Here is a 115343-nt window from a genome sequence, read left to right as displayed (position 1 = left end):
GCGTTTTTGGCTTTTTGTATTTTGCCGCAATTTTAAATTTATAAGATCCTCCTAAATTTTCTTTAGAGTTCTTTTCAGATTTTTCATGAAAAGCAGGTCCTGGAGCATCTTCATCACGCTTTTTTATAGGATTATTACGTTCTCTTATTTGTGGACGTTCCTCTTCAATAAGTTCCGTAGAAATTTCAACACTTTCAGGAATAGCTAGTGTTTCAATTTTCATTTGCATTAATTCCTCAATGCGTTCTAGTCCTTCTTTTTCAGCTTCAGTAGACATTAAAATAGAATGACCTTCTTTTTCAGCACGACCAGTTCTACCAATTCTATGCATATAATTTTCAGGATAATCTGGTGTGTCAAAGTTGATGACATGAGATACTCCTTCAATATCTAAACCTCTCGCCATAACATCTGTGGCAACTAATAATCGGTTTTCACCTTCTCTAAACTGCTCAATACTACGTAATCTGTAATTCTGAGTTTTATTAGAGTGAATAACGCAAGATTCGTTTGGGAATATCTCTTCTAACTGATCAAAAAGTCGATCAGCCATGCGTTTATAAGCGACGAAAATTAAAACTTTTGAAAATTCATCTGTATCTCTAAGTAAATGCTCTAACAAATTTACTTTAGTGTAAAAATTAGGAACATCGTAACGTTCTTGTTTAATGTTTTCTAAAGGAGTACCAGAAACCGCAATAGATATTTTTGCAGGACTGGTAAAGAAATCGGTAATCAACTCATCGACATCTAAAGTCATGGTCGCAGAAAACATAATGTTTTGGCGACGTGGAGGTAGAATATCAAAAATATTCATCAATTGATGTCTAAAACCTAAATCTAGCATCACATCGACTTCATCAATCACTAATTTCTGAATAGATTTTAATTGCAACACTCTACTTACAGCTAAATCGTATAAACGACCAGGTGTCGCTACAATAATATCTTGACCTTGTGCAACGGCTTGTTTCTGTGTATTAATATTGGTACCACCATAAACACCTAATACACGGTTGTTGATGTATTTAGAGAATTTTTCAATCTCGCTTACCACTTGTACCACTAGTTCTCTAGTTGGTACTAAAACCAGAACTCTAGGATTATCTTGTTGCGAATATTTAAGGTTTCTTAATATTGGCAGCATATAGGCTAGAGTTTTACCTGTACCTGTTTGCGCAATACCAACCACATCTTTACCAGAAGCCACCACATTAAATGATTCTTCTTGAATGGGAGTAGGTGTTGTAAAACCTAAATCGTCTAAGGCGTTATATAAAGGTGTGTTTAAATTTAATTCTTGAAAAGTCACGTTGCAAAGTTTTGCTGCAAAGCTACTATTTTATTGCTCAACTTACACTAAATGGCTTTGTTCTATTTCAATACTATAAGAAGCATTAAAAACTGAACCTGCTTTAAGGCTTAAAATCCCTTCTTTAGTTTCTATGTTTTGGTCTGTAGTTTCATTATCAGCAATACCTAACCAAGGTTCAATACAAACATAAGGAGCATTAGGTTTTGCCCAAATGCCAAGTTGTTTAAAATCTTTAAAGCTTAATGTTAAGACTTTTCCTTTGGTTTTATGGGTTAAACTTACTACTCTCGATGTTAGATTTTTAAAAATCAAAGCATCTTCGTTAAACAAATCTGGACGTAAATTTATTTTGTTGCCTTCTTTAAATACAGGTTTTGTTTCGTTGGTTAACAAACCATTATCCATATTCAATACATAAGAAGGGCTATTTTCTGAGTGTTCAAATTCTAGATAATAATCTGTGTAATCTTCATCTTTAGAAAGCGGACAGTTAAAAGCAGGATGACCACCTAAAGAAAAGAACAGCGTTTTCTCGTCTGAATTTGTTATAGTATGATTAATCGTTAAGGTGTTACCAGAAAACGTATAAGTTATTTCAAATTCAAACAAAAAAGGATAATACTTATATAATTCATCATCAGATACTAATGAAAACGTTATGCTGGTATCGGTTTGGTTTTTAATGGTGAAATTATTGTTATGTCTAGCAAAACCATGCTTTGGCATATGGTATGATTTGTTATTGTAGATGTAGCTATCATCTTTCATGCAACCAATAATAGGAAACAAGTTTGGAGCATGACTTCCCCAGAATTTAGGGTCTGCTTGCCACATAAATTCGGTTTTATTTTTTACAGAAGTGATGTTACACAATTCCGCACCTTTAGGTTTTATATTGATTTTTAAGAGGTCGTTATGTAAAGTATGCATGCTTAATTATTTTTTTTGAAATATACAATTCTTAAGTTAGTATTGAAATAGCTTTGAAGTCAAATTTATTTCCTACCACGTTTAAATTTCGGTAAATTGCAGCAATTATTTTTCTATTGAGAACAACACAAAATCATCAGCCAAAAAATATTGAGACCTTTAAGCAAAACCTATTGCTTTGGAGCCAACAATTTGATGATGTTGTATGGTTAGATTCTAACAATCATAAAGACCAATACAGTAATTATGATGCGGTTTTAGCTGTAGATGCTTTCACAACCATACGTACAGATTTTTTTGATGCGTTTGAACGTTTAAAAGAATATCAGACTTCAGTTAAAGATTGGATTTTTGGTTATTTAACCTACGATCTAAAAAACACCACAGAACGACTCAAGTCCGAAAATTTTGATGGTTTAGATTTTCCTGATTTGTATTTCTTTCAGCCAAAAAAGCTCTTTTTATTTAAAGACAATCAAGTTGAAATTCAGTATTTAAAAATGGTAGATGATGAGATAGAAGATGATCTATTGTCTATTAATTCTTGTGTCTCTCCGAGTGCAGTCGAGACGTCTCAGAATCCTATCAAAATAAAACTAAGAATACACAAGGACGAATACTTCGAGAAAGTCACAAAGATGTTAAATCACATACACAGAGGTGATATTTATGAAGCTAATTTTTGTCAAGAATTTTATGCTGAAGACAGCGAAATAAATCCGATTGAAACCTTTAAGAAATTGAATGAAATTTCGAAACCACCTTTTGCTAGCTTCTTAAAGTTTGAAGATAAATACATGATGTCTGCATCGCCAGAACGCTATATAAAAAAGAACGAAACGACTGTGATATCTCAGCCTATAAAAGGCACAGCAAAACGTTCTAAGAATAAAACTGAAGATTTAAAACTCATTGAAGATTTATTAAAAGACCCAAAAGAGCGCAGTGAAAACGTAATGATTGTAGATTTGGTAAGAAATGATTTATCGCACACGGCAACAAAAGGAAGCGTAGAAGTGAAGGAGCTGTGTAAAGTGTATTCGTTTTTACAGGTGCATCAAATGATTTCAACGGTTCAGTCTAAAGTAGCACCAGAAACCAATGCGGTAGATATTATAAAATCGACATTTCCGATGGGTAGTATGACAGGTGTGCCTAAAATTTCAGCTATGACAATTATTGAAAACCTCGAAGAAACAAAACGCGGTTTATATTCTGGCACAGTGGGTTATTTTACACCAAAGGGAGATTTCGATTTTAATGTGATTATTAGGAGTATTCTCTACAACGCAACTAAAAAATACATTTCCTATTCTGTTGGAGGTGCCATCACCTCAAAAAGTGATCCTCTCAAAGAATACGAGGAATGTTTAATTAAAGCAAAAGCCATGCGCGAAGCCTTAGAAAATTAAATAAGCTCACTAATACACGCAACCTTTCTACAAGTTTTACATCTTTAGATAAAACCAGCAATGAAAAAGAATTTAAAATTTCTTCTGTTAGCACCTTTTTTAATGGCAATACTTTGTGAGTCTGACGATGACCAGTGTAGAAGCATTTCGCCAGAATTTTGGTTAGATGTTGAAAACATCTCGGATAATTACAACACAGACGAAATAATTTGGATAAGTGCTGAAGCAAATTCAGAGTTATTATTGGGTTGTCCTGGTGAAGATATGAGGCAAGTACTTAGGGATGGATTATTTGTCCTAAAACTGACCAATGAATTAGAGAATCTAAATGCACTTGTTGTGCAAGATTACGACGTAATTTATGAATTCGGCTCAGCATATGATGGCAGCTATTGTTCAGAATACGTTTCTTATGTGCCAGAATATTTAGATAACGAATTAGTTTACAAATTCAGAATAGGTATTTCAATTAATCAACCAGGTGATTACTGTCTTGCTATGGTAAGAAACAATTACTTTAACTTTGAGCAAGAAAATAATTTTGAAATATTCGAGCCATATAACACTCTCGATAACAATGTTAAGTTTAATCGTTGTGGAAATACCTATATAAGATATGGTTACTTAGATCGTTACTTTTTGAGTATAAATCCGTAAAATTATTTACTCAATATGTCTTCTAAAGGTGCGCTTAACCTTATCAAAAATCGCTTCAACACGTTTTTGTTCTATCTTTTTAATCTTTGCTATAGATTCAAAATCTAATTTCCCAAAAATGTATAAATCCATAATGTTAGATACATTAAATGGTAACCAGTTGTAAAGCTTATCGAATACTTTTGGTGATTGTTTTGTAGATAAATCCTCAACTTCAAAAGCAGTCAAAATCGATGTTTCTTTATCTGAGTATAATTGTAAAGTTTCATTATCATTTTGGTGATAAGAGATGTCGTTGAGCTCTGTGTTTAAAATAAAATCAAAGTCGCCATCAACAGTATAGTCTTCACTAAGCTTAGATAGTTCTTTTTTAAGTAGAGCATCTGTGCTAATTGTTTCTTTATGGTAGGCTTCGTTTTTAAACAGCAGATTCATGTAGTTATCTACTATTTTAAACAGTTCGAGTTTTACCGCTAATGGTTCTGCATCAACGTCAAAATCATTATCATAAAGTAGAATAATGCTTTCGTCAATAATGCCGTTAGATGAAAACATATTTTTTGGTAAAATACCTGTAGTTTCAGCGATATAAATTCTATGTTTTACATAAGGATGTAAATGTGGTATTGCAGAGAGTACCTTTTTTTCAAAGGTATTACGTGCTATTTCTGAGGTTAATTTTTCTGTTACGCTCATGACCTAATAATTTTAAATTCTTTTAAAGTTAATTAAAAAGAAAACACATCGATATGATAAATGTCATTTTAACATCAGAGCATATCGTCTAGAAATCGTAAAACTTTGAGTATATGTGCTTCTAAAGGAATAAATAAATTCTATACCTTTGAGATGTGCAAAAAGACTTTAATATTCACATAAATAAAAACCTTTCTATTTTAAAAGAGGGTAAGCTACTCATTGCTATTTCAGGTGGAATAGATAGTGTGGCTTTGGCACATTTATGTCAGAATTCCAATTTGAGTTTTTCGCTAGCACATTGTAATTTCAATCTAAGAGCAGAGGAAAGTAATAAGGATGAAGCATTTGTAGAGGAATTGGCTGAAGATTTAGATGTAGAAGTATTCATTCAGAATTTTGATACAGAAGCCTATGCGACAGAGCACAAAAGGTCTATACAAATGGCTGCGCGCGAACTGCGTTACGATTGGTTTAAAGAATTGGCAGAACAGTTAAAATTCGACTATATTTTAACAGCTCATCATGCTGATGACAATTTGGAAACCTTTCTTATTAACTTTACAAGAGGAACAGGATTGAACGGTTTAACCGGAATTCCGATGATTAATGATAATATAGTAAGACCATTATTACCGTTTTCTAGAAGCCAGATTGAAGATTACGTTAAAGAGAATCAGATTTCTTGGAGAGAAGATGCTAGCAATGCATCTCGCAAATATCTAAGAAATAAATTACGACATGAAGTTGTGCCTATTTTAAAGGAAATCAACCCGCAATTATTAGATAGTTTTCAGAATACTGTCCACAATCTGAACGATACCGCTTTTATTGTAGAGGATCGTTTAAAAGCTTTTGCAGAACGTGCTATCATTTCTAGGGATAGTTTTGGGACAACTTATAAAGTATCGGAATTTAAAAACACAAGCCATCCAAAGGCTTATTTATTTGAGATTTTTAAGAATTACGGATTTACAGAATGGAATGATATTGTGGATTTATTGGATGCGCAATCTGGTAAGTTAATAAAATCGAATTCGCATCGTTTAATAAAGCATCGCGAGTATATAATTTTAACGGATTTGAATGATTCAGAACGAAGCGAAGAATCTCTATTCGTCAATGGAGATATTAAAGATATTGAAACACCAATAGGTAAGCTTTCTTTTACTAATGTTGAAGGCCTTTTTGATGTTTCAAAAAACACAATTTTCGTTGATAAAGACGTATTGAAATTTCCACTAGAATTCAGATTGTGGAAAGAAGGAGACACCTTTCAGCCTATAGGTATGACAGGGAAAAAGAAAGTGAGTAAATACCTAAAAGATGAAAAAGCCTCATTAGTAGAGAAGGAAAATACTTGGGTTTTAACTTCAGATAATAAAGTGATTTGGGTCGTTGGTAAGCGTGCAGACGACCGTTTTAAAGTTACTAAAGCAACAAAGAGCACACTTAAAGTTAGTATTAAGTAATACGCGTCTATTTATCTTAAAATAAGTTAATTAAGTGTTTTTGTTTGATAGTAATATAACATAATAAATTTTAGCAGTTTGAAATTAAAAGGAAACATCGTAGACATTGAGAATCGTAAAATTTTCAAGGGAGAAATTACTATTAAAAATGGTAAAATAGAATCTATCATAGAAAAGGATTGTGAAGAAAATCATTTCATTTTACCAGGTTTTGTAGATGCACATATTCATATTGAAAGCTCAATGTTGGTGCCAAGTGAATTTGCAAAGATTGCAGTAAATCACGGAACCGTTTCTACCGTTTCTGACCCACACGAAATCGCCAATGTACTTGGTGTAAAAGGCGTGGAGTTTATGATTGAAAACGGAAAGAAAACCCCTTTTAAATTTAATTTCGGAGCACCTTCTTGTGTGCCAGCTACGAGTTTTGAATCTGCAGGCGCAGTGATTGATTCTAATGATATTAAAACCTTAATGGCGAATCCTGATATTAAGTATTTGGCTGAAATGATGAATTATCCTGGAGTCATTTATAATGATGCCGAAGTGCTTAAGAAAATTGAATGGGCAAAACATTACAATAAACCGGTTGATGGCCATGCGCCAGGATTGCGAGGCGAGGATTTAACCAAATATATTTCTGCAGGTATTTCTACAGACCATGAGTGTTTTACGTTTGAAGAAGGTTTAGAGAAACTCCAAAAAGGCATGAAGGTGATTATCCGTGAGGGTAGTGCTGCTAAAAACTTTAATGCACTCATCGATTTACTAGATGAGCATTACGAAAACATGATGTTTTGTAGTGATGACAAGCATCCAGATGATTTATTATTAGGACATATAAATGAAGTTTGTGCAAGAGCGGTTGCTAAAGATAATGATGTCTTTAAAGTATTACAAGCCGTTTGTGTAAATCCTGTAAAGCACTACAATTTAGAGGTAGGCTTATTGAATGTTGGTGATGATGCAGATTGTATTGTTGTAGAAGATTTAAAAGATTTTAAAACGCTTCAAACGTATATTAATGGAGAATTGGTTTTCGATAATGGCGTGTCAAAAATAAAACATGTTGAATTTGAAAATTTAAACAATTTCAACACAGATAAAAAACAAGTTTCAGATTTTAGATTCGAATCAAATTCAAAACAAATTAGAGTAATCGAATGTTTGGATGGTGAATTAGTAACTAATGAAATTATTGAAGATTCAACGATTGAGGATGGAAATCTAGTGTCTAATATAGAAACAGATGTATTAAAAATGGTGGTTGTTAATCGTTATCAAAATGATACACCAGCTATTACATTTATTAAAAACTATGGACTAAAAGAAGGCGCCATTGCGAGTTCAGTTGGTCACGATTCTCATAATATTATTGCTGTTGGTGTTTCAGATGAAGCCATTTGTAAAGCTGTGAACTTATTAATAGAAAATGAAGGTGGTATTTGCGCGGTTTCAGGTTCAGAAGAAAAAGTAGTAGCGCTTCCTGTGGCTGGTATTATGAGTGATAAAAGCGCTGATGTTATAGGAAAACAGTATTCTGAATTAGACAAAATGGCGAAGCAATTAGGAAGCAAACTTCATGCACCATATATGAGTTTGTCTTTTATGGCCTTGTTAGTGATTCCTGCTTTAAAATTAAGTGATAAAGGGCTTTTTGATGGTGGTAAATTTGAGTTTACTTCTGTTGAAGTCTCTTAAAATCCAATTCTATCCTGTAAGGTTTCTAAAACCTGACTGGTGTGATATTCAAAATTAACTACCTTAGAACCATTAAATTCAACCCATATGATATTCCAAAGAATTACGCTTTTTCTATTAATTTTTATAACACTTTCAAGTTGTAAACCCACAGAAACATCTTCTATTAAAGAGGTTTCGGAAGTTGCAGTTGAGTCAGCTTACAATCCACATGACCATTACACAAAGAAAGAGGTGGTAATAGCGATGCGCGACGGAATAAAGTTGCATACCACTATTTATTCACCAAAAGATACCTCTAAAACGTACCCAATGTTAATGATGCGTACGCCATACAGTTGTAGGCCTTATGGAGAGGATGAATTCAAGTCTAAAATAGGGCCAAATAAATACCTTATGGAAGAAGGTAATATTATGGTGTATCAAGATGTGCGTGGACGTTGGAATAGTGAAGGGGTTTATGATAATATGCGTGCTTATATTCCGAATAAAACAGGAACTCAAACTGATGAAGCAAGTGATACTTACGATACTATTGAATGGTTAGTAAATAATGTTGAAAACAACAATGGTAATGTTGGGACTTATGGCATTTCATATCCTGGGTTTTACGCCACATATTCTTTGTTAGATTCCCATCCAGCACTAAAAGCAGTGTCACCACAAGCTTGTATAGGAGATTTCTTTTTTGATGATTTTATTCATAATGGTGCGTTTTTATTGAGTTATTGGAGGGCGACTTCGGTTTTTGGTTACATGAAAGATCAGCCAACTAAAGTATCGTGGTACACATTCCCGGATATTGGCACCGAAGATCAACATCAGTTTTTCTTAGACCACATGCCATTAGGTAAACTGAATAAATTCTACGACAGCACTAATGTGTTTATGGAACAAATAAAAACCCATGTTACTTATGATGAGTTCTGGAAGAGCAGAGGGATTATTCAACATTTAAAAGATATCAAGCCTGCGACGATGATTGTTGGTGGTTTGTTTGATGCTGAAGATTTATATGGTCCTTTCAATACGTATAAAAGCATTGAAAAGAATAGCGATAATTACAATACGGTTGTTTTTGGACCTTGGAGTCATGGTGATTGGGCCAGAAGCAAAGACAGACAAGTGGTTGGGAATATCTATTTTGGGGATAGCATTTCAGATCATTTTCAGAAAAATATTGAAACTAAATTCTTTAATCATTTCCTTAAAGGAGAGGTAGATGGCGAAACTAATTTACCTGAAGCACAATTATTTAATACAGGAACCAAAGAATGGCAATCGTTTGACGTTTGGCCACCAAAAAATACAACGAAGGAAAGTTATTACATGCAGCCTTATGAGCGTTTAACGCAACAACCTAATAAAATCTATGGAGCATCAGAATTTATAAGCGATCCTAAAAAACCTGTGCCATACACGGAAGATATTAAGGTTGGTTTTACGCCACGTAAATTTATGACAGACGATCAGCGTTTTGCTTCAAGACGACCAGATGTATTAACTTTTGAAACGGAAATCTTAGAAGGTGATGTTACCTTAGCTGGTGATATCTTAACCAAGTTATATGTGTCAACCACAGGAACAGCAGCCGATTGGATTGTAAAAGTGATTGATGTGTTTCCTGCAGATACTAAAATCACAGAGGATGTTCAAGATCATTTAAAGCTAAGTAATTATCATATGATGGTGCGCAGTGAAGTCTTAAGAGGACGTTTTAGAAATAGTATGTCAGAGCCAGAACCTTTTGTGCCGAATGAAAAGACAAAAGTGAATTTGAAGTTGCAAGATGTGTTTCATACCTTTAAAAAAGGACATAAGATTCAGGTGCAAGTTCAAAGCACATTTTTTCCTTATATAGATGCGAATCCGCAAACGTATGTCGATAATATATTTGAAGCCAAGGAAGCGGATTTTCAAAAGCAAACGCATAAGGTCTTTAATGATTCGTCTATAGAGTTTACTGTGCTTAAATAATATAACAATTACATTGCAGTGGTCACTTCGCACTTCGAGTGATTTCGAAGCATGAGGAATTGTATAGATAAGTTTTTTTAGAGTAATCCTTTAAAAAGTTCTCGATACATCCCGACTGAAAAGTCGGAACACTCGAACTGACGTTAATCTATAAATAGGAAATATTACAAGAATGCCAATATTAGAATCAACCTACAAACCGCCATTCTGGGCTAAGAAAAGCTTTGTGTCAACCGTTTTTTCTGGGTTAGCTCGAAAAGTTGATGGAGTAAACCAAACTAGAGAGCGTATTATATTGCCAGATACGGACTTTCTAGATTTAGATTGGAGTTATGCGGAACAAAAATCGAATAAGATCATTATTCTCTTACATGGATTAGAAGGTAGTGCGCAACGACCCTATATAACAGGAACAGCAAAACATTTTAATGACAATGGCATCGATGCCGTTGGTGTTAATTTTAGAGGTTGTAGTGGTGAGCCTAATCTTTTATTTCGTAGTTATCATTCTGGTGCCACAGAAGATTTAGATGCTGTGGTGCAGCATGTGCTGTCAAAAGGAATTTATGATGAGATCTATATTAAAGGCATAAGTTTAGGTGCTAATATGGTTTTGAAATATGTGGGTGAAGGAAGGGAGCTTCCAACGGAACTAAAGTCGGTTATTGCAGTGTCTACGCCTTGTGATTTAAAAGGCTCTTGTGGTGAATTATTAAGTTTGAAAAATAAACATTACGCGATTCGATTCTTAGCACATTTAAAAGATAAGTTGAAGCCGAAACTAGGTCAATTCCCTAATAATATATCAGTTGCGGATTTTGATTCAATTAAAACTTTAATAGACTTTGATGACGTTTATACGTCAAAAGCACATGGTTTTAAAGACGCTTTAGATTATTATGCGAAGGCAAGTTGCTTACAATTCTTACCAAATATTAAAGTACCATCTTTAATTATCAATTCACTTAATGATTCTTTTTTGTCTGCGGAATGTTATCCTGTAAAAGAAGCCAAACATAATCCAAGTCTCTCTTTAGAAATGCCAAAATATGGAGGGCATGTTGGGTTTATTGGGAAGGGGAATGTGTATTATAATGAACAGCGTGCTTTGGAGTTTGTTAGTAAGAAAGAAAATAGTTAATTTACGGATTATAGATTTAGAGATATGAAACAGTTTTACACTACAGTTATTTTAGTTTTTAGTTTACAATTTTGTTATGGACAGATTGAGTTTGAAGAAAACGTTGTTTTTGATGGAAGAAGTGATAACTATTATTCTGAAGGTCCTCAATCAGCTTACTCAGTAGATATTGATGGTGATGGTGATAATGATATTGTTTCTGGTGGAGGAGCTTGGATCACTTGGTTAGAAAATCTTGATGGCTTAGGGACTTTTGGTGAAGCACAATTGGTATCTTCTAGTTCAGCTAACGCAATTAGCCCTCAATCAGTGTATGCTATTGATATAGATAATGATGGTGATATTGATGTGCTTTCTGCATCATCAGGTGACGATAAAATAGCTTGGTATGAAAATATAGATGGACAAGGTACTTTTGGGAATCAACAAGTGATAACAATAAATGCAGATGGCGCAAGTTCTGTTTTTGCATCAGATTTAGATGGCGATGGAGATATAGACGTGATATCTGCCTCTATTTTTGATGATAAAATAGCTTGGTATGAAAATATGGATGGTCAAGGAAGTTTTGGTCCGCAAAATGTAATTTCTACAAACACTGATGAGGCAATGTCAGTTTATTCTAGTGATATAGATGGTGATGGAGATATGGATATATTGTCAGCATCTAGGAATGACAATAAAATAGCTTGGTATGAAAATATAGATGGTCTAGCTACCTTTGGTACACAACAGATAATTACGTCAAATGCGGAAGGTGCATTAGCTGTTAGATCTTCGGATGTTGATGGAGATGGAGATCTTGATGTGTTTTCTGCTTCTTTAGATGATAATAAGATTGCTTGGTATGAAAATATGGATGGGCAAGGTGCTTTTGGAATTCAACAAATAATTTCAACAAATGCTGATCAAGTAAGGGATGTTTCAGTTTCTGACATTGATGGAGACGGAGATATGGATGTAATCTCTACTGACTCTGGAGATAACACAATTTCATGGTATGAAAATATTGATGGACTAGGAAGTTTTAGTGCACAACAAATTATTAGTAAAATAGTAAAACAAGCTTCTTCTGTATTAGCAAGCGATTTAGATAATGATGGAGATTTGGATGTAATTTCAGCATCATATCTCGATAGTAAAATAGCTTGGTATGAAAATATAGATTCTCAAGGTTCATTCGGAATACAAAATATACTTACACCAAGAGTTACTGCTAATGATGTATTTAGTATAGATGTTGATAATGATGGAGATTTAGATATAGTTACATCTTCTGGAAATGATGGAAGAATTTCGTGGTTTGAAAATACTGATGGACAAGGTGGTTTTAAGACTCAACATGATATTACAGTGAGTGCTTCATTTTCTCTATTAAGTAGATTTGATTTTGTGACAGACTTAAATAATGATGGTTATGTAGATTTTGTTTCCGTTTCAGATAACACAAAATTAATTTGGTATATAAATGTAAATGGTTCCGGAATTTTTACAGAACAAATAATTAATGAACTTACAGTAGCATTACCTGGATATGGTTATACTTCAGTTGATGTTTCTGATTTAGATAATGATGGTGATTTAGATTTAATATGTGCTATTTCCGGTACAGCAAGAGTTGTATGGTATGAAAATATAGATGGGCAAGGTACTTTTGGTGGAGAACAAATTATATCAATGGAGAATAGTTCTTGGGATTTGTTTTTAGAAGATTTAGATTTAGATGGTGATAAAGATATCGTTATGAGTATTAATGGTATTAATGATAGAATAGTTTGGTATGAAAACATGGATGGTCAAGGTGCTTTTGGTTCAGAAGTGATTATTACTACAGAAGTAGATAATTGTAGATCCGTCTTTGTTGAAGATTTAGATGGTGATGGAGATATGGATATATTGTCAGCTTCTATCAATGACAATAAAATAGCTTGGTATGAAAATATAGATGGGCAAGGTGCTTTTGGGAATCAGCAAATTATATCAACCATTGCGGATAGAGCAAAGTCTGTTATTGCTGCAGATTTGGATCAAGACGGAGATACAGACGTCATATCTACTTCGGTTTTTGATCATAAACTAGCTTGGTATGAAAATGTAGATGGACAAGGTAGTTTCGGTGTTCAGCAAATAGTTAGCACTTCCAATCTTTTTCCTGATGCAGTTTTTGCTGCGGATTTTAATAATGATGGAAAATTAGATTTAGTTACAACTTCATCAAATTTAGAAGGAAAGTTAGTTTGGTATAAGAACCTTAGTGTTGCCTCTAATGAAATTAGTGGTATTGTTAGATTAGATATAGATATGGATGGTTGTAGTGTATCAGATGAACCAATTAGTAATGTTTTAATGATTACAGATAATGGTTCTGATAGTTTTGCTACATTTTCCTTAGATAACGGTATTTATCAACTTTTTACAAATGAAGGAATATTCTCAACAGAAATATCATCTCAATTGCCAAATTACTATGTTTCCAACCCAACATCGCAAATCTCTAATTTTACAGGAGTTGGTAATACGGATAATGTTGATTTTTGCATAGAGCCAATTACCATAATTAATGACTTAAATATTTCAATATACCCTACTATTGACGAGCCAAGACCGGGCTTCAATACCACCTACCAAATAGTATACAACAATATGGGCACAACGCAATTAAGTGGTTCTGTAGCTTATGAGTTTGATGATTCAAAACTAAACTTCTTAAGTGCGAGTGAAGCCATAACGTCACAAACAACAAACACTTTAAACTTCGATTTTACAGACCTAAATCCTTTTGAAACTAGAACCATAGATTTAGAATTCAATGTATTTGCGCCACCAACCACAAACATAGATGATGAGCTTGTGGCAACGGCAACCATAAACCCAGTTTCAGGAGACGAAACAGAAGAAGACAATGTGTTTACTTTAGAGCAAACGGTAATTGGTTCTTACGATCCAAACGACATCACAGTTTTAGAAGGAGACCAAATCTTTATTGATGAAGCAAATAAATATTTACACTATTTAATCCGTTTTCAAAACACAGGTACAGCAAGTGCTATTAATGTAAGAGTAGATCATGTATTGGATTCTAAACTAGATTGGACAACCATGCAATTAGAAAGCTTAAGTCATACAGGTCGTGTAGAAATTACAAATGAAACTGATGTGAGTTTTATATTCAATAATATCAATCTAGCAGACAGTACAAATGATGAGCCTAATTCTCATGGTTTTATAGCTTACAAAATAAAACCAAAAAATGATGTAGAAGTTGGGGACATCATAAGTGGAACAGCAGATATATTCTTCGATTTTAATCCTGCCATAATAACAAATACAGTAAGTACGGAAATTGTAGAATCTTTAAGTGTAGATCAGTTTAATGCACAAGCTATTCAGGTATTTCCAAATCCTGTAAAAAATCAATTAGAAATTACATCTGGTCAAATCATTGATCATCTTACAATCGTAGATATTAATGGTAGAATCTTGAAAGAAATTAAGCTATCTAATTTAGAATACAGTTTAGATGTTTCAAGTTTGGCTAAAGGTGTCTATTTTATGGAAATCTACTCAGGGAACTCAAGCTCCACAAAAAAGTTTATAAAAAACTAACTACAATAAGTTTTAAAATTCTATGCCTTTTGTCTTATCGCAAAAGGCTTTTTTTATTTAATACCAATCTTAGTAATGCAATAAAACTTTCAAACCATGAAATCTTTTCTTAAATTTAAGAATCCTTAAAGTCCTAGCTAATAGCGAATAGATTTTAAAATAAAATAAATATGAAGAAAGTCAACGCTATTAATAACATCGCATTACATTATGCCAGATTACCTCAGTATCCATATGGTACATCTGGTAAGCCGTATGATTTCTATATTGAAGATTCGTTTTTAAAACTGCTAGAAACTGCATTTAAAGATGTTTTTATGCATTGTCCATTAGGAAAGCCGGATATTATTACAAGTGCTGGTACATTAGTAGGGAAAGCTGGAGAACATGGTTACGGAAAGGCTTTTGATCTCGATGCGATATTCTGGAAAGATCATCAGCTTATTACAAATAATTATATTCACCAAAAAGAATTGTATTTGGGAATTGAATCTTTTTTGCGAAAGCATTTTGGGTTGGTGCTCAATTACCATTATCCTAATCATACAGATCATTGGCATGTAGATTCTAGTGTTTCTGTAGATTACAATGAGTCTTCAAAGTCCGAAACCTTTTACCTTCAAATGGTGTTAAAAGATATTTATCAAAAGCCCGTGGTTATTGATGGTATTTCAGGACCTCAAACAAGACGATTTACAAAAGAAGTCTTCGGTCGCTTAAAAATTGACACACCAATTACAACAAAGAAAAATTATCTTAAGTTTCTTGATATTACTGGTAAGATAGCTTTTAAATTAAGTGAAGAACAACAAAACCCATTGCAATTGCTAGAAAATCTAGAGGTCGTTATCAATCGATTACCAGTTAATGACAAGCATCAAGTAAATGAGGCCTTAAATGCATTTTTGGTTCATCACACAACTTCAACTTGGATTAATAGTATTCAGCCACATCAAGATATAGAAAACATAATAGATACTGTTATTACTTAAACCAAACACTATGATAAAACGCTTTAAATCATTTCAAATTTTAAAGATTAAAAGGACTTCAATACTTAGGCCGTCTTTATATATTGCTGTATTAACTTTATTTTTAATGTCTTGTGAAAGCATAAAAACAGCTGTATTTGATCAGTATGCTTATCAAGAAGCAATTTCAATTAAAGTGGAAAGCCTGAATTTAATGGACGAAGCTGTTGCGAGTTATTCAGAACATGAAGATGACGTGCAGACGTTGTTGTTAGATCTTCAGAAAATTTTAGAATATGAAAAGAATAAACCAAACAACGAAGTTAGTTTTGCGATGTGGCAAGTTGTAACAGATAAAGAACGAAATCTTTTAGCCGGATTTTTAGAAAGATGGAAAGTAGATAGTCAATTGTCTAAAGTTTTTATTGGTGAAGCAAAAGGTCAAGTTACTGAGGCTTTAGATCTTATTATCAAGTATGAAGCTAATAAAAATAAAACCAACGAAACAAATATTCTTAACTTCTTAAGCACTAATTAACTATGGATATTGAAGAACTAATAAAATTGTTAAAAGAAGAATTACTCTTAGTTTTAGGAGAAAGTTATGGTGATTATAAAAAAGAAACTAAAGCAGATGTTGAAGCGTTTTTAACTTTATCTAAAGTGAAATTAGAGCGATGGACTAACTTATTACAGTCCGGAGAATTAACTGTTGAAGATTATGAATGGCTTTTGGTGAGTCAAAAAGATTTATTAATTCTTAATGCCTTGCACCAAGCAGGCGTTTCAAAATTAAGATTAGGTCATTTAAAGAATAAAATTATTAAAACTATTGTGAATACGGTGATTACGGTTGTGATTTAAGAGGTAAAATCAAGCTAAATTAACATTTCAATTTTTTTATAAACGATTTATCTCTATTTTTAAGAAAATAACAATTCATGCTCAAAAAAGTTTTTGCTAGTGCTGTTTTCGGTGTTGAAGCTTCCAATATAACCGTTGAGGTAAATGTAGATAAAGGTGTTGGCTATCACTTAGTCGGTCTTCCAGATAATGCCATCAAAGAAAGTAATTATCGTATTGCAGCTGCACTTCAAAATAATGGCTATAGAATTCCTGGTAAAAAGATTACTATAAACATGGCTCCTGCTGATTTACGAAAAGAAGGTTCGGCTTACGATTTAACCTTGGCTATTGGTATCTTAGCTGCGTCAGATCAAATTAAAGCAGAAAACTTAGAGGATTATCTCATTATGGGAGAATTGTCTTTAGATGGAAGCTTACAGCCATTTAAAGGCGCTTTGCCAATTGCTGTAAAAGCTAGAGAAGAAGGCTTTAAAGGTTTTATACTTCCTATCCAGAATGCAAAGGAAGCAGCTATCGTTGATGACTTAAAGGTGTTTGGAGTAGAAAATATAATGCAGGTCATAAATCATTTTGATAAAGGGGAACCTTTAGAGCAAACGATTATAAATACAAGAGAAGAGTTTTATAAAAATCTCGATTTTCCTGAATTTGATTTTGCAGATGTTAAAGGCCAAGAGAGTATAAAGCGTTGTATGGAAATTGCAGCCGCTGGAGGTCATAATATTATATTAATTGGTCCGCCAGGTTCTGGTAAAACCATGTTAGCAAAGCGTTTGCCAAGTATTTTGCCACCTATGACCTTGCACGAAGCTTTAGAAACCACCAAAATACATTCAGTTGTTGGCAGAGTAAAAGCACATACAGGTTTAATGGCGCAACGACCGTTTAGAAGTCCGCATCATACAATAAGCAATGTAGCTTTAGTAGGAGGCGGAAGTTATCCGCAACCAGGCGAAATATCTTTATCACATAATGGTGTGTTATTTTTAGATGAATTACCAGAATTTAAACGTGAAGTTTTAGAAGTAATGCGTCAGCCTTTAGAAGATAGAGAAGTGACCATTTCTAGAGCGAAGTTTACGGTAACCTATCCATCGTCTTTTATGTTGGTGGCAAGTATGAATCCAAGTCCAAGTGGTTACTTTAACGATCCAGATTCTCCAATAACATCATCACCAGCAGAAATGCAACGTTATATGGGTAAGATTTCTGGACCTTTATTAGATCGTATAGATATTCATATTGAAGTCACTCCTGTACCTTTTGAAAAATTGGCAGATGAACGTAGTGGAGAATCTTCAGTAGAGATAAGAAAACGTGTCACAAAAGCTAGAGAAAACCAAACCGAACGTTTTAAGGATTTGGAAAATATACATTACAATGCTCAGATGAATACTAAGCAAATTCGTAAGTATTGTAAATTAGATGAAGCGTCAATGTTGCTTTTAAAGTCCGCTATGGAGCGTTTAAATTTATCTGCTAGAGCTTATGATAGAATTCTGAAAGTATCACGAACAATAGCTGATTTGGAAGGGTCTAATGATGTTTTGGGTGCTCACATTAGTGAAGCGATTCAGTATCGTAGTTTAGACAGGGAAGGTTGGTTAGGATAATTTTTTTTAGAAAACACTGCAACCTTTTGCGTTTTTTTCATCTTATTAATAAACAATAATCATGAAAAGCAAAATTTTACCCTTAGTACTAGTTGCAATAATGTGTTTGCAACTCACAAATTGTAATACTGATGACGTTAGTAATGAACTCCTCGATCCTGTTGCAGTTACGGTTCCTGTAATAAAGTCTAAATCTGAAATTAGAAATTCAATTCAAGTTAAAGCCGCTCAGCCAACGAATTCGGATGGTAAAATATATGTTTATAACGATTTGCTGTTTTATATAGCTCAAAATTCTGGAATACATATATTCAATAATCAAAATCCAGAAAACCCTCAAAATATAATATTCATACAATTAGAAGGTGTACATGATATTTCTGTAAAAAATGATATTCTGTATGCTGATAATTTTATGGATTTAGTGGTGTTTGATATTAGTAATGTTTCAGATATTGAATTAGTTAATGTAGAAGAGGATATGTTATTGTATTATGCAACATTCCCAGAGGATTCTTTGTATTATCAGTCTAATATTTATACTTCAAATGAAGATGAATTTGTTGCTGAATACACCACAATTTATATGGAAAGAACCGAAGTGGAGAACAATCCAGAGATGTTTTGGAATTCTTTTTCAATCTTTGAAAGTGATGTCTTGGCTCTCGATGCAGGCATAAATATAGGTACTGGTGGATCTTATGCTAAGTTTCAGATTTATAACAATGCATTATATACTCTAGATGATTATAAGTTAAACACATTTAATATTACAGATTATAATTCCATATCTAAAGTCTCGGAGACATGGCTTGGTGGCTGGTTTGGTGGTGAACTTGAAACTACTTTTATTTTAAAGGAATATATGTTTATCGGTGCAACTAATGGTATGCATATTGTTGGTTTGCAAGATGAGTTCAATCCCATTTATACATCGTCATTTACACATTCTACAGGTTGTGATCCTGTTGTAGTCGAAGGAAATACGGCATATATCACTGTAAGAGGAGGTAATACTTGTGGTGCCATTGAAGATCAGGTTAATATAATTGATGTTACAGATATTAACACTCCTGTAGAATATTCTACCTACTTTTTGTCTAGTCCATACGGTTTAGGAATTAAAAACCACATATTATATGTTTGTAATGATAGCGGAATAAATGTTTTTGATGCTCAAAATCCAAATGAAATTGTCTTACAAAACACTATTGAGACGACCTCAAAAGATGTGATTCCTTTATCCTCTCATTTAATTGCTGTGGGAGAAAATGTAATTCATCAATATAATTATACCGATAATTTTGGATTGGAACTTATAAGTACACTTCAATTTTAAAAAGCTAGAAACACAAGGTTTTTAATCATATCCTTTGTGAGTTTAAATGTTAACGATTGGTTTTAAGTGCGAATCGCAATAAATTCAATTGTTAATAGAAACCTATAGATTAGTCTTAATTTGGATAAAGAACTACGAATACTCATACAAAAATGTGTAGAGAATGATAGGGAAGGGCAGCGTGAATTATACACGCTGCTTTCTCCTGCATTGTATGGTATTTGTTTAAAGTATATGAAGAATAAAACTGAGGCAGATGATGTGTTTCAAGATGCTTTTATAATTCTGTTTCAAAAGATTGGTCAATATAAATTCGAAGGAAGTTTTGAGGGGTGGGCAAAGCGCATTTTTGTAAATGAAGCCTTAGAGGTTTTACGAAAAAAACAACGTCGATTACACGTGGCGATGGAAAGCTCTAATCTAAACAGTTGTATCGAAGATGAAATCAGTGAGTCTGATCTTGTTGTCTCACATAGTAGGTTATTAATGCATATACAGCAATTACCTGATAACTATAGAATGGTTTTTAATCTGTATGTTTTTGAGGGTTATAGTCATAAAGCTATAGCAGATAGGTTGAAAATAGCAGCCGGAACGTCAAAATCATTATTAAGCAGAGCTAAAAGTGTATTGCGGACAAAAATTAATGAAGAATTAAACGAAAAAGTGTCATGAAGAAGGATGATATTGAAAACATATATAGCGAATTAGAAGCCTTTTCTAAAGCACCACCTGAAGAGTTATGGGACAATATTGAGGCTAGGCTTCATCCTAAAAAAAAGAAAAGGAGAGTATTTTTTATTTGGGGTTCTGCTGCTGCAATATTAGTAATGTGTCTTGGTTACGTATTTACAAATTCGTTAGAGCATAGTGGTAAGCCTGCGATTGAAGTTTCGGATATTGAACAGCCTAAAAGCGAAAATATTATTGAAGGGTTAGAAGAGAGAGATAACAAGGTGGTTAATGGAGTAAAAGTCATTAATGAAGACACGTTAGTTGAAGGCGAAAAAGTTATAAAAGAATCATTGAATCATTTAGCGAATCAGAAACAGTCTATAGATAGAAGTAAAAGTTTAAACACTAATGAAAATCAAAAAGACGTCGTAAATAATAATAAAAAATTAGAGCAAAAAGAAGAGCGGAAAAAAGATATTTATGGAAAAAAGGGAAGCTACGAAAATGAAGCTTCTGATGCCAATAGGTATGCTCAAACTGTTTTAAAAGAAAACGTTACTGATAAACAAGAGAACAACGCGAACATTAAAGAGGTTTCTGGTTTTATAAGAAAAAATAAAAGTGTAACTAATTCTAGTGAGGAAAAGTTAGTTGCAAGTATTGATTCTATTGCTAAGGTTAAAGATGATTCATTACTAGATTTGTCTGAAGAACTTGTGGCTGAAAATAAAAATGATAGCATAATAACGACTAAAGTAGCTGGTTTAAAATGGTCAGTAGAAGTTTTGGGAGGATTGGCGAATACGGCATCTGAGTCATCAATTCAAAATACGTCTGTAAATACAACGTCTCAAAATAACTTTGTGTACACCTTAAAGGTTGGGTATGCACTTTCAGATCGGCTTGTTGTGAAATCTGGTATTGGTAAGAATGTATTGGGCCAAGAAATAAATAATATCATATATACAGGTGCAGATACATCGCTTTCTGTTGGTGATTCTCAAAACATTGTGAACAACCAAAATATACTGTTTTTGGTATCTGAGGAGTCTATTAATGATGTTTCTTCTTTTGTTGAGTTTACTAATGAAGGCACTTTGCAACAACAGTTTGATTATATTCAAGTGCCATTAGAGTTTTCGTATAATGTTTTAAGAGCTCAAAAATTTGATATATCATTGGGTGTTGGTGGGAATGTAAACTTTTTAACCAATAATAGAGCGTATCTAGACGATGAAGAAATAGGGGAAAGTGTTGGTGCTAATGCTAAAATTTTTGGTGCTACAATGAATTCTAATATTTCATATAGTTTAGCAAAAAAGACGATTCTGTTTTTCGAACCGAGTTATAATTACTTTGAAAAACCAATAGATAATGATAATCAGGCTTTTAAAAACACCCAATTAAGAGTGTTGTTAGGGTTGCGATATAAGTTTTAGGTAATATTCAATTTTCGATAAGAGTGGCAGATGGAGTTTATTAATTAGTTAGAATCGTATGGCGATGTATTAAAAAGTTCTGTTGAAGTATAATTATATTGTATTTTTACTAGACTTGTAAACATACATTTATGATTAAATACTATTTTGTTTTTGCTTTATCTATAGTTTTTTTGAGTTGTAATACATCTCATAAAAAAAAGAATACGTTAAAAGAAGCGACTAAAATTGAGGTTGTGGAATCGCCAGTTTTAAACCTAGAACAAGCCAACCGATTAGCACAATTACCTCTGCACTGTATGAATACGGAATACCCTAATAAATTAGGGCAAATCATTGGTAGCGAAGCTGATTTAAAAACACCAAAAGAATTACATCCTGCATTTTATGGTTGTTTCGATTGGCATTCTGCAGTTCATGGTCATTGGAGTTTGGTATCGCTTTTAAAGCAGTTTCCAGATCTAGAGAATCGTGAAGAGATTCAAGAAAAACTACTTTTTAATATTTCTAAGGAAAATATAGAACAAGAACTACTTTATTTTGAAGGGCACAATAAGTCATTCGAACGCACTTATGGTTGGGCTTGGTTGTTAAAACTAGCAGAAGAATTGCATACATGGAATCATCCTATTGCAAAGGAGTTAGAAAATAATCTTCAGCCATTAACTGATTTAATCATTAGTAAGTATACCAAGTTTTTACCAAAGTTAAATTATCCAATTAGAGTAGGTGAGCATCCTAATACGGCATTTGGATTAAGCTTTGCTTACGATTATGCAGTAGAAGTTAATCATGAAGAATTAAAAGCACTAATCGAGAAAAGAGCTAAGGATTTTTATTTAGAAGATCAAGATTGTCCTTTAAGTTGGGAGCCAAGTGGTTTCGATTTTCTGTCACCTTGTTTGGAAGAAGCTGCTTTAATGAAGCGCGTTTTAGAAGTTGAAGATTTTAAAGTTTGGTTAAATGATTTTTTGCCAGAACTAAATGATGAAAATTTTGATTGGTCTGTTGGTGAAGTTTCTGATAGAACAGATGGTAAATTAGTGCATTTAGATGGTGTTAATTTTTCGCGAGCTTGGAGTTTAAATTATATAGCCAAAGATTTACCAGACTATAAACATCTTCAAAATTTAGCCAACAAGCATATCAATTATTCATTACCAAGTATTGTTGGTGATAGTTATGAAGGTGGTCATTGGTTAGGTAGTTTTGCAATTTATGCTTTGAATTCTATTGAAGAATGATTTTAAAATTCTTTAAAAATATTGGCCCAGGACCTTTAGTGGCGGCTGCATTTATAGGTCCAGGAACAGTGACACTTTGCACTTTAGCTGGTGTTAATTTTGGATACACTCTACTTTGGGCAATGGTGTTGTCTATTGTTGCTACAATTGTGCTACAAGAAATGGCGGCAAGATTAGGGATTGTGTCTCAAAAAGGATTGTCAGAGGTTATAAGATCAGAAATAAAACATCCTTTAGTAAGAGGTTTTGCAATTCTTTTAATATTGAGTGCAATTGTTATAGGAAATGCAGCTTACGAGGCAGGAAACATTAGTGGTGGAGCTTTAGGTATGCAAACTTTGTTTGGGAATCCGTTCTTAGAATTAGGAAGTTTTAAACTCAATATCATGAGTTTGATAATTGGTTTAGTCGCTTTTGTTTTGTTATACGTTGGGAATTATAAAGTTTTAGAAAAAGCACTAATATTTTTAGTGGTATTGATGAGTTTGACATTTTTAACTACAGCAATAATTACAAAACCAAATCTCATAGAAATTTTTAAAAGCATAGTGGTTCCTAAGTTTCCAGAAGGTAGTATTTTAACTATTATCGGATTGGTAGGTACTACTGTGGTTCCGTATAATTTGTTTTTACATGCTTCACTAGCTAAAACAAAATGGAAAGATAATAGTGATTTGGCTTTTGCAAGAAAAGACACCATTGTAGCTGTGGTTTTAGGTGGAATTGTCTCCATGTGTATTATCATTTCTGCATCTGCGATTCCATCTCAAGATATATCTAACGCATCAGATTTGGCTAAAGGATTAGAACCATTGTTTGGTGTGTATGCAAAATACTTTTTGGCTATTGGTTTGTTTGCGGCAGGTATTACCAGTGCTATTACAGCTCCTTTGGCTGCTGCTTTTGTAGCGAGTGGTTGTTTGGGATGGTCGACAAATTTAAAGTCGGTAAAGTTTAGAGCAGTTTGGATGTTTATTCTAGGTCTAGGTATTGTGTTTTCAACTATTGGATTCAAGTCTATTGAAATTATAAAATTTGCTCAAATTGCCAATGGCTTGTTATTGCCTATTATTGCTGGGTTTTTATTATGGATAATGAATAAGTCGTCCGTTTTAGGAACTTATAAAAATTCAAAACTTCAGAATGTTTTAGGATTTGTGATTCTAGTGATTACGATCTTCTTAGGTGTAAAAGGAATTCTAAGTGTGTTTAAAATCATTTAAGATGAACAATGTAATAAGTATAGACCTCAATGCGGATGTTGGTGAAGGAATCGGAAATGAATCTGGTTTAATGCCATACTTATCATCTTGCAATATTGCTTGTGGTGGACATGCTGGTGATTTAAAAACTATGACAACTGTGGTTAAGCTGGCTAAGTTAAATAATGTGAAAATAGGTGCTCATCCTTCGTTTCCTGATAAATTGAATTTTGGACGAGACGTTACGGAGCTCTCAGATGCAGATCTGTATTTGAGTATTAAACAACAAGTAAGTGATTTGCAAAACGTATTAGTTAGTGAAAATGCTCAATTGCATCATATAAAACCGCATGGTGCATTATATAATTTAGCCGCTAAAGACAAAAAAACAGCGCGAGTTATTATTGAAGTTATAAAAAGTATCGCTGATCCTATAAAATTGTATGCGCCTTTTAATTCTGTAATTGCCAAAATAGCTAAAGAGGAACATATAGAAGTTAAATATGAGGCGTTTGCAGATAGAAATTATAACAATGATTTATCGTTAGTTTCAAGGAAAAATACAGGTGCTGTTTTACATGAAAAAGAAGCTGTTTTATATCATGTTTTGAGTATGATAAAACATCAAAAAGTAAAGTCTTTAAGTGGAGTAGAAGTGGCAATAAAAGCATCAACAATTTGCGTGCATGGTGATACTCAAAATGCATTTGAAATTTTAAAGTATTTGTCAAATAATTTGAAGATGAATAGTATTCAAATTCAATAAGAAATTATGAGTTGTCAACTTCGGTTTTTACAGTATAATGAATGTTCTATTTTGGTAGAGTGGCCAGCCATTATTGATGAAAATATGCTTCAAGATATTCTTAGGTTTAAAAATATTATTAAAAATAATTGTGTTAAAGAGAATATTGAAGTAATAACTGCATATAATTCAATTTTAATTGTTTACAGTTATACTATTGATAATATCAATAGTGTCTTTTTGAGCTTAAGAGCATTGTATGAAAGTCAAAACAATGAACAGTTAATTGATTCGAGAATTTTTAAAATCCCTGTATGTTATGACGCTGAATTTGCTGTTGATATTGAAAACTTTTCTAAAGAAATAAAGCTCTCAAAATCTGAAATTATAAAGCGACATTCCGAGGCGTTTTATACTGTTTTTTTTACCGGATTTTTACCTGGTTTTTTATACTTAGGTGGTTTGAATTCTACCCTACATTTAAACCGAAAAATTACACCAAGCCTAAACGTAAAAAAAGGGTCAGTTGGCATAGGAGGAAAACAGACTGGAATCTATCCACAAGACAGTCCTGGAGGTTGGCATATAATCGGTAATTCACCCATTGAATTATTTAACTCAAAGCAAAATCCACCTTGTTTTATAAAAGCAGGAGATAAAGTAAAATTTTATCCTATCACTAAATCTGAATATTTAAAGATTCAAAATAAAGTTTTGCTTTCAACTTTTAATTCAAAAAAACTTATAGTTAATGATTAAGGTTTTAAAGGCAGGATTTTATTCTACCATACAAGATTTAGGGCGTTTTGGACAACGTAGTTTTGGTGTGCCTGTTTCTGGAGCAATGGATTCGTATTCTAGTGCGTTTGCAAACGCGCTTTTAGGAAATGATAAACAAGATGCTGTTATAGAAATGACTATGACTGGTGCTGAATTACAATTTACAAATCCTACTACGATTGCTATAACTGGAGCAAATATGCATCCTGAATTAAACGGAAAATCAATTGAGATGTTTAAGTCTATTAAGATTGAACCAAATGATATCTTAACTTTTAGTAGATTATTAGAAGGTTTTAGAACTTATATTGCGGTAAAAGGTGGTTTTTTAACTGAAACGGTCTTAGGTAGCAGAAGTATGATAAAAGGTGTTACGAAGGCTATTAAAATTGAAAAAGGTGATGTTATTGCAATTGCAGATTATGTACATTTAGAAAATTCAAAAAATGCAAAATTAAACTTCAAGCCTAAAATTTTATCAAATACTGTATTGGAAGTAATGATAGGTCCAGAATTCTATAAATTATCACAAGCTCAACAAGATGCTTTGTTTGAGCAAGAGTTTCACGTTTCAAGGTACAATAATCGTATGGCTTATCAGCTTAAGCCTTTATTTCAGAATAATCTAGAACCTATTTTAACAGCTCCTGTATTGCCAGGAACTGTGCAACTTACACCATTAGGACAACTTATTGTTTTAATGCGAGATTGCCAAACTACAGGTGGTTATCCGAGAATATTACAATTAACAGAAAATGCTATAAATATGTTAAGTCAAAAAAATACATCTAACAGTTTAAAAATCAGACTAAAAGGTTGAGTTTGTAAGAAAACGTTTAATAAAAATTTTATATGTTAAATAAAATCGATACTTTAGAACAGCTATTAACTAAATTCAATCAACCATGAAAAAATTTGGATTACTCATTCTAGGAATCATTCTAGGAGCACTTGCGATGTATTTTTATTGTTCTAAAGATGTAAATATGATGGAAGAACCACCTACAATTAAACCGCCTTCTGGTATTATTACACCAGCTCAAATTACAGCACTGACCCAAGCTTTTAATCCAAGACATAAGCTAATTAGTGATTCAATATTTAAGAATGCTAAAACTCAAGATAATAGATCTTCTTGGTATAAATTAGAAGATATTGAAGATTATATAAAATACGCTAAGCAACAAGCCGCTGAAAACAATCAAACTATGGATGGTTTACGTTTGTATTTGGGTGCGTATCCAAATAATGGTGATGAACCAGGCTTAACGACCTTACTTTTTGTGCCAACAGGTTTTGATAATACCTCTGAAGGGAGTTTCTTTTCATTGCAAGGAAAAAGTGGTGATTTGGATAACTCTGATGGGTTAAATGGTGGTGGTAATGGTAAACCACCTTCAGCTAATTATCCGCAATAAATATAATTTTCTTGGACGAATTCTTAAAAAATAATTATTCGCTATTGACGTATGGCGTTGAGTTAATGGCCGCTATTATTGGACTAATAGTTTATAAGAAGTTTAAAAATAGCCACGCAAAATATTTTATTTGGTTTATTTGTGCCATTCCATTAATTGAATTTATTGGAGGTTATCCATGGCATTTCGAGGATTTGGGATTATTTCATTTAATTGAAGGAACCGTTTTTGAAAGAAATTATTGGTGGTTTACTATTTTTTGGACAATGGGTAGTGCTTTGTTTTACTCTTGGTATTTAGAAAAAGTCATAACCAATAAGATGTATTCAATACTGTTACGTGTTTCTAGATATGTGTTTTTTGTGATTTCAATACTAGTAATCGTTACAAATATTGATGAGTTCTTTATTTATAGTTCGAGCCCGATTGTACTGGGAGGTACAGTATTGATAATCTTATCTTGTTTTTTATATTTTTTAGAAATTTTAACCAGTGATAAGATCTTGGATTTTTACAGATCCATTAATTTTTATATCAGTGCAACTTTATTTATTTGGTTTCTAATTACAAGCACTATCCTTTTTTTTGATAAGTATTTTAATGATATGGACTGGAATTTTGTTTTATTACAATGGCAAGTTTTCTTGATTTCTAACATTTTCATGTACTCAATTTTTACATTTGCATTATTATGGTCCAAACCAGAGAAAAATTAGTTAGTACTGAAGCCGAAAGGTATCTTTTAATATACATGATTGCGGTTTTGTTAATAGTAACAGCCTTAGTGATTGTGTTCTTTGTTGTTTTTCAAAAACGAAAAAATAAAATTCTTATTGAAAAGTTTAACCAGAAGCAAAAGTTTGAGGAAGAGTTGTCTAAAACTCAACAGGAAATACAAGAAGAAACCTTAAAACATATTGGTAGAGAATTGCATGATAATATTGGTCAAATGCTCGTAATGTCAACAATGCAAATGAATGCAGCAGTTAAAGTTGTGAGTGATGACGTAAAAATTAAAGTTAGTAACGCAGCAGAAACTTTAAAAAGTACGCTAGATGAAGTGAGAGCTTTATCAAAATCTTTAAATAGCGATGTTATTTTTAATTTAGGTTTTGAAGCTACAGTAAAAAACGAAATAGAACGTATTAATAAAACCGGATTAATTCACTCTAGCCTTTTTATTAATGGAGATAAAGTGAATTTTGAAAACAAGAAAAACGAAATTATTTTATTTAGAATCCTTCAAGAGTTTTTCTCTAATACTCTAAAATACGCTGAAGCAGAAAACTTAAATGTTACATTAAATTATCTAGAAGATCATATGAAAATCATTGTAGAAGATGATGGTAATGGCTTTGATAAAGATATAGCAGAGAAAGGCTCGGGTTTAATTAATATGGAAAAACGAGCAGAACTAGTAAAAGCAAGTTTTAATTTAGACTCAAAACCTGAAAATGGGACAACCCTAACAATTGTTTGTCCTTATAAATCAAACGATATAGAATTTAATTTTTAAAGCCTAGTTAGTTTATATATTACAAGCATCCCAAAGCGCATCATTTGGTAATGGAGCAGTAATAAACACTTCTTCTTTTTTTACAGGATGAATAAAACGTAATGTTCTGGCATGTAAACTAATGCTTGCATCTTTATTACTGCGATCAAACCCGTACTTTAAATCACCTTTAATAGGACAGCCTATAGATGATAGTTGCACTCTAATTTGATGATGTCTACCTGTTTCTAAATCAATTTCTAAAAGATAAAAATTATCTAAAGTTTGTTTTAATTGATAATGAAGTATCGCCTTTTTACTGCCATCAACTTCTTTAGCATAAGCTGTTGATTTATTGTTTTTTGGGTTCTTTTTTAACCAATGTACAAGTTTGTCTTCAGTTTTTGGTGGCTGATTTTTAACCAAAGTCCAATATGTTTTTTTTGCTGTCTTTTCTGCAAATAATTTATTTAATCTTGGTAAGGCTTTACTGGTTTTTGCAAACATTACTATACCTGTGGTTGGTCTATCTAAACGATGTACTACACCTAAATAAACATTGCCTTCCTTATTGTATTTATCTTTTAAATAAGATTTAACCACTTCGCTCAAAGGCTTGTCACCAGTTTTATCTCCTTGTACAATGTCTCCAGCGCGCTTATTGACTATGATGATGTGATTATCTTCATGTAAAACTTGAAGATTATTTTTATTAGAAAGAATTTTTTCTGATCTATTAGCCACGTGTACCTAAATAATTATTTTTCTTACTAATACTGCTCATCAGCATTAGGGAAATCTTCAGATTTCACGTCGTCTACATATTGAGAAATTGCTTTTGTCATATCTTCATAAAGATTCATGTAACGACGTAAAAAGCGAGGATTAAATTCATGCGTCATGCCCAACATATCATGTAAAACTAATACTTGTCCGTCAACACCATCTCCAGCACCAATACCAATTACAGGAATAGAAACACTTTCTGCAACTTCTCTAGCTAAAGCAGCTGGTATTTTTTCTACAACAATAGCAAAACAACCTGCTTTTTCTAGCATTAAAGCATCAGACTTTAATTGTTCAGCTTCTTGTTCTTCTTTTGCTCTAACGGTATAAGTTCCAAATTTGTATATAGATTGCGGTGTAAGTCCTAAATGTCCCATTACCGGAATACCAGCATGTAAAATACGTTTTATAGATTCTTTTACTTCTTTTCCGCCTTCCATTTTTACAGCATGGCCTCCAGATTCTTTCATTATTCTAATAGCGGAGCGTAAGGCTTCTTTTGGGTCACTTTGATAACTTCCAAATGGCAAATCGACTACAACTAAAGATCTGTCTATAGCTCTAACTACAGAAGACGCATGATAAATCATTTGGTCTAAAGTGATTGGTAAAGTAGTTTCGTGTCCGGCCATAACGTTACTTGCAGAATCACCAACTAAAATAACATCAATACCAGCTCCATCTACAATTTTTGCCATGGTATAGTCATAAGCTGTTAGCATTGATATTTTTTCACCTTTAGACTTCATATCTACTAAAGTCTTAACTGTTATTCGTTTATATTCTTTTTTTGCTGTTGACATCTTGTTTTTATTAGTTGTTTGTAAAAGTAAAGAGATTTGTTAAATTATTGATTAATCCACCACGGAATTATAAGGTAACAAATCTCTGTTTTTAGTATAAGTAAAAATTAAAACAGTTTAATTTAATAATGTGTAGAGTTATTTTCATTTGTGGAATAGGCGAGATTAACAATCTGTTAAGTTTACACCAACTGCCAGACCACCTTCAGAAGTTTCTTTATATTTAGAACTCATGTCTTTTGCGGTTTCCCACATGGTTTGTACAACTTTATCTAGAGGGACTTTTACGTTTTTAGGGTCTGTTTCTAGAGCTAATTCCGCAGCATTAATGGCTTTAATCGCTCCCATAGAATTACGTTCTATACAAGGAATCTGAACTAAACCACCAATTGGGTCACATGTAAGACCTAAGTGATGCTCCATAGCTATTTCTGCAGCTACCAAAACTTGTTCTGGAGTTCCTCCTAGTAATTCGGTTAATGCACCAGCTGCCATTGCAGAAGAGACTCCAATTTCTGCTTGACAGCCTCCCATTGCAGCAGAAATGGTGGCGCCTTTTTTAAAGATACTTCCGATTTCGCCTGCAACCGCCAAGAATTTTTTGATATGATTAAAATCTGCATCATGGTTTTCAATTACCAAATAATACATCAGTACAGCAGGAATAACGCCAGCACTTCCATTAGTTGGTGCAGTAACAACTCTACCTAATGAGGCATTAACTTCATTAACAGCTAAGGCAAAACAGCTCACCCACTTTAAGATTTGTCTAAATTTAACTTCTGTTTTACGAATCGTTTCTAGCCATTCTTGTGGATTATCATATTTATGATCACCAATTAAATTTTTATGCATGTCGTATGCACGTCGTCTTACATTGAGTCCTCCAGGTAAATTACCTTCAGTGTGGCAGCCAACATACATGCATTCTAACATGGTGTCCCAAATGCGCTTTAATTCAAAATCTATTGAAGCTTCTTCTCTAATTGATTTTTCATTTTCTAAAACCACTCCAGAAATAGGTAGCTGTAATTGATTACAAAATTTCAAGAGTTCTTCTCCATAAGACACAGGATAAGGAAAAGTACAATAGAATATAATTTTATTAGCTTTAGATAGCTTTCGTTCTTCTTGTACCACAAATCCACCACCAATAGAGTAGTAGGTAGATTTGTAGTTTCTGCCATTAATTAATGCAGAAAAAACCATTCCGTTAGAATGAAAAGGAAGAAATTTACGGTTAAAAACGATATTTGTTTTAAAATCAAAGGGTATTAATTTTTCATTATTAAACATTAAAACATTAGTTGTTTTAACGTCATCGATAATAGTATTAATACTTTCAATAGGCATGCGTTCTGGATCTGCTCCTGTTAAACCTAATACAACTGCAAAATCTGTAGCATGTCCTTTACCAGTTAGGGAAAGAGAACCATAAAGATCAACGGTTATTTTTTCAACTTTATCAAAACGTTTTTTGTCTTTTAATTCTTTTATCCAACGTTCAGCAGCTCTCCAAGGTCCTAGAGTATGCGAGCTTGAAGGTCCGACGCCAATTTTAAGCATATCGAAAATAGAGATACATTCCATCTAATTATACAATTTTAAGATGCACAAATATACAGTTTGTTTGAATGAAGCACTTAAAAAAAAACAGCCTTGATTAAAAATCAAAGCTGTCAGTTAATTTATTATATCGTTAAAATTATCTTTGCTCAAATTCTTCAATTCCATACATGCTCATAACTGTTTCTATATCTGAATAATCTGCACGATTATAATTTGTTGTAGGAATAACAATAATTCTGAATCTTTGATTTTGAGTCCAAACAGAATCTAAAATATCTAAATTAGATCCGTCTAAGAATAATTGGACATCAAATTGTGTGAAATCAAAATTATACACCAAATCATTGCCATCTTCAAAGATTACAGTTTGAGGCATTTGTCTCCAAACCTGTGTTCCATCATCTAATGTCTCCCATAAAATGTAAACCAAGACAACTTCGTCAGGGTAGACGTCGAAACCGAAAGCAACATTTGCATCATAATTTGGAGAATTAAAACTTCTTGTAACTTCAAAAGCTGGTGCTGTTTCTCCGTTGAATCCATTTAGTCCAGGAGGTCCTTGATCACCTTCACAAGCGGTTAGTAATATGGTAAGTGCAAATAAAAAATAGGTTATTTTTTTCATAGTATTTTATTTTTTATGAAAAATACTAAAATATAATTATTCAGTATCATTAGGAATGTTTTTTAACTAAAAATGGATTTAATTAATAAAAAAACACCTTCAAAATGAAGGTGTTTAGTTTTGAAATATAGTTTTGAGTTTCTTATTTAATTATAAGCTTAAAGCTTTCTCCATTTTTTGTTTTCAAGATATAAGTACCAGCAGTTAAACTCGGTAATTGAAAATCCATTGTATTTTCTTTAGACACTATTTCACGACCTTGAAGATCAAATAATGACACAGAAACCGTTTGATTAAAATATACCGTTTGGTTAGATTTTGAAGGATTAGGATACATTTTTAAACCTTCAGATTGTAAAGTGAATTCTTCTGTGCTTAAGGTTGTAGCATTTAGCGCATAGAAACTTAATGTAGAACTTACTTCATTAGCCATAATCACTAAACCAGTGTCATTTGGACTATTTTCTGGAGTGACATAAATAATACCTTCTGGCCCTAAATCGCCACCTTCATCTTCACCTAAATCTCTATTGTTTATGTATTTTTCAAAAACAGGATTGTTTGGATCTGTAATGTTGTATGTCATAAAACCACCAACACGTTCTAAGGTTATAAACGCATATACTTGACCATCAATTTCTGTAATAGTGACACCTTCTGGCTCTGGACCTTTATTATCGCTTCTGTTTTTAAAATTGTTATTGCTGTTACTTGCATTAAATAAACCGCTATAAGTGGATTCATTAGCCGTGATGTGCTCAAAATCATCTCCACTGTCAAAAACTAAAGCTCCTGTTGTGGCATTCCAAATACTAAAAGAACGCGATCCTAAAACGTGTATCTCATCAAAATCACCATCATTGTCAGTATCTCCTGTTGCATTAGTCACTGTTAAGCGACCTAAGTTACTATCTAGTTTTAAAAATTCTGCGTTAGGAAAAACCGTCGGATCTAGGTTTAAATCGCTTACACGTTCTTCTTCCTCAAATGTATCATATTCTCTAGCATCACCTTCATTGGCAGTTACTAAATACGTTATTCCGCCAACTTCGTAAGACGCCATAGCATCTGGCATATACATTCCTTTTACTGGCCAATTCGCTAAGAAAATAAAGTCTGTATCATCTGAAGCATCCAATGTATTGCCTGCTAAAGCATGATCTTTTAAACCTAAAGGTAAAATAGATGTAATTGTATTTGTTATTAAATCTATAACTCCAATAGCATTGTTTTCTTGAAGCGTTACATAAGCTGTTTGTGAATCACTTGAGAATGAAATGTATTCTGGTTCTAAGTCTTGAGACACGGAAGCATTTGGGCCAAAAACTCTAACACCTGCAGCTTGTAATGAAGCTAATTGACTATCAAAACTATTAAAGTTGATACTTGTAACATCTGTTTGAGAAATGTTTCCTAAGCCAGCTGTAACATCTATAACAGAAATACTGCCCTCAGGATCTTCAGAGTAATCATCATTTGGTTGTCCTTCGTTAGCGACTAAAAGTTTTGTGCCATCAGGAGTGAATCCAACCATATCAGGAAGATTTCCAGCAGTTACTGTTGATAAAATAGTCCCATCAATATCGCAAAATACAACAACGCCATCTTCTAAAGGTCCTTTTGAAATGCCTAGAGCAACCATATTATTCATATAAGCCACACTCGTTGGATCACCATAAGTAGATAAATCGATAGCACTGATTGTAGAAATGGCATTGATATCAGAAAAATCTATTATTTCTAATTTTTGACCAGTTGAATTTAAAACAAATAAACGTTCAGAAACTGGATCATGAGCTACAATTTCTGCAGAACCAGCTCCATCAACTAAATAACTAGAAAGATATGTTATGTCTAAAACATCAGTTGCCGAAGGTGTTGCTGTATCATTATCAATAATATAAATGCCTGTAGTTTCATAAGTACCTAAAGTTCCGTTGACAGGATTTGAAAGACTTAATATGAAAAGCTCATCCATTTCTATAACAGCATCATCTACAATAGGAATCGTAATTGTAATAGCCTCTGTAGAATTGGCAGGAAAGTCTATGGTTTGGTTTGTAAAAGTGAAATCATCAGTTTCTGTAGCTGTTAATAATTCTGTAACTAAATTTACATCAACTGAAACGATGTTAGTTGTTGCTGCAGATAATTCTATTGAAAGCTCAAGGCTTGTTCCGTCTTCGTTTATCACAAAATTACTTTCAGAAAAACTAATTTGTGGTGTAATGTTAGTTATAGGTGAATAACTTCCTGGTGAAGCAAAAACATTTTCACCAATGGATTGACCTGCTAGGTTAGTCGCAGGTGTCCAATTAGTTCCTTCGTTAAAATCTCCTTCAGGATTTAATAATTCTAAAGAAGGACCATCACCATCAGCAGACGTTGGCCAAGGTGCATCATCACTATATTCTACTTGCGATATAACAATACCTTCAGAATTTTTAATTTCTAATAATTCACCACCATTACCTAAAGCGTTAGAAATAGCCTGTGGCATATCTAAAAATGACACTCCGTAAAATGCATCGGCAGAAGCTTTGTCAGTAGCTATTAAAACAATACTTTCTGAAGCTAATGTCATTTCAGGAAATATGAAACTAAAATTTCCTTCATCATTAACGGTTATGCCTCCTAAATTAATTGAATTAGCACTGTTATTATAGATTTCTAGAAACTCTAAAGCATCAGAATCATCTGAAGGTGCATTATACATTATTTCAGTAATGATTAATCCTGTTGTTAAGTCATTATAAAATAGATTGTCACTCACGTAAGCAACAATTTGGATGTTGTTAGAAGAATCTTCTAGATTATTAACAGAAAGTGTATAAGCTGTTCCTTCTGTAAAACCTGAATGTGTAATGGTAGCTGTTAAAGTGTTATTATCATAAATAACAGAATTCACTGTTAAAGCCGGACTAAAAACATAATTGTTTAAAGTTTCTGCACTTGCTTGAGTTATGGTTTCAGTAAAAGTAACTTCTACTGAGTTTTGTCCTATTGCAATTGTATTAGCAACACTTGGTGGATTTGTATCTGTTGTAGAAATAGAAAAAGCTGTTGTGTCAAATGGAACATCAGGCGCTATAGTATCAATACTTTGATCTCCACTTTCATCTTGGATGTCATAATTAGTCATGTCATTTAAAGCGACTAAATAGCCATTAGGAGTAAAACCAGTTCTTATTCCTTTATAAGCAGCAATATCAGTTCCGCTAGGATAAGTTATAGCAGTAGTACCTTCAGTAAGACCTGTGCCAGTTAATCCAGTTCCAGCTCCATCATCATAAGCAGAAGATGCATTTGCCACAGCCGCAATAAATGTAGTTGGTGTATCAATATCAGTTCCATGATAAGCGAATATAGCTTCTGCTGAAGCAGAAAGTCCACCAGGAGAACCAACAATAGTACCATGAGAGATACTTGGAGTTGCACTAATGGCATAGAATGTAATAATGCTTCCAGCTGAAATTACGGATGCTCCAGACTGCCATTGGTAATTAGCTTCCCCAGAATTAAATTCAGTTCCTGTCCATTCCTTGTCAGAAAAATAAATAGTTGTGTTTGCAGGAATGTCTACAAAAGTTACCATGGCAAAGTCATCATCTCCATCTGCATTAAAAGCAATGAAGGCCATATCTCCAGTATTTAGCTGAGCACTGCAAATACACGTAAAAAGCATAAAGAATAATTGTAAAAAATGTTTCATAATTTTTGGTTGTTTTAGTTCCTGTGAAATTATCAACCAAAAGTTTCTTAATGATGTACTCAATATTATAAAAGGGTGAAGAAATTTTTAAGAATGTTAAGTGTGGGTTTAGCTAATGTTGTGGATGGAACAAATCTCATAACAATTTATTAAAGTGACATCATGTCATATTTTTTGTCATGGCATAATCATTGACTATTACTAATCGAGTTTAAAAAATAAATAATAACACGATACTTTCCGTGAAAGCGGAAAACAAATAACAAATATAATTATGAGTAAGATTATTGGAATTGATTTAGGAACAACAAACTCTTGCGTTTCTGTAATGGAAGGTAATGAGCCAGTTGTAATCCCAAACGCTGAAGGTAAGAGAACAACACCTTCAGTTATCGCTTTCGTAGAAGGTGGTGAAATTAAAGTTGGAGATCCAGCAAAAAGACAAGCAGTGACTAACCCAACAAAAACAGTTTATTCTATTAAACGTTTTATGGGTAATAAGTATTCTGAGTCTAAGAAAGAAGCAGAGCGTGTACCGTATAAAGTGGTAAAAGGTGACAACGATACTCCAAGAGTAGATATCGATGGTCGTTTATATACGCCTCAAGAATTATCAGCAATGATTCTTCAAAAAATGAAGAAAACGGCTGAAGATTATTTAGGACAAGATGTGTCTGAAGCTGTAATTACAGTACCAGCATATTTTAATGATGCACAACGTCAGGCTACAAAAGAAGCAGGTGAGATTGCAGGTTTAAAAGTTCGAAGAATTATCAACGAACCAACAGCTGCAGCATTAGCTTATGGAATGGATAAAAAAGGTACAGACCAAAAAATCGTAGTATTTGATTTTGGTGGAGGTACACATGATGTATCTATCCTTGAATTAGGAGATGGTGTTTTTGAAGTATTATCTACAGATGGTGATACACATTTAGGTGGTGATGATGTTGATCAACGTATTATCGATTGGTTAGCTGAAGAGTTTATCGCTGACGAAAACATGGATTTGCGTAAAGACCCAATGGCTTTACAACGTTTAAAGGAAGCTGCTGAAAAAGCGAAGATTGAATTATCATCTTCTGCACAAACAGAAATCAACTTACCATACGTTACGGCTACAGCTAGTGGACCAAAACACTTGGTACGTACATTAACACGTTCTAAATTTGAGCAGTTAATTGACGATTTAATTAAGCGTACAATAGAGCCTTGTGCTTCTGCATTAAAAGCAGCAGGTTTATCTAAGAGCGATATTGACGAAGTAATTTTAGTAGGTGGTTCTACACGTATTCCTGCAGTACAAGCAGCTGTTGAGTCTTTCTTCGGAAAAGCACCAAGTAAAGGAGTAAATCCTGATGAAGTTGTTTCTTTAGGAGCAGGTATTCAAGGTGGTGTATTAACCGGTGATGTAAAAGACGTTCTTTTATTAGATGTTACTCCATTATCTCTTGGTATTGAAACTATGGGTAATGTAATGACAAAGTTGATTGAAGCAAATACAACGATTCCTACTAAGAAATCGCAAGTATTCTCAACAGCAGCAGACAATCAGCCATCAGTAGAGATTCACGTATTACAAGGTGAGCGTCCAATGGCACCAGATAACAAAACAATAGGTCGTTTCCACTTAGACGGAATTCCACCAGCAAGACGAGGAACACCTCAGATTGAAGTAACGTTTGATATTGATGCTAATGGTATCATTAAAGTATCTGCAACGGATAAAGCAACAAACAAAACTCAAGATATCAGAATTGAAGCATCATCTGGATTAACTGAAGAGGAAATCAAAAAGATGAAAGCTGAAGCTGAAGCTAATGCAGAAGCAGATGCTAAAGCAAAAGAAACGGCTGATAAATTGAATGAGGCAGATGCTATGATTTTCCAAACTGAAAGTCAACTGAAAGAATTTGGTGAAAAATTATCTGATGATAAGAAAGCGCCAATTGAAGCAGCACTTGAAGAATTGAAAAAAGCATACGAATCAAAAGATATCGCAACTATTACTCCAGCTTTAGAGAAAATTAATGAAGCTTGGAAAGTAGCAAGCGAAGAAATGTACAAAGCACAAGCAGAAGGTGGTGCTGCTGGTCCTGAAGCAGGAGCAGAGCAACCAGCTGACGAGTCTAGCGATGTAGAAGATGTTGACTTCGAAGAAGTGAAGTAAGCAGAGAACCAATCTCGATAGTTTCTATTGAGATTGTGTGAATCGCTTATTCCGAAATTGTTTCGGAATCTCTCATTGAGTACAAAGCTTGTAGTTGGAAGTTTGAAGAAACTGAAGACTAAATAATATGTAAAAAACGCAATCATTAATTTGGTTGCGTTTTTTTATTTGCATTTTTTTCAAACTTTTTTTAATTCTCATCCAACCCTTTTAGTTTTAAAAGCGTTTTTATTAATAGAAGCGAAAACTTAATTGAGCTTTAAACACTATTAATAATTATTTAAAAAACATGGATTATGAAAAAAGTAAACTACATTATTATTTTAGTCTTAATTTTAAGTAGCAATTTAATTATTGCTCAGGAGGAGAATGTGGAAACCTCAAAATTTACTTTCGGATTTTCATTAAGTGAACAATTGGTTGCTAAAGATTCTGGAGAAAACTTTGAAGTGTCTTTGGGTTATGCTATCAGTAATGATATGAGCATATATTTGTCAGCTGCAAATGCAACTATGAGAAGTAAAGCATTGGATAAAAACTATAAATTAGATAAATATGCCATTCAGGTCACTTATGATTTTGCTAAATCAGAAAGCACCAAACTCGAATCCATATTTGGATTTTCATATATTAATTTTGATAAAAAAATTCTTGAAGACGATAACAATGGACTAGGTATAGATTTAGGTATTCAAACCACTTTTAACTTAAAAAGTAGATTTAATTATGGTTTAAGAATTGTGTCTACATTTAGTAGTTTTTCGCCAGGTGGTATATTGAATGCAGGTATAATATTTAGATATAGAATTTAATATGATTAAGGTGTTGCCTATGGGCAAATCCGCCTTTAAATAATAATTAGACGAGAAAAAAATATAAATAACGAGCATTAAACAATGTCAAAACTAGTATCTATAAATCAAAACGTTAGTGAGCTGGTTGGATTAGCACAAAAATCCAATCAAAAAGCTCAACTAGCACTTTATGATACTTTTTCGGGAAAGATGCTTGGTGTTTGTAGGCAATACATTAAAGATTTGCAATTTGCAGAAGATGTTATGATTACATCATTTCATAAAGCATTTCAAAATATTAATAAATATGAACCTTATGGTAGTTTTGAAGGTTGGCTAAGACGGATTATGGTACGCGAATGTATTTCGTATTTAAGGATTCAGAAGAATAAATTTAATGTGGTAGAGATTGGAGATTACTATTTTACACAGCCAGTTTCAACAACGGATAATTCAACTTCCGAAATCATACAAAATGCAGTAGACCAACTTCCTATTGGTTGTAAAACCATCTTTAACCTTTATGTAATTGAAGGCTATAAGCATCGCGAAATTTCAGAACTATTAAATGTAAGTATAGGTACTTCAAAATCGCAGTTAGCACATGCTAAAAAGCTTTTAAAAAGTAGTCTTGCTAATTTAAATAATACAGAGAATGGAACCCAATAATATAGAAAAGTTAATTCAGGATAATTTTAAAGACAGAAGTATAGAGCCATCTGCGCAAGCTAGAGAACGCTTAATTGTGGCTTTAAACACTAAACCAAAAAAGAAGAAAAAACTTTGGATAAATTACGCTGTAGCTGCGTCTTTGATTTTAGGATTATTATTTGTTGGTGGAAAAATATTATTTAATGGCGGAGTTGTAGAACAACCTATTGAAATCAGTTTTGAGAAGGAATTACCTAAAATTCAGCAAGAGAAAACAACAGATCTAGTAAATCAAAATAATGTTATAGGAGTAGAAGAGCAGCAGGATTTTAAACAAGAAACTCAAACTATAAAACAGTCTAAAGTCGTTTCAAATTCTAAAGAAAAAGTCTCTAAAAATGAAATTGTAAAACAAGAGCTTAAAATTAATAAGGAAGATGAATTGCAGATAGAAAATCCTACCGTTATTATTGAAAAAAATCTTGTAAAAGTAAAAGAAACTGAAGGTATTGCAGAAGTAAAGTCGTCTAATCAATTTCAATACATAACAGCAGAGCAACTTTTAGAGTCAGCAAGGAAGGATAGTAGTTTGAATTTAATTCAGAATAAAAAACAGTTATCAGATTCTTATTTGGATTCTGATCAACTTTTACTTGAAATGGAAAAGGAATTATTCGACGAAAAAAACAAAAGCATTTTTAAGAAAGCAGGTAAGCAGCTTAAGCAACTAAACGAAGCTGTTGCCAACAGAAATTACGAACACAATAATTAATCACTTAAAACTATTTTATTATGAAGCAGACAATTTTAATATTTGCCATGTTATGTTGTGCGCCATATTTAATGGCACAGACCAATACTTTTGAAGAAAAAGCAGCAATTATAGCTTCAAGAATTGATTCTATTACAACTTCAGAAAAAAGTACCTTAAAAAAAGAGCTGAAGAAGATTGATAAGAAGGTTGAAAAAAATGAGATGACTTCAGAAGCAGCTGAAATAGAAAAAAGGAAACTAGCAAGTTACCATGCAAAGCGGATTAATGATGCTGTTTTTATTGAAGAACAAAAGCTACAAGCGTTAATTAAAAATAAAGTTAGTGGTAAATTGGATATTAATGACGAAGAAAACGAACGTAATAGATCATTGATAACCGTTTTTGAAGACGAAAATTTTTATAAGGATTCCATTAGTGGTTTAGAAGTAGAAAAACGGTTCACTACCCAATTTGTGTTTGCTTTAGGGATGAACACCATTTTAAATGGTGGTGATTATTATGGAAAAGGGTTTAAAGTGAATCCTTTAGGTTATGGTGAATTAGGTTTTACTTTTAAATATAGACTTAAAGAACAAACCAACCTTTGGAATTTAAAATTTGGAATATCAATGATGACAGATGATATAAGACCTAAGGAAGATAATGATATATTGGTGACTAATGGAGACCAAACGACGCTTGAAGATATTGGTTTTGATTTAAAAAAATCGAGACTTAATAATTTATCATTTGCAATTCCGGTACATTTAGAATTAGACTTTTCAAAGCCGCAATACCATAAGAAAACAGAGCAAACTTATTTGCGTTCTCAGCGTGGCTTTAGATTAGGTCTTGGTGGGTTTTTCTCTGTAAGAACTCATACATCTCAATTTATTAAATATAAAGCGGACGGTAAAGATATAAAGCGAACAGAAATACATGATTTTAATATGAATCGTTTTAATTTTGGACCAAGTTTTTATGTAGGTTATAGAGATGTGAGTCTTTATGCTAAATATGATGTAAATCCAGTATTTGAGAATAATCCAGAAGATATAAATACACTTTCAATTGGCTTAAGGTTAGATCTTAATTAGAATATAAATCTAATATTAAAGTTTGTAAAATAAACGCAATCACTTGAGAAATGCTTAAGTTGATTGCGTTTTTATTGAATTATGGATGTTCGGTTTTTATGTTAATATTTCAATTTTATTATTGTGGTTTTTATAACAATTATAATGAGGAATGTGTTTAACTGATAACATCAATTTTGGATATTATTAATAGAAGTTTCGTACTTTCGAAGTCTAATATATAAGCATGTCTTTTTCATATCTTAAACCCACTTTATATACGCCAAAACGATTAGCCGTAAAGCTTAATGCAAAAGGCGAGCAGTTTGTTGTAAAAGGGCATCCTTGGGTGTTTTCTAACAGTATTGTAAAAATAAACGACGATGCCAATACTGGTGATTTGGCTATTATTTTTAGTAAGAATAAGAATAAAGTTGTAGGCTTAGGACTTTATGATGCGGAATCTCCAATTAGAATTAAGATCATTCATAATGCGGAAACAAAAGTTGAGATTAATTCAGCATTTTTTCATCATAAAATAGAAGTCGCTTTAGAGAAGCGGTCAGAATTACTTCAAACCAATACCAACAGTTACCGTTTATTATTTGGCGAGAATGATGGTTTCCCAGGGTTTATAGCAGATGTTTATGACAACGTATTAGTTGTAAAATTATATTCGGAAATTTGGTTACCATATTTAGAACCTATTTTAGAGAGTTTACAGCAAATTTCGAATGCTAAAACGGTTGTAATGCGTTTAAGCAGGAATTTACAAAACAGTAAAAATCATAATTTTAAAGATGGTGAAGTTATCTTTGGTACTCTTGAAAATCAAGTTGTTGAGTTTGTAGAGCATGATGTGAAATTTTCGGCAAATGTGATTAAAGGCCATAAAACTGGTTATTTTTTAGATCATAGAGCGAATAGAAGACGTGTGGGCATTTTAAGTAAGGGTAAATCTGTATTAGATGTGTTTTCTTATGCTGGAGGATTTTCTGTACACGCATTGGCTAATGGTGCAACCGAAGTCACGAGTTTGGATATTAGTAAACAAGCCTTAGATATGGCTCGCGAAAACGGAAAACTTAATGCGTATTCTGGTCAACACAAAACCATCTCTGGTGATGCTTTTGAAGAAATGAAAGGCCTCATAAAGAAAGGAAAAACCTACGATGTTGTGGTTATTGATCCGCCAAGTTTTGCTAAGCAACAATCTGAAATTGACCTAGCGAAAAAGAAATATGCACAATTAGCTGAGCTAGGTGAGCAGCTTACTTCAAAAAATGGACTTTTAGTTTTAGCATCTTGCTCATCGAGAGTATTAGCAGAAGATTTCTTTGATTTAAATGAACGTGTTTTAAACGCACAATCTCGACTTTTTGAAACTGAGCTTAAAACCAAACACGATAGTGATCATCCTATTGCATTTGCTGAAGGTGCTTATTTAAAATGTGGTTATTATCGTTTTTTGGAATAAGTAAACCAACCATAAACTGTAGTTTGTATCATTATGAATTTCAGTATTTACGAGATTTAAATCCCATTGTTAGTAATTCAACGATTATTTATGCAATTGAAAGAAAATTGACTTAGACATAAAATGTTTCTCAATGTTAAATTTATATTCGTATTTAAATTTAACAAAATTTAACATGAAAAAACTTAGTTTATTATTTTTATTATGCATTTCAATTGCAGTATTATCTTGTTCTTCAGATGATAGTGATTCAACTCCAGAAATAAGTGAAGAAGCAGTATTAGGAACTTGGATTGGTGTCGATGTTAACTACACAAGTACTTCAACAATTAATTTAGGAGGCGAATCTTTTGTTACTACTACAGTTGGTGAAGGTTACGATGTAGATTACACGATTACATTTAATGAAAACCCTCAAACGTTTTTAAGCGAAGGTTCATATAGTGCAGAATTAACAGTAACCTCATTTGGGCAAACACAAGTGCAAAATGTAGAAAATTATGAGTTTGGGATAAATGGTGAATGGAGTTTAGTTGGTAATCAATTATCTATTACAAATGATGAAGGTGAAGATGCTATATACACTATAGAATTTTTATCAAATGGATTGATTCAACTAACAGCTTTGGTTGAGGATACAATTATTCAAAACGGTATAGAAACGGATATAGTGGCGAATACAATTACAACATACGAAAGACAATAGATGTAAAAAATATTTTTGTATAATATAGAAAGCCTAGTTAAAACTAGGCTTTCTTATTTAAAAAGAATGTATTCCTCTAAAAATAATGATAGGAATGAACGAGTATTCTCTGAATTTTATAACGAATCGTTATGAGATTATCACGTATTGTGACCTGACAATGATTATTTATTTTAACTCGTTTTCTGTAGCTTCTTATTCTTTTCTTTAAGAATTGCTAATTGCTTTTCTATAAATGTAATAGCTTGTTCTGTTTTGTAACTAGATTTAGAAGTAAATTCTTCCATATCTTTTTTAAATTTTTCTTTGCCAGAAGCTACTGCCTTAGTTAGGTCATCTTTGACTTCTGCTAAATCGCTAGACAATTGGTCTTTTATATCCTTGCCTTCTTTTTTAAATTTATCCCTTGTTTCACTTCCTTTTTCTGGTGCTAACAAAACACCTGCTGCTGCTCCTAATAATACTCCTAATACTACGGCTCCTTTATTTATCATAACTTTTTTCTTTTAATTAAACGTGTTTATTTATAGGTCTAAAAATAGACTACTTTGTTACAAACAATTTTAGTGCCAAGTGTTTAGAGTGATAATAAAGACCTAAAACTTTAGTCTTTCTTGTAGATTATTTGACTTTAGTATTAAATTCACCAAAATGCCAAAGTATGCCAGAAGGGTCATGTAAGAAGAATTCGTTTCCCCAATCATTATAAACAATTTCGGAACATCTTACATGGTCATATTTCTCAGTTATACCACTATTTTTAAGCTTTTGTAAATGATGTTGAACATTATCAACTTCTAGAAAAACCATAGTATTATCTATCCAATCTTTTGCGTAATAGTCTTGTAAATAAAAGGCGAATTCTCCTGTTTTAAATGCAGACATATTATGAGAAATAACAAATTCTTCAAATCCTAAATCTTTATAAAATTCTCTTGAAAGATTGTAATCTTTTGAACCTATGAATGGTCTTATGGATTTTGGTTTTAGTGTCATATATCTTATATTATAGAATAATTAGTGGTCGTTAAATTTTAGAAATCTAAAACCTATAAATAGCTCTCGGATAATCAGACATTCTAATGCCTTCCTTTTGCAATTCGGCTAACGCATTTTTGGCTATCCATTGGGCAGATTTACTTTCAAATTCTAGAAGTTTATTAGCGACTTCTATGGCTTTATGATTGAGGTCTATATTTCGTTTTCCTATGTTTCTTAACGCCCAATTTACGGCTTTTTTCACATAGAGCCTCTCGTCATGGGCTTCGCGTTTTATAATTGAGAAAAATTGTTCAAATAAGTTGTTATCTGAAGTTTTATCTGCCATACAATACGATGCTAAAGTGGCAAATGCTGCTCTTTTTTCAAACTCTGGTTCTCTTTGTGACCATTCTAATATTTTTGCAAGAGCAAAGTTACTTTTTGAAAACAAACCCATACAAAAGCTGTCACATATTTCCCAATTCTCAAAGGTCTTTACCCATTTTTCCATGAGCTCCTCTGTAACATCTTTGGGGTTAAATAGTTTACTACATAATAAGCGCGCTTCGTAAATTTCACTATCAAAAAGCTGTAAAGCGAGTGTATTGTCTACACCTATTTCTTTAGCCATTACTTTTAAATCTTTATGATAAATGCCTAACGAATTATTTGAGATAATGCCAAACTTCTTCGCTTTAAAAGCTACTTTATCCTTGTCTTCTAGGTCATAAAGCGCTTCTATAATTTCTTTGCAGGTCATTTAGTCAATTTTATTTCTCAAGTGGTTGTTATAAAGATTTCAAAATCTCCTTTTTCTTCAATAAATACGCTTTCTCTAAGGTATTAGTTACAGTATTTAAAGCCAAATCAATTTGTAATAAAGCTTCATCAAAATTATCGGTTTCGGCATAATAATCCGCTTTAGCCGCATAATATAAATACGCGCGTTGCTCTAAATCTTCTGGTTTTAGTTGTTTCAAATACATATTTGCTATTTTATAATCCTTAGTCTGCATTGAAATAACTGCCATGGTTAGCAAGTGCGATGCCATAGGTTGTAAAGTATACAAGGCTTTGTACCACTGTAAAATTTTGTTCCAATTGGTGTCTTCAAATCTTTTAGCTTTTAAGTGTTCGGCAGCAATCGCAGCTTCATAATGGTAGCATGAAAACTCTTTTGTTTCAACGGCTTTATACATCATGGAATTCCCAAGTTGTATTAATGGAAAATGCCATAAGCTTCTATCTTGTTGTTTTAAATCTAGTACTTCGTTATTTAGGTTTGTTTTGGCTTCTAATCTTGCCGAATGAAAACACATCAAAGCAAAAAGCGCATAACATTCTGGTAATTGAGTTTGTAGATGGTTGAGCAATAATTTACATAAACGTAAAGCTTCACCACATAAATCTTCTCTAATTAATTGGTCTTTACTGTTAGAGTGAAAACCTTCATTAAAAATAAGATATAACACTTCTAATACGGTATCTAAGCGTTCTTGTAAGTCTTTGCCTTGCGGAATATTGAATTGTAAATTGGCTGATTTAATCGCTTTGCGAGCACGTAATAATCGTTTTTTAATTGTTTCTTCTTTGGTGAGTAATGCGGAAGCAATTTCTTTAATACTGAATCCAGAAACGGTTTTTAAAGCAAATGAAATGCGGTCTCTAGGATCTAATTTAGGATGGCAAGCCGTAAATATCATTCTGAGCTGTGCATCTTCTATTTCTGCATCTAAAAACAACTCATTAATAGCAATAGAATCAGTGCCTTGCGTAATATGTAGACTGTTATTTTTTTGAGCTTTTAAGGTTCTAAAAATATCTAGAACTCTATTCTTAGCGGCCTTTGTTAACCACGCTTCAGGATATTCTGGCTGTTCTTTTCTCCAAGACAAGCTCGCTTTTATAAAGGTATCTTGAACGGCATCTTCAATAATATCGAGATGCTGTAGTCCAAATATTCGTGTTAAAACAGAGACCATCTTTCCACTGTGATGGCGAAAAAGATGGTCTATTAGTTTTGGTTCCATTAACGGTTATTGATCGAATACCATAATTTCACGAATTTCTACTGTGTTTCCTAAATCATAATCAGGAAAATCCTTTGCAATCTCTTGAACTGCATCAAAATCCTTAGCTTTTATCAAATAAAATCCACCGACTATTTCTTTGACTTCCGCAGAAGTTAAGTCGGTAACAGTTCTGTCTTTACCAGTAATACGTCTAATTTGTGGTGTTAAGGCTTCACCCCCTTTTAAAATACCTGCTTGTTCCATTTTGGCTCCCCAAGCAAACCATTTTTCCATTCGGCTTTGTAACTCTTCTGGAGACATGCCTAAATCAACATACTCTTTACCAACGAAAATCATCATAAAATCTTTCATAATTTTTAAAATTTAATAGTTATATCCTTATGACGTTTACCAAAAGATAAAAGAGGACAATTATTACATAAAAATTTGAAATAAATATATAGACTTTTTTCTAAAGTAGTATAATATTAATTAAAAGGTAAGGTATTTGGCGTGTAGTAATATTGAAATTCTACAACTTCACCTGTCTCTAAAGTATCGCGACCTATAAGATAATAGCTTTCTCCAACATGGTTACTAAAATATGATTTCGCTGCATGAAATGTAATTACATCACCTGGTTGATATTGTTTTACAGACTTCACATCTTCATCGTTATAATTAGAATCATCATTAACCTCTAAACTGTAATGACTAAAACGTAAGTTGTCTTTATGCCAACGAAGCGTACTAACAGTTTTTAGTTGATGTGGTTTGTTTAAAAAAGACACGTAAGGTTCTTCATTTGAAATGTCTTTTTTAGATTCATACAAAATGAAAGCAAGTACGACGGTAATAAAAAGAAAACCTAAAACACCAATGGTAATAACACCATACTTAATGGTCTTTGAAGTTATAGCCATTAATTAACCAAATTATCTACAATAGCTTTTACAGGAAGAATTTCTTTAGTATGCTCAATACTTGGGCCTGCAACCCAAACCGTTTTATAAGTGGCTTTTTTAGCAGCATTTTCGGTAGCTCTCATTCCTATTGAAAAACGAATCATTTTTACCCATTTTTTAAGGCTTTTATTCTTATTCAAGAGATTTTCTAGCCATGTCGCCTTTGTTCCTATTTTCTGAACATAAGGTGTATTAATTACTGTACATGGAGTACCAGAAATTCGCTCCGTCATTATAATATCTTTTTCACCATAATCTACGCAAGCTTGTTTATATTCGTCTGTAACTCCAGCTTCAATAGAAGCAATAAACGGACTTCCAACTGAAACTCCTTCAGCTCCATAACTCAACATTTTATCAATATCCGCTTTACAGCCAACACCTCCTGCTGATATTACAGGTATGGTTAATGCTTTGCTTAATTGGTTGGTTAATGCTTCAGGAGATAAATTTCCTCTATGTCCACCAGCTTCATTATTTACGGCAATTGCAGCATCTGCTCCTAGTTGTTCAACTTTTTTGGCAAACCTTAAATCGGTAACATCACAGAAGACCTTAATACCAACGGCATGTGCTTGGAAAATGGTTTCTTCCGGACTTCCTAAAGAGGTGATAATAAAATCACAGCCTTCTTGGCAAATAACTTCTAATTGGGCTTTATATTTAACGTTAGACTTGTTTACAATTAAGTTAAAACCAAAAGAACCCCCTTCAACTTTATTAGCTTTCAGTTCTTTTATCGCTGCTCTTAATTCGTCTAAAGTTCTGTAATTAAGTGCAGGAATACAACCAGCAATTCCCGCTTTCATTGCTTCTGTTACCATAGCAACATTAGAGACCAAGAACATTGGTGCTTGAATTATTGGGTATTTGATGTGAAGTAGTGCGGTTAGTTTGGTAGTCATAATTCTTTTAGTTTTCAATTACAAATATAATGAATTTTGTTATGCGTGCATAATAGTTTTATGAAACTAAATTATTTATGAAGTCTACGTTAACTACATGTTTTCCATTAAAAGATGTAATAGAAATTTTATCTCCAAACAAATCCTTAGCTTTTTCGGATTCTAATTGCATTCTATTTTCGTCTAAATATTCATCTTCCGTACCATAAACCAATTTTACTTTTGTGTCTTTAGCTAAATACGCAAAATCTTTGGGTATTAATTCTTTTGGTATGCCACCAGAATGGATTACAATTTGATTGCATTGTAATTGTCGTTTGGCTAAATATCGTAAAGCGACACTAACTCCTTGTGAATATCCAAAAACTATGAAATTGATTTCTGCAGGAATATTTTCGGCTTCTAAAACGGCATCAAAATAGTTAACAATATTTTCTGTTCCAGCAGCTGTATTATCTCTAGTTAACCAATTGGCTCCAACATGCATTCTAGGTTGTATGTAATATTTACTTGGCGCTTGTGGTGCAATGATGTAATTCTCTTCGGGATTTAAGTGTTTAAAATACCTCAAAAAATAACGACTCATATAACCCATTCCGTGGCAAACCAACCAAACCGTTTTTGTTTGATTAGTAAGTGTGTTTAATGTAGAGTAGGAGTTGCTGGTTTTATAAGTAATTTCTTTCTCTTGTGAATTCATTATTCTTTGTGGTTTCTTTATCTTTGTTTTCAAGATTAAAAATACAGTATTCTATGCAATTATCTAAAGAAGACATGTTAGCAAAAGCTAATTCAGCAAGTAAAAATACATTAATGGAAACGTTAAGTATTGAAATTGTGGATTTTGGCGATGATTTTTTAGTGGCAAGAATGCCAGTAACTCCAAAAGTACATCAACCAGATGGTGTTTTGCATGGTGGAGCAACAGCAGCTTTAGCAGAAAGTGTAGGTAGTTTTGCGTCACATATTTTTATAGATACCGAAAAATTCTTTATTCGTGGTTTAGAGATTACAGCAAATCATGTAAAAAGTATAAGTGAAGGTTTTGTTTATGCAAAAGCTACGTTTTTACATAAAGGACGTACCACACAATTGCTAGACATTAGAGTGACAGATGAATCAAATAATTTAATTTCTATTTGTAGATTATCTACGATTTCACTTCCAAAAAAGAAATAAAATGAGTTCTAGTTCTTTTTTTGAAGCGATAGAGCAACAATATGCACTAAATTTACCTTTTGTGGTGTATAGCAGGCCAATTAACTCTGTGATTAAATGTTGGTTACAACAAGATGATGAACTTTATAAAACAGAAACGTTTACAGAAAGCGGTTTTGTATTCGCTCCTTTTAATCTCGAAGAAAAAAGCATACTGTTTCCTAAAGAATTTTGTTCTTATTCCGAAATAAATATAGATGCATTAGATATTGAGATTATAGAATCGACTCAAAATATTCCTAATGAAAATGATAAACTTCAACATATAGAATTAGTTTCAAAAGGAATAGACAACATTAAAACTAAAGATTTAAAAAAAGTAGTTTTATCGCGATGTGTAACGAAATCCCTTCAAAATAGTAATCCAATAACGATTTTTAAAAGACTTTTTAACGCCTATAAAAATGCGATGGTTTACTGTTGGTTTCATCCAAAAGTTGGTTTATGGATTGGTGCCACACCAGAATTGTTATTTAAAGTAGAAGGAAAGCGATTAACTACAATTTCATTAGCAGGAACGCAAGCTTTTAAGGAAAATGAAACGGTAAATTGGACAACAAAAGAAGTTGAAGAGCAACAGATTGTTACCGATTATATTACAAAAGAAATTACTCCTTTTACAAAAATGATAAACGTTTCTGATGTTGATACCGTAAGAGCAGGAAACCTATTACATCTTAAAACCAGAATTATTAGTGTGATAAAAGATAAAGCCAAATTGAAATCTATAATTGATGCTTTGCATCCAACACCTGCAGTTTGCGGTTTTCCAAAAGTTGATGCAAAAGATTTTATTCTTCAGCATGAAAATTATAATCGCGAATTCTATACTGGCTTCTTAGGCGAATTAAACTTAAAACAAAACACTACAAGAAATACAAACAGACGTAATGTTGAGAACAATGCGTATGCTGTAGTGAAAACGCAATCTAATTTCTATGTGAATTTACGTTGCATGCAACTAAAAGCATCTTCAGCACATATTTATGTAGGTGGAGGCATCACAAAAGATTCTAACCCAGAAAAAGAATGGGAAGAAACAGTTAATAAAGCTGAAACGATGTTAAAAGTAATTTAATTGAAATCGTATGAGTCTAATTCAAAAATAACAAAACCGCTGTCAGTTTTAATTTGTCCTACTTCGTGATTCCACATTAGTAACGTTTCGTTAATAACACTCGTTGACGTTTTCTTGTAAACATCGCAAACAAATGTTCCTGCAGGTACAGTAATTACAGCATCAATTTCTATGACCTCAGTAGTAGAAACCGTTCCATCATTTTTTGTATAAGTGAAAACATCACCTAATTCTGCATTTATTTTATAAACTCTGTTGTAACCATCGTTGTCAGCAGCATCATTTGCATCTGTCCATAAATAACCGTCTTCTTGTTTCCAGTTGTTTGAAATATTTCCATTTGGTGTGGTTATTAGTACTTCCATACCAGAATTTCCACAACCTATAAGTTCATTTTCTACTTGACCAGCATCAAAACCGAATTGAGTAGCATTCATAGTCCATTTGTTGCCTTCTACCATAAAAGGAATATCGAAATCACAAGCATTTTGAGATCCGTTAGAATCATCATCTGATGAACAAGAGAATAATAAAACTATTGCTAAAAGTGGAAATAAGATTTTTTTCATGAGAAAAGTATTACGGTTTATGAGATGCAAATAAAGGTATAATTTTTTAATTACATTAATATAACTCTTATTTTTGCTTTATGAACTACTCAAAAATACCCTTATCGCAAACTGTAACGACCTTATGTAAAACGCATAATATAAAGCATATTGTTATTTCTCCAGGTAGTAGAAATGCACCATTAACTATTGGTTTTACGCACGATGATTTTTTTAATTGTTACAGTATTGTAGATGAACGTTGTGCAGCATTTTTTGCTTTAGGCATAGCGCAACAATTACAAGAACCCGTAGCTGTAGTTTGTACATCTGGTAGTGCATTGTTAAATTATTATCCTGCCATTGCAGAAGCTTATTACAGTCATATACCCTTGGTGGTTTTATCTGCAGATAGACCAAAACATTTAATTGATGTAGGAGATGGACAAACCATAAAACAACAAAATATTTATGGTGAGCATATTTTGTACAGTGCCAACTTAAAACTCGATTTAAGGAAAACAGAGAATCAAAAACCTGAAGAAGAATTACCTATCATTAAAAGTATAGAAAATAAGCTTGAACGTTTTTTAGGGCTACAAAAAGACATACAGACCTATAATGAATCTGAAATCCATGATGCATTAACGATTTCTAAATTGAAATTTGGACCTGTGCATATTAATATTCCATTTGACGAACCTTTATATGAAACGGTAAATGAATTAGTCATAAACCCAAAGCCTTTTAAAATTGAAACACGACAAGAAAAAGTTGATGATTTTGAAATTAAGAGTTTAGTTGATGTTTGGCAGAGTGCAAAGCGAAAAATGATTTTAGTTGGTGTTTTACAACCTAATTCTATAGAGGAAAAGTGGCTACAAGAAATTGCTGATGATGATAGTATTATTGTCTTTACAGAAACAACGTCTAACTTGCATCATCCAGATTTTTTCCCAGGAATTGATAAAATGATTGCACCTTTGAATGAAGAGGATTTTAAGGCTCTTCAACCAGACATATTGCTAACATTTGGTGGTTTGGTGGTTTCAAAAAAAATAAAAGTATTTTTAAGAACTTATAAACCAGAACATCATTGGCATGTTGGATTATTTAAGGCTAATGATACTTTTTTCTGTTTAGATAAGCATTTAAAATTGCGACCTAATACGTTTTTAGCTGCTTTTTTACCTCAAGTAACGCATCATACAAAAAGTAATTATAAATTAACTTGGCTTACTGTACGCCAGAAAAGACGAAAAATGCACGAGCTGTATTTAGATGATCTTCCTTTTTCTGATTTTACAGTTTTTAACTCGGTTTTAAAAAGTTTACCAAAACAAAGCGTATTGCAAGTAGGTAATAGTTCTGCTATTCGCTATACACAATTATTTCATGTGTCTAAAAGTGTTTCTGTTTTTTGTAATAGAGGTACAAGTGGCATTGATGGAAGTACAAGCACAGCGATAGGAGCTTCAATTGCAACTGAGCAAAGAACAACTTTTATTACAGGAGATTTAAGCTTCTTTTACGATAGTAATGCACTCTGGAATAACTATATTCCTAAAACGTTTAGAATTATAGTTATTAATAATGAAGGTGGTGGCATTTTTAGAATCTTACCAGGACATAAGGACACCAATAATTTTGATACTTTTTTTGAAACCAAGCATCATTTATCTGCAAAGCAACTCTGTGAAATGTACGGTTTTAAATATAAAGTGGCTAAAGACCAAAATGAAACAATTACGCAATTAAATGAATTTTATAAGGTTTCTAAACAACCTGTTTTGTTAGAAATTTTTACTCCTTCAAAAATTAATGATAAGATACTTTTAGAATATTTCAAGTTTATAAAATAAACGATGTGAAAATCATGGTAATATGTGACTTTTTCACTTTTTGTGTTTCTAAAAAATAGTTACCTTTATGAAAACTAATTTATTAACTTAAAACATATATTAACATGAGTAAAAGAGATGATTTAATTGTAAAGTACGCAGCAGATCTAAAAGATAAGTGTGGTGTTACTGCAGACATGGATTTATTAACTAAAGTAACTATAGGTTTAGGTCCTTCAATTTATAATGCAGATTCTTCTACAGTATCTGGTTCTGACGCAAAAGAATTGGCTACAGTTAAGAATAACTTTTTAATTAAGAAATTAGGATTAACAGATAGTCCTGATTTAGATAAAGCAATTGATGCTGTTATTGAAAAATACGGTAGATCTAACAGAACTAAGTATAGAGTAGTTGTTTATTATTTATTAGCAAAACACTTCAAAAAAGAAGGTATTTACTCATAAATAAGTATAAATATTATAAAAAAAACGCTGTAATTATTTAATTACAGCGTTTTTTTATGTGTTTAATTTTATGATTTAAATCTTAAGCCAATTCTAAAGCGACCTCAATCATACTTTTAAAAGTGGTTTCTCGATCTTTACTTGTTGTACTTTCTCCAGTAACTAAAGAGTCTGAAATTGTGAGTATAGCTAAAGCATTTACATTGTGTTTGGCAGCAACGGTATATAAACCTGCAGCTTCCATTTCTACGCATAGCACACCAAATTTAGACCACTTTTTATAGGCTTCTTTATTATCTTCATAAAATTCATCAGAAGATAGAACGTTACCAGCTTTAATAGGAATGTTTTTTTGTTTAGCAGCTTCTACGGCTTTCATAAATAATTCAAAATTTGCAGTTGGAGCATAATCTGCACCACCAAATCTCAATTCATTAACACCAGAAGTAGAAGAAGCAGCCATGGCTAACACCACATCTCTTAATTTTACATTTTCTTGATAAGAGCCAGCACTACCAACCCTAATAAGGTTTTTCACACCATATTCTGTAATAAGTTCGTTGGCATAAATGGAGATGCTAGGAACTCCCATGCCAGTTCCCATTGTAGAAATCCGCTTGCCTTTATAAGTCCCAGTATAACCAAACATGCCTCTTACTTTATTAAAGCATATTGGATTTTCAAAAAATGTTTCAGCTATCCATTTTGCTCTTAATGGATCACCTGGAAGTAAAATAGTTTCTGCGATTTCGCCTTTCTTGGCTTCAATATGTACACTCATAGTACAAAGTTAAACAAAGAAGTGATTTAAACTTTTTATTGTGCTGCAAATTTTTACTTTATATCTTTATTTTAAGTTTTTGCTTTGCATCAAGAATAAAACTTTAGTGTAAAGCAAATTCAAAAAGTTTCTTTGAGATAAAAAAACTAATTTGTTAAAGCAACAGAACAATGAGTTAAATCACTTCTATGTAATTTATTTAGTACTGAGCATTAGATAATTGATTGTTCATCATGGCAACACCAGCTGAAGCTCCAATTCTATCTGCACCAACTTCTATGTATTTTAGAGCTGTTTCTACATCTCTAATACCACCAGAAGCTTTTACTTTTAGTTGATTTCTAACCGTTTTTCTCATGATTTTAATAGCAGTTAACGTCGCACCACTTTTAGAGAATCCTGTAGAGGTTTTTACAAAATCAGCTTTAGCATCAATACAGATCTCACAAGCTTTTACAATTTCGTTTTTAGAAAGTTCACTTATTTCTAGTATGACTTTGAGAGTGGTAAGACCAATTGCACGTTTTACAGCACTAATATCTTTTAATACTGCTAGGTGGTTTTTACTTTTTAAACGTCCAATATTCATTACCATATCAATTTCTGTAGCACCTTGATCAATGGCATTTTTGGCTTCAAATACTTTAGCTTCTGTAGACATGGCTCCTAATGGAAATCCAACTACGGCACAGACTTTAATGTTAGATCTTCCTAAAGCTTGTTTAGCAAGATAAACATTACTACTGTTAACGCAAACAGAGTAAAAATTATATTTTAAAGCTTCTTCGCAAAGTTTTAGTATATCGGATTCAGTTGCCGATGCACTTAGTAAGGTATGGTCTATGTAGCGGTTTAATTCCATTTTTTTATGTTAGGGGTTTTTAGGCAATAAAATTCTATTGTAATTCTCTACAAGTAGAGGGATTACTCACAAGTTAATAAATGTCCTTAAGTTTCGTTGGAATTAAATAGCTCGACAAAATTAATGATTTATCCGTTAAAAAGTATATAAAATTCGAAATTTTATGATGCATTTCATCGAATAATTGTATTTGAGCTTATAAATAATTGTAGTTCAGAAAATTATTTTCTTGTGTTTTTCGGTTTAACATTAAGTTTTAACCTATGACTTTTGTCAGTCTTTAACTTTTTTATGAATTATAAATTTGTCGAAATTTAAAAACAAATCTCATGAAAAATTTATTATTATTTATTTTATTAATTGGTTTTACTTTCAGTATTAATGCACAAGAAGACACGTCTTCAGCAGATTATAGCAAATGGCAGGCTCGTTTTAGAGTTATTTCTGTAATACCATCTCCTGGTGATGATATTAGTGGAGCTGATGTTGATATTAGTACGGCTTTTGTTCCGGAATTAGACTTTACATATTTCTTTACTAAGAATATTGCTGCAGAATTAATTTTAGCAACTACAAAACATGATGTTGAATTAGAAAATGGAGCAGATTTAGGACACGTGTGGTTATTACCTCCAACTTTAAATTTACAATATCATTTTTATGCAGGAGATTTTAAACCTTATGTTGGTGCAGGTGTAAACTATACTTTCTTTTATGGTGAAGATGAAGGAGATGTTGCTGGTATGGATTATGAAAATACATTTGGATTTTCTTTACAAGCTGGTATAGATTATAACTTAACTGATAAGTGGTTCTTAAACTTTGATATTAAAAAACTGTTCTTATCAACAGATGTTGATGTTGATACAGGTGAAGGTGTATTACCAGTAGAGGTAGATATTAATCCATTAGTGATTGGATTAGGTGTAGGTATGAAATTTTAAAAGAATAAAACTTTAAATAAACAAAAAATGAGCTCAATATTTGAGCTCATTTTTTTTGTTTTATATATTATGCTAAGTTTATATCTAAATTTTAGATAGTATTAGATTATTCCATAATGGCACTAACGGTATAACCAGCTTCTCTAAGTAGGTTAATAACTCCAAATTCTCCTGCTAAATGACCTGCGCCAACACCAAAAAAAGTAGGTTGCTCAATTGCATATTCACTAATTTTAGGGATCCAGTTTTTATTTCTATTTATTAATAACTTGTCTTGATGCTTATTTACAGAAGAAGATTCGTCATCATTCATCATTGCAATCAATGCCTCTATATTTTCATCTTTATAGATGTCTAACATTTCTTTAAACGTTTCTCTATCTTTTTGTAAATTATCTTTTGCTGTTTTTAATAAGTCAGCAACTTGGTCTTCATAAGGAATATCGTCAAAAACTTTCATCTGGTCCTCAATAGTTTCTAAACCATTAATGTCCTCTTTTTGCTCAGTAGCCACAGCCATAAGCTCTTGCTCAAAAGATTGCATTGGACAGTCTAACATTTTTGGATAAAGCATGGCAATTAAGAAAAAAGGCTTAATGTTTTCTACCATTTTTAGAGGCATACCAACTTCATTTGTTATTAATGAGTCTATAATGGCATAATCTTCTTTAGAGACTAAATCGCTAATTTTTTTACCGTCTTTCATGTACATGCCTCCCATCATTTTGGTTTGCATTGATGGATCGTCCATATCTATTTCTAAAACCACTTGAGATGTTTCATCTAGTGCTTTCTTTACATCGTCTTCTATGGTGGCATCACAAGTAATATGAATGGTTCCAAAAATGTAAGATGGTTTTTCTAAACCATTTCCTTCAATTTTCCAAAGTGTTGAATTTTCTAATTTTTGCGCATTTATAGATATAACACTGAATATTGAAAGTAGTACTGTAGTGATTAAATTTTTCATTCTTATGTTTTATTGATTACAATACATTAGACATAAAACTTTAAAATTAGTTACAGATTAATTAGAATAAAATACATATTCCTAATTCTCTGTTTATATTTAGGCTTCAAATAGAACAAGAATGACGAAAAAGATAGAAACAAATGTAGAATACGATTTAATTTGTGTTGGTGGTGGAATAATGAGTGCCACCTTAGCGTTAATCTCTAAAATTTTACAACCAGAATTAAAAGTACTTATTGTTGAAAGATTAGATACTGTTGCACAAGAAAGTTCTGCAGCATGGAATAATGCAGGCACAGGGCATTCAGCTTTATGTGAATTAAATTATTGTCCACAAGAGGAAAATGGTTCGGTATCTATAAAAAAAGCCATTGAAATTTGTAAGCAGTTTGAAGTTTCAAAACAGTTTTGGTCGTTTTTAGTTGAAGAAGGACTCATTGATAATCCTGAAGATTTTATTAAAAATGTACCTCATCATAGTTGGGTGACAGGTAAAGAGAATTCAGATTATTTAGAAGCTCGTTTTAAAGCGTTTAAAGAACACTATTTGTTCGATTCTATAGAGTTTACTAGAGATATTGATAAAATGAAATCTTGGTTTCCATTAATAGCTGAAGAAAGATCTAGTGAAGAAGAAATGGCAGCATCTCGCATTGAAAGAGGCGCAGAAGTGAATTATGGAAATCTTACAAAACAACTTTTTCATATTCTAGAAACTAAATATAATACACCAGTTCACTGCAATATGGAAGTGCAAGATGTCGATCCAAGTCCTGATATTGATTGGACAGTTGAATTAAAAGATTTAAAAACAAAAGAGGAACATCATATAGAGTCTAAACATGTTTTTATTGGAGCAGGAGGTGCAAGTTTATTATTGCTTCAAAAAGTTGAAATAGAGGAGAAGGAAGGTTATGGCGGATTTCCGGTAAGTGGTGAATGGTTAGTTTGTAGAAATGAAGCTATTATTAAGCAACATAACGCAAAAGTTTATAGCAAAGCAGGACCAAATGATCCACCAATGTCTACACCACATTTAGATACAAGATATATAGATGGTAAGCGTGAGTTGTTATTTGGTCCTTTCGCAGGTTTTAGTCCTAAATTTTTAAAAGAAGGTTCTAATTTCGATTTATTAAAATCTATTCAATTCGATAACTTATCACCAATGCTTGGTGCTTTTTGGCATAATTTGCCATTAACCAAATATTTGGTAGAGCAGGTGAGTATGAACCATGATGATCGTATGGATGAATTGAGAAAGTTTTACAAAAATGCCAAAAGTGAAGATTGGGTATTGCTTGTGGCTGGTCAACGTGTTCAAATTATTAAAAAAGATGAATATGAAGGCGGAAAACTTCAATTTGGAACAGAAGTCGTGAGTAGTAAAAACGGCAGTATTACGTGTCTTTTAGGTGCTTCACCAGGTGCTTCTACAGCAACTCATGTAATGATGAGTGTTTTAGAAAAAGCATTTCCTGAGATTCTTATTTCAGAAAAAGGAAAACAATTATTGCGTAAAATGTTACCAATGTACAATACTGAATTAACCAAAGAATTGTTTGAAGTTCAACTTGAAAAATCCAAGAAAGCATTAAAGTTATAACGGTATAATTATAAAAAGGAAGAGCAACACTCCTTTCAAGCGCTTGAAATTTGTGTTGCTCTTAACCAACCAATCATTATATAGACTGTTTCTACCCTAAAGTGTTACAGTCTTCTTTATAATTCTTCTGTTACTAAATCCCCTTGATTTCTAAAGACTAACTGTCCATCGAATTCATCAAGTAAAATGATACTGTCTGTCGTTACTTTTCCTGCTAATATTTCTTTACTTAGCTGGTTTAATACATCTTTTTGTATCACTCGTTTTACAGGTCTTGCACCATATTCAGGATTATATCCTTTATCTGCCAAATAACCTACAGCTTCAGGTGTAGCATCAAATGTAATACCTTGTTTTGCAATCATTTTAGTGATGCTTTTAAGTTGTAAACCTACAATATCAACAATATTTTGTTTAGATAATGGTGTAAACATAATAGTGTCATCAATTCGGTTTAAGAACTCTGGTCTTACGGTTTGTTTTAATAATGCTAAAACCTCTATTCTTGCAGCTTCAATGGCTGAAGGAATATCCTTAGTCGCTTCAAAACGGTCTTGAATAATATCACTTCCCATATTTGAAGTCATAATTATAATGGTGTTTTTAAAGTCAGCAACTCTACCTTTATTATCTGTTAAACGACCTTCATCTAATACTTGTAATAAAATATTAAAAGTATCTGGATGCGCTTTTTCAATTTCATCTAACAAGACAACAGAATAAGGTTTACGTCGCACAGCTTCTGTTAACTGTCCACCTTCATCATATCCAACGTATCCTGGAGGCGCACCAACCAATCGGCTTACGGCATGACGTTCTTGATATTCACTCATATCAATACGAGTCATAGAATTTTCGTCATCAAAAAGGTATTCAGCTAAAGCTTTTGCTAATTCCGTTTTACCAACACCAGTTGTTCCTAAAAATAAGAAGGTCCCAATTGGTTTTTGCGGATTTTGTAGTCCAGCTCTCGAGCGACGTACAGCATCACTAACCGCCTCAATAGCTTCTTCTTGTCCGACAACACGTTTGTGTAATTCGTCTTCCAGTTTTAGTAATTTTTCACGATCACTTTGAAGCATTTTAGTTACAGGTATTCCTGTCCATTTAGCAACAACATCTGCAATATCCTCATAGGTTACTTCTTCTTTTATTAGCGATGTATCTTGTTGCTCTGCTAATTCTTTTTGAAATTTTTCAAGTTTTTCTGTAGCGTCTTTAATTTTTCCGTATCTGATTTCGGCTACTTTTCCATAATCACCATCACGTTCTGCACGTTCAGCTTCAATTTTAAAGTTTTCAATTTCTTCTTTTATATTCTGAACGTTATCAACCACTTCTTTTTCAGACATCCATTTGGCATTCAGCTCATTTCGTTCTTCTTTAAGATTAGCTAAATCAGCCTTTAAAGCTTTTAATTTAGTTTCATCTTTTTCACGTTTAATAGCTTCATGTTCAATTTCTAGCTGCATTATTTTACGGTCTAAAACATCTAATTCTTCTGGTTTAGAATTGATTTCCATTCGTAATTTAGAAGCAGCCTCATCCATTAAGTCAATCGCTTTATCCGGAAGGAAACGATTGGTGATATAACGTTGTGATAATTCCACAGCACCTATAATGGCTTCATCTTTAATTTGAACCTTGTGATGCGCTTCATACTTTTCTTTAATACCACGAAGAATAGAAATGGCACTTTCGGTATCTGGCTCATCTACCTTTACCATTTGAAAACGACGCTCTAAAGCTTTGTCTTGCTCAAAGTATTTTTGATACTCATCTAAGGTAGTTGCACCAATAGCTCTTAATTCGCCACGTGCTAAAGCAGGTTTTAGAATGTTTGCAGCATCCATTGCACCTTGTCCACCACCAGCACCTACAAGTGTATGAATCTCGTCGATAAATAATACGATATCGCCATCGCTTTCTGTAACCTCTTTGATTACGGCTTTAAGTCGCTCTTCAAATTCACCTTTAAATTTTGCACCTGCAATTAAAGAACCCATATCTAAAGCAAAAATTTGCTTGTCTTTTAAGTTCTCAGGAATATCTCCATCTATAATTCTGTGTGCTAAACCTTCAGCAATAGCTGTTTTACCTGTTCCAGGTTCACCAACTAAAATCGGATTGTTTTTTGTTCTACGAGATAAAATTTGAAGGATTCTTCTAATTTCTTCATCTCTACCAATCACAGGATCTAATTTGCCATCTCGTGCTAATTGATTTAAGTTTTTAGCATACTTATTAAGTGAGTTATAAGTTTCTTCTTGACTTTGAGATGTTACTCTGTCACCTTTTCTTAATTCTTCAATCGACGCATTTAAACCTTTTTCAGTAACACCTTGATCTTTTAAGATTTGAGCGATTTTACTTTTAGATTTAAAAATAGCTAAAACTAAATGTTCAATAGAAACATAGTCATCATTCATTTTTTTAGCGATGATTGATGCTTCGTTTAACGTTTTACTAGCATCACGAGAGAGCATAATATCTCCTCCAGATACTTTAGGAAAACTTTCGAGTTCTTTGTCTAATATTTGTTGTAGCATTGGAATATTAACATTCAACTTTTTAAGTAGAAATGGTAATACGTTTTCATCAACATTAAAGAGCGCTTTAAAAATGTGCTCGTTTTCTATTTGTTGATGACCAAAACCTTGAGCAAGCTGCTGAGCTTGCTGTATCGCTTCTTGCGATTTAATGGTATAGTTATTAAAATTCATCTTTTATTGTTTTTATAATTAATTTGAAACGTTAATTGTCCTCAAATCAACCTTGTGTTATTGTTGTGTTTGACTATCTTTAGGCAATTATCTTACCAATTTAAAAACGTAAGAAATAAACGACAAAATGTCTGTTTTAAAGCTTTTGTTAATGACGTTTTGTCTTGTGTAAGATTACGAATTTGTTTCGACTTAAGGAATGACGTAGGTCAGTTAGGTGTTTTGTTTACATGTTAATTAAACGACAAGAACTGACGATAGACCATTTAAAAATGTAATATGTTTAAAAAATTATTCGGTTCCTCAGAGCCAAAAGAAGAAAAAGTATTGCCTTGGCAACCATTAAGCGATGTATCGCAATTAAGTACTATTGAAGAAAGATCTAAAACCAAAACGCAGCTTATATTTAAGCACTCTACACGTTGTGGTATTAGTAGTATGGTAATGAAACAGTTTGTGTCTGCATATGATTTAGATAGTAATGCAGATTTGTATTATTTAGATTTGTTAAATTATAGAGATGTGTCTAATGAAGTTGGCTATAAATTTCAAGTGATGCATCAGTCACCTCAGCTGTTAGTGATAAAAAATGGAGTAGTGGTGGCACATGCTAGTCATGGAGGTATTAATGAGATGAATTTAGAACGATTTGAATAGATTCTATCTAGAATTCATAAAACAATGAATGAATTATAGCTTAATTAGATAAAGAGTCTAAATAAATATAGTTACAATCTTTCAATACGCTTATATGCTTTTCAAAAAATTGAAGACAGTATTAATTGAATAGAAAAGAATTATTAAGAAAAATGTCTTGGTTTATAGGTGTTGAAAACCATATAAATTGATAATTCTGTGGCTAATAGCATTTCTTTTTAATACTAATAACCACAGAAATTCTTTAATATTTTATAATAATCTTTTTATTAAATGTGCCTGTTTGAGTTTCAGCTTTTATAATATAGGTGCCTTCTGAAATATTATTAACTGGTATTTTAATCTCATTAGACATAATTAAATTAGTAGCATTCCAAGATGCTATAGTTTGACCTGCAACATTGATTAAATACAATTGAGTAATATCTATTGAGGGAGGTGTTTTAATATAAATCTCATCTGTATCTAAAAGGAATTTTACGTTTACGTTTTCAAACTCATTTTTAATTGTTGACAATGTTTCATCTTCTTGAAAAACTAAATAGAATCTGTTACTATAGTTACCAGGTTCTAAATTGGTTTGAAAATTTTGATTATTAATACTGATGTAGTTTTGTTCTAAGGCATCATAAATAAAAACAGGACGGTTATCGCTGAAATTCTCAAGGGAATTAAGTCTAATTTCTATGTTTCCGCCATTGCTTACATTAATATCTAAGGGATAAGATTTTGTTGCATCAAAACTACCAACTCCTTGTATGATATATTTTTCGCCTTCAATATTAAAAGACATATCATTAGGAAAAGAATCTGTATTTAGACCATCATAACCATAATCAACACCATCGGTAGCATTAGTGTTGTCCATAAAACCAATAACTAATTGACGTGTTGCGTTATCTGGAGTAATAAAATCTAATCTAATAAATTGATTGTTATCCTCATTTTGACTAGTGTCTAAATCTTCAGAAGGAGTATTACTACTTCTTAAGAAAAATGAATTCAAGTCAGATTCTTTAGCAAACACACGTTGGTTATTGTTAAAGGTTATCATTCCGCCAGTACCATTTCCTGTAACAAAGAATCCTTGTGCAACAGGCACATAGCGACCAGGTATTTTGTTGGAGTTACCTTGTCCGTTAATTTCAGGTGAAGATACAGCAGGAACACCATGAGTTAAATTTCGTGCGGCATAACCACCTTCGTAAGCTGATAAATTGTGAGAATTGTTTGATGCTGCATGTTCCCAAAAATAGAGTGTACCATCTAATAAAACACCACTATTATCATTTATAAAGGCCACAGCATCTATAGCAGAAGGGTAAGGGTTTCCTATCAATGCTTGAAAATTACCAGAAACAGGCGACGTAATGGTTCCATTATTAGGTTGACCTACAAAAGTATAATTTTGGTTAGCACTAGCGCTACCACTACCTTTCATAGAGTAGCCAAGACCAATTGGGATATTATAATTTTCATTAATTGCATTCCAGTCTGCATAAGAATTGTCTAAATAATTTTCATATAGATATAACCATCTTTTACTTATTGATATTGGAGTTGTTAATGGATTAGCATTATAGTTAGCGGTCCAGTTTAATGGTTGTGGATTTATTGCTGTTGTGCCATCGTACATGACATTTGCAATTATAAAAGTTGTACCATTATCACTTACGGGTGATGACCAATAATTATAGTTAAAAAGATTTGAAGAGCCTTGTTGGTCTCTTTCTAAATTTCCAGATCCAGTATAATCTACAATACTTCCTGTAGGTTGCAGAAGTTGAGATTCATCTTCAAGATCTAAAATACCATCAATTTTAAGATATTTATTTACTCTTAAGGCTAGGTTATTTGTAATAGACAATTTATTATTATCCACTCTTAAACCAGATAAGGTAATAGAAGTTGCTCGGTTAACTAAAACATTATGTTGTGTTATAACAATATTCCATGTTTGTGCAAGGCCATTAATACTATTAACAGTAGAATTAGGTATTTGTTGCACAGAACCATTTAGCCAAGTGTTTTGAGAATCCCAATTGGTATTATTTGCTGAAATGTATGGTATTGGTGCAGATTCAGTTTGCACTGAAGTCATGTTATTCAATTTTCCATCTACAGGAGAAGATGTGGCAATATCTTGAATTCGTCCATTTGCAATATTTGCCTGAGTACCATCATTCATTTGGTAATAACCAATTAAGTTATTCCATTGCAAGCCACCACTGATTTCTATAGGTATAACTACTCCAGATACCGCATCAATTCCACTGACTTCTATTTCCTGATTCATCATTTCACGAATCTGCTCTTGCGTCAATGTAGTGTTCCAAAAACGTACTTCATCTATACCTCCTTCAAAATAATTAACTGGCTTACTATTAGCTTTATCCATTGCTCCAATAAGACTTTTACTATTGTTAATAATTGGAGATGCTCCAGAATTATTTGTTGTAATTAAAAAACCATCAATATACATAGCATAAGTATTAGTGCCATTAAAGGTAATGGCAACATGATACCATTTAGACGTATTGATAACTTGAGTGGCAGCCATACTTTGATTATTCCAACGGAAATAAAGTCTATTATTTATTACGCTCAAATCATAACCAGAATTTAAGAGGTCACTATTGCGTTTAGAAATTATTGTTTTTGTACCACTAACATTGTCTAACTTAATCCACGCTTCAATACTAAAAGGCGTATTGTTTAGCAAGTAATTATCTTCAAAATTGATATAATCATCAGAACCATCAAAAACAAGATTATTACCACAATCAGCAAAAGTTATGATGGTGGTATCTGTTGTATTACCACAAGGAGAGGTGTTTATGGCTTCCCATTGGAGTGTGTATGTTTCACCACTTTCTCCTGTGAATGTTGAATTATAGGAAGAGGCATCGGAAAATTGATAGGTATTTGCTAACTGACCTGAAGTTACAGTCCACTGCCCAACAACATTATTTGCATTTAAAGTCACAGTAGTATTAGAGCAACTAATTGATGAATTATTAATATCTGCACCAGCATTAGCATTAAAATTTTCGGTGATTTCAAACGTAATTGTGTCGCTAGCTGCAGTACAAGTTGAAGCGGGAGTATTAGATGTAAACGTTAAATTAATAGTTCCAATTTCATTAGCACCAAAATTATATGTTGCAGTGGTTCCATTTGCTGAAATTCCAGTAAAATTACCAATTCCAGATGTGCTCCAAGTTCCAGAAGTAGCACTACCTAATAAGGTTGAATTTAATGAAATACTACCATTTGCAGAACATACTGGAGAAACTATATTTTGAATAGTAACAGCCGGAGCTTCATTTATTGTAATAGTGCCACTTGATGATTTTTGATTACAACTAGAATCTGTTGTTATGGTATAATTAAAAGTACCAAACTCAGTAGGTATACCACTTATTGTGAATTTTAAACCATCAAATGAAGTTGTTAATCCTGCAGGTAATGCAGGTGTACTAGTGATGGTTGGTGCATTCAGTCCTCCACCTACATCGTAGGTGATGTCTTGAATAGGTGTATTTTGGCAAATTATTTGATTATCTGTTCCTGTAGGTGATGTTAAAGAAATAAAAGTGGATAAAGTAGCAAATGATACATCATCAATACCAAAATTGTTACCTTGAGGTGAAGTGTTAATATTTATAATTTCCACGATTGCTGATGTTTCAGTTCCAGAATTCCAAACATCATAGATGCGTTCCCAATCATTGCCTTTAACTAAATCTAGAGTTGGACCTACAAGGATTCCGTTTATTCTAAATCTTAAATCACTTGGGTTGAGTGATGTATTTGCAGTATCAGAAAGGTCTATTCCCCAAAAAGAGTAGTAATATTCTATTCCAGGTTCCACAGGGATTTCTTGTCGCCAAACAACTAATGGTGTACTGCCTCCATTTACGGCAAGAAACTGAGCCTCAGCATCACCAGTATGATCATTTACACTTCTAAATATAGTGTTTAATGGCCCAGAATCAGTAGTAACTGTTATCATATTTTGATTAAGAACAGGATTTACTACATAGCGATAGCCATTTGTAAAAGGAGATACATAATCTTCATCATAATCAAAACCTAATGCATTTAAATTGTCAAAAATATCAGGACCAAAATCACCATCGGTAGTAGCTGCTATCTCCGAAAAGTTACCATTAAAAATACGTTCTTGAGCCACTCTAATAGTACCAGAATCAGTACAACCATTTGCTGAAGTGCCATTGACCTGATAGAAACCAGCATTATCAACATAAATTGTACTTCCAGTTTGTGTAGGTGTTGTTTGCCATTCCCAAGTGCTTACGGGAGTCGTAGAACTAGCAACTAACTGTACCATATTGCTTTCGTCTTGTGCGGTAGAAAGGTCATCCGTAGGGCAATAATTAACACCAATAGTTATATTTGGTGATTCTAATACGTTTACTGTAACAACATCTGTTTCAGTACAACCATTACTATTATGAGCTGTTACAGTGTATTCTGTACTTTGAGTTGGGTTTACTGATATGGTGCTATTAGAACTAGAAGGAGTATCTGATCCAATAGGTAGACCTGAATTAATACCAGTATTACTAGACCAAGAATAAGTAAAGGAATCTGGTAAATTTGACGCTCTTACCTGAACGTTATCTATTAGAATATTGGGATTAAGACTAGGGTCTTGTCCTACAGAACTAGTATACCCATCAGTAGCTCCAATAATAAATTCTAATTGGTTAGGATTGTTAGCTAATGTAGGCATGGCATAAACTACTTCTTGCCATTGAGTTCCTGAAATTGTATTATTGATTAAAACTTTATCAATAAAGATCAAATTACCTGTTCCATTTACTCTATAATAAAGGTATACATATTTATCTGTACCTATTTCTGTTGCTCTTTTTGTTTGAAAGTACAGTGAAAAATTTTGGTAAGTAGATAAATTGGCTCCTCCAATAGTAAACCTCCAATAACCTTCGTTTCCCCATTGATTGTCTAATTGACTCAAAGCATTTCCTGCTATAATCTCAGGAGAATATGCTGAACCTTGTGTTGCTGTTCCTGAACCGTTTCTATAATACATATTCACATGAGTGATATCACAATTAACACCTGGAACTTCCTGACCATCTAAAGAGGCATAATTACTTCCTGAGTTAAAGTTGTAATTAACAATAACTTCATTGTTGATTCCAGCTCCTTGAACATTTGCGGTTAGTATACTAGATTCTCCGTTACATATTAAATTTTCTGATGCCGTTACAGAACTTATTAGAGGGTTTACCAAAATTTCAACTTGATTTGTAGCTGTAATACAACCATTAGCATCAGTATATATAAATTTCACCAAACCAGGAGCTATTCCCGTAATTTCCCCTGAATTTGTTACAGTAGCTCTTGAATTATTTGTACTGCTCCAAGTACCTCCAGAATTAGGAGATAAGTTACTTGTTTCACTAACACAAATACTAGAAGGTGCTGTTACAGCAGTGCTATTATTAATAGTAATAGTTAAATTAGAGCTACAGCCGTTAGAATCGGTATAAGTAAAAGTAGCATCTCCGGGAGATATTGCTGTAACAACACCAAAATTATCAACTGTTGCAAGTGCAGTATTACTTACCCAACCAGAAGTTGCAGGTGACAAATTAGAATTATTTCCAAGACAAAGTGATGAAGGTCCAGAAACCAAAGGCGATGGGTTTACATTTATTGTAATACTATTACTTTGTTTAGGTATGTTGCATGATGATAAACTAGACTGCATTTGTACATACACTACATCATTATCATTTAATGGAGTAAATGGAACAAAATTTGGACTATTATTACCTTGGGAGACATTATTTATAAACCAATTATACACAGGATTTGTTCCTCCATTTAAAGGGGTCGCTGTAAATTGTCCATTTTCTCCTTGGCATATAGTGTTATTGTTTGCAGAAATACTCACAGAGGCATTATCTGCAGGATCAGTAACCGTAACAGTTGCTGTACAAGTTGATAAATTGTTAGAAGTGTCTCTTACAAATAGCGTTACGGTATTTACGCCTAAATCTAAACAGGTGAATGAAGCATTGTCTAATGTCATTGAAGAAATACCACAGTTATCAAAAGAGCCGTTATCAATATCTGCAGGCGAAATAGTTACATTACCAGATGCATTTAATGGAATGGTTATGTTTTGACAAATTGCTATAGGATTTGAAGTGTCATCATAATAGTAAATTTGGGTTGCCGTTGTGGAATTCCCATGTCCATCATTAAATGTCCAATTTATCGTTGTACTTCCGTCTTCAATATAAGTTAAGCTATCAGAAGTTATACCAGTAATTATTCCTGCACAGCTATCAGTTGTTGTTGGTGCAGTTAATGTTCCGTCGCAACCAATAGTTACAGCAGAAAGTGTTGGAGTCACTGGATTTGTTGTGTCATCGTAATTGTAAACTTGAGTTGCGGATGTAAAATTACCGTTTCCATGATTAAATGTCCAAGTAATAATTGTACTGCCACCTTCAACAAAAGATAATGTATCAGAAGTTGTGCCTACAAGAGATCCTGCACAAGCATCCGTAATTGTTGGGGTAGTTAATGTTCCGTTACAGTCAACAGTAACAGGCGAAAGCGTATGTGACAGAGAGGTAACCGACACAATTGTTGTGCATGTACTATTTTGTCCAAGAGAATCTTCAGCTGTCAAGGTAACTGTTACTGGAGTTCCAATGTCTGAACAATCAAATGTATTAATATCAATGCTTAAAGTAGGTGTGTCAAAATCATCGAAAGATCCGTTGTCAATATCAGCTGCTGTTATGGTTGCATTACCTGTTGCATCAAGTTCTACAGTTAAGGTTCCAAAGCAGTTAGCGCTTGGAGGTGTGTCTGCAGTAAAAGTAGTTGTAAAGTTTGCTCCATTATTATTTACATAATGAGGGTTAGGTGCTGCAACACTATTTTTTGTATAATCTGCAGATGTATAGACTTCTAATGTATGATTTCCAGAAGCTAATCCGTTTAATAAATTAATATTTTCAGTATCAGTGATCCACTCTTCATCTTGCGAACTTACACCACATACAGTTCCTGGAGAATAAGAAATATTAGTTCCTAAATTGATAGATGAAAATGAAGGAATAGCCGGTCTATTTCCTGTAGGGTATATTGTATAATATAGCCAACCCGAAGTAATATTATCTGTTGAAGCACATTTCCAAACCGTATTTTGACCTCCGTTTAAAAGTAAAGTTCCAACAGTAGTTCCTATTGTTCCTAAAGTAGCGTTCGTAAAATCAGTGATTAAAAGATCATCATTAGCTTCACTTGGATAATGTAAATCCAATGAGGTATTTCCAGAACCATTATCGAGTATTACATAACTATGAATAAAACCTGAATTTTGCCCATAAAATAGGGTAGGTAATATAATGATTAAGACGCTGATTACTAATTTAGCAAAAGTGTTTTTCATTTGAAACTTGGGTGTTGTTAAATCAATCCTTTTGTTAAGGAAAAAATATTTTGAAAAAAATATATATGAGAGGGATTACGAAATTAAATAGAAAGAAGCTCTTTGGTAAATAAAGTCGACAAAATGCATATAAAAACTTTTATCTAAATAGTTGATGATTATCTGTTTATATGCTATTTGAGAGCATATCTAATAGCCATGTATGATATTGGGCGATTATTATGAATTATAACCGAAATACTATTAAATTTTAATAAGATATTTATCAAATACATCAATTCTATGAGAATATTATATATAATTATTTTCTTATTCAGTATTCGTTGATTTTAATGAATTATCTCTTAATTCTATTTTCTAGTTGATTTAGAATTTTAGCAAATACTGTTTAAAACAAAAAATCTCTTTAAGTAGAACTCAAAGAGATTTATTATATACTATAAATTCGTTTTTTATTCTTTAAGGATTTTGATGATTTTTTCGCCTGTATTACTTTTAATATTCACAAAATACACTCCGCTTGAAAATGTACTTAAATCTATTTCGGTAGATAGATTATCAACTGATTTAGATAATAATTGTTTCCCTAGAATAGAGCTAACTTCAATAGTTGTAATTATAGATGAGTTATTAATTTGAAGCACATCTTTAACAGGATTTGGATAAACCGTTAAATTGCTAAAATCAGATTCATTAACTCCTAAAGTTTGAACGAATGTTGTAGTCCAAGTGTTAGTAATAATAGCAGGATTAAAATCGAAATAAATCTCAGCTGTATTTGGTATGACATCTCCGATTGCATAATCTGGAAACGGCTTAACTTTAAAAGTTATAAAGCCATGGCCAACTTGCGAATCTTCAACATCTTCTGAAGGTGGTAAGTCTATAGCAAAGAAATTCCATTCTACATTTTTACCTACGCGTTCTAAGCTATATTGATGACTTGCATCTACCATTTTCAGTGTAGATTCATCTAATTGATCATCTAAAATGTCTTCAACTTTTATGTTAATGGCATTTGCAGTTCCTGTGTTTTCAAAACGAATGGTATACGTTAAATAATCGTCTGTTGAGAATGACGAGAAGAGAATCTCTTCACCATGCTTTTCTGTAACATCATTAGGATCGTATGAACCAACAATAGTTTGAGTTAAACTAGAGGTATTGTTTAAAGGGACAATATCTCCAGCGAGTAATTCAATATCTACTGTATTTGTAACTAATTGTCCTAAACTAACCGTTGGCAAAGTTGGTACTTGCATTTTTACCCAAAGACGTTTGGTTTGATATGGTTGTAAATTGTTAAATGTATAGCTAAAACCAGTAGCAGTAGTAGTATATGAAGCTGGATTATAATTATACCAATAATTAGACACCTCATGTACACTCAGTAAATTAAGAGCATTATCTATAGTAAAATCTATAGTACCAGATGTTACGGTTTCATTAGAATTGTTGGTATAACTGATATAATTCCAATATTGAAAACCTGGCATTGGTGGTCTCCAAGACGCTGAAATTTCAGTAGCTAAATCGTCATAAGCTGTTACTGTAATAGGGAAATCGTAAGTGGTGATGCCAGAACCTACAGGAACTGTAATACTAGAATAACTTACTGCCGTTGTATTATTGGCTGCATAATCAGGATCTACTGTATATGAAAGTTCATAAGTTGTTGTTGGATTAGATTCATATAAATAATGAGGAGATACATATAGATTGTTAATGATTCCATCGTTATTTATTTCATAGTCAAACTGACCTAATGGAAAATTAATTTCGCCAGTTTCTTGTGTTCCGTTGCCATTAGTATCAACAAAAGCATTTAGTTCTATACCATCGGATTGTTGTAAATCTATAATTTGACTTGGGTCATACAGATAAGCTCGAACTTCATAACCATAATAAGTACCAAAAAATGTTGCTCCTTCTAGGTCACCACCATAATAACCAGAATTAATATTATTCTGAGTTATAATATGTAATGCTGTAAAAGTTGTATTATCTGTTTGTCCTGCACCTAAACTAGTTAATGGACCACCAACAATATTTATACCTTGATAATCTCCATCAATATCTGTAATTGAATCATTTCCGTTGTTGGTTACTGTAAATTCATATTCAATAGTATCACCAACACTTACAAAACCATCACCATTAAAATCAACATATTGAGTTGTGTGAGTAACCTCTAAAGGAGATTCAACTCTAACTATAATACTCGCTGTATCACAATTATTTGGGGTGGCAGACTCACAGATTTCATAATTTATAGAGTAATAACCCATTGGTACGCTAGAAGGAATCGTTAAAACACCCGAATTACTCAAGGTAATACCTACTAAATTTGTATCAAGTAATGTAACATTTAAATCTCCAGGAATAACAGGTAAACCTTCAAAAGTATCATTGTCTAAAACCTGAAATGTAGCACCAACTTCGAGCACTGAAGTGATGTCATCGCGTTGTGCATTTAGATGGTAGTTATCTAAAATAAAGCCTTCTAAAGTATAATTGGTATTATAAGTGTTTCCTGAAGTTACAAGTGCATTAACAAAAATGTTTTCATCGTCTTCGTCTAGTTGGTCTAAAGTAGTTGGATAACTGTATTCTTCATAATAATTAGAGTACTGGCCAGCAGGAATTGTAACAAGTATGGTTGAAGTTGTATAATCGGAATTATCTGCGGTTCCATTAGTTGTTGTAATTTCAATTTCTGTATCAATAGGGCTAGGATGTGTTAATCTTGGTCTAAATTTAAGATCGAAACCTTCTTCAGCAACTAAACTATCTCCAGATTGTCCGTTAGGGTTATTATCATCATACACAGTTTGTAAACTAAAATCAGGTAAGCCATCATTATCTATAATGTTAAAAGTTCCAGTTTCAGAGGTATTTGTTGTATTACCAGAAGTTACTGTTGCTGTATAATTCACAGATTCTTCTGGTTCATCTAACGTGTCATCTGTTGTATAAATTCTAAAATTAGTTGAGGTATATCCAGCTTCTATAGTTTTGGTTTGGGAAAGATTTGTGTAATCTGAATTGTCCGCTGTTCCGTTTGATGTGTTTAATTGTATTATAACGTCTGAGTTATAAGCTCTGTCTAATCTAGCGTAAACGTAAGCCGAACCACCTTCATTGGCCTGAAAAGAACTTATAGTAAAAGTAGGAGTTGTGTCATTATCTCTTATGGTTACTGTAATATTTAAGTTGCTATTTGTAGTGTTACCCGAAGTAATAGTTGCAGTAATCGTATAAGTTTCATCGGCTTCGGTGATGTTGTCATCTTGTGTGTAAATAGGAAATGATGCATTGGTTTGACCTTCTGGAATTGTAATACTAGTAGTGGTTGCAATATAATCTGAAGCATCAGCTGTGCCAGCAGAAGTAGTAATGTCTATTGTTACATCTGAACTGTAATAATTACTTAAATAAACCCAATACGTATTATAACCCTGACCTTCAACTAAACTAGGAGAAGTATTTACATTTACAGTTGGTGTAGTATCATTATCCCATAACGTTATGCTTCTATAGACATCTGTATTTACAGTATTACCTGAGGTTACCGTAGCTTCAATAGTAAAATATTCATTAAGTTCTATAGTTGAATCATTACTTGTTGGTATGGTAAGTTGATTACTACTAAGCTGTCCTGCAGGAATTGTAACCGTTGTAGATAAAGGTGTATAGTCACTTGCATCTGCTGTATTTGCAATTGTAGCGACATCAATAATCACGTCAGTAGTTGTTGCACTGTACATACTTACAGTAAATGTATAGGTATTGCCCTCAATTACACTATAACCATTTCCACCATTGCTGGTAACATAGACTGTTGGATTTTGAGAAAAACAAAACATTGAATAGAAAGCAAGTAGAATAAGAAGTGTAATTTTTTTCATAATGATTGGTTTTGTTTTTATAAGATGTACTTTCTTACAAAGGGTTGCGTTAAAAAATGACTTTTTTTAATTTAACTAAATAATGAGTTCTATAATTAAAACAGCTACAAACAAAAAACTCCTACCTAAGGTAAGAGTTTTCTTTTTATATATTGTTTATAACTAACTTCTTCTAATGTTATAAGAACCTATTATGTCTTTTAACTTCAATTTTAAATCTTCTCCAGTGTCATATACCATTTGTTCATCACTAGGAAAACGAAGTTGCCTTTGGTTTAAAAGATTAATATCGTCTCTTACTAATGCTCTTTTATCTCCTCTATAAGTACCAAAAATATTCTCGAAAACAAATCCACTATCTATAGAAAATGCATCAATCACTTGGTTTTGCTTTAAATCTGTGTAAATAATATCGGCAACTACTTGTGCAGATTTAGTTTGTAAAACTTCAGTAAATTTAGCTTTAACGGTAATGATTTTATCAATCTTAATATCATTACCTAAACTGTCCTTTTTTACGTTTCCGTTTCTATCTAATTGGTATTTCCAACCATCAACGATTTGTTTTTGTCTTAATATTTGACGCTCATTAATACGCTCTGGTGAAACGTTTATTTGCTTTAATTGTAATTGCATCGCAAAATCATAATCTATAGAGTTGTTAGCATTTGCATGGTAAGTTGTCCAAAATTGATTCAAGCCATAGGTATTAAAGTCAACCAATTCAGCTTCTAATTGTTGTGGAATTATTTGATGTGTTTGGTTTTGTATAGACACATGCACGTAATCCATTCCTGCTTCATGAGCTTCTGCTATTAAGCTTCTATTTTCTTCAAAATTTGGATTAATTTGTTCAATATAACTGAATATTCCATGAGCCTTTCTAGCATTAAATTTATCTCCAGAATCCAGAAGTGTAATACCTTGACCAATTAAATACTCAGATGTTTTATATCTGTAATCTACAATTTCAGAACTATAATCATTAAACTCTAATTGTAATTCTTTGCCATTTATTTTTAAAGGTAACACACGTTTAATTGCATTTTGTCTTTCCTCTAAATCTAAATATATATTATAGATGGTTTTATATTGCTCAGGATTTCCGTCTTTTTTAAGATGCGCAACATTATTTAAGTCTTCCTCTAAAACTTTATAGTATGCATCCTCAAGCATCACAATATAGTCTTGCTTACGATTTTTATCTTTATTGTTTTCGAGTTTTCTTAATGCTTCAGAAATGGCTTCATCGTAATTACCATGGCTTATTGCGGTTTCAATTTGTTTTTTTGCACTACAAGATATTAGTACTGAAACAAGGACTGTTAAGAGTAGAAATTTTTTCATAATGTTAGGCTTTTATTGGTTATATAATAGTAAATCCAATTATGATGCCAAACTTTAAAACTAGCTCCACTTCGAGTGATTTTGGAGTATGAGAAAATATATCCAGAAGCATTTGTAAACCTATTGTTTGCGATGCAATATTGCCAAATACAATTTCACTAAAACTTATGAATTGGGAATATTTTAATGTAATTCAATTAAACAGACGTTAAAGATTTTCGTTTCTTTGTAAACCAATTAAAAGTCTCATGTTTCATACAGAAAACGGTTGTTTTCATTCTATAGAATTGCATTCGGAAATACTTCCAGAGCAATTTACATTTCCATTTTATTACACACCACATCCACTATGTGTTAATGCAGCAGATGAGGTAAAGACTTATCTTATTAATCAAACAGATTTTGAACATAATTTTGGTTTAGATAAAAGTAAAACGACTTTAAAAATTGGAAAGATGTTTGGTGTAATGATTGTTGAAAATTCAGAAGGACAATTAGGTTACATCACAGGATTTTCAGGTAAATTAGCAGAGAGCAATCATTTAAAAGGGTTTGTGCCTCCAATTTATGATACGTTGAATAAAGATGGATTTTACAAACAAAATGAAGCATATTTAAATGATTTAACTACTAAAATTGAAGCTTTAGAAAAGAATCCGAAATTAGAAAAAGCTGAAATAAATTTAAAAGAAACAAGATTAAATAGTATTAAAAAGCTTGAAGAATTTAAAAAGCATGCTAAAGCCGAAAAACAAAAACGACAACAACGTAGAGTAGAAGCAGAGCAAAATCTTAATGACTCAGAAAAAAATATACTTTTTGAAAGTTTAAAGCAGCAAAGTATTCAGAGTAATATTGATTTAAAATATTTAAAGTTGAATCTTGAAGCTGAGGTTGAATTAGCTGAAAAGAATTTAGCAGCATTAGTAAAACCTATTGAAGCTTTAAAATTAGAAAGGAAAACACTTTCAGCACGTTTGCAAAAAGAAATTCATGAGCATTATCGATTTTTAAATGCAAGAGGAGAAACTAAAGATTTAATTGAGATTTTTAAAAGTACAGATTTAGGAAAACCACCTGCAGCAGCAGGCGAATGTGCAGCTCCTAAATTATTTCAGTATGCTTATCAGAATAAACTAAAGCCTATTGCAATGGCAGAGTTTTATTGGGGAATTTCACCAACAGCAGAAGTTAGAAAGCATGGACAATTCTATCCATCTTGTCGCAGTAGATGTGAACCAATTTTAGGCCATATGATGCAAGGTTTAAATGTTGAACCAAATCCTATAGAATTAGCAGGTGTTTTTAAAGGTGAATTAGAGATCATTTACGAGGACGATTTTCTTTTAGTCCTTAATAAACCTCACGAGTTTTTATCAGTTCCAGGAAAAACGATTAAAGATTCGGTTTTAACCAGAATGCAAACTTATTTACCAAATGCAACAGGTCCTTTATTATTGCATCGTTTAGATATGTCAACGTCTGGCTTGTTGTTGGTTGCAAAAAATGAGAGAACGCACAAAAAACTTCAAAAACAATTTATAGAACGTAAAGTTAAAAAGCGTTATGTGGCTTTATTAGATGGAATTATTGAAACAAAAGAAGGAACAATTGATTTACCATTACGAGTGGATTTAAATAATAGACCAAGACAATTGGTGTGTTATGAACATGGTAAAAAAGCCATTACAAAATATGAAGTTGTTGAGGTTAAAGATAATATAACAAGAATTTATTTCTATCCTATTTCAGGAAGAACACATCAATTGCGAGTGCATGCTGCTCATTACAAAGGTTTAAACGTGCCAATCGTTGGTGATGATTTATACGGAACTGTTTCAAATAGATTACATCTTCATGCTGAAACTTTGAGTTTTGAGCATCCTGCTAAAAAAGAGTGGGTGAGTTTTAGTTGTGAAGCACCATTCTGAGCAGGTCGTCTTAGGTCTTCACTTTAAGTCTAAGCAAAAAAAAGACCAAATTATTTAAACTTTGGTCTTTACTTATATTTTTAAATATCTGCTTATTTCTTTTTCTTCTTAGAATCAAATACAGGTAATAATTGAGTTTTAACCTGTCCGAAACCAATTCTAATGTCATCATTTTGGCAATAGCCTCTCATAATAACGGTATCATTATCGTTGATAAATTTACGTTCAGTGCCATCTTTTAATTTTAAGGGTTTAGTACCTTTCCAACTTAATTCTAACATTGAGCCATAAGAATCTGGTGTAGGTCCAGAAATCGTTCCACTTCCCATTACATCTCCAGAATTTACAGGGCATCCATTAACCGTATGATGAGCTAATTGTTGTGCCATATTCCAATACATATACTTAAAGTTAGATTTAGAAACCGTTGTTTCTTTTCCGCCTTTTGGTTGAATACCAACTTCTAAATTAATATCAAAACTCTTTTTACCTTTGGTTTGTAAGTAATCTAGAGGCTTCGGAGTTTGTTTAGGACTTTCAGTTCTAAATGGTTCTAACGCATCTAAAGTTACAATCCAAGGAGACATAGATGAGGCAAAGTTTTTACCTAAAAATGGCCCTAAAGGTACATATTCCCATTTTTGTATATCACGAGCAGACCAATCATTAAATAAAACCAAACCAAAGATGTATTCTTCAGTTTCTTCAATAGGAATTGGTTCTCCTAGATCATTAGCATCTGTAGTAATAAAAGCCATTTCTAATTCAAAATCCACCAATTTCGATGGTCCAAAAACAGGTTTGTCTGCTCCTTCTGGTAATGTTTGTCCTTGTGGACGATGAATCGGAATTCCTGAAGGTATAATAGAAGAACTACGTCCATGATAACCCACTGGCATATGTACCCAATTAGGCATTAACGCATTATCTGGATCTCTAAACATAGTACCAACATTTGTGGCATGTTCTTTACTAGCATAAAAATCTGTATAATCACCAACTTGAATAGGTAATTGCATTTCAATTTCATCTAGACGAAACAAAATGGTTTCTTTATGTGGATTGTTATTTTTTAAAGTTTCATTTTCAACATCAAAAATCTCAGCGATTCTGTTTCTAACTAAACGCCACGTTTTTCTTCCATCTGCAATGAAATCATTTAAAGTATCTTGTAAAAAAATATCGTCAGTTAAAGGTATACCTTCAAAATAACCTAATTGATGTAAAGCGCCAAGATCAATAGCAGTATCACCAATACGCGTTCCTATAGTAATAATGTCGTCTCTGGTTAAGAAAACACCGAAAGGAATATTTTGAATAGGGAAGTCTGAAGTTTTACCGACATGTAGCCATGAGGTACGATCTGTATTATTTGCTGATAATGGCATATTGTTATTGTTGATTAAATGTTCATTAATTATACTCAAACCTACACATTTTTTAATATTTAAACTAATGTATTCACTATTTTTGTATCGATTTAACAAACACTTTATTTATGCAACGCGACGAACAAATTTTTGAACTTATACAAGCTGAAAGAGAACGCCAGACAGATGGTATAGAATTAATTGCCTCAGAGAATTTTGTTAGCGACCAAGTTATGGAAGCTGCAGGCTCTGTATTAACCAATAAATACGCAGAAGGCTATCCTGGTAAACGTTACTATGGTGGTTGTGAAGTAGTTGATGAGGTTGAAAACATTGCTATAGAGCGTGCTAAAACTTTATTTGGTGCTGCTTATGCCAATGTACAACCGCATTCAGGTAGTCAGGCAAATACAGCCGTTTTTCATGCGTGTTTAAAACCTGGTGATACTATTTTAGGTTTTGATTTATCTCATGGTGGACACTTAACTCATGGTTCTCCTGTTAATTTTTCGGGTAAATTATATCGTCCTACATTTTATGGAGTAAAGAAAGATACAGGTCGTATTGATTATGATATGTTAGCTGACCAAGCTAAAAAAGAACAGCCAAAATTAATAATTGCTGGTGCTTCAGCATATTCAAGAGATATAGATTTTGCTAAGTTTAGAGAAGTTGCAGATAGTGTAGGTGCTGTTTTATTAGCAGATATTTCGCATCCTGCAGGTTTAATTGCTAAAGGTATTTTAAACGATCCAATGCCACATTGCCACGTGGTTACTACAACTACTCATAAAACTTTGAGAGGTCCTAGAGGTGGAATGATTATGATGGGTGAAAATATTGATAACCCATTTGGTATTACTTTAAAGAATGGTAAACTACGTAAAATGTCAGGTCTTTTAGATTCTGGTGTTTTTCCAGGAAATCAAGGTGGACCATTAGAACATATCATTGCTGCTAAAGCAATAGCTTTTGGTGAAGCACTAACTGATGAGTTCTTACATTATATGTTACAAGTAAAACATAACGCAGATGCTATGGCTCAAGCTTTTGTTGCTAAAGATTATAATTTAATTTCTGGAGGAACAGATAACCACATGATGCTTATTGATCTAAGAAATAAAAATATTACAGGTAAAGATGCTGAAAATGCTCTTGTAAAAGCAGATATTACCGTAAATAAAAACATGGTACCTTTTGATACAGAATCTCCTTTTGTAACGTCTGGTATTAGAGTTGGCACACCTGCAATTACAACACGTGGTTTAAAAGAAAGTGACATGTCTTATGTTGTTGATTTGATTGATGAAGTATTAACAAATCACGAAAACGAAACTGTTTTAGCTGGTGTTGCAGAAAAAGTAAATGCTTTAATGGGAGGACGTGCTTTATTTAATTAGGAAACAATACATTAATATTTTTTTTAAAAAGTCTTTCATTAATTTGAAGGACTTTTTTTTATGTTTAATTATAATTAAAATGTTAACATTAAAAAGTTATTTAATGACATATATCATATTATACAATAGGTCTTTTGTTCTAAGTTTACAAGTATAAAAAACACTAAAATGGAGAATAAATATAATACATGGTTTCACCCATATAAACCGGCAACAAAATATAAAAAGAAGGTTGCATATTTTAGCATGGAGTACGGTATTGATCAGTCTTTCAATATATATTCTGGAGGTCTTGGATTTTTAGCAGGCTCACATATGAGATCTGCTTTTGAGTTAAAACAAAACATGATTGGTATTGGCATGCTTTGGAAATATGGCTATTACGATCAAGCAAGAAATGAAGACCAAACCTTAAGGACAGAATTTAATGAAAAACATTTTGATTTTCTTGAAGATACAGGCATAGAAGTAGAAGTAAAACTTCATGATAACCCACATGTTAAGGTTAGAGCATATGTTTTAAAACCTGAAATTTTTGGAACTGTACCCATGTATTTTTTGAGTACAGATGTTGAAGGAAATGACCATTTGTCTAGAACCATTACCAATCATTTATATGATAATAATCCAGTAACACGTATTTCTCAAAGTATTATTTTAGGTATTGGAGGTGCTAAAGTTGTAGAAGCTTTAGGAGGTGCAGATACGTATCACTTAAACGAAGGTCATGCACTGCCAGCTTTTTACTATTTAAGAGATTTAGGGGTTAAGAAAAGCCAGATGGTGTTTACAACACATACACCAGAAAAAGCCGGTAACGAAGAGCGTGATGCTAGACATTTAAACAGATGTGGCTTTTTTGGACGATCACTTTCTGAACAAGAACTTCAGAAAGAGATGGTTAATGATGGTATGATAAACTATACAATTTCTGCATTACGGATGGCGAAAATAGCAAATGGAGTTTCAAAATTGCATGCTAAAGTAGCCACTGATATGTGGAAGGATTATGAAGGTGTAAGTAAAATTATACCAATTACTAATGCACAAAATCAGAAGTTTTGGCAAGATGCAAGTATTAAAAAGGCATGGTCTAAAAAACAGGTAAAAGCATATAAAACTAGAAAAACAGCTTTAAAGAAAGACTTATTTGAAGAGGTTTATAAACAAACAGGTAAAACGTTTGATCCTAAAGTATTAACTTTTGTATGGGCAAGACGCTTTGCAGGTTATAAAAGAGCAGATTTACTTTTACATGATTTAGAACGCTTTAAAAGATTAATTTCTAATAAAAAATATCCTGTACAAATTATTTGGGCAGGAAAACCATATCCTTTTGATTACTATGCGATTGATGTGTTTAATCATTTAGTTAACCATTCTAAAAGCGAAAACAATTTAGCGGTATTAATTGGCTATGAAATAGATTTGTCTAAGAGACTAAAATGTGGATCTGATGTTTGGTTAAATACTCCACGAATTACGAGGGAAGCTTCAGGAACTAGTGGAATGACTGCAGCAATGAATGGCTCTGTAAATGTTTCTACCAATGATGGTTGGATTCCTGAGTTTGCCAAAGATGGTAAAAACAGTTTTGTATTACCAGCACTAGATCATACGCTACCGGTTTGGGATCAGGATAATATAGATGCTAATAATTTGTATGAAATTTTAGAAGATAAAGTGATTCCAACGTACTATGATGAACCTAAAAAATGGCAAGACATCGTTTTTAATGGTATAGATGGTGTAATTCCTGAATTTACTAGTCAGAGAATGGCAGATGAATATTATCAGAAGTTGTTTTAATCAGTTTTTAATCCATAAAAATAAAAAGCCTTTCAAGTTTGAAAGGCTTTTTATTTTATCTAAACTTATAATTTAATCTTCAAAAATTATAAAATTATAGGCTCCTGCATCAATAGAACTAGATCTTAAAAATCCAAGAATATCTCTTGGTGCTTCAGCGACTCCAAAAGTATTTCCTATGCCTTTAGCTCCAGAATCGTCACCAATTCGCATTAAATTTTCAAACGGACTTTTAAATTTTGGATCTTCATTAAATACATTGTTATTGTAAAATGTGGTATCATCAAAATCATAATTACCAGTGCCTGAAAGACTACTATTATTGAATCTTAATAAGCAATTATTAAATTTATAGTTGAAAACACTGCCTTCATTTTCTAATAAAAACTCAGGATTATCATTTCCATAAATAATACAGTTGTTAAAGTTGGCTTCGGTTAAATCATTAGTGAAAATTGTATTGTTTTCGTCAACAATGAAATCATTTATGAGTAGGGCAGGGAATTGTCTAAAACTACTGTCCCAGTAATTAGCAATTGTACAATGTGTAAAGTTGTATTTACCTCCATAAGTACCAGCAAAAGAAGATTGTCCACAATTATTTATTACAAGGTTTTTAGCATTTATTGAAGTTGCAGTACCTCTAATTCCGAAACTACTAAAATTAAATATTTTTGAATTAGTAATGGTTAATTTATCGTTTGGAGCATCTTGATTACCGTCTGCTACAATACCTATTGTTCCATTTTTTATGGTGGCATAATTAATAGTATTGTTTTCACTTCCGTTAAATAACCAAATAGTTCCCCATTGTCCAGGAATATCTGAATATAATGGTTCTAGGCGATCACCTTCTATAATAACTTCATTTGCAAGTGTTTCTTGGTCTGGACTAAGAGTACCATTAATATTTAGAGATCCACCATCGGTAACAATAATACCAGAATCTGCATGAAAATGAACACGTGTACCAGCTTCCATGGTTAAAGTTTTACCAGCACCAACGCCTGCATAGCCATAAATTACATAAGGTTTTTCATTGGTAAAAGTGAGTTCGCTATCTAGTAGATATCTACCTTGTAATGTAGTTTCATCTGGTGTGCCATCACCATCCACATCAAATGTTAAGGTTTCAATGATATACTCAACAACAACATCATCCTCAATAATAGGTGTTCTATTAGGATAAATAAAAACAGCATCTTTTACTAAGGTGACCACATCAATATCTTGTTGTTTTGAACCAGAGTCGAATAGAATACGATCCGTATATAAAAATTGATTTTCTATTGTGCCCTGTGTAGCAATATCTACAGTAGTTTCAATAAAAATATATAAACTATCGTTGGCTAATATTTCTACATCTTCAAAGAATTTACCAATTTGGTTTTCATTGTCTAAACCGGTAGAACCATCAACATTCATTCTGTAAAGTGAACTTTCACCATTTTCAAATTGAATAGTTGGGATTACAATATCTTCATCACTACGATTATATACTTTTAAGTTATAGGTACTCGAACCAATTGTTGAAAAAACGGTGTCTAAATAAATAGTGTCTCTTGCAAATTCTAGTTGTCCTTTACTTGGTGTAAATTTAAAATCGTTACGACAAGAGCTCCAAAATATCAAGATTCCAAAACACAGTAAAAATGATAGCAATCGCTTCATAAGTGATAAATATAATTAAGGCTTAAAAATATAACTTTTGAAGTTAGGATTTATTATAGTTGGGTATAAATTAGTTGAAGTTTGCTATTCCTTTGATAATGGCTTTTCTCCATATTGCTCTAAGAGAATTAAAAATAGCTGACTGTTTAAAACTAATTCTTCGAGCAATTGCATTTTGTTTTCGTCTTTTAGCAGTTTTGAGCTTATTTGTTTTGCTTCACAAAAATCATAAAATAGATATTTTTTATCGCTAGGGATTTTTAGATTTTCTGTTATTAATTGCTCATTAAAAAATGAGCTTTTATTAAACAAAGAATCCATTTGAGTATAAGAAATTGGATGATAATTTGGCTTTTTAGGTTTGTCTTTGGCGAAGAGTTTTACCACTGCACCAATAAGGTATACAAAATCTACTCCATAGGTTGCACCTGCTGGTTTGTATAAATGTGGATTGTTTTTTATGTCTTCTTTAAGTATATTTTGAAGTTCTACATTATAGGTTTCTTCTTTAAAGACGGGTTGCTCAGGTTCTGCTTTAACTTCTACTTCATCAAGTTCGGTTAATATTTCTTTAAGCTCAAAAACTGCAACACCATTTAAATGAAAATCTTTTAGAACGATAGTTTTGTTATGATAGAATATGGATTGAAACGAAATACTATCATTTACTTTAGCTTCTATACTAAAGTTACCATCCTCGTTGGTTACTGTAACTCGGTTTTGAGTTTTATTAAAGACATTTATGTTTTTTATAGGAGCTTTAGCATCATATACTTTTCCGTTTAAGGTTTGAGCATATGGTACAATTGGTAGGCATAATAGAATGATGAGAACAGTAAATAGACGCATGGTGTAGTTGATTGATGGGTTAAAGAAAAGGCATTAATCTGAAAATCAACTCAATGTTAAAAAAACTTTAACCTAAAAAAATGTTAATTAAATAACGTTGCTATTTCTGGAGTAATGCGCGTTGGTCGCTGGGTTTTATTGTCTATTAAGCACCATTTTGCTTTAGATTTCACAACTAACTTGTTGGTTTCTGCATTTATAATTTCTACGTGCCTTGTGGTAGATACACCTTCTACTTTAGGAACATACGTTTTTATAAGTAATTTGTCTCCAAGCAATGCCTGGTTTTTATACTCAATAAAATGATTTACCAAAAACCAAGAGTAGGTATCTAAAATATCTTTAGTTACATAAGTTAACCAATGTTCTTTGGCAATATCTTGAACCCATTGCACGTAACACACATTATTTACATGGTTAAGATCATCAATATCTTCTTTAGAAACGGTAATAGTTTTTTCAAATATATTCATCTTCAATTTTTGATGCTTAAAGATATTATTTCTTCATAAACATCCTTTTAATTCCGTAAAAGAATTTACCAAAGGAGGTTCTTTCTTGCTCTCCTTTTTTTATTACTTCTCTTTTTACTAAACGCTTAGCTTTTCGTTTTTTTCTTTTACAGTCGTTATTTCTTTGGTATTTGTATGAAACAAATCCAACTGAGGTATAATCATCAAAACAACTATCGTCTTTTAAAGCCACCTTCAATTCATACTTTGATTTTAGTATAATCTTTTGAGTTTCCATTCCTATGTAACTTAACTCTAGAGTTTCTCCTATTTTTCCTTTAATTGCGAAATTACCATCAAAATCTGTTTGTACACTGCGAGATGTTCCTTTTACAATTATAGAAGCTCCTGGTAGTGGGAGGTTATCAATGGCTGTTATAACTGTACCGAAATATATATGTTCATTTATAATAGAAGTAGCTACTTTACCTTTTACCATTGGTCTTATTATGGTATCTGTTTTTATGGGTTCACCTTGAGCAAATACATCTTGATTTCCGAGTGCCAGAAAAGCAAATAGGCCAGAGGCAGCCAAAGACAAATAGTTGTTTTTGGCTTTTCTGCTCATAACAATTTCTCTATCTAGTTGTTGCGTTTTAAAGCGTCCACAGAGGTTTCCATTAGTTTCTAATGATTTAATAATTTGCTCATCGGTTTGTTTTGTGAAGTCAATAACAGTTTTATTACAAGCGACACAATGACGACCTTGATTTTTTGGTGTCATTTTGTTCCAATCCTCATGGCAAGGTTCAGCAATGTTTATTGTAACAGATTTTCTCATGGTTAGTTTGATTTATAAATCAAAGAACCAAAAGTTATAGGTTTAATAAAATGAAGAATGAGTGATTAGTGCTTTTCGGTGAGTAAAGCTTATTGTTTCTTTATTTTAACTTCAAAAAGTTTGTCCCAATTTTTTCCTGTTACAAAAATAGTTTCACGTACTGGATTGTAAGCAATACCATTTAATACATCTAATTCAGGATGTTGTTTTACTAATTTTGTTAATGGTCTAAAATCAATAACACCTTCAACACCACCAGTTTCAGGATTTATAATAAGCACACCATTACGCTGATATCTATTGGCATAAATTTTACCATCTATCCACTCTAATTCATTTATACTTGGTATTTTCCCTTTTTCGGTATAAACTTGTATGTGGCCTTGTTCTTCTAAAGTTTCAGGATTTAAAAGAAAAATTTTCTCAGTACCATCAGATTTAAACAGTGTTTTTCCATCATTACAAATTCCCCAACCTTCTTTACTTGTTCCGTAATTAAAAGTGCTTAATTTTTCAAAAGTATTTACATCGTAAATAAAACCGCGTTTAGCTTGCCACGTTAATTGATAGATTTTATCATTTAAAATGGTTAAACCTTCACCAAAATATTGATCTTCTAAGTCTAAGTTTTTCAAAACTTCACCAGTTTCAAAATTTACTTTTCTAAGTTTAGATTCTTTCTTTTGACCTGTACTTTCATATAATTCGCCATTATAGAACTCTAGACCTTGAGTGTAAGATGTAATATCATGAGGAAATGTATTTACTATTTCATAAGTATATATAGAAGGAATAATATTATTAAAGACCTGAATGGTTTTAGAAATAGTTTCTGTCTTTTCTCCAACAGTTACTTGTGCTGTTATGCTTTTTTCGCCTAATAATGTATTATTAAGAATGATGGTACTTTCTACAGGCTTATTGTTAATTTGATAGCTAACATTAGTGATATCTAATTTTTCAGGATTATTAATAGATAATTTTAATGTATCGCCTAACATTAGAGATTTTTTAGGCGTATTTATAGAAAGGCTAGATTGTTTAGAAGAATTTTTATCTCCACAATTAGTTAAAAATAGACTTAAAGTTAAGAGAATGAAATATTTAGAAAGTTGCATATGTTCGGTTTGAATTTTTAGCAAGTTATTAAATAAAATTCAGTTTAAAAATCATTGCGAAAGTAATTAAAGATTGTATCTTTGCAGCTGGCAAGTCCTACACAACCAGCTCCTGTTGAATCCTCCAGGGCGGGAACGCAGCAAAGGTAAATGGTCGTAGCGGTGTGATGTAGGTAGCTTGCCTTTTTTTGTACCCAAAAGTCTCCTAAAAATTTGTATTTTGTTACTTATAATTTTTCAACATTATGTCTAAAGTTGTATTAATAACAGGTGGATCTTCAGGAATAGGGAAATCTGTAGGTGAGTTTCTTCAAACCAAAGGATTTAAAGTCTACGGAACAAGTAGAAATCCTGATAATTATCCTCATAGTAAGTTTCCTATTGTAGCCTTAGATGTTACTAAGCCTGAAACTATTTCAAAATGTATTTTTGATATTTTAACGCAAGAAGCTAGAATTGATGTGCTGCTTAATAATGCTGGAGCAGGAATTACTGGTCCTATTGAAGAAATTCCTGATACAGAAATAAAACGTAATTTTGAAACCAATTTTTTCGGTCCAATAAATGTGATTAAAGCAGTTTTGCCAACTATGAGAAAGCAAAATTCGGGTTTAATTATTAATGTTACTTCTATTGCTGGTTATATGGGTTTACCATACAGAGGAGTTTATAGCGCAAGTAAAGGAGCTCTAGAACTTATTACTGAAGCTTTTAGAATGGAGCTAAAAGGGTTTAATATTAATATGACCAATGTGGCTCCTGGCGATTTTGCTACCAATATTGCAGCAGGTCGTTATCATGCACCAGTTTTAGAAAACTCACCATATAAAGCAACGTACGGAAATACGTTGAGTATGATGGATGAACATGTAGATAGTGGAAGTGACCCAAAACAAATGGCAGAAGCTATTTATAAAATCATAGAAACAAAGAATCCCAAAGTACATTATAAAGTTGGTGCATTTATGCAGAAATTTTCTATTGTATTAAAACGAATACTTCCAGATACGGTTTATGAAAAGTTGCTTATGAATCATTATAAGTTGTAGAACGTGGTTTGTACGAACTATTGTTAATATATTCTGAAAAATCATTTCTATAAATGAGGCTTAAAGTTGTAAATTCGCAGCAATTAAAAACACAACAATTCAAAAATATTTTACATGAAATTTTTTATCGATACAGCAAACCTAGAGCAAATTAAAGAAGCTCAAGATATGGGTATTTTAGATGGTGTTACTACAAACCCATCGTTAATGGCTAAAGAAGGCATTACTGGTACAAATAATATTTTAAAGCATTATGTTGACATTTGCAATATTGTAGATGGAGACGTTTCTGCAGAAGTTATCTCTACGGATTTTGATGGCATGGTGAGAGAAGGTGAGGCATTAGCTGAACTGCACGAGCAAATTGTGATTAAATTACCAATGATTAAAGATGGTATTAAGGCATGTAAATATTTTTCGGATAGAGGAATTAAAACCAATGTTACTTTAGTATTTTCTCCAGGTCAAGCATTATTGGCTGCAAAAGCTGGTGCAACTTATGTATCTCCTTTTATTGGTCGTTTAGATGATATTTCTACAGATGGATTAAACCTTATTGCAGAGATTCGTCATATCTATGATAATTATGGATTTGAAACTCAGATATTAGCAGCTTCTGTACGTCATACAATGCACGTAATTGATTGTGCTAAATTAGGATCGGATGTTATGACAGGTCCTTTAAGTTCTATCACAGGCTTATTAAAACACCCTTTAACAGATATAGGATTAGAAAAATTCTTAGCAGATTATAAGAAAGGAAATTAATTAACTTTCACAAAATTTTTAAAGAGCATCTTGTTTAACAATAAGATGCTTTTTTTGTAGTAACTCTTCAAGTGTTTCGTTAAACTCAGAATTAAAAATGTTAGCGTTTGGATGTAAAATAATACCATGCTCATCTACAATAATAGCTTTGTTTAAATAGTTTACAGCTAATGTTTTACGAGCTTGTTTAGAGTTTTTAAATCTAAACTCATTGATAGTTGGGAAATTGTAATTATTAACAATATTTTTCCAAAATTCATCATGATTATCGTTTACATTAATTGAAATAAAATCCATTTGTGGGAATTTAGATTTCAATTTATCTACCATATAATGGCTGTTTCTATACTGTGATTTAGAGTTAGAAGACCAAAAATAAATTATGGTAGGCTTTGTGATAATAGAGGTAATTGAATGTTCAGTATCGTTATAATTAACAATCGAAAGATTAGGTAAAGGGTTGCCTTGTCTTAATAGCTTTAAATTAGATACCAAATCCTTCATGTAAGCCTTATCCTCATCGTTAGTGCTTTTGGTTAAATAATAATCCAAATACTTTTTAGCTTCTAACTCAGTGTGATTATGGCTAATAAAATCTATTGCTTTATGCTTTAGTAGATTATTCTTAATAGTTGTATCTGTAATAATACTATCAATTAAATCTAGTTTAGACATATTATACTCTATAGCATGTCTATTAAACTTACTATGAAAATCATTTTGTTTGTAATAAGAATGTGTCGCTAAATTTTCAATATGAGAAGATAGAAATCTGTTGTAAGCAAAGAAACGACTTAAGTAGTTAGCGTTATAATCTATATTTTTTCTGTGTTCAAAAAAGTCTTCGGGTAAATCTTTAATATGAATGAGTTTATTATTTCCAAAATAAGCAAACGGATAAATCTCTTTATCTGCATACGCATTGTAATTAATATTGGCTTCAATTATAGATTTAAAGAATTCAGATTCTTCATTTTGAAGTAAGAATTCATGAAGCTTATTTAATTGAGTATTTCGTCTTTTTTCAATAAAAGAATTAAAAGCTTCAGGTTCCATTTTAGAATACTTAACTAACTGTTTAGCTTCTTTTTCGTTAGATAAATAAGTTTTAATAAGGTAATTGTTCTTTTTTGCTCCATCACCTGTAAATACCAAAGACTCATCAAAATCGTAAGTATTTAATCTAAACATAATACTATCATTAGCTTCTAATAATAGCATTTGGTATTCACCACCATGTGTTATTGAATATAAACCAGGTTTAAAATTATCTATTTTGTGAATAAATCGATTATCAGCATCTAAAGTTATAGAATCTAACACTTTACCATTAGTGTTGTAAATTATAACACGGTTATTTTTAGGGTTAATAATTTCACCACCTAGGTATGCATGTTCGCTGTTATTACCACCTTTAAAATGACATCCAAAAACAGTAGTTAGCAAAGTAATAGCAAGTACTATACGTGGTGTTAAAATAGACATATTATAAAAATTATTTGAACAAAAGTATAGGTTGATAAGCGCAACTCTTGTTAATACCTCGTTAAATCTTATTTAAGAACTTATAAATTTCGTCTAAGAGGTCTAATTTTAGGTTATTAGGACTATTTGAAGGTACTTAGTCAATATGAATTTGTTGATTTCATTAGTATAATCCTTAAAAACAGATTAAAATTAATTTTATTTAAATTTTAAGATTCAAAACGCAGTTGTATAGCAGATTTTACGTTTAATTTTCTACTTTTGCACTCTCAAAAAAATGCCTTAATTATGGTTTAGGGCTAAATAATAAAGTTTTAAGATATGTTATCAGTTTCTAATCTTTCGGTTCAATTCGGAAAACGCATACTTTTTGATGAAGTAAGCACAACGTTTAATAATGGTAATTGCTACGGAATTATTGGTGCCAATGGTGCCGGAAAATCGACATTTTTAAAAATCATTGCAGGTAAAATGGATCCAACTTCTGGAAGTGTTCATTTAGAGCCTGGCAAAAGAATGTCTGTGTTAGAGCAAAATCACAATTTACATGATGAAGACACTGTTTTAGAAACCATATTAAAAGGAAATAAACCTTTATATAAGTTAAAGACAGAAATTGATGCATTATATGCAGATTATACTGATGCAAATGCCGAAAAGATAGGTGAGCTTCAAGTGCAGTTTGAAGAAATGAATGGTTGGAATGCTGATAGTGATGCTGCTGCCATGTTATCTAACTTAGGAATAAAGGAAGATTATCATTACAGCTTAATGAAAGACTTAGATGGTAAACAAAAAGTCCGTGTTTTATTAGCGCAAGCATTATTTGGAAATCCAGATTTGTTAATCATGGATGAGCCAACTAACGACTTGGATTATGAAACTATTTCTTGGTTAGAAAATTTCTTAGCAAATTATGATAACTGTGTGATTGTTGTATCTCACGATAGACACTTTTTAGATTCAGTTTGTACACATATTTCTGATATCGATTTTGGTAAGATTAACCATTTCTCTGGTAACTATACCTTTTGGTATGAGTCGTCTCAATTAGCAGCAAGACAACATGCACAGCAAAATAAAAAGGCTGAAGAAAAGAAGAAAGAATTAGAAGATTTTATTCGTCGTTTCTCTGCTAACGTTGCTAAGTCTAAACAGGCAACAAGTAGAAAGAAGATGATTGAAAAGCTAAATATTTCAGACATCAAACGTTCAAGTCGTCGTTATCCTGCTATTATTTTTGAGCGTGATCGCGAAGCTGGAGACCAGATTTTAAATGTTGAAGGATTATCTGCTAGTGTAGAAAATGAAGTTTTATTTAAAGATATTGATATCAATTTAAATAAAGGTGATAAGGTAGTTGTTTACTCTAAAGATTCTAGAGCTACGAGTGCATTTTATCAAATTTTGAATGGTAAAGAAGAGGCAGATGCAGGTAAATTTGATTGGGGAGTTACAACAACACAGTCCTATTTACCATTAGACAACAGTGAATTCTTTAATAATAAATTAACCTTGGTAGATTGGTTGCGTCAATGGGCAACAACAGAAGAAGAACGCGAAGAAGTACATATTAGAGGATTCCTTGGAAAGATGATTTTTAGTGGTGAAGAGGCTTTAAAAACATCAGATGTCTTATCTGGTGGTGAAAAAGTGCGTTGTATGTTAAGCCGAATGATGATGATAAGAGCTAATGTATTAATGTTAGATGAACCAACCAACCACTTAGATTTAGAAAGTATTACAGCATTTAATAATTCTTTAAAGAACTTTAAGGGGACTGTTATGCTAACCACTCACGATCATGAGTTTGCTCAAACTGTTGGTAACCGAATTATTGAATTAACACCAAATGGTGTTATAGATCGTTACATGACGTTTGATGAATATATGAGCGATAAGAAAATAAAAGAGCAACGCGATAAAATGTACGAAGTTGCCACATAAAAGCGCTTTTATTATTTAGTAATTTTAAGTTGTTGCGTAGGAGAGGGCTTCACTCTACTAATATTTTGGATGAAAGTAATTTTAGAATATAAACGAAGAAGAAGACTCATTGTGTTTTAATGTTTCAATTAAACCAAACAGCATAACCTTCTCTTCTTAGTTCTAAAGCAATTTGCTCTTCGGCTTTTAATGCTTCTGCTCTTGTGAAAAATGGGTCAATGTGATTGAAAAGACTAGGACGTAAATAAGTACCATATTTCTCTACAATATTTGAAGAGATTTTATATCCTTTTTTATTCCGATGTCCTGTTTTATGTTGGATAAAACGTTCCTTAGGTGTTTTACTCGTCATGCCAACATACAAACATTCTAATACACCATTAAACTGTGGGTTTGCATTTCTAAATTTTGTGTTTTCGGTAAACACACGTTTAGAAAGTTCTATGACGTAAATGGTGTAGAGGGTTTTTGGCATGGTTTTATTATAATTTCAATAAAAATATTGAACATATAAATCAAAAAGTACAATACTAAAAATACTGAATTTCTGTTCAATAGAACAAATAAAACTAAACTTCGATTTTTTCTAATTTAAAAAGTTCTTTTTCCTTTTTAGAATAAGATTTTATCATTGAAACGGTAACTATAGCTAAAGGTATTCCTATTAGTGATAAAACAATATCTCCTAAAGTAGCATTTATAAAATTTTGAACTGTCTCTTCTTTAAAAGCACTTTTAAAAAGAAAGCTCCCAACATAGTTTGAAATTATCCATAAAGCCCACCAAATACCAATTGTAACTGTGGAAACTTTTTTTTGTTCAGAGGTTTTTGAATTAATAAGTTGCGTTGATTTGGACTCCATCTCTTTCATTATTTGATAGGGACGGTACAATGAAATTATAGGAACAAACCAACTACCAGCAGCCCAACCTTCTGAATTGTCACAATTTGTTCTAATATTTAAATTATAATAGGCTCTTCTAAACCATTGTATAAATGTAACAGCAGATATAATAAAAACAACAAGATATAAGTAAGCTACTAATATTTCTCTCAAGTCATTTGATTCGAGCATTTCGTCTGTTACAAATTCATTATTTTGAAAGTCAATTAGTAAATTGTATTGTAAATAAGACGAAAAAATTGCAATGATGTCAATTGCCATTACAGCCCAAATAAAAATTTCAGCAAGTTTTGCTCTTTTTTGGTTAGGTTTAATAGCATTAATTTTATTATCTACTCCTGAAACAACAGAATTATCAAGTTGAAAATCTCTACAAGTACTTTCGAAATCTAATTTTTTTCCTTTTATATTACAGATATCCTCTTTGTAGTTACTACCTCTTTTTCTGTTTAGGCATTTTTTGCAATCTTCAAATTGTTGTTCTGTCATAATTAATTAGCTAAGAAATATTTTGCTCAATATATCTGATAATAAGTGAGAATCTATTATATAAATTCTATTTCAATAAAAACGCTTTTAAATCTTCATAAGAACTTACTTCAATAGACACTTTTTCTTTATCCATTACAGCTTCAATTTGCGAAGGTAAAGGCAAAGTTTTCTCAATAACGTCTTCAACCACATCTAAAAACTTTGTAGGATGTGCTGTTTCTAAAAACACAACATGTGCATCATTGTTTTCTAAATATTTTTTAGCACCTAAATAACCAACAGCACCATGCGGATCAGCAACATAATTGAATTCTTTGTATAATTCTAATAATGCAGTTTTAGTTGTTTCATCTGTAAAACTGTAAGATGATAAATTAGCTTTTAATGTATCAAAGTCATTATTATGTAATTCTTGGATGCGTATAAAGTTACTTGGGTTACCAACATCCATAGCGTTACTAATAGTTTGTACCGATGGTTTTGGGTCGTAAGACTGTGTGGCCATATAATTTACAACGGTATCATTAGCGTTATTTGAAGCTATAAAATGCTTTACAGGTAATCCTAATTTTTGAGCCACCATACCAGCACAAATATTTCCAAAGTTTCCACTTGGTACAGAGAACGCAATGTCTTTATGCTTAGGTTTTAATTGTTTGTATGTAAATAAAAAGTAGAAGAGTTGTGGCAACCAACGTGCAATATTTATTGAATTTGCAGATGTTAATTGCATTTTACTAGTCAACTCCTCATCCATAAAGGCACGTTTTACCATGTCTTGGCAGTCATCAAAAACGCCATCAACTTCTAAGGCTGTAATATTTTGACCTAAAGTTGTTAATTGCTTTTCTTGTATGTCGCTTACTTTACCACTTGGGTAAAGAATCACAACATTAACACCTTTAACACCTAAAAAACCATTGGCAACAGCGCCTCCTGTATCTCCAGACGTTGCTACTAAAACAGTGACATCATTAGTATTAGTTTTATTAAAATAGCCTAAACATCTTGCCATAAAACGAGCACCAACATCTTTGAAAGCCATGGTTGGTCCGTGAAACAACTCAAGTGTAGAAATATTTTCATTTATTTCAACTACAGGAAAATCGAAATTCAACGTTTCTTCAACAATTGTTTTTAAAACGTCCTCAGGAATCTCAGGTACAATGAACTGCTTAATCGCTTCAAAAGCAATTTCTGTGTTTGATTTATCCTCAATAGTTTCAAAAAAGGAAGCCTCTAAAGGTGTAATTGATTCAGGGAAATATAAACCTTTATCTGGCGCAAGTCCTCGGACTACAGCATCTGCGAAGGTTGTATTTGGTGCTTTTCTATTTAGTGAGTAATAATTCATTATAATATTTTTATACCTTGGGTATTAATTTTAGAAACGTAAGTTTCAAATTGTATGTTAGATTTTGAGTATACATTCTGCATGGCTAACTGAACAGCTTTGGCAGTGGCTTCACTTTTACTCAACGCGAAAATTGAAGGGCCAGAACCAGAAATAGCGCAACCTAAAGCTCCAGCTTCTAAAACTGTTGATTTTACGTCATCAAAATGTGGAATGAGTTGTTTTCTGTAAGGCTCTATAACCACATCGTTTAAAGATTCTTTTATTAAATCGTAATCCGATGTGTGCAAAGCATGAACCAGGCTTCCAACATTTGCCCATTGTGTAATGGCATTACTTAATGGAATTTCTTTTGGAAGAATTGCTCTAGATTCCGATGTTTTAATTTCTATTTGTGGATGGATTAATGTCGCAAATAAATCGGAAGGTGTTGGTAATTCCAACACTTTTAAAGGACACGCACTTTTTACTAATGTAAAACCACCAAAAATAGCAGGCGCCAAGTTATCTGCGTGTTCGCATTTGCTAGCTAAAGCTTCACCTTTCATGGCGAAATTTGTAAGTTCAGTTTTATTTAATGGATTTCCTAATAAGGCGTTCATTCCAAAAACACTTCCTGCTGCACTTGCAGAACTGCTACCAATACCACTTCCTGGTTTTATTTTTTTGTAAATTTCAATTTCGAATCCACAGTCTGGTTGTAAAGCGTTGTACATGGCTAATGCCGAAACACCAGCTACGTTTTTTTCTGGTTCAAATGGTAAATCGTAACCTTCAATTTTTGTAATTTTAATGCCTTTTGCTTCTGTTTTTCTTATCACCATTTCATCTCCAATGGTATCTAAACAAAAACCAAGGACATCAAATCCACAGGCCACATTAGCAACTGTTGCAGGCGAAAATATTTTGATTTCGTTTTTCATGCTTAATTATTAGCGATTCTTATAATGTCTGCAAATAAACCAGAAGCCGTAACATCTGCACCAGCACCAGCACCTTTAATAATCATAGGTTGTTCAGGATAACGTTGTGTGTAAAACATAACGATATTATCTTTTCCTTTTAGATTATAAAATGGATGGCCTTCTGGTATTTCTTTTAGTCCAACCTTTGCTTTTCCGTCGTTAAACTCGGCAACAAATTTTAGTTGACAATTTTTATCTTCAGCCGATTTAAACAAGCTTTGGTAATAAGCTTCGTCAGTTTTTAATGTTTCAAAGAAATCATCCACAGATACTGCTTTCATGGCTGCATCGGTTAGGAAATTGTCAGTTTCTAAGTCTGATAATTCAATCGCATGACCACTTTCTCTAGCTAAAATTAAAACTTTACGAGCTACATCAATTCCGCTCAAATCAATACGAGGATCTGGTTCTGTATAACCTTCTTCTTGTGCTTGTTTTACAACGTCGTAAAATGTTGTTTCTGAATTAAAGTTGTTGAATATAAAGTTTAAGCTTCCGGATAAAACGGCTTGGATTGTATTTACTTTATCACCAGAAGTTATTAAATGACTTAAGGTGTCAATAACAGGCAAACCTGCGCCAACATTGGTTTCAAATAAGAATGATGTGTTGTATTGTCTGGATAATTGTTTTAATTCATTGTAATATTCAATATTACCAGAGCACGCAATTTTATTACAAGCAACAACAGCTATACTTTCTTTTAAATATTTGCCATAACTATTAGCTACGGCATCATTTGCTGTGATATCAACAAAAATGGAGTTTCTTAAATTTAGATTTTTTGCATGCTGAAAAAAGCCATCTAAACTTGCTTTTTCGCCATTTTCAAGCTGTGTTTTCCAATTCTTTAGATTGATGCCTTCATCATTAACAATCATGTGTCTAGAATTTGATAATCCAGCAATTCTTAAATTGATTTTAAAGTTCTCTTTAACGTAAGCTTTTTGTTGTTTTATCTGTTCAATCAGTCGTTCGCCAACATTACCAACTCCAGTTATAAATAGATTAATTTGCTTGGTTTTAATTTCAAAAAATTGTTCGTGTAAACTATTTAATGCTTTTTTTACATCGTTTTTATGAATTACAGCCGAAATATTACGCTCTGAGGCACCTTGAGCAATGGCTCTAATGTTTACGTTATTTTTACCAAGTGTACTAAACATTTTTCCGCTTATACCTTGATGGTTTTTCATTTTATCACCAACAACAGCAATGATTGATAAGTCGGTTTCTACAACAATTGGATCTATTTTTTGAAGTGCAATTTCATATTCAAAAATTTTATCTATGGCTTCCTTAGCGCGTTGTGCATCTATATCAGCGATACCAAAACATATAGAATGCTCAGAAGACGATTGGGTAATAAGTATGATATTAATTTTTTCTTGAGCAAGAGTTTCAAATAGACGCTTACTAAACCCTGGAATCCCAACCATGCCATTACCTTGTAAGGTAAGAAGCGCAATATGATCTATGTTGCTTAAACCTTTTACGGGTGAATCTGATGTTGATTTTGCATTCTGGGTAATTGTGGTGCCTAATGCCTCTGGATCTAAAGTGTTCTTTATTACAATAGGAATTTGCTTTTTAAGCACAGGCATTACTGTTGGTGGATATAAAACTTTTGCGCCAAAGTGCGATAGCTCTACAGCTTCCTGATAAGATAACTCTATAATTGGTGCAGCTTGTTTTACTAATTTAGGATTGGTTGTAAACATTCCGCTGACATCAGTCCAAATTTGTAATTCGTCTGCATCCATTGCTGCCGCAATAATAGCAGCTGTATAATCTGAACCACCACGACCTAAGGTTGTAATCTCTCCATGTATAGATTTAGAAACAAAACCAGGTAACAAAACGATAGCATTTGTATTAGACTCAAAAAACTTCTGGATATTGCCATTTGTAATTTCAAAGTTTACGATGGCATTATTGAAGTTAGAATCTGTTACAATTAATTCTTGAGAATTTTTTAAAGCTGCATCTAATTTTCTAGATTGTAATGTGTAATAGATTATAGTGGATGATAAGGCCTCACCAAAACTTAAGAGCTTATCTTTTGTCTTTGGCGATAGCTCATTAATGAGGTAAATACCATTTAACAGACTTTTTAAGTCGTTTAATTTATCTGTAATTATTTCTTGAAGGTTGTCTTGTTGTTTTTGTAATAATTTATCCTCCTCAGGATTTAAAAATAAACCATCAATAACAGAATTATGAATTGACCATATAACATCATATTTCTGGAGGTAATCCAAATCTTTATTGCATGCTAAATTTGCTGCTTCTAATAATTTATCTGTAATGCCACCAACCGCAGAAACCACTACAGCAATATTAGTGTCTTTACATTGTTGGTCTAAAATGGAAATGACTTTATTTATGTTTTCGGCTGTACCAACTGAGGTGCCTCCAAACTTGAGAATTTTCATATTTTACGTAATTTAAGAGAATAAAATGTCTAAATAGACAAAAAGGGACGGAGAGCATATTATAAATTACCCCAAAGGGTAATAATTGTTGAAATGAAAAACATAGAAATCCACATGCTCTTAGCATTAACTATTTTATGTGATGATATTTTAAGATTTGTTTTCATTACATACCAAAAGTATTATTTTTATAACAATAAAAAAACTAATCGTTTCTTTTTAGGGAATTAGTAAAAAAGGGCTAATCTTTATAAAAAAAATGAAAGATAACTAACAAATAGGACCCGTTAATCAATTATTCATATCTGCTTTTTTTAATATATTAAGCAAACGTAATTATATGAATATGAAATCTAGTTATTATTAAATAATTTAGAACAGGAATGAGATTCGAAATTTTATTAATAATTAAATTCGAATGGCATTAAACCTAAAAAAAGATATAAATAAAAACACATGAAATTATTTTCAAAAGAACAAATTTACGAAGGTGATAAATTAACTACAGAGCTACAAAAAATATCATCTACAGACTTAATGGAGCGTGCAGGTATTCAGATATTTAATTGGATACATATGCGCATGCAAGGAGCTCAAGTGCCAATTCATATATTTTGTGGTATTGGTAATAATGGAGGTGATGGTTTGGTACTAGCAAGACATTTAATTACTCATGGCTATAATGTGGAGACTTATATTGTTAATTGTAGTGATAAGCGTAGTAAGGATTTTTTAATTAATTACGATCGCATTAAAAATGTCACCAAAAATTGGCCTAAAATGTTAAGTTGTAAAAACGATTTTGAAGATATAGTAATTGGTGCTGATGATATTATTGTAGATGCTGTTTTTGGTATAGGTTTAAATCGTTCACCAAATGCTTGGGTACAAAAGTTGTTTCAAAAATTTAGTGCATCAAAAGCATTTACGTTGTCTATAGATATTCCGTCTGGCTTGTATACAGACAAGGTTGTAGAAGATGAAAAAGCAGTAGTTCATGCGAATTACACATTAAGTTTTCAATCTCCAAAATTAGTCTTCTTTTTACCAGAAACTGCTAAGTATACCGTTCAGTGGGAAGCATTAGATATTAATATTGATCGCGATTATTTAATGAAAACAGAAACGGAGGTAGAATTAATTTCTAAACACGAAGTTTTACCAATTTATAAACCTAGAGAAAAATTCTCGCACAAAGGAAGTTTTGGCCATGTGTTAATTATTGGAGGAAGTTATGGTAAAATTGGAGCTGTTAATTTAGCCAGTAGAGCAGCATTGAGCTCTGGCGCAGGTTTAGTTACTGCTTATAGTCCTAAATGTGGTTATCATAGTTTGCAAACAGCGATTCCTGAAGTTATGGTGATCACAGATGATGATGAAACACACATTACTAATATAAATTATGATATAGAACCAACAGTTATTGGCATTGGAGTAGGGTTAGGGCTTTCTGCAAGGACGGCAAAAACTTTTGAAGCATTTTTAAAGCGCAATACAACACCTTTGGTTATTGATGCTGATGGATTAAACTTACTGTCTAAAAAGAAAACTTTATTAAAGCTATTGCCCGAGAAAACCATTTTAACTCCACATCCAAAAGAATTAGAGCGGTTAATTGGTAAATGGTATGATGATTTTGAAAAACTAAAAAAAGTAAAAGCTTTTTCAAAAAAGTATGATGTTATTGTGCTTATAAAAGGAGCAAACTCCATTACAGTTTATAATGAAAAATTATATGTAAATACAACAGGTAATCCAGGTATGGCTACAGCTGGAAGTGGAGATGTCTTAACAGGTGTTATTTCTGGTTTACTTGCACAAGCCTATGATCCACTCGCAGCTACTATTTTTGGCGTCTATCTTCATGGAAAGTCTGCAGATATTTCTTTAGAGGATTATGGTTATCAAAGTTTAATTGCTAGCCATATTATTGAAACAATGGGCGAAGCTTATATAGATTTGTTTAAACAACCAGAACAACCTAAAGTAGAAGAGCAAGCGCAACAGCCGCAAGAACAAAGTAATAAATAGATACAAAAAAAGCCTGTCTCATTATTGAAACAGGCTTTTTTTATTTTAAAAGAAAGAAGATTATATTCCTAACTCTTTAAACAATTCTACTAAAGCAGGATTTGATGGTCTAGGTGCATCTGCACTTACAATGTTACCATCAGGATCTACAAGGATAAATCTTGGAATCCCGTTGATTTTATAGTTTCTAACAAACTCTGAATTAAATCCATTATCTGCCATTAACTGTATGCCGCCTAATTCTTTATCTGCAACCATTTTTTTCCAACCTTCATATGCAGCAGCCTTGTCACCTTTATAGCCTCTTCCTTCATCAACAGAAATACTAACAAACTCAATATTTTTGCCTTTAAACTGTTCTTCTACTTTTTTAAGTGAAGGTATTTCTCTAATACAAGGACCACACCAAGTTGCCCAAATATCAAAATAAACATACTTCCCTTTAAAATCTGAAAGTGACATATCTCCACCTGCATAATTTTCATAATCTACAAAATTAGGAGATGGTGATCCTTTAGGAAAAGCGTCTTGTGTAGCAAATTTAGAACCCATAAATTGATTCAATTGCTGAACCGTTTTCTCAATATTTTGATCCATTATTGAAACACGAGTAGAATCAACATCAGTATATTTATTTTTAATGTCTTCGTAAGCCGATTTATAACCTTCAATAGCTTTATCTACATCTTCTTTAGTTCCTGTTGCAATTAAGCTTTCTGTAAAATGATCTTTAGATATTAAGAATGATTTTAATGAAAAATTGTTAATATCAGAATCATCACCTTTAAAAGTCATAGAATCTATGAACGAATTATAATCGGTTTCAAAAGAAGACGTATTATCATTTTTTAAATAAATCTGACCATATTCCTTACCATGTTGAAAGTTATAATCTCCTTCAACAACTTTTAATGTGTCTTTAAAGGTACCATCATCATTAATGGTAATTGTTTTTTCGTAATTCTTGCCTTGAAAGATTTTAAGTGTTTTACTTGCGTCTGGGTTTTCAATCTTTCCAGAAAGCGTTACATAATCTTTAGGTTCTCCTTTACAAGCAAATAAAGTGGCTGCAATGCAAAGTATCAATAATCTTTTCATAATAAGTCATTTTTTTCGAATGCAAAAATAAACATAATAAGCCAATTATAAAGACGGAATGAATTATTAACAAATCCTTGTATACTGCAAAATTATTCTCAATTTTGAATAATAAATAAATTTACTAATGGATAACTATCACATCATCTCTTCAGACGCTTTAGATATTGTAACAATTTATAATATTTTTTATAAAAATAAAAAGTTAAAGCTATCTGAAGACTCTATAAATAACATAAAGAAATGTAAAGCTTATTTAGATAATAAATTAGCTAATAATAAAAAACCAATGTATGGTATAAATACAGGTTTTGGCTCATTATATAATGTTAAAATTTCAGATTCAGATTTAAGTCAATTGCAAGAAAATTTAGTAATGTCTCATGCTTGTGGAACTGGTGAGCGCGTGCCAGAATCTATAGTGAAAGTGATGTTACTTTTAAAGATTCAGTCCCTAAGTTATGGACATAGTGGAGTGCAATTAGCTACTGTAGAAAGGTTAATAGAATTTTTTAATAACGACATTTTTCCTTTTGTATTTACTCAGGGCTCTTTAGGCGCATCTGGTGATTTAGCACCTTTAGCACACTTGGCTTTACCATTATTAGGAAAAGGAAAAGTAGTACATAACAATAAAGAATACGAAGCATCAACACTTTTAAAAGAGTTTAATTGGGAGCCGATTACATTAGAAGCGAAAGAAGGCTTGGCCTTATTAAACGGTACACAGTTTATGAGCGCTTATGGTGTTTATTTGTTATTAATGTCTCATAAAACGTCGTATTTAGCAGATATTATAGCGAGTATATCTCTAGATGCATTTGACGGTCGTTTAGATCCTTTTCATGATTTAGTACATGCGGTAAGACCACATCCTGGACAGCGTAAAGTAGCTAGACGCTTTAATGAGTTTTTAAAAGGCAGTGAATTAATTACTAGAGAAAAAGAACATGTGCAAGATCCCTATTCTTTTCGTTGTATTCCGCAGGTTCATGGAGCAACTAAGGATACCCTAGATTTTGTTGAAAAAGTAATTTTAACTGAAATTAATTCAGTTACCGATAATCCTAATATTTTTCCGGATGAAGATTTAATTATTTCTGGTGGAAATTTCCATGGACAACCACTCGCATTAGCATTAGATTATTTGAAGATTGCTATGGCCGAAATTGGTAATATATCTGAGCGCCGTGTTTTTCAGTTGGTTTCTGGCTTAAGAGGTTTACCTGCATTTTTAGTGGATAATCCAGGACTTAATTCTGGTTTTATGATTCCGCAATATACAGCGGCAAGTATTGTGAGTGCAAACAAGCAAATGGCAACTCCTGCTAGTATAGATAGTATTGTATCTAGTAACGGACAAGAAGATCACGTAAGTATGGGAGCAAATGCAGCAACACAAGCTTATACTTTAGTTAAAAATGTAGAGCGTGTTATTGCTATAGAACTTATGAATGCTTCGCAAGCTTTAGAATTTAGAAGACCATTAAAGACATCTCCTTTGTTAGAGTCTTTTTTAGAGCAATACCGAAAAGTGGTACCTTTTATTAAGGTAGATGAAGTTTTACACGATTCTATTGAAGCTTCAATTCAATTTTTAAAAGATGTAGATATTGAAATTGAAGAATTATTTTTGAATAGTTACAACTTAAAATAGCAGTAAAAAACTTTAACTTTTGCTAACGAGTTTATCTGCCCAATTAAAAGCATCATCTAGATTAGTAAAAATTTCAAAAGGCTTTTTAAGAAATAGCTTTTCGATTTGAGCATTTTTTTTCGCTTTATAATCGTATGATACTACAGCAAAACCAATCAAATTTTTGGTTTTAACCGTTCTTGTGTAAATATTGGGATTTACAGAGTAAGAATTTATCCTGTAAGAGATGTAAACAAAAGGCTGATCCGTGTAATATTCTTCTGCTATTTTGATAAGGGCTTCGTTTTGAGATTTATCAACATGAACACCTTCTTTTATAATAGTGACCATATAATTTTTGTAAAATTTTAATGTACAGAAGTCTATGTCAATAATTTTTGTCATAAAATATATGCCTTAGGGTGTCTTCTAAAATACAAAAAACTCCTTTAATTATAAAGGAGTTTTTTTTATATATTTTAATTCTATATTTAAGATTCTGTTGTTTTACTAGACGATTTAATCTTAATACTTAGAGCATCATTCTTTTCATCTAAGTCCATGGTAATGGTGTCGCCTTCTTGAATTTTGGAGTTAATAATCTCTTCAGCAAGGGCATCTTCAACATATTTCTGAATAGCTCTATTTAATGGTCTTGCACCATATTGCTTATCAAATCCTTTGTCAGCAATATAGTCTTTAGCTTTATCCGTAAGTTTCAGCGTGTAACCTAAGTCTTTTATTCTGTCAATTAACTTCACCAATTCAATATCGATGATTTTGCCGATATCTTCTTTCTCTAAAGCATTAAATACAATAACATCATCAATTCTGTTTAAGAATTCTGGCGCAAAAGCTTTTTTAAGCGCATTTTCTATAACACCTTTTGCGTGATCTGATTCTTGCGCTAATGCTGCTGACGTTCCAAAACCAACACCAGATCCAAAATCTTTTAATTTTCTGGCACCAATGTTAGATGTCATAATTATAATGGTGTTTCTAAAATCAATTTTACGACCTAAACTGTCTGTTAAATAACCATCATCTAATACTTGTAATAACATATTAAAGACATCTGGATGGGCTTTTTCTATTTCATCTAATAGTACAACAGCATAAGGCTTACGTCTTATTTTTTCAGTTAGTTGTCCACCTTCTTCATAACCAACGTATCCTGGAGGTGCACCTACTAAACGAGAGATGGCGAATTTTTCCATGTATTCACTCATGTCAATACGTACTAAGGCATCATCGCTATCAAACAACTCACGAGCTAATACTTTAGCTAATTGCGTTTTACCAACTCCTGTTTGACCTAAGAAAATAAATGAACCAATTGGCTTATTAGGATCTTTAAGTCCAGCTCTATTTCTCTGAATGGCTTTTACAACCTTCGCAACGGCTTGGTCTTGACCAATCACTTTACCTTTTATTAATTCTGGTAATTTAGATAGTTTGTTGATTTCCGTTTGAGCTATTTTATTAACAGGAATACCTGTCATCATAGACACTACATCTGCCACATTATCTTCCGTTACAACTTCTTTATGTTGTTTCGTTTCTTCTTCCCATTTTTCTTGGGCTGTTGCTAATTCTTTTTCTAATCGTTTTTCATCATCTCTAAGCTTTGCAGCTTCTTCATACTTTTGTTTTTTAACAACACTATTTTTAGTTTCTTTAACTTCTTCAAGTTTCTTTTCTAATTCTAGAATCTTTTTAGGAACATCAATGTTTGTAATGTGTACACGAGAACCAGCTTCATCTAGAGCGTCAATAGCTTTGTCTGGAAGAAAACGTTCCGTCATATAACGATTGGTTAATTTTACACACGCTTCAATAGCTTCATCTGTGTAATCAACATTATGGTGTTCCTCGTATTTACCTTTAATATTGTTTAATATTTCAATAGTTTCTTCTACAGAAGTTGGTTCTACGATAACTTTTTGAAAACGACGTTCTAATGCACCATCTTTTTCAATATATTGTCTGTATTCATCTAATGTAGTTGCACCAACACATTGTATTTCGCCTCTTGCTAAAGCAGGTTTAAACATATTTGAAGCATCTAAACTTCCTGTTGCTCCACCAGCACCTACAATGGTATGAATTTCATCAATAAAAAGAATAATATCATCATTCTTTTCAAGTTCATTCATAACGGCTTTCATACGTTCTTCAAACTGACCTCTATATTTGGTTCCTGCAACTAAGCTTGCTAAATCTAAAGTGACTACACGCTTATTGAATAAGGTACGAGACACTTTACGTTTTACAATACGCAAAGCTAGTCCTTCTGCAATAGCAGATTTACCAACTCCTGGTTCACCTATTAATAAAGGGTTGTTTTTCTTTCTTCGACTTAAAATTTGAGATACACGTTGTATTTCTTTTTCACGTCCTACAACCGGATCTAATTTACCTTCTTCTGCAAGTACAGTTAAGTCCCTTCCAAAATTATCTAAAACTGGTGTTTTGGACTTTTTGTTCGATTTGCTTGTTTGTCCACCAAATGGATTCTGCTTAGCATCTTCTTGTTCATTCATATCATCATCTTCAGAGAACGACTCTGCTTTTGGGGTTTCTAAATAATCATCTTCGCTAGTTGCCATAGATTTAAATTCTTCTTTTACGTTATCATAATCCACTTTAAGCTTGTTTAAAAGCTTAGTTGTAGGATCATTTTCATTCCTTAAAATGCACAATAATAAATGTGCTGTATTAATTGACGAGCTCTGAAACAATTTTGCTTCTAAAAACGTTGTTTTTAATGCACGCTCAGCTTGTCTAGTTAAGTGTAAGTTCTTTTTTTCGTTAGATGTTGTAACGATATTTGGGTTAGCAGGACTTAATATCTCTACTTTACGCCTTAAGTGATTTAGATCTACATCTAAGGCACTTAAAATATCTATCGCTTTGCCATTGCCATCTCTTAAAAGACCAAGCATTAAATGCTCAGTACCAATAAAGTCATGACCTAAACGCAAAGCTTCTTCTTTGCTATAAGCAATTACATCTTTAACTCTTGGGGAAAAATTATCATCCATACTATATTCCTTTCTGCTTTAAAAATAATAAAAACATATTGACTATAAGGCAAAAACTGTACCTAAACCAAATGAATTTTAAAATGAGTCATAAATAATTTGAATTATATAATTCTTCTATAAAATAGGAGATTCAAGTATAGCCTTGGCTAAGGTTTTGATTTCTACTAAAATACAAGTCTAATAAAAACGAATTAAATGATTAATTTTAACGTTTTTTAGTATTCAAAATATGTTACAAACGAAGAGACTAAAAAAGCATTTTATATCAAAGAAAATATAGAGATACTTATTAACTAAAAAGATATCAAATATTGTTAATAAAAAATACTAAAAACGATAATGAATTTGGCTATAAACAGTAGTATTTTGGTTATATTAGCACGTTATGAAAATTCACAAAAAAACTAATTAATTTTATATATGGCAGAAGGAGAAAAACTCATTCCAATTAACATTGAAGATGAAATGAAATCGGCTTACATTGATTATTCAATGTCAGTCATTGTGTCACGTGCGTTACCAGATGTAAGAGATGGTTTAAAACCAGTTCATAGACGTGTACTTTACGGTATGCATGAACTTGGTATTAGAGCAAATAGTGCACATAAAAAGTCAGCAAGAATTGTAGGTGAAGTTTTAGGAAAGTATCATCCACATGGAGATACCTCAGTTTATGACGCAATGGTACGTATGGCTCAAGAATGGAGTTTACGTTACATGTTAGTCGATGGACAGGGTAACTTTGGGTCTGTAGATGGTGATAGTCCTGCGGCAATGCGTTATACAGAAGCAAGAATGCGTAAGATATCTGAAGACATGTTGGCAGATATCGATAAAGAAACAGTAGATCATAAATTAAATTTTGATGATACGTTAGAGGAACCAACCGTTCTTCCAACACGTATTCCTGGGCTCTTAGTAAATGGAGCATCTGGTATTGCTGTTGGTATGGCTACTAACATGCCTCCGCATAATTTAACTGAAGTTGTTAATGGTACCATTGCATATATTGACAATAATGATATAGAGATTGATGAATTAATTCAACATATAAAAGCACCAGATTTTCCAACTGGAGGTACTATCTATGGTTATGATGGTGTAAAGGAAGCTTTTCATACTGGTCGTGGGCGTATTGTTATGCGTGGAAAAGCGATAATCGAAGAAGTACAAGGTAGAGAATGTATCATTGTAACTGAGATTCCTTACCAAGTTAACAAAGCAGACATGATTAAGAAGACTGCTGATTTAGTTAACGAAAAGAAAATGGATGGTATTGCTTCTATTCGTGATGAATCGGATAGAAATGGTATGCGTATCGTGTACGTTTTAAAGCGTGATGCGATTCCTAACATTGTCCTTAATAAATTATATAAGTATTCTTCTTTACAGACATCTTTTAGCGTTAATAATATTGCGTTAGTAAATGGACGTCCTCAATTATTAAACTTAAAGGAATTAATTCATTATTTCGTAGAGCATAGACATGATGTTGTTGTTAGACGTACTACGTATGAATTACGAAAAGCAGAAGAACGTGCTCATATATTAGAAGGTTTAATTATTGCATCAGATAATATTGATGAAGTGATTAAAATTATTCGTGCATCATCTAATGCAGATGAAGCTCGTAATAATTTAATTGAACGTTTTAAACTGTCAGAAATTCAGGCGAAAGCGATTGTTGAGATGCGTTTACGTCAGTTAACAGGTCTAGAACAAGACAAATTGCGTGCTGAGTACGAAGAAATAATGAAGACAATTATAGATCTTAAAGATATCCTAGACAAGAAAGAACGTCGTATGGATATTATTAAAGGAGAGCTTGAAGTTGTTAGAGATAAATATGGTGATGACCGTCGTTCTGTTATAGAATATGCTGGTGGAGACTTGAGTATTGAGGATATGATACCAGATGCACAAGTGGTGATTACAATTTCTCATGCTGGTTATATTAAACGTACATCGCTTACAGAATATAAGACTCAGAATAGAGGAGGAGTTGGGCAGAAAGCTTCAACAACTCGTAATGAAGATTTCTTAGAGCATTTATTTGTTGGTACTAACCATCAATATATGTTATTCTTTACACAAAAAGGAAAATGTTTCTGGATGCGTGTTTATGAAATCCCAGAAGGATCTAAAACTTCAAAAGGTAGAGCCATTCAGAATTTAATAAATATTGAGCAAGATGATAAAGTGATGGCTTTCATTTGTACTCAAGATCTAAAAGATGAAGATTATATTAATAGTCACTATGTAATAATGGCGACTAAACAAGGTCAGGTTAAGAAAACATCTTTAGAGCAATATTCTCGTCCAAGATCTAATGGTATTAATGCTATTACTATTAAAGAAGATGATGTTTTATTAGAAGCAAAGTTAACAACAGGTGAAAGCCAAGTAATGTTGGCTTTAAAATCTGGTAAAGCCATTCGTTTTGAAGAAGCTAAGACAAGACCAATGGGTAGAAATGCCTCAGGTGTACGTGGAATTAGACTTCAAGATGAAAAAACTGATGAAGTTATAGGAATGATTGCTGTTGATGATATGGAAAGTAACATTCTTGTTGTTTCTGAAAATGGATATGGAAAACGTTCTAGCTTAGAAGATTATAGAATTACAAATAGAGGAGGAAAAGGTGTAAAAACTATTTCTATCACTGAAAAGACTGGTAATTTAGTATCAATTAAAAATGTAACAGATGAAGATGATTTAATGATCATCAATAAATCTGGTATTGCAATTCGTATGGCAGTAGCAGATTTACGTGTAATGGGACGAGCAACTCAAGGGGTGAAACTAATTAACCTTAAAGGAAACGATTCTATTGCAGCTGTAGCTAAAGTTATGAAAGATGAGGAGGAGGATATAGAAGATATAGAAGAAGAAGTAATTGAGTCGGAATTATCTGACGATCAAGATTCTAATGAAGATGGCACGGCTATTGATAATAATGAAACTGAAAACTAAAATTAACAACAAATTATTTATTACAAGATGAAAAAATTAATGACATTAGTGCTACTCTTGGCAATTACGTCAATGTCTTTTGCGCAAAAAAACGAGATAAAGGCAATTGAGAAAGCACTCAAAAATTCAAATTTTGCGGATGCTAAATCAGCAGCTTCTGCTGCGGAAGCTTTAATTGGAAGTATGGACGATAAGTCTAAAGCTAAGTTTTATTTATTAAAAGCACAAGCGTTATATGCAAATGGTACTGGTACAAATGCTAATATTGATGAAGCTATTTCAAGTTTAGACAATTTAAAAGCATTAGAATCTAAAATGGGTAAGTTAAAATATACTCAAGAGGCTAATACAATGACTACGGGAATGATGAATACATTCTTAACAAAAGCCAATGACGCATTTACTAATAAAAACTATAAAGTAGCTGCAAAGGGATTTGAGAAAGTTTATAAAATGTCTCCTAAAGATACATTGTATTTGTATTATGCAGCTTCTGCAGCCGTAACTTCTCAAGATTATGATACTGCTTTAGATTATTACATTCAACTTAAAAATTTAGGTTATGATGGTTCGGAAATGAATTATTACGCTACAAATGTTCAGACAAATGTTGAAGAAAGTTTTGGAGATAAAACATCTAGAGATTTATCTGTAAAAGCAAAAATGCATTCTAATCCTAGAGATGATAGAAGCGAGTCAAAGGCGGCTGAAATTGTAAAAAATATTGCTTTGATTTATGTATCTCAAGGAGATAATGAAAAAGCTTTAGGAGCTATGGCAGATGCTAGAGCAGAAAACCCAGAAGATATAGGTTTATTATTATCTGAAGCAAACGTATACTTAAAAATGGGTAATAGAGTTAAGTTTAAAGAGTTGATGGAAGAAGCAACACAAAAAGATCCTAATAATGCAGAGTTACAGTACAACTTGGGTGTATTAGCCGCAGAAGGTGGTAATCCAGAAGCTGCTATTAAGTATTATGAAAAAGCGATAGCAATTAATCCAACTTATGTTGATGCTTATAATAATATAGCTGTTGTGATGTTAGAAGGTGAAGCAAAAATCGTTGAAGAAATGAATAGTTTAGGTACTAGTTCTGCTGATAACAGAAAGTATGATGAATTAAAAGAAAAACGTTCACAATTATACTATGATGCTATTCCATTTTTAGAAAAAGCATTAGATTTAAAAAAGACTAATGTTAACGCAGCAAAAACTTTAATGAATATTTATAGCGCATTAGGTGAAACAGATAAGTTTAAAATGATGAGAGCTAAAGTTGAAGAATTAGAAGCTTCAGCAGCAGGTGGTAATTAAACCATAGTTTAAGATTGTATAAAAAAAAGCGACTGAAAAGTCGCTTTTTTTTATACAATCTTTTTTATAACTCTTAATTTGTGTGTATGAGTATTTGTATCAATATTATATATACCACTATGATCTAAACGATCTATTCTAACCTTTCCATGTGCATGAATAATGTAATTGTCTTCCATTATAATACCTACATGTGTAATGTTACCTTCTGCATTATCAAAAAAAGCTAAATCACCTGGTTCACTTTCTTCAATAAAACTTAGCGCCTCTCCTTGTTTTGCTTGTTCAGATGCGTCTCTAAATATTTTATAACCATTAAGTTTATAAACCATTTGAGTGAAACCAGAACAGTCAATTCCGAAAGGGGTTTTTCCTCCCCATAGATAAGGGGCATTTAAAAATAAAAATGATGATTTAACAATGTTTTCTTTCGCGCATTTATCAGTTAAAGCAATACCATCAAAATGATGTTGAAGTAAGTTTAATCCATTTAAGTCTGAGCCAACAGGAATAGGGTAGAGTTGATTAGAAGAATCAGCCACAAATTCAATTAAATCCTTAGATAAATTAATGTGAGATTTATCCAATTCATTGTAGTTAGAATTTTCGATTTCTAAATATTGCTTATTATCAATCCAGCCTTCATAATTATCGAAAGCAAATCGAATACGGCTCCATTTTTTACGCTGTTCTAACACTTTAAAAAAATCACCATACAAAGCTTGCGTTACCATTTCACTGGTATCGCTAGGTTCTAAACGTATGGGTACAATTCCAAGATTGCAAATGCCGTATTGCATAGGGTTTGGTTAAGCGCGTTCTAATACCATTGCAGAAGCACCACCACCACCATTACAAATCGCAGCAGCTCCATATTTAGCGTTATTTTGCTTTAATACGTTAAGTAATGTGACTAAAATTCTTACTCCAGAACATCCAAGCGGATGACCTAAAGAAACAGCACCACCATTAACATTTACATTACTATCGTTTAATCCTAGAATTTTCATGTTTGCTAAACCAACAATAGAAAAAGCTTCATTAAATTCAAAAAACTCAATATCTTTTATATCCATATTTGCTTTTGATAACGCTTTAGGTAATGCTTTAGCTGGTGCCGTTGTAAACCAATTTGGCTCATGTGCAGCATCAGCATATCCTTTTATAATTGCAATTGGTTTAAGACCTAATTCATTTGCTTTTTCTCTGCTCATTAATACCATTGCAGCAGCTCCGTCATTAATTGTTGAAGCATTTGCAGCTGTTACAGTTCCATCTTTAGTAAAAGCAGGACGCAATGATGGAATTTTATCCATTCTTACGTTAGTATATTCTTCATCTTTATCAACGATAACTGGTTCTCCTCGACGTTGAGGCACTTCAACAGGAATTACTTCATCATTAAATTTACCAGCATCCCAAGCCGCTTTTGAACGTTCGTAAGACTGAATAGCAAAAGCATCTTGATCTTCTCTTGAAAATTCATATTCAGTAGCACATGCATCTGCACAAACTCCCATAGCATTTTGGTCATAAGCATCAACTAATCCATCTTTTTGCATACCATCTTCCAAAGTTGCAGGACCGAACTTAGTAGCTGTTCTAGCATGATAATAATGCGGAATTAAACTCATATTTTCCATACCACCAGCAACAACAATGTCAGCATCACCTAGTTGTATGGCTTGAGCAGCTTGCATTACAGCTTTCATTCCAGAAGCACAAACTTTGTTTACGGTAGAGCAAGGTACTGTATTCGGTATTCCAGCATAAATAGCTGCTTGCCTTGCAGGTGCTTGACCTGTACCAGCTTGCACAACATTTCCCATTATAACTTCATCTACTAATTCAGGTTTTAAATTAATTTTATTTAAAGCTCCTTTAATTGCCGCAGCTCCTAATCGAGGTGCTGGTACTGTAGATAAGCTTCCTAAAAAACTTCCTATTGGTGTTCTAACTGCTGAAACGATAACGACGTCCTTATTCATTGTGATTATGTTTGATATTATACTGCGAAATTAAACATTTTTTAAGAGATTTTAGAATGTATTAATGATATTAGCATTCTAAAATTTTAATATTTATTACATTTGATTGTATATGAATGTATTCCTCAACAAATGGTATAAGAATCATGCGCTAGTCTATAAGATATTATTATTCTTATTGACTACACTTTTCATTGTTTATCTTTTTCCTAAAACAGGTAAGTTTAAATATTCTTTTGAAAAGGGAAAACCATGGCAATCTGAAAATTTATACGCTCCGTTTAATTTTGCGATTAAGAAATCTCAAGATGAAATAGCTAAAGAAAGACGTGAAATAGAACATCAAAGTCCTTTATATTTTGAAGTCAATCAAGGGACTGAAGCAATTGTTTTGTCTGATTATTCTACAAGGTTTCATCAAGTATTTAAAGATTCGAGCTCCATTAAAATTGAAAATTCTATTTTATACAAACAGGGAGAGTCATTATTAAATAAGTTATACAGCTCCGGAATCTTAGATTTAGATTATAGTTATGATAAAGATAGACCTGTAATATTAACGACCTCTAATACAATAATAAAAGAGATAGAATATGGTAACTTATACGAATTAAGTCAATGGAGACAACTTGTTGAGAAAGACTTAGGAAACACATTATCTGTAGATTTTAAAAAGCGAATGTTGTCGATTTTTTTCGATGTTATAAAGCCGAATGTTCAACTTAATAAAAGTTTAAGTGAAAAAGCACTTGAAGAAGAACTATCTCGTATTTCATTAACGAGAGGACGTATTGAAAAAGAACAACTTATAGTTTCTAAAGGTCAGGTTGTTGAAGATAATCAGTACGATATTTTAAGTTCTTTAAAATCCGAATACGAATCACAAGTATGGAACTCCGCCAATTACAATTGGGTACTTATAGCATATACATTGCTTGTAGCCTTAGCGCTTTTAATGTTATTACTATTTTTAAGAAAGTATAGAATCGAAGTTTTCTTAAATAATACAAAGGTAACTTTCATATTTTTCAATATTGCATTGATGGTCTTTTTAAGCACCTTGGTAATAAATTTTAACTCTCAATATATATATGTTGTTCCATTATGTATATTACCATTGGTGTTAAAAGCCTTTTTTGATGCTAGACTCGGGTTGTTTACACATGTGCTTACGGTTTTACTTTTGGGTTTTATTGTGCCTAATAGTTATGAGTATATGTTTCTTCAAATTATTGCAGGAATGGTGACGATTTTAACGGTTTCTGAATTATATAAAAGAGCAAATCTTTTTATCTCAGTCGGTCAAATAACATTTATTTATATCATAGCTTACTTTGCCTTTTTTGTAATTCATGAAGGGCAGTTAACAGGATTAAAATGGGAAACCTTTGGGTTGTTTGTGCTTTGTGGTTTAGCGACACTATTTGTTCAACCATTAATTTATATATATGAGAAAATATTTGGTTTGGTTTCTGATGTATCTTTATTAGAGCTTTCTGATACCAATACAAAATTATTAAAAGAATTATCCAATAGGGCTCCTGGTACATTTCATCATTCTTTAAACGTTGCTAATTTAGCAGAAGCTTCGGCAAATGAAATAGGTGCTAACGCTATGTTGATTAGAGTAGGAGCTTTATATCATGATATTGGCAAGATGGATAATCCAACTTATTTCACCGAAAATCAAAGTACAGGTATAAATCCGCATGATGAACTTTCATCAAAAGAATCTGCTAAAATTATAATTGATCACACTATTAGAGGTATAGAGATTGCTAAAAAACATAATTTACCAGATAGAGTCATCGATTTTATTAGAACCCATCATGGAACTAGTTTGGTGTATTATTTTTACATGAAGGAAAAAGCAGAAAATGAAAATGTTGACCCAAGCGATTTTACATATCCTGGCCCTAAACCTTTCAGCAAAGAGACTGCTATATTAATGATGTGCGATAGTGTTGAGGCTGCCTCAAAAAGTTTAAAAGAACCGACTAGTACAAAAATTAATGATTTTGTTGAAAACATCATTAATAAGCAAATGGAGAGTGGTCAGTTTTTAAATGCAGATATCACGTTTAAAGAAATTCAATCTATAAAGAAAGTACTTAAACATAAATTAGCTAATATTTATCATCTTAGAATTGAATATCCTGAATAAAAAGAAGATGATATTATAGATTTTACAGACGCTCTAATTATGTTATATTACTAGAGCGTTTTATAATTTAGGGAATGGAGTTATTCATTTTTAAACACAAAAAAACCTCAACATAAATGTTAAGGCTTTTTGTGATCGCACTAGGATTCGAACCTAGGACCGCCTGCTTAGAAGGCAGGTGCTCTATCCAGCTGAGCTATGCGACCATCTTAAAGAGTAAAACTCTAAAAAATTCAATAAAAGTCGGGGTGGCAGGATTCGAACCTGCGGCCTCCACGTCCCAAACGTGGCGCGATAACCGGGCTACGCTACACCCCGAATTGATTATCTTTAAAATTACTTACAGTCGCATAAGCTGTAGTAAATTTGCGGAGAGACAGGGATTCGAACCCTGGGTCAGTGTTTCCACCGACGACGATTTAGCAAACCGCTCCTTTCGGCCACTCAGGCACCTCTCCAATATTTATAAGAACATTCCTTTAAATGCGGATGCAAATGTAACGCAACATTTTAAAGAACGCAACATTTTTTTTGAGTTTTTTCAAAAAAAAACTTCAATATTTTATATCATATATTTAAGTGTATATTTATCAGGTAAATAAAGGCTAGTTAATCATTTTATAAGTTTAAAAATAATTTAAAAAACAAATTCTAATTTGAAATATGGCTAATTATAAAAACGATAGAGGTTTTACTGATTTTGTTCATAAAAGGTTGGCACTTCCCTTAATTTATAAGCAATTAGGATGGCAAGAAGTTAAATTAAGAGAAGATTATGCTAAATATATAGATATGATGGATGGAATAGACTATGTGTTTAGAGATGGTGATGAAATTATGAGTGTACAAGAGCGGTTTAGAGATGAACAATATAAAAGTTATTCAGATTTTACAATTAGATACCGGCGAGATGATAATAAATTTAAGTCAAGACACGAGTCTGAATATTATAAAATGAAAGCCCATTACTTTACCTACGGTATTATTGATAGTACTAAAATTGAAGTAAAAAAGGCTAAAGGATTTATAAAATATGCTATAATAGATTTAAAAAAGGTGTATCAAAAAATCGATTCTAAAGCTATTTTTATTTCTGATAACAAAAAGAATACGTGTGAGATAGTTGATGGAAATAGAATTCAATGTCCT

89 protein-coding genes, 3 tRNA genes and 1 other RNA gene (2 of these 93 cut by a window edge) are annotated in these 115343 nt (G+C 32.3%); 49 read left to right on the top strand and 44 right to left on the bottom strand.

Annotated features, from left to right (window positions below; translation table 11 throughout):
- Positions 1-1312, bottom strand: partial view of a DEAD/DEAH box helicase gene (locus tag DFQ10_RS07710; protein WP_115816824.1) — the 5' portion only. 38 nt of this gene lie to the left of the window's left edge; the window shows 1312 of its 1350 coding nt (coding positions 1-1312); its start codon is at positions 1310-1312; the stop codon falls past the left edge of the window.
- Between the two features lie 42 nt (positions 1313-1354).
- The gene (locus tag DFQ10_RS07705) at positions 1355-2245 is read right to left on the bottom strand and encodes an aldose 1-epimerase family protein (RefSeq protein ID WP_115816823.1); all 891 of its coding nucleotides are present in this window, start codon (positions 2243-2245) and stop codon (positions 1355-1357) included.
- A 116-nt stretch (positions 2246-2361) separates the two neighbouring features.
- On the opposite strand from DFQ10_RS07705, the gene DFQ10_RS07700 reads away from it, so the two are divergent.
- Together DFQ10_RS07700 and DFQ10_RS07695 are read left to right on the top strand one after the other, a co-directional pair.
- Positions 2362-3657: an anthranilate synthase component I family protein gene (locus DFQ10_RS07700; protein ID WP_115816822.1), complete on the top strand. Its 1296-nt coding sequence runs from the start codon at positions 2362-2364 to the stop codon at positions 3655-3657.
- A 60-nt stretch (positions 3658-3717) separates the two neighbouring features.
- Positions 3718-4314: a hypothetical protein gene (locus tag DFQ10_RS07695; protein ID WP_115816821.1), complete on the top strand. Its 597-nt coding sequence runs from the start codon at positions 3718-3720 to the stop codon at positions 4312-4314.
- 6 nt (positions 4315-4320) lie between these two features.
- Here the strand turns inward: DFQ10_RS07695 and DFQ10_RS07690 are convergent, their stop codons facing one another.
- Entirely contained in the window at positions 4321-5010 is a 690-nt protein-coding gene (locus tag DFQ10_RS07690) for a hypothetical protein (RefSeq protein WP_115816820.1), read from the bottom strand.
- A 155-nt stretch (positions 5011-5165) separates the two neighbouring features.
- Here DFQ10_RS07690 and tilS point away from each other — a divergent pair, with 155 nt between their 5' ends.
- The 20 genes from tilS (at position 5166) to DFQ10_RS07590 (ending at position 28716) form a co-directional block, all read left to right on the top strand.
- Positions 5166-6482 (top strand): tRNA lysidine(34) synthetase TilS, encoded by a 1317-nt coding sequence (tilS, locus tag DFQ10_RS07685; RefSeq protein WP_115816819.1) that lies wholly within the window; start codon positions 5166-5168, stop codon positions 6480-6482.
- A gap of 78 nt (positions 6483-6560) precedes the next feature.
- Positions 6561-8183, top strand: a complete 1623-nt coding sequence (ade, locus tag DFQ10_RS07680; RefSeq protein WP_115816818.1) for an adenine deaminase — start codon at positions 6561-6563, stop codon at positions 8181-8183.
- 87 nt (positions 8184-8270) lie between these two features.
- Positions 8271-10160: a CocE/NonD family hydrolase gene (locus tag DFQ10_RS07675; RefSeq protein ID WP_115816817.1), complete on the top strand. Its 1890-nt coding sequence runs from the start codon at positions 8271-8273 to the stop codon at positions 10158-10160.
- Positions 10161-10332: 172 nt separating this feature from the next.
- Positions 10333-11301: a YheT family hydrolase gene (locus DFQ10_RS07670; protein ID WP_115816816.1), complete on the top strand. Its 969-nt coding sequence runs from the start codon at positions 10333-10335 to the stop codon at positions 11299-11301.
- A gap of 24 nt (positions 11302-11325) precedes the next feature.
- Positions 11326-14907: a T9SS type A sorting domain-containing protein gene (locus DFQ10_RS07665; protein ID WP_115816815.1), complete on the top strand. Its 3582-nt coding sequence runs from the start codon at positions 11326-11328 to the stop codon at positions 14905-14907.
- Positions 14908-15077: 170 nt separating this feature from the next.
- Positions 15078-15899: a hypothetical protein gene (locus tag DFQ10_RS07660; RefSeq protein ID WP_115816814.1), complete on the top strand. Its 822-nt coding sequence runs from the start codon at positions 15078-15080 to the stop codon at positions 15897-15899.
- 10 nt (positions 15900-15909) lie between these two features.
- Positions 15910-16416 (top strand): hypothetical protein, encoded by a 507-nt coding sequence (locus DFQ10_RS07655; protein ID WP_245940648.1) that lies wholly within the window; start codon positions 15910-15912, stop codon positions 16414-16416.
- A gap of 2 nt (positions 16417-16418) precedes the next feature.
- Positions 16419-16742 (top strand): hypothetical protein, encoded by a 324-nt coding sequence (locus DFQ10_RS07650; protein WP_115816812.1) that lies wholly within the window; start codon positions 16419-16421, stop codon positions 16740-16742.
- Between the two features lie 77 nt (positions 16743-16819).
- Positions 16820-18358: a YifB family Mg chelatase-like AAA ATPase gene (locus DFQ10_RS07645; RefSeq protein ID WP_115816811.1), complete on the top strand. Its 1539-nt coding sequence runs from the start codon at positions 16820-16822 to the stop codon at positions 18356-18358.
- Between the two features lie 61 nt (positions 18359-18419).
- Positions 18420-19697 (top strand): LVIVD repeat-containing protein, encoded by a 1278-nt coding sequence (locus tag DFQ10_RS07640; RefSeq protein WP_115816810.1) that lies wholly within the window; start codon positions 18420-18422, stop codon positions 19695-19697.
- A 120-nt stretch (positions 19698-19817) separates the two neighbouring features.
- On the top strand, positions 19818-20372 hold the full coding sequence (locus DFQ10_RS07635) for an RNA polymerase sigma factor (RefSeq protein WP_181897603.1): 555 nt from the start codon (positions 19818-19820) through the stop codon (positions 20370-20372).
- The gene (locus DFQ10_RS07630; protein WP_115816808.1) at positions 20369-21811 is read left to right on the top strand and encodes a hypothetical protein; all 1443 of its coding nucleotides are present in this window, start codon (positions 20369-20371) and stop codon (positions 21809-21811) included. Before DFQ10_RS07635 ends, DFQ10_RS07630 begins: the two co-directional genes overlap by 4 nt.
- A gap of 131 nt (positions 21812-21942) precedes the next feature.
- The gene (locus DFQ10_RS07625) at positions 21943-23055 is read left to right on the top strand and encodes a DUF2891 domain-containing protein (RefSeq protein ID WP_115816807.1); all 1113 of its coding nucleotides are present in this window, start codon (positions 21943-21945) and stop codon (positions 23053-23055) included.
- Positions 23052-24278 carry an Nramp family divalent metal transporter gene (locus tag DFQ10_RS07620; protein ID WP_115816806.1) on the top strand — a complete coding sequence of 409 codons (1227 nt, stop codon included), beginning with the start codon at positions 23052-23054 and terminating at the stop codon, positions 24276-24278. The genes DFQ10_RS07625 and DFQ10_RS07620 overlap by 4 nt, the downstream gene beginning before the upstream one ends.
- A gap of 1 nt (position 24279) precedes the next feature.
- Positions 24280-25023 carry a 5-oxoprolinase subunit PxpA gene (gene pxpA, locus DFQ10_RS07615; RefSeq protein ID WP_181897602.1) on the top strand — a complete coding sequence of 248 codons (744 nt, stop codon included), beginning with the start codon at positions 24280-24282 and terminating at the stop codon, positions 25021-25023.
- Positions 25024-25029: 6 nt separating this feature from the next.
- Positions 25030-25761 (top strand): 5-oxoprolinase subunit PxpB, encoded by a 732-nt coding sequence (gene pxpB, locus DFQ10_RS07610; RefSeq protein ID WP_115816805.1) that lies wholly within the window; start codon positions 25030-25032, stop codon positions 25759-25761.
- A complete protein-coding gene (locus DFQ10_RS07605; protein WP_115816804.1) occupies positions 25754-26602 on the top strand; it encodes a 5-oxoprolinase subunit C family protein in 849 nt (282 codons plus the stop codon). Before pxpB ends, DFQ10_RS07605 begins: the two co-directional genes overlap by 8 nt.
- Positions 26603-26687: 85 nt before the next feature.
- Complete coding sequence (locus DFQ10_RS07600) at positions 26688-27200, top strand: hypothetical protein (RefSeq protein ID WP_115816803.1); 513 nt, start codon at positions 26688-26690, stop codon at positions 27198-27200.
- An 11-nt stretch (positions 27201-27211) separates the two neighbouring features.
- Positions 27212-27916, top strand: a complete 705-nt coding sequence (locus tag DFQ10_RS07595; protein ID WP_147299192.1) for a hypothetical protein — start codon at positions 27212-27214, stop codon at positions 27914-27916.
- Positions 27892-28716 carry a sensor histidine kinase gene (locus tag DFQ10_RS07590; RefSeq protein WP_115816801.1) on the top strand — a complete coding sequence of 275 codons (825 nt, stop codon included), beginning with the start codon at positions 27892-27894 and terminating at the stop codon, positions 28714-28716. Before DFQ10_RS07595 ends, DFQ10_RS07590 begins: the two co-directional genes overlap by 25 nt.
- 12 nt (positions 28717-28728) lie before the next feature.
- On the opposite strand, the gene DFQ10_RS07585 is transcribed toward DFQ10_RS07590, so the two are convergent.
- From DFQ10_RS07585 to DFQ10_RS07565, 5 genes are all read right to left on the bottom strand, one after another.
- The gene (locus DFQ10_RS07585; protein ID WP_115816800.1) at positions 28729-29439 is read right to left on the bottom strand and encodes an RluA family pseudouridine synthase; all 711 of its coding nucleotides are present in this window, start codon (positions 29437-29439) and stop codon (positions 28729-28731) included.
- Between the two features lie 26 nt (positions 29440-29465).
- Positions 29466-30284 (bottom strand): 3-methyl-2-oxobutanoate hydroxymethyltransferase, encoded by an 819-nt coding sequence (gene panB / locus DFQ10_RS07580; protein ID WP_115816799.1) that lies wholly within the window; start codon positions 30282-30284, stop codon positions 29466-29468.
- A 165-nt stretch (positions 30285-30449) separates the two neighbouring features.
- Complete coding sequence (locus tag DFQ10_RS07575) at positions 30450-31874, bottom strand: L-serine ammonia-lyase (protein WP_115816798.1); 1425 nt, start codon at positions 31872-31874, stop codon at positions 30450-30452.
- A gap of 115 nt (positions 31875-31989) precedes the next feature.
- Complete coding sequence (locus DFQ10_RS07570) at positions 31990-32478, bottom strand: hypothetical protein (protein WP_115816797.1); 489 nt, start codon at positions 32476-32478, stop codon at positions 31990-31992.
- Positions 32479-32620: 142 nt separating this feature from the next.
- The gene (locus tag DFQ10_RS07565; protein WP_115816796.1) at positions 32621-36190 is read right to left on the bottom strand and encodes a choice-of-anchor I family protein; all 3570 of its coding nucleotides are present in this window, start codon (positions 36188-36190) and stop codon (positions 32621-32623) included.
- 274 nt (positions 36191-36464) lie between these two features.
- Between DFQ10_RS07565 and dnaK the strand changes: the two genes are divergently transcribed.
- The 7 genes from dnaK (at position 36465) to DFQ10_RS07530 (ending at position 43818) form a co-directional block, all read left to right on the top strand.
- Positions 36465-38360 carry a molecular chaperone DnaK gene (gene dnaK / locus DFQ10_RS07560; protein ID WP_115816795.1) on the top strand — a complete coding sequence of 632 codons (1896 nt, stop codon included), beginning with the start codon at positions 36465-36467 and terminating at the stop codon, positions 38358-38360.
- A 296-nt stretch (positions 38361-38656) separates the two neighbouring features.
- Entirely contained in the window at positions 38657-39172 is a 516-nt protein-coding gene (locus DFQ10_RS07555; RefSeq protein ID WP_115816794.1) for an outer membrane beta-barrel protein, read from the top strand.
- 84 nt (positions 39173-39256) lie between these two features.
- On the top strand, positions 39257-39823 hold the full coding sequence (locus DFQ10_RS07550) for an RNA polymerase sigma factor (protein ID WP_115816793.1): 567 nt from the start codon (positions 39257-39259) through the stop codon (positions 39821-39823).
- Positions 39810-40577: a hypothetical protein gene (locus DFQ10_RS07545; protein WP_115816792.1), complete on the top strand. Its 768-nt coding sequence runs from the start codon at positions 39810-39812 to the stop codon at positions 40575-40577. Before DFQ10_RS07550 ends, DFQ10_RS07545 begins: the two co-directional genes overlap by 14 nt.
- A 20-nt stretch (positions 40578-40597) precedes the next feature.
- A complete protein-coding gene (locus DFQ10_RS07540; RefSeq protein WP_147299191.1) occupies positions 40598-41656 on the top strand; it encodes a hypothetical protein in 1059 nt (352 codons plus the stop codon).
- Positions 41657-41882: 226 nt separating this feature from the next.
- Positions 41883-43112 (top strand): class I SAM-dependent rRNA methyltransferase, encoded by a 1230-nt coding sequence (locus DFQ10_RS07535; RefSeq protein WP_115816790.1) that lies wholly within the window; start codon positions 41883-41885, stop codon positions 43110-43112.
- 175 nt (positions 43113-43287) lie between these two features.
- Positions 43288-43818: a hypothetical protein gene (locus tag DFQ10_RS07530; RefSeq protein WP_147299190.1), complete on the top strand. Its 531-nt coding sequence runs from the start codon at positions 43288-43290 to the stop codon at positions 43816-43818.
- A 173-nt stretch (positions 43819-43991) separates the two neighbouring features.
- On the opposite strand, the gene DFQ10_RS07525 is transcribed toward DFQ10_RS07530, so the two are convergent.
- The 8 genes from DFQ10_RS07525 to DFQ10_RS07490 form a co-directional block, all read right to left on the bottom strand.
- The gene (locus DFQ10_RS07525; protein WP_115816788.1) at positions 43992-44312 is read right to left on the bottom strand and encodes a YtxH domain-containing protein; all 321 of its coding nucleotides are present in this window, start codon (positions 44310-44312) and stop codon (positions 43992-43994) included.
- Between the two features lie 127 nt (positions 44313-44439).
- Entirely contained in the window at positions 44440-44814 is a 375-nt protein-coding gene (locus tag DFQ10_RS07520; RefSeq protein WP_115816787.1) for a VOC family protein, read from the bottom strand.
- 46 nt (positions 44815-44860) lie between these two features.
- The gene (locus DFQ10_RS07515) at positions 44861-45559 is read right to left on the bottom strand and encodes a DNA alkylation repair protein (RefSeq protein ID WP_115816786.1); all 699 of its coding nucleotides are present in this window, start codon (positions 45557-45559) and stop codon (positions 44861-44863) included.
- A gap of 28 nt (positions 45560-45587) precedes the next feature.
- A complete protein-coding gene (locus tag DFQ10_RS07510; protein ID WP_115816785.1) occupies positions 45588-46829 on the bottom strand; it encodes an RNA polymerase sigma factor in 1242 nt (413 codons plus the stop codon).
- Positions 46830-46835: 6 nt separating this feature from the next.
- On the bottom strand, positions 46836-47183 hold the full coding sequence (locus DFQ10_RS07505) for a YciI family protein (protein WP_115816784.1): 348 nt from the start codon (positions 47181-47183) through the stop codon (positions 46836-46838).
- 116 nt (positions 47184-47299) lie between these two features.
- The gene (locus DFQ10_RS07500) at positions 47300-47734 is read right to left on the bottom strand and encodes a hypothetical protein (protein WP_115816783.1); all 435 of its coding nucleotides are present in this window, start codon (positions 47732-47734) and stop codon (positions 47300-47302) included.
- Positions 47734-48681, bottom strand: coding sequence for an NAD(P)H-dependent flavin oxidoreductase (locus DFQ10_RS07495; protein ID WP_115816782.1), 948 nt, complete (start codon positions 48679-48681; stop codon positions 47734-47736). The genes DFQ10_RS07500 and DFQ10_RS07495 overlap by 1 nt, the downstream gene beginning before the upstream one ends.
- A 58-nt stretch (positions 48682-48739) precedes the next feature.
- Complete coding sequence (locus tag DFQ10_RS07490; protein ID WP_115816781.1) at positions 48740-49381, bottom strand: alpha/beta hydrolase; 642 nt, start codon at positions 49379-49381, stop codon at positions 48740-48742.
- A gap of 53 nt (positions 49382-49434) precedes the next feature.
- On the opposite strand from DFQ10_RS07490, the gene DFQ10_RS07485 reads away from it, so the two are divergent.
- Entirely contained in the window at positions 49435-49860 is a 426-nt protein-coding gene (locus tag DFQ10_RS07485) for a PaaI family thioesterase (RefSeq protein WP_115816780.1), read from the top strand.
- A gap of 1 nt (position 49861) precedes the next feature.
- Positions 49862-50977 carry a chorismate-binding protein gene (locus DFQ10_RS07480; RefSeq protein ID WP_115816779.1) on the top strand — a complete coding sequence of 372 codons (1116 nt, stop codon included), beginning with the start codon at positions 49862-49864 and terminating at the stop codon, positions 50975-50977.
- On the opposite strand, the gene DFQ10_RS07475 is transcribed toward DFQ10_RS07480, so the two are convergent.
- Positions 50974-51546, bottom strand: a complete 573-nt coding sequence (locus tag DFQ10_RS07475; protein ID WP_115816778.1) for a hypothetical protein — start codon at positions 51544-51546, stop codon at positions 50974-50976. The two genes, DFQ10_RS07480 and DFQ10_RS07475, sit on opposite strands and share 4 nt — an antisense overlap.
- A gap of 80 nt (positions 51547-51626) precedes the next feature.
- Here DFQ10_RS07475 and menD point away from each other — a divergent pair, with 80 nt between their 5' ends.
- Both menD and DFQ10_RS07465 read left to right on the top strand, forming a co-directional pair.
- Positions 51627-53387: a 2-succinyl-5-enolpyruvyl-6-hydroxy-3-cyclohexene-1-carboxylic-acid synthase gene (gene menD, locus DFQ10_RS07470; RefSeq protein ID WP_115816777.1), complete on the top strand. Its 1761-nt coding sequence runs from the start codon at positions 51627-51629 to the stop codon at positions 53385-53387.
- A 104-nt stretch (positions 53388-53491) separates the two neighbouring features.
- On the top strand, positions 53492-53833 hold the full coding sequence (locus DFQ10_RS07465; protein ID WP_115816776.1) for a DUF2853 family protein: 342 nt from the start codon (positions 53492-53494) through the stop codon (positions 53831-53833).
- Positions 53834-53915: 82 nt separating this feature from the next.
- On the opposite strand, the gene deoD is transcribed toward DFQ10_RS07465, so the two are convergent.
- Positions 53916-54614, bottom strand: coding sequence for a purine-nucleoside phosphorylase (gene deoD, locus DFQ10_RS07460; protein ID WP_115816775.1), 699 nt, complete (start codon positions 54612-54614; stop codon positions 53916-53918).
- A gap of 199 nt (positions 54615-54813) precedes the next feature.
- On the bottom strand, positions 54814-55476 hold the full coding sequence (gene deoC / locus DFQ10_RS07455; protein WP_115816774.1) for a deoxyribose-phosphate aldolase: 663 nt from the start codon (positions 55474-55476) through the stop codon (positions 54814-54816).
- A gap of 329 nt (positions 55477-55805) precedes the next feature.
- Here deoC and DFQ10_RS07450 point away from each other — a divergent pair, with 329 nt between their 5' ends.
- The gene (locus DFQ10_RS07450; protein WP_115816773.1) at positions 55806-56420 is read left to right on the top strand and encodes an OmpW/AlkL family protein; all 615 of its coding nucleotides are present in this window, start codon (positions 55806-55808) and stop codon (positions 56418-56420) included.
- 106 nt (positions 56421-56526) lie between these two features.
- Here DFQ10_RS07450 and DFQ10_RS07445 read toward each other — a convergent pair whose 3' ends face one another.
- Entirely contained in the window at positions 56527-57390 is an 864-nt protein-coding gene (locus tag DFQ10_RS07445; RefSeq protein WP_115816772.1) for a TraB/GumN family protein, read from the bottom strand.
- Positions 57391-57511: 121 nt separating this feature from the next.
- Between DFQ10_RS07445 and mqo the strand changes: the two genes are divergently transcribed.
- Positions 57512-58999 carry a malate dehydrogenase (quinone) gene (gene mqo / locus DFQ10_RS07440; protein WP_115816771.1) on the top strand — a complete coding sequence of 496 codons (1488 nt, stop codon included), beginning with the start codon at positions 57512-57514 and terminating at the stop codon, positions 58997-58999.
- Between the two features lie 116 nt (positions 59000-59115).
- Here the strand turns inward: mqo and clpB are convergent, their stop codons facing one another.
- Positions 59116-61722 carry an ATP-dependent chaperone ClpB gene (gene clpB / locus DFQ10_RS07435; protein WP_115816770.1) on the bottom strand — a complete coding sequence of 869 codons (2607 nt, stop codon included), beginning with the start codon at positions 61720-61722 and terminating at the stop codon, positions 59116-59118.
- 279 nt (positions 61723-62001) lie between these two features.
- Between clpB and ytxJ the strand changes: the two genes are divergently transcribed.
- Complete coding sequence (gene ytxJ / locus DFQ10_RS07430) at positions 62002-62379, top strand: bacillithiol system redox-active protein YtxJ (protein WP_115816769.1); 378 nt, start codon at positions 62002-62004, stop codon at positions 62377-62379.
- A 244-nt stretch (positions 62380-62623) separates the two neighbouring features.
- Here ytxJ and DFQ10_RS07425 read toward each other — a convergent pair whose 3' ends face one another.
- The 3 genes from DFQ10_RS07425 to DFQ10_RS07415 all read right to left on the bottom strand — a co-directional run bounded on the left by DFQ10_RS07425 (position 62624) and on the right by DFQ10_RS07415 (position 75099).
- Positions 62624-69844 (bottom strand): LamG-like jellyroll fold domain-containing protein, encoded by a 7221-nt coding sequence (locus tag DFQ10_RS07425; protein WP_115816768.1) that lies wholly within the window; start codon positions 69842-69844, stop codon positions 62624-62626.
- Between the two features lie 452 nt (positions 69845-70296).
- A complete protein-coding gene (locus tag DFQ10_RS07420) occupies positions 70297-73752 on the bottom strand; it encodes a DUF7619 domain-containing protein (protein ID WP_115816767.1) in 3456 nt (1151 codons plus the stop codon).
- 162 nt (positions 73753-73914) lie between these two features.
- Positions 73915-75099 (bottom strand): hypothetical protein, encoded by a 1185-nt coding sequence (locus DFQ10_RS07415; protein WP_245940645.1) that lies wholly within the window; start codon positions 75097-75099, stop codon positions 73915-73917.
- Between the two features lie 248 nt (positions 75100-75347).
- Between DFQ10_RS07415 and DFQ10_RS07410 the strand changes: the two genes are divergently transcribed.
- Positions 75348-77030: an RluA family pseudouridine synthase gene (locus DFQ10_RS07410; protein ID WP_115816766.1), complete on the top strand. Its 1683-nt coding sequence runs from the start codon at positions 75348-75350 to the stop codon at positions 77028-77030.
- Positions 77031-77122: 92 nt separating this feature from the next.
- Here the strand turns inward: DFQ10_RS07410 and fahA are convergent, their stop codons facing one another.
- A complete protein-coding gene (gene fahA / locus DFQ10_RS07405) occupies positions 77123-78418 on the bottom strand; it encodes a fumarylacetoacetase (protein WP_115816930.1) in 1296 nt (431 codons plus the stop codon).
- Positions 78419-78528: 110 nt separating this feature from the next.
- Here fahA and glyA point away from each other — a divergent pair, with 110 nt between their 5' ends.
- Both glyA and glgP read left to right on the top strand, forming a co-directional pair.
- Complete coding sequence (gene glyA, locus DFQ10_RS07400) at positions 78529-79800, top strand: serine hydroxymethyltransferase (RefSeq protein ID WP_115816765.1); 1272 nt, start codon at positions 78529-78531, stop codon at positions 79798-79800.
- Positions 79801-79968: 168 nt separating this feature from the next.
- Positions 79969-81609 (top strand): alpha-glucan family phosphorylase, encoded by a 1641-nt coding sequence (glgP, locus tag DFQ10_RS07395; protein WP_115816764.1) that lies wholly within the window; start codon positions 79969-79971, stop codon positions 81607-81609.
- Between the two features lie 72 nt (positions 81610-81681).
- On the opposite strand, the gene DFQ10_RS07390 is transcribed toward glgP, so the two are convergent.
- The 5 genes from DFQ10_RS07390 to DFQ10_RS07370 all read right to left on the bottom strand — a co-directional run bounded on the left by DFQ10_RS07390 (position 81682) and on the right by DFQ10_RS07370 (position 86540).
- A complete protein-coding gene (locus tag DFQ10_RS07390) occupies positions 81682-83280 on the bottom strand; it encodes a right-handed parallel beta-helix repeat-containing protein (RefSeq protein ID WP_115816763.1) in 1599 nt (532 codons plus the stop codon).
- Positions 83281-83364: 84 nt separating this feature from the next.
- Positions 83365-84129, bottom strand: coding sequence for a carboxypeptidase-like regulatory domain-containing protein (locus DFQ10_RS07385; protein ID WP_115816762.1), 765 nt, complete (start codon positions 84127-84129; stop codon positions 83365-83367).
- A gap of 83 nt (positions 84130-84212) precedes the next feature.
- A complete protein-coding gene (locus DFQ10_RS07380) occupies positions 84213-84602 on the bottom strand; it encodes an acyl-CoA thioesterase (protein ID WP_115816761.1) in 390 nt (129 codons plus the stop codon).
- Between the two features lie 25 nt (positions 84603-84627).
- A complete protein-coding gene (locus tag DFQ10_RS07375) occupies positions 84628-85422 on the bottom strand; it encodes a carboxypeptidase-like regulatory domain-containing protein (RefSeq protein WP_115816760.1) in 795 nt (264 codons plus the stop codon).
- An 89-nt stretch (positions 85423-85511) separates the two neighbouring features.
- The gene (locus tag DFQ10_RS07370; RefSeq protein WP_115816759.1) at positions 85512-86540 is read right to left on the bottom strand and encodes a glutaminyl-peptide cyclotransferase; all 1029 of its coding nucleotides are present in this window, start codon (positions 86538-86540) and stop codon (positions 85512-85514) included.
- Between the two features lie 88 nt (positions 86541-86628).
- On the opposite strand from DFQ10_RS07370, the gene ffs reads away from it, so the two are divergent.
- The 3 genes from ffs (at position 86629) to fsa (ending at position 88357) form a co-directional block, all read left to right on the top strand.
- Positions 86629-86727, top strand: an RNA gene (gene ffs / locus DFQ10_RS07365) — signal recognition particle sRNA small type.
- 58 nt (positions 86728-86785) lie between these two features.
- Positions 86786-87589: an SDR family oxidoreductase gene (locus DFQ10_RS07360; RefSeq protein ID WP_115816758.1), complete on the top strand. Its 804-nt coding sequence runs from the start codon at positions 86786-86788 to the stop codon at positions 87587-87589.
- Positions 87590-87703: 114 nt separating this feature from the next.
- Entirely contained in the window at positions 87704-88357 is a 654-nt protein-coding gene (fsa, locus tag DFQ10_RS07355; protein WP_115816757.1) for a fructose-6-phosphate aldolase, read from the top strand.
- Between the two features lie 18 nt (positions 88358-88375).
- Here the strand turns inward: fsa and DFQ10_RS07350 are convergent, their stop codons facing one another.
- A complete protein-coding gene (locus DFQ10_RS07350) occupies positions 88376-89842 on the bottom strand; it encodes a TlpA family protein disulfide reductase (protein ID WP_115816756.1) in 1467 nt (488 codons plus the stop codon).
- 321 nt (positions 89843-90163) lie between these two features.
- Here DFQ10_RS07350 and DFQ10_RS07345 point away from each other — a divergent pair, with 321 nt between their 5' ends.
- The gene (locus tag DFQ10_RS07345) at positions 90164-91789 is read left to right on the top strand and encodes an ABC-F family ATP-binding cassette domain-containing protein (RefSeq protein WP_115816755.1); all 1626 of its coding nucleotides are present in this window, start codon (positions 90164-90166) and stop codon (positions 91787-91789) included.
- Positions 91790-91913: 124 nt separating this feature from the next.
- On the opposite strand, the gene DFQ10_RS07340 is transcribed toward DFQ10_RS07345, so the two are convergent.
- The 5 genes from DFQ10_RS07340 to thrA all read right to left on the bottom strand — a co-directional run bounded on the left by DFQ10_RS07340 (position 91914) and on the right by thrA (position 97940).
- The gene (locus DFQ10_RS07340; RefSeq protein ID WP_115816754.1) at positions 91914-92264 is read right to left on the bottom strand and encodes a ribose-5-phosphate isomerase; all 351 of its coding nucleotides are present in this window, start codon (positions 92262-92264) and stop codon (positions 91914-91916) included.
- A 94-nt stretch (positions 92265-92358) separates the two neighbouring features.
- Positions 92359-93183, bottom strand: a complete 825-nt coding sequence (locus DFQ10_RS07335; RefSeq protein ID WP_115816753.1) for a DUF4328 domain-containing protein — start codon at positions 93181-93183, stop codon at positions 92359-92361.
- A 67-nt stretch (positions 93184-93250) separates the two neighbouring features.
- Positions 93251-94540, bottom strand: coding sequence for a threonine synthase (gene thrC / locus DFQ10_RS07330; protein WP_115816752.1), 1290 nt, complete (start codon positions 94538-94540; stop codon positions 93251-93253).
- Positions 94540-95463 (bottom strand): homoserine kinase, encoded by a 924-nt coding sequence (locus tag DFQ10_RS07325; RefSeq protein WP_115816751.1) that lies wholly within the window; start codon positions 95461-95463, stop codon positions 94540-94542. Before DFQ10_RS07325 ends, thrC begins: the two co-directional genes overlap by 1 nt.
- Positions 95464-95465: 2 nt before the next feature.
- A complete protein-coding gene (gene thrA / locus DFQ10_RS07320; protein ID WP_115816750.1) occupies positions 95466-97940 on the bottom strand; it encodes a bifunctional aspartate kinase/homoserine dehydrogenase I in 2475 nt (824 codons plus the stop codon).
- Between the two features lie 456 nt (positions 97941-98396).
- Between thrA and DFQ10_RS07315 the strand changes: the two genes are divergently transcribed.
- Positions 98397-99971, top strand: a complete 1575-nt coding sequence (locus tag DFQ10_RS07315; protein ID WP_115816749.1) for an NAD(P)H-hydrate dehydratase — start codon at positions 98397-98399, stop codon at positions 99969-99971.
- 60 nt (positions 99972-100031) lie between these two features.
- On the opposite strand, the gene DFQ10_RS07310 is transcribed toward DFQ10_RS07315, so the two are convergent.
- Positions 100032-101069: a TlpA family protein disulfide reductase gene (locus DFQ10_RS07310; protein WP_115816748.1), complete on the bottom strand. Its 1038-nt coding sequence runs from the start codon at positions 101067-101069 to the stop codon at positions 100032-100034.
- A 127-nt stretch (positions 101070-101196) separates the two neighbouring features.
- On the opposite strand from DFQ10_RS07310, the gene hutH reads away from it, so the two are divergent.
- Positions 101197-102726, top strand: coding sequence for a histidine ammonia-lyase (hutH, locus tag DFQ10_RS07305; RefSeq protein WP_115816747.1), 1530 nt, complete (start codon positions 101197-101199; stop codon positions 102724-102726).
- 12 nt (positions 102727-102738) lie between these two features.
- Here the strand turns inward: hutH and DFQ10_RS07300 are convergent, their stop codons facing one another.
- A complete protein-coding gene (locus DFQ10_RS07300) occupies positions 102739-103110 on the bottom strand; it encodes a hypothetical protein (protein WP_115816746.1) in 372 nt (123 codons plus the stop codon).
- Positions 103111-103196: 86 nt separating this feature from the next.
- Positions 103197-105749, bottom strand: a complete 2553-nt coding sequence (locus DFQ10_RS07295) for an ATP-dependent Clp protease ATP-binding subunit (protein ID WP_115816745.1) — start codon at positions 105747-105749, stop codon at positions 103197-103199.
- A 423-nt stretch (positions 105750-106172) separates the two neighbouring features.
- Here DFQ10_RS07295 and gyrA point away from each other — a divergent pair, with 423 nt between their 5' ends.
- On the top strand, positions 106173-108725 hold the full coding sequence (gyrA, locus tag DFQ10_RS07290) for a DNA gyrase subunit A (RefSeq protein WP_115816744.1): 2553 nt from the start codon (positions 106173-106175) through the stop codon (positions 108723-108725).
- A gap of 27 nt (positions 108726-108752) precedes the next feature.
- Positions 108753-110042, top strand: a complete 1290-nt coding sequence (locus DFQ10_RS07285) for a tetratricopeptide repeat protein (protein ID WP_115816743.1) — start codon at positions 108753-108755, stop codon at positions 110040-110042.
- A gap of 50 nt (positions 110043-110092) precedes the next feature.
- Here the strand turns inward: DFQ10_RS07285 and DFQ10_RS07280 are convergent, their stop codons facing one another.
- Positions 110093-110842 (bottom strand): C40 family peptidase, encoded by a 750-nt coding sequence (locus DFQ10_RS07280; protein WP_115816742.1) that lies wholly within the window; start codon positions 110840-110842, stop codon positions 110093-110095.
- Positions 110843-110851: 9 nt separating this feature from the next.
- On the bottom strand, positions 110852-112030 hold the full coding sequence (locus tag DFQ10_RS07275; protein ID WP_115816741.1) for an acetyl-CoA C-acyltransferase: 1179 nt from the start codon (positions 112028-112030) through the stop codon (positions 110852-110854).
- A 112-nt stretch (positions 112031-112142) separates the two neighbouring features.
- On the opposite strand from DFQ10_RS07275, the gene DFQ10_RS07270 reads away from it, so the two are divergent.
- Positions 112143-114194 (top strand): HD family phosphohydrolase, encoded by a 2052-nt coding sequence (locus DFQ10_RS07270; protein ID WP_115816740.1) that lies wholly within the window; start codon positions 112143-112145, stop codon positions 114192-114194.
- Positions 114195-114326: 132 nt separating this feature from the next.
- Here DFQ10_RS07270 and DFQ10_RS07265 read toward each other — a convergent pair.
- From DFQ10_RS07265 to DFQ10_RS07255, 3 genes are all read right to left on the bottom strand, one after another.
- A tRNA-Arg gene (locus DFQ10_RS07265) sits at positions 114327-114400 on the bottom strand.
- Positions 114401-114437: 37 nt separating this feature from the next.
- A tRNA-Pro gene (locus tag DFQ10_RS07260) sits at positions 114438-114512 on the bottom strand.
- A gap of 51 nt (positions 114513-114563) precedes the next feature.
- Positions 114564-114652, bottom strand: a tRNA-Ser gene (locus tag DFQ10_RS07255).
- Between the two features lie 205 nt (positions 114653-114857).
- On the opposite strand from DFQ10_RS07255, the gene DFQ10_RS07250 reads away from it, so the two are divergent.
- On the top strand, positions 114858-115343 hold the 5' portion of the coding sequence (locus DFQ10_RS07250; protein ID WP_115816739.1) for a hypothetical protein. The gene runs 108 nt beyond the window's last position; the window shows 486 of its 594 coding nt (coding positions 1-486); it begins with the start codon at positions 114858-114860; its stop codon lies off the right edge, out of view.

Origin of the sequence: Winogradskyella eximia (assembly GCF_003386165.1) — a bacterium.
In the GTDB taxonomy this organism is placed as follows: Bacteria; Bacteroidota; Bacteroidia; order Flavobacteriales; family Flavobacteriaceae; genus Winogradskyella; species Winogradskyella eximia.
This window is presented reverse-complemented; position numbering and strand designations above follow the sequence as displayed.

Excerpts from the sequence above, each read along its gene's own strand:
- DFQ10_RS07705 (WP_115816823.1), bottom strand. The coding sequence starts at position 2,245 with ATGCATACTTTACATAACGACCTCTTAAAAATCAATATAAAACCTAAA.
- DFQ10_RS07695 (WP_115816821.1), top strand. The coding sequence starts at position 3,718 with ATGAAAAAGAATTTAAAATTTCTTCTGTTAGCACCTTTTTTAATGGCA.
- DFQ10_RS07690 (WP_115816820.1), bottom strand. The coding sequence starts at position 5,010 with ATGAGCGTAACAGAAAAATTAACCTCAGAAATAGCACGTAATACCTTT.
- DFQ10_RS07675 (WP_115816817.1), top strand. The coding sequence starts at position 8,271 with ATGATATTCCAAAGAATTACGCTTTTTCTATTAATTTTTATAACACTT.
- DFQ10_RS07670 (WP_115816816.1), top strand. The coding sequence starts at position 10,333 with ATGCCAATATTAGAATCAACCTACAAACCGCCATTCTGGGCTAAGAAA.
- DFQ10_RS07665 (WP_115816815.1), top strand. The coding sequence starts at position 11,326 with ATGAAACAGTTTTACACTACAGTTATTTTAGTTTTTAGTTTACAATTT.
- DFQ10_RS07660 (WP_115816814.1), top strand. The coding sequence starts at position 15,078 with ATGAAGAAAGTCAACGCTATTAATAACATCGCATTACATTATGCCAGA.
- DFQ10_RS07655 (WP_245940648.1), top strand. The coding sequence starts at position 15,910 with ATGATAAAACGCTTTAAATCATTTCAAATTTTAAAGATTAAAAGGACT.
- DFQ10_RS07650 (WP_115816812.1), top strand. The coding sequence starts at position 16,419 with ATGGATATTGAAGAACTAATAAAATTGTTAAAAGAAGAATTACTCTTA.
- DFQ10_RS07645 (WP_115816811.1), top strand. The coding sequence starts at position 16,820 with ATGCTCAAAAAAGTTTTTGCTAGTGCTGTTTTCGGTGTTGAAGCTTCC.
- DFQ10_RS07640 (WP_115816810.1), top strand. The coding sequence starts at position 18,420 with ATGAAAAGCAAAATTTTACCCTTAGTACTAGTTGCAATAATGTGTTTG.
- DFQ10_RS07630 (WP_115816808.1), top strand. The coding sequence starts at position 20,369 with ATGAAGAAGGATGATATTGAAAACATATATAGCGAATTAGAAGCCTTT.
- DFQ10_RS07625 (WP_115816807.1), top strand. The coding sequence starts at position 21,943 with ATGATTAAATACTATTTTGTTTTTGCTTTATCTATAGTTTTTTTGAGT.
- DFQ10_RS07620 (WP_115816806.1), top strand. The coding sequence starts at position 23,052 with ATGATTTTAAAATTCTTTAAAAATATTGGCCCAGGACCTTTAGTGGCG.
- pxpA (WP_181897602.1), top strand. The coding sequence starts at position 24,280 with ATGAACAATGTAATAAGTATAGACCTCAATGCGGATGTTGGTGAAGGA.
- pxpB (WP_115816805.1), top strand. The coding sequence starts at position 25,030 with ATGAGTTGTCAACTTCGGTTTTTACAGTATAATGAATGTTCTATTTTG.
- DFQ10_RS07605 (WP_115816804.1), top strand. The coding sequence starts at position 25,754 with ATGATTAAGGTTTTAAAGGCAGGATTTTATTCTACCATACAAGATTTA.
- DFQ10_RS07600 (WP_115816803.1), top strand. The coding sequence starts at position 26,688 with ATGAAAAAATTTGGATTACTCATTCTAGGAATCATTCTAGGAGCACTT.
- DFQ10_RS07590 (WP_115816801.1), top strand. The coding sequence starts at position 27,892 with ATGGTCCAAACCAGAGAAAAATTAGTTAGTACTGAAGCCGAAAGGTAT.
- panB (WP_115816799.1), bottom strand. The coding sequence starts at position 30,284 with ATGTCAACAGCAAAAAAAGAATATAAACGAATAACAGTTAAGACTTTA.
- DFQ10_RS07575 (WP_115816798.1), bottom strand. The coding sequence starts at position 31,874 with ATGGAATGTATCTCTATTTTCGATATGCTTAAAATTGGCGTCGGACCT.
- DFQ10_RS07570 (WP_115816797.1), bottom strand. The coding sequence starts at position 32,478 with ATGAAAAAAATAACCTATTTTTTATTTGCACTTACCATATTACTAACC.
- DFQ10_RS07565 (WP_115816796.1), bottom strand. The coding sequence starts at position 36,190 with ATGAAACATTTTTTACAATTATTCTTTATGCTTTTTACGTGTATTTGC.
- dnaK (WP_115816795.1), top strand. The coding sequence starts at position 36,465 with ATGAGTAAGATTATTGGAATTGATTTAGGAACAACAAACTCTTGCGTT.
- DFQ10_RS07555 (WP_115816794.1), top strand. The coding sequence starts at position 38,657 with ATGAAAAAAGTAAACTACATTATTATTTTAGTCTTAATTTTAAGTAGC.
- DFQ10_RS07550 (WP_115816793.1), top strand. The coding sequence starts at position 39,257 with ATGTCAAAACTAGTATCTATAAATCAAAACGTTAGTGAGCTGGTTGGA.
- DFQ10_RS07545 (WP_115816792.1), top strand. The coding sequence starts at position 39,810 with ATGGAACCCAATAATATAGAAAAGTTAATTCAGGATAATTTTAAAGAC.
- DFQ10_RS07540 (WP_147299191.1), top strand. The coding sequence starts at position 40,598 with ATGAAGCAGACAATTTTAATATTTGCCATGTTATGTTGTGCGCCATAT.
- DFQ10_RS07535 (WP_115816790.1), top strand. The coding sequence starts at position 41,883 with ATGTCTTTTTCATATCTTAAACCCACTTTATATACGCCAAAACGATTA.
- DFQ10_RS07530 (WP_147299190.1), top strand. The coding sequence starts at position 43,288 with ATGAAAAAACTTAGTTTATTATTTTTATTATGCATTTCAATTGCAGTA.
- DFQ10_RS07525 (WP_115816788.1), bottom strand. The coding sequence starts at position 44,312 with ATGATAAATAAAGGAGCCGTAGTATTAGGAGTATTATTAGGAGCAGCA.
- DFQ10_RS07520 (WP_115816787.1), bottom strand. The coding sequence starts at position 44,814 with ATGACACTAAAACCAAAATCCATAAGACCATTCATAGGTTCAAAAGAT.
- DFQ10_RS07515 (WP_115816786.1), bottom strand. The coding sequence starts at position 45,559 with ATGACCTGCAAAGAAATTATAGAAGCGCTTTATGACCTAGAAGACAAG.
- DFQ10_RS07510 (WP_115816785.1), bottom strand. The coding sequence starts at position 46,829 with ATGGAACCAAAACTAATAGACCATCTTTTTCGCCATCACAGTGGAAAG.
- DFQ10_RS07505 (WP_115816784.1), bottom strand. The coding sequence starts at position 47,183 with ATGAAAGATTTTATGATGATTTTCGTTGGTAAAGAGTATGTTGATTTA.
- DFQ10_RS07500 (WP_115816783.1), bottom strand. The coding sequence starts at position 47,734 with ATGGCTATAACTTCAAAGACCATTAAGTATGGTGTTATTACCATTGGT.
- DFQ10_RS07495 (WP_115816782.1), bottom strand. The coding sequence starts at position 48,681 with ATGACTACCAAACTAACCGCACTACTTCACATCAAATACCCAATAATT.
- DFQ10_RS07490 (WP_115816781.1), bottom strand. The coding sequence starts at position 49,381 with ATGAATTCACAAGAGAAAGAAATTACTTATAAAACCAGCAACTCCTAC.
- DFQ10_RS07485 (WP_115816780.1), top strand. The coding sequence starts at position 49,435 with ATGCAATTATCTAAAGAAGACATGTTAGCAAAAGCTAATTCAGCAAGT.
- DFQ10_RS07480 (WP_115816779.1), top strand. The coding sequence starts at position 49,862 with ATGAGTTCTAGTTCTTTTTTTGAAGCGATAGAGCAACAATATGCACTA.
- DFQ10_RS07475 (WP_115816778.1), bottom strand. The coding sequence starts at position 51,546 with ATGAAAAAAATCTTATTTCCACTTTTAGCAATAGTTTTATTATTCTCT.
- menD (WP_115816777.1), top strand. The coding sequence starts at position 51,627 with ATGAACTACTCAAAAATACCCTTATCGCAAACTGTAACGACCTTATGT.
- DFQ10_RS07465 (WP_115816776.1), top strand. The coding sequence starts at position 53,492 with ATGAGTAAAAGAGATGATTTAATTGTAAAGTACGCAGCAGATCTAAAA.
- deoD (WP_115816775.1), bottom strand. The coding sequence starts at position 54,614 with ATGAGTGTACATATTGAAGCCAAGAAAGGCGAAATCGCAGAAACTATT.
- deoC (WP_115816774.1), bottom strand. The coding sequence starts at position 55,476 with ATGGAATTAAACCGCTACATAGACCATACCTTACTAAGTGCATCGGCA.
- DFQ10_RS07450 (WP_115816773.1), top strand. The coding sequence starts at position 55,806 with ATGAAAAATTTATTATTATTTATTTTATTAATTGGTTTTACTTTCAGT.
- DFQ10_RS07445 (WP_115816772.1), bottom strand. The coding sequence starts at position 57,390 with ATGAAAAATTTAATCACTACAGTACTACTTTCAATATTCAGTGTTATA.
- mqo (WP_115816771.1), top strand. The coding sequence starts at position 57,512 with ATGACGAAAAAGATAGAAACAAATGTAGAATACGATTTAATTTGTGTT.
- clpB (WP_115816770.1), bottom strand. The coding sequence starts at position 61,722 with ATGAATTTTAATAACTATACCATTAAATCGCAAGAAGCGATACAGCAA.
- ytxJ (WP_115816769.1), top strand. The coding sequence starts at position 62,002 with ATGTTTAAAAAATTATTCGGTTCCTCAGAGCCAAAAGAAGAAAAAGTA.
- DFQ10_RS07425 (WP_115816768.1), bottom strand. The coding sequence starts at position 69,844 with ATGAAAAACACTTTTGCTAAATTAGTAATCAGCGTCTTAATCATTATA.
- DFQ10_RS07420 (WP_115816767.1), bottom strand. The coding sequence starts at position 73,752 with ATGAAAAAAATTACACTTCTTATTCTACTTGCTTTCTATTCAATGTTT.
- DFQ10_RS07415 (WP_245940645.1), bottom strand. The coding sequence starts at position 75,099 with ATGAAAAAATTTCTACTCTTAACAGTCCTTGTTTCAGTACTAATATCT.
- DFQ10_RS07410 (WP_115816766.1), top strand. The coding sequence starts at position 75,348 with ATGTTTCATACAGAAAACGGTTGTTTTCATTCTATAGAATTGCATTCG.
- fahA (WP_115816930.1), bottom strand. The coding sequence starts at position 78,418 with ATGCCATTATCAGCAAATAATACAGATCGTACCTCATGGCTACATGTC.
- glyA (WP_115816765.1), top strand. The coding sequence starts at position 78,529 with ATGCAACGCGACGAACAAATTTTTGAACTTATACAAGCTGAAAGAGAA.
- glgP (WP_115816764.1), top strand. The coding sequence starts at position 79,969 with ATGGAGAATAAATATAATACATGGTTTCACCCATATAAACCGGCAACA.
- DFQ10_RS07390 (WP_115816763.1), bottom strand. The coding sequence starts at position 83,280 with ATGAAGCGATTGCTATCATTTTTACTGTGTTTTGGAATCTTGATATTT.
- DFQ10_RS07385 (WP_115816762.1), bottom strand. The coding sequence starts at position 84,129 with ATGCGTCTATTTACTGTTCTCATCATTCTATTATGCCTACCAATTGTA.
- DFQ10_RS07380 (WP_115816761.1), bottom strand. The coding sequence starts at position 84,602 with ATGAATATATTTGAAAAAACTATTACCGTTTCTAAAGAAGATATTGAT.
- DFQ10_RS07375 (WP_115816760.1), bottom strand. The coding sequence starts at position 85,422 with ATGAGAAAATCTGTTACAATAAACATTGCTGAACCTTGCCATGAGGAT.
- DFQ10_RS07370 (WP_115816759.1), bottom strand. The coding sequence starts at position 86,540 with ATGCAACTTTCTAAATATTTCATTCTCTTAACTTTAAGTCTATTTTTA.
- DFQ10_RS07360 (WP_115816758.1), top strand. The coding sequence starts at position 86,786 with ATGTCTAAAGTTGTATTAATAACAGGTGGATCTTCAGGAATAGGGAAA.
- fsa (WP_115816757.1), top strand. The coding sequence starts at position 87,704 with ATGAAATTTTTTATCGATACAGCAAACCTAGAGCAAATTAAAGAAGCT.
- DFQ10_RS07350 (WP_115816756.1), bottom strand. The coding sequence starts at position 89,842 with ATGTCTATTTTAACACCACGTATAGTACTTGCTATTACTTTGCTAACT.
- DFQ10_RS07345 (WP_115816755.1), top strand. The coding sequence starts at position 90,164 with ATGTTATCAGTTTCTAATCTTTCGGTTCAATTCGGAAAACGCATACTT.
- DFQ10_RS07340 (WP_115816754.1), bottom strand. The coding sequence starts at position 92,264 with ATGCCAAAAACCCTCTACACCATTTACGTCATAGAACTTTCTAAACGT.
- DFQ10_RS07335 (WP_115816753.1), bottom strand. The coding sequence starts at position 93,183 with ATGACAGAACAACAATTTGAAGATTGCAAAAAATGCCTAAACAGAAAA.
- thrC (WP_115816752.1), bottom strand. The coding sequence starts at position 94,540 with ATGAATTATTACTCACTAAATAGAAAAGCACCAAATACAACCTTCGCA.
- DFQ10_RS07325 (WP_115816751.1), bottom strand. The coding sequence starts at position 95,463 with ATGAAAAACGAAATCAAAATATTTTCGCCTGCAACAGTTGCTAATGTG.
- thrA (WP_115816750.1), bottom strand. The coding sequence starts at position 97,940 with ATGAAAATTCTCAAGTTTGGAGGCACCTCAGTTGGTACAGCCGAAAAC.
- DFQ10_RS07315 (WP_115816749.1), top strand. The coding sequence starts at position 98,397 with ATGAAATTATTTTCAAAAGAACAAATTTACGAAGGTGATAAATTAACT.
- DFQ10_RS07310 (WP_115816748.1), bottom strand. The coding sequence starts at position 101,069 with ATGAAAAGATTATTGATACTTTGCATTGCAGCCACTTTATTTGCTTGT.
- hutH (WP_115816747.1), top strand. The coding sequence starts at position 101,197 with ATGGATAACTATCACATCATCTCTTCAGACGCTTTAGATATTGTAACA.
- DFQ10_RS07300 (WP_115816746.1), bottom strand. The coding sequence starts at position 103,110 with ATGACAAAAATTATTGACATAGACTTCTGTACATTAAAATTTTACAAA.
- DFQ10_RS07295 (WP_115816745.1), bottom strand. The coding sequence starts at position 105,749 with ATGGATGATAATTTTTCCCCAAGAGTTAAAGATGTAATTGCTTATAGC.
- gyrA (WP_115816744.1), top strand. The coding sequence starts at position 106,173 with ATGGCAGAAGGAGAAAAACTCATTCCAATTAACATTGAAGATGAAATG.
- DFQ10_RS07285 (WP_115816743.1), top strand. The coding sequence starts at position 108,753 with ATGAAAAAATTAATGACATTAGTGCTACTCTTGGCAATTACGTCAATG.
- DFQ10_RS07280 (WP_115816742.1), bottom strand. The coding sequence starts at position 110,842 with ATGCAATACGGCATTTGCAATCTTGGAATTGTACCCATACGTTTAGAA.
- DFQ10_RS07275 (WP_115816741.1), bottom strand. The coding sequence starts at position 112,030 with ATGAATAAGGACGTCGTTATCGTTTCAGCAGTTAGAACACCAATAGGA.
- DFQ10_RS07270 (WP_115816740.1), top strand. The coding sequence starts at position 112,143 with ATGAATGTATTCCTCAACAAATGGTATAAGAATCATGCGCTAGTCTAT.